We start from the raw sequence: 102,741 nt of genomic DNA, 5'->3' as shown, positions 1-102,741 counted from the left end.
CGCCGCCGCCGGAAGACAAGCCGCCACCGCCGGTCAAGAATCTGTCGCCGCCGAAGCCGTCACCGGTTCCGCCGCCGCCGGAAGCTCCGGTGGTCGACGTTCCCGAACCGCGTCCTAGCGATATCGTCACGCCGCCGAGCCCGCCGACTCCGCCGACTCCGCCGAGCGACATTGGCGCCAGTGTCGATATCTCGTCCAAGAACATGAACCCGCCGAAGTACCCGCCGGCTGCATTCCGTGCCGGCGTCCAAGGTGAGGTCATCCTGATCGTGGATGTGGATGCCAGCGGCAACGTGACCAACGTGTCGGTCGAAAAGTCCAGCCGCAACCGCGACCTTGACCGTGCCGCGATGGACGCAGCACGCAAGTGGAAGTTCAACGCCTCCACTGTCAACGGGCAGAAAGCCGCCGGACGCGTCCGCGTCCCGGTCAACTTTGCTCTGAACTGATCCCACGGGCCGGCCATGGCCGGCCCAGGATCCTGTCTTCCTTTCGCTCCACCCTTCATCACCACACACAACAAAGGTAAGCGTCATGCTGCAGGAATTCTTTATCGCCGCCGCTGCAGGGGGCTCCAATCCGTCGGCCGCTCTGTCGCAGATGGGCTTCGAGCACTTGATCACCGAAATGACCTCCAGCCCCGGCGACTTCGCCGTGTCTTGGGTCGTGTTGATCACCCTGATCGCGATGTCCGCTGCCTCCTGGTACTGGACTGTCATCAACATCTTCCGCGCCACCCGCCTGAAGAGCGCGGCTGACCGCGTCACCACCGCGTTCTGGGATGCCCCGAATGCACAGGACGCGATCCGCGCCATGGAAGAACAGCCGGCTTCCGAGCCGTTCTCCAAGATCGCACTGGACGCAGCCCAGGCTGCTGCTCACCACCAGCGTGCCGAAGGCAACACCGGTGGTCTGGGCGAGAGCCTGAGCCGTTCGGAGTTCGTCGACCGCGCCCTGCGTCAGGCCGTGACCCGCGAAAGCACCAAGCTGCAGTCGGGCATGACCCTGCTGGCCACCGTCGGTGCGACCGCGCCGTTCGTCGGTCTGCTCGGTACCGTGTGGGGCATCTACGGCGCGCTGATCAAGATCGGTGCAACCGGTTCGGCCTCCATCGACGCCGTTGCCGGCCCGGTGGGTGAAGCGCTGATCATGACCGCGATCGGTCTGTTCGTCGCTATCCCGGCCGTGTTCGCGTTCAACTTCTTCTCCAAGGTCAACAGCTCGGTGATCGCCAAGTTCGACACCTTTGCCCACGACCTGCACGACTTCTTCGCCACCGGTTCGCGCGTTCGCTAATCCGGTTGTAAAGAACGCCTTCGCAACGATTTAGACGGAGCCCGTTATGGCCTTCAGTAGTGGAAACAGCGGTGGCCCGATGGCCGACATCAATGTGACGCCCCTGGTGGACGTCATGCTGGTGCTGCTGATCATCTTCATCATTACGGCACCGCTGATGTCCCATAAGGTCAAGGTGGAGCTGCCAGAGGCCAACTTGATCCAGAAGGAAGATGCGGAGAAACGCGCCGCGCCGATCACCCTGGCCGTCAAGGAAGATGGGTCGCTGTACTGGAACGACGAGCCGATTTCCAAGGAAGCCCTGGAGTCGCGCCTGTCCACCGCCGCACAGCAGACCCCGCAGCCGCCGCTCAACCTGCGCGGCGACCGCACGACCAAGATGCGTACGATCAACGAGATCACCAAGATCGCGCAGGGTCAGGGCATGCTGGACGTCGGTTTCGTTGCAACCAAAGTGAAGGGGCAGTAAGCCATGGCATTTAGTACTGGTGGAAGCCGTGGGCCGATGGCCGACATCAACGTCACGCCCCTCGTGGACGTGATGCTGGTGCTGCTGATCATCTTCATCGTGACCGCGCCGATCATGACCTACCCGATCGCCGTGGATCTGCCGCAGCGGGTGCTCAACCCGCCACCGCAGACGACTGAGCCGCCGCCGCCGATTGAATTGCGGATCGACGCCAGCAACCAGGTGTTCTGGAACAACAGCCCGACGCCGGTTGATCAGTTGCAGCAGAAGATGGAAGAAGTGGTCCAGGCCGATCCGACCAATCAGCCGGAACTGCGCATCGATGCAAATCAGGATGCGGAGTACGAGGTGATGGCGAAGGTGCTGGCCGCTGCGAAGAACTCGCAGATGAAGAAAATCGGCTTCATGCAGCAGTAAACGCATCTGCAATACCGCAACACAACAGTCATGACGCGACTGCAACGCCACCGGAAACGGTGGCGTTTTTTTTTATCATGTCTGCGAGCTGCGTGTTCGCCGCCAAGAGCTGCAATCTCACCCACGCGATTGCATGCGAAGGCAGATGGATTATTCGCCTTGGCAGCGTGCGGTAACCAGAATCTGCAGCAGCGCTTCGCTACGGAAGATGGGTGCTTGCAGATAACGGCCAATAGAGGCGACTTTCTCGTTCCTGGATTATCTTTGCTTGATCCACGCCGTTCCCCGAATGGCTTGAATGCATGGCGCTTATCGATAGTACGGGCGAGACGACACATCCGCGAACGCACGGCTGGCGTTACGCATAGCCGGACCACAGCTAGCTCGACTGCGACGTCGAATGGGTCCGCATCACCGATCAAGACGCTTGGGCGATCAACTAGACATCGGTTCGCAATACACCGACGTTGCATGCGTCCGCCTCACGGGCCAGCACGTCTATTCCGTCGGTCACGCGTTTGGGTTGGCACCCGAGCTCTTTGCACGGATGCGTCGCCACGTTCAAGGCACTCAAGCGCTGGCGCCTATCTCATTGCCTCTTCCACCGCATCCTGCCAGGTGTATGCTCGGCCTGCAGCACCCACGATCACAACAGCACCGGAGGCAGTCATGGCTTTCAGTACGGCAGGGAATCGGGGACCACTGGCGGAGATCAATGTCACGCCGTTGGTGGATGTCATGTTGGTGTTGTTGATCATCTTTATCGTCACCGCGCCGATGGTGACGCACACGATGACGATGGATCTGCCGCAGTCGGCCAGCCAGCCGTCGGTGCAGCTGGAGCCGCCCGAACCGATCGCCTTGCGGCTGGATGCCGACGGCCAGGTGTTCTGGAATGCCAGCCCGGTGAGCCTGCAGGACCTGCAGCCGCGTTTGATCGAACAGATGCGCGAGACGACCGGCAATCAGCCCGAGTTGCGCATCACCGCGAGCCAGGAAGCCGAATATGCCGTCCTGGCCAAAGTGCTGGCAGCAGCCAAGAACGCACAGGTAGAGCACATCGCTTTCGTGCAATAGCCGCCAAGGGCAGCGCTTGCCGCGCAGGCGCCCAACTGGCTCACGCAGCGTAGCGCGATGCGCTGCGTGAGCCGCATCGCGATGGATGCGCAAGCGCCGATAGACCGCTCGCCTCTCCGACCGCTCGCCTCGGCCCATCGTTGAGAGGGCTACGCATTGTCGGCTGCACACCGTGTGGATTGATCCCCAACCGCCGCCGGGGCGCGTCCATCCTTCGTCGTGGTGCCAGGCCGCGTTCCTCGATGCACTGGCCCGTCTGCGGCCAATCGGCAGTGCGACGTGGCCAGAGCAGTTGGCAGATCGGGAGCGGCCACAGATCTGGTGAGCAGCCACCAGGCCGGCGCTGCTACCCGGTGCACCATGGCCCCTCATGCGCTTTCCGGTTCCGAGGGCGCCATGCACATGCACCTGACGACTGCCCGCTGCGTTCTGGACGCGTTTGGAAGGGGCGCGCGACGCTGCGATGCGCATTGTCTACCGCCACCACTGAGTGGCCGCGCCATGCTGGCAAACCAGGTACCGACGACGAAAAACCGCGCAGCGGCCTACGTCGACGTCTCAACGCCACGTAGGAGTAGGAGCTCCACATACGCACGCACGGTTGCCTCCAGGCCTGCATACAAGGCCTCGCTGATCAGCGCGTGGCCGATCGACACCTCCTGCACGCCGGGCACGCTGGCGAGAAAATCGCCAAGGTTGGCTTGCGACAGATCGTGTCCCGCATTGATTCCCAGCCCCGCAGCGGTGGCACGCCGGGCTGCGTCGGCAAACAGGGCCAGTTCGGCCTGCGGCTGCCCGCGTGCGTATGCGTGCGCATACGGGCCGGTGTACAACTCGATACGGTCCGCACCCAGCGCGGCGGCGTGGGCGAGACGTGGATTGCCGGCATCCACAAACAGGCTGACCCGGCTGCCCAGCGCCTTGAACGCAGCGATCAATTCGTCCAGCTGGGTGGTGTCCTGCGCAAAATCGAAGCCGTGGTCGGAGGTCAGTTGCCCATCGCTGTCGGGCACCAGGGTGACCTGCTCCGGGCGTGTGGCACGACATAATTCCAGCAGACCCGGATAACCGTCGCGCGGCGGTGCGAACGGGTTGCCTTCGATATTGAATTCGACGCCGTGCTCGCGGGTGAGCGCGCTCAGCGCCAGCACGTCGTCGGCGCGGATATGCCGTTGGTCCGGACGCGGATGCACGGTGATGCCGTGCGCACCGGCGGCGATGCAGGTGCGTGCCGCCTGCACCACATCCGGGTCGTGCCCGCCGCGCGAATTGCGCAGCACCGCGATCTTGTTGACGTTGACGCTGAGCTGGGTGGTCACGACATCGTTCACTACGCTTGCGGCTCGCCGTCGCGGGTCGCTGCCAGCGCGGCGGCCTTGCGGGCCTCGGCAATCTCGCGCAGCCGGCGCAGTTCGGCCGGGTCGATCATGCTGCTGGTATCGCGCTGGGTATCGTCCATCCGGGCGGCGAACCAGCCACGGGTCCACAACAACAGCAACACCAACGCCACCAACAGCGACACCACCAGCAACCACACGTGCGGCGTGCTGAAAGCCAGCACCAGCGCACCCAGTGCCATGAGCAGAAACAGCCAGTGCATGACGAGCTCCCCAATGAGTGGCGGCAGTGTAGCGCCGCGCCCGTTCCGGTTCCACGTGGGACGGAGGCGGCTCAGAGCAACGGCGACAGCAGCCGTGCAAAGGCCTCGGGCAGGCGCGAGCGCCAGAGCGGACGGTGACGCACGAAGCGCACTTCCTGCGCCTGCTGCATGTCGGTGTCGATCATCCCGGCCAGCTCGGCGGCCACCGCCTGGTCGCGGAACAGCATCGACAGCTCAAAATTGAGGCGAAAGCTGCGGCTATCGAAATTGGCGCTACCGACGATGCAGACCTCGTCGTCGGCCAGCAGCGCCTTGGTGTGCAGCATGCGCGGGCCGTATTCGTAGATGCGTACCCCGGCTTCGAGCAACTCGTCGAAATACGAGCGCGCGGCATAGGTCACCAGGCGCGAGTCGCTGACGCGCGGAACCAGCAGGCGGACGTCCAGGCCGCCCAGCGCGGCCGAGGTCAATGCCATGCGCGCGGCCTCGCCCGGAACGAAATACGGGGTGACCAGCCAGACCCGGTGCTTGGCCTCGTGAATGGCGGCGACCATCAGCCGATGGATGGCTTCCCATGACGAGTCCGGGCCGGACACCAGCACCTGCGCATCCACCGTCCCCTGCGCGCGCGTGGGCACGTCTTCGGGCCACAGCTTCTGGCCGTGGAAGGCGGCGCGCTCCTGCCGGGTGGCATACAGCCAGTCTTCCAGGAAGACCAGCTGCAGGCTGCGCACCACGTGGCCTTGCAGGCGCACATGCAGGTCGCGATAGGCATCGCTGCGCACCTGCTCGTTCTCTTCGTCGGTGACATTGATGCCGCCGGTGAAGCCGATCCGCCCGTCGACCACCAGCAGCTTGCGGTGGGTGCGCAGGTTCAGCCACGGTCGCTTGAACGGCTTCAGGAACTGCGACGGGTGGAACCAGGCGGTCTCCACGCCTGCCTCGCGCAGCGTGCGCAGGGCGCGCCGGGTCATCGCCGACGAGCCGATCGCATCCATCAGCAAACGTACCTTCACCCCGGCCCGGGCGCGTTCCATCAGCGCATCGCAGATCGCGGTGCCGCTGTGGTCGGGCTGGAAGATGTAGTACTCCACATGGATATGGTCGCGGGCGCCGCGGATCGCTTCGATGATGGCCGCATACGTCGCCGCGCCATCCACCAGCCAGTGCACTTCGGTGGCGCTGCTCGGCGCCAGGCCGGTAGTGGACTGGGCGATCTTAGCCAGCTCGGTGCAATCGGCATCCGGCGGGCAGACGCTGCTGTAGCTTTCCATGCCCGAACGCGAGCGCCCGCGCCGCAGCCGTTGGCGTTTCACCTTCTGTGGGCCGAGCCAGTAATAGATCAGCAGGCCCAGGTACGGCAGCGCGGCCAGCGACAGCACCCAGCTCAGCGTGGCCACCGGCTCGCGCTTTTGCAGCACGATCCAGCTGGCGATCCACAGCAGATAGAGCACGTAGGCGGCAAGAAGGAGCGCTTCGAGATGGGGAATGTTGGCCAGCCAATCCCACGCGCCCTGAGCAAGTGCGAGCATGCGCGGATTCTACGGCGCGCACGCCGTGCTGCGATGACCGTGGCGCCAATGCCGTGGTGCCTGGGTAGCGGCCTGAAAGCTTCATCCGGTCGAGGGGCCTGTCGCGGCGGATGAGACCTGCCGGCCGTACGATGCGCCGATGGCAAGCGCAATCAAGGGCCGGGGTGCGACCGGTTATCTGCCCGGACGGTTCGAAGTCACCACCGAGCATGCGGTGGACGATGGCTGGCACGTGGACGACAGCGAGGAGTTCGCTGCGGGCGTGCTGCGCACGCAGGTCACCGAGGAGACCGCGCGCAGCATCATCAGCCGCAACCAGTCGCCGGATATCGGCTTCTCGCAGTCGGTCAACCCGTATCGCGGCTGCGAGCACGGTATGGTGTTTTGGTAGATTGTTCACAACGTAAAGCGGCGTTGAACTTTAGTTAGCGGTGCTTTCGTTGAGATGAAACACTGAACGAACTAAGCTAGGTACCAAAGTCTTGGTCGACAGTGTTCAGCTTGGCCGGATGTTGGCCGCTCGCTAGATTGCATGATCCCCAAGGCCGTGATTTCTTCGTTCCGGCCCCCGGGAGAAGCAGTCTTGGATATCTACCAGCCTCAGATCGCCCAAACGGTTGCTCTGCCTAACCGTGGGCAGGCGCGTCACTTGCTGGGGTCTACCGCCGCGCTTCCCGCGGGCTTCTACTTCGTTGTCGATAGACGTACGTCGGTGCCTATCCCCGACGTCTATGACTTCTTGGTTTCGGAGAACGTCAGCCTGCTGGGTAGGCCAAAACTTCGCCACCAGTCCAATACAAGTAGGGCTAACGCTGAAGACTTGGTTGACCTCCTTCTCTTCGCCAACGAAATCAGCACAACTCTTGCAGAGTTTTCGGAAGAACTGCTCCAGCAGTACGCCGATAGCATGTTGTACGTAGTGAGTCCGCAGACATCTCTGAATTATGCAGATCGGACAGTCATCAAGCGGGTCTCGACCGCAAAGCGGCTCTTCCATTATCTGCAGAATAACGGGCGCTTGAAGAATCGCTTCAAGATAGCAAAGGTCCTGCAAAGAGGAATGGAAAGACGTGTCATAGCGCCGGATGTTCAAGTGCCAAAAACACCTGCAACGGACGCGCTGGTAAAACATATTGCTACTGACCTCGTAGAGGCAATCAGCAAAAATCTCGGCCAGATGCCCAGTGAAAAAACGCAAGTGCTGACTCGGGATCGCCTTTTGTTTGCCTTCTTGCTGAATACCGGTGCCCGGATCTCAGAAGCGCTATCAATCAAGATTAGCGATTTGCCATTTCAAAAAGTCGGTAAGGAGAGCTCTCTTGCAGCTTGCCACATAAGCGTGATAGCGAAAGGAGGAAGTTATCGAAAACTCATCGTGCCTATTTGGTTACTGGAAGAGCTAAGCATCTATGTTTCTACCGAGCGCGCCGAAGCCATACTTGCTTCGAAAGGAAAGGCAGAGCATAACCAGGTCTTCGTCAATCATGCGGCTGCCAGTTATTCCCGTGGTCAACCGCTTACAGCAAATAACTTCAGAAAGACAATGAGGCGCGCCGCAAAACGCGCAATTGGAGATACCGGAAACAACAGTATTCCTTCTCCGCACGCTTGTAGGCATTCATTTGCTCTATGGCATTTCGTCCTGGAAGCGCGCGCAGGAAATCCCGACCCGGCTAAGAAAGTTCAAGCGCTTCTTGGACATGCAAATAGATCTACCACAGAACAGATATACCTAAACGCGAGCCTGCTTCTAGAAGAGGAACTGTCAGAAAGGGATCAACGCCATCTAATGACTGCACTGGATGGGTACTTAAGATGAAACGTACACGATTTCGAACGGAGCCCGGCCAAAATTCATTCGGTCCGACTCAAGTGCGCTTCTCTCGAGTTGAGAAAAAAGGGCTGCTGCACTTTCAGTGCGAAGGGCCACTCGATGAAGATATCAAGCTTTACGACTTTTCTGGATGGGCAGGTCTCTCTCAGATCGCCGAAGACCTCATCGATGCAACACTCGCCATCCTTGCATCAGAAAGAGCAACAACTCGAAACGGAACGCACCGATTGCTTCGCTACGGCATTATTCAATACCTTAACGAGACCTCTCCTAACGCCGAGCTAAGTAGCCTTGATCGAGTGACGTTTCAAGATTTTACGCAATGGTTGAACAAAGGAAGAGATGGACAAAAGTGCGTCTGGAGCTATTCCGATAGAATGCATAAGCTAAGTGCGCTGCGCAAGTTGATATCACGGCTTTCTCCGAAGCTATCAAAGCTGGGCGTCCAGCACGATATTCCGATAAATCCGTGGCCTGGAGATAATCCGCGGAGAAATGAGGGCAGAGAAAGGGAAGCAATATCACAAGAGCAGTTTATGAGGTTGCTGACCGTCGCGATAAAGGCGCATGAGCAAAATTTCAGAGACTTGGATGTGTCGCTTACACAAATTGACCACCATCTTTCTGTCACTAAAACTCACTATGTTATCCCAGACACACTTGAGGGACTGTGCGCTCAGGCGGTAGTCAAGTATCGAGGGATACTTCCGGAGCGAAAATGGCTAAAGCAACACGAACCTGATTTTTTTCTTAGCTTGGAAGAGGTAGGTTACCTACGTGTCGCAAAACTGATCAATCCAAGCGTCAATGACTTGATGCCTGCCTTCATCATCCTTCAGTGTTTCACACATTGGAACGAGCAGCCGATGTGCTGCTTGCGTATTTCAAACATCGACAGATGCTCAGGATTATTTTCAAACAAGTACAAACTATCGAGCATAAAGTTTCGTGGAAAAGGCATGGTTCATCGTTCGTTCTTTAAAGGCGACGAGTTGTTCAATCCCTGCAACGTTATTGACTTCCTTGAACGATGGACCAAACACCTTCGGGTGAACGCTCCCCAACGGGTACGTGACGATCTATTTCTGTACGCCTGCAAGTTCAAGACTAGAAAGATCGGAGCAATCCGCTCGCTGGGACAACCGCTAGGTGGGACTTACAATCTTTCAGCCGAGAGGAAGTCCAGGTTCTTCAAGGAGCGAGGAATCAAAGCCGCAGGCTCAAGCGCCATTCGCTTAGCGGGGGCCGAGTACCTGAATGAGATACTTGGAGATACGGAGAAGGTCCGTGTTCTCCTTGGACACAGCACGGTTTCGGTCACACACGACAACTACCGCTCTAAAGCAACCCGTAGAAATGACGAGGAATCGCTAGCTGGAGCCATGGCTTTACAGTTTCGATACCATGATAGCAATGCAAAAGTTGACTCTCGCAGTCACTTCGGCGATCGATCTGCGGCGTCACCCGGCTATCGATGTCTGGATCCATTTCAAAGTCCGATGCCCGGTCAAATTGATGGACGTATGTGCACTGGCTATGGATTGTGTCCGGCATGTCCACTTTCGGTCGAAATGAATGATGAAGTTTCTATCGTGCGAAGAAGTCAACTTTTCGAGAGGTACGGTGAGGCGCTCCGCACTCTTGGCACGCAGCGTTTCAGAGAGCGGTATGGAAATGCATACGACCACCTTGGCTCAGCTCTCGCATCCACGCTTAAGAAGGCAAATATGAAGCGACTGGAACAATTAGTCCTCAATCCCATACCGCCGTTGGAATAAATATGCCACCACGTGAAAGCAAAAATCCAAGTCGACTTACTTTCGCAGGTGCAGATTTTAACGCTCGCGTGTGGACGCTTCCTAATGAAACTCCTGGTCAAGTGAAGAAGAACGCAGTGATCAGCTGGGATAAGCTTCTTATGAATGGCGAGTCGCTTTTTGGGTCTGAACATCAGGAACTTCTCTTCTCCCTTAAATGCTTCATATGGACGCTGGTCTACACGCCGCAGGAATCTGCAGCTACAACGGCGGGCGGGCTACAGAAGGTCGTCATTGGAGTAAGAGACCTTGCGAGCTTCATGATTGATGAGGGCATAAAGAATCTGGACGAGTTGGACACAGCGGACTCATGGGCCTTTGCGGAATACGTGGTTTTAATGCACGAAACGGGAACGCGGGATGCTGAACGATGGGGCGCCTCACGAAAGCCCACGCATAGTGGCGTTATTTCATCAATCAATGTTCTAACTCTGATCCATCGGCAGCGCGTAGCAATGAGTAGTATGGGTGCAATGACTTTGAAGCTCGCGCCTTACGATGCCAAGTCGCCCTACGAAGTGGTGAATAAAGATTTAGGACTCAAGCGAGGAAGTAAAACCATACCTGCAATTCCTGATGAGGTTGCGATACCGATACTAAATACGGCGCTACGCATTATGGACAACTCAGCGGAAGCATTACGCGCTGCAGTAAGTAAGCTTCTTAGTATCAGGGGTTTTTTAAAGGACTGGGAGGAGATTAGTGCTACTGATCGTCTAGAGTTGTATGCTCAGGTCAACGCGTTCGCAAAGGAGATGCGGGTACCGATGCCTAATGTCGAGGAATCGCTATTACTAGGTGAAAAGGCTACTAGGCGTAATGCCGAGGGCAATCACTTCGTTCTTGAAAAGCCGCTTTTTGTACTTCGTTACTTAATTGTCACGTGTGTTGCAGCCTGCTCAATTGTGCTGCAAGCGGGAACTGGTATGAGAGCCCATGAGCTACTCAGCTTACGCGCACGAACCAGTCGAACGAATGGATGGCCGGCGTGCTTGCACAGCTCGATCACTCCTGATGGATTGTTAGAGATGTTTTATGTGGAAGCCACTACTGCCAAGCGTGGAAGGCCTAGACAGGCAGACTGGCTAATTGGCGCGAGACCGGTCGGTGCTGACTACATGCCACCTACAGTGCGCGCTGTTCTGACGCTCAACGAACTTCTTAAAGATTTTCGCGACCTCGGTGGTCAGTTCGAACTTCTCATTACTCTTAGAACGAAAGGTGGGCTTCCCACGAACTCCTCGTCGGTAACGACTATGAGCAGTGGTTACCTCGCGCGATTACAGCGGGAGTTTCTTTTGAACTGGGTTGACTTCAGTATGCTCGGTGAACACGCGCACGTGGTCTACAAGAAAGGGCGAATTAGACCGCATCAATGGCGACCAACTTTCGCAACGTTCGTTTTTCGTACCAATCCCAATATGCTCAAGGCGCTCAGCGAGCATTATAAACACGTGAACGATGCGATCACCTGCCGATACTACATAGGAAATGATCCGACGCTCGTTTCAGCTTGTTCGGACGCTCAGGCTATGTCAGCCGTACACGTGCTTCGCTCTATAACCTTCTCATCTGCCCCAATGGCCGGCGGATTCTCTAAGGTTGTAAGCGAGGTGCATAAGGCGCTGAGCCTGGAGCTAGTCAAGGAGAGCTTGTTGGACGACGACACCGCTGTCCGCTACGTTAACGAGAATGAAGTGTCACTGTGGAACACACCTTATGGCCGCTGCTGGGCGTCACAGCTTCCGTCAAAGAGTTTGTGCAATCAGCGTGCAGGCACGTCTAGCTTTGCAGCGACCAAGCCCAATCTTAAAGTTGCCCATCTGGAGTTATGTGTAGGATGTAGTTGCCTTGCCATCAGTTCTGAACACGTGGATTTTTGGAGTAACCGACGCGATGAGAACCAGGCGCTGGTCAAGCGGGCACATGCGTCTGGAGACAAGGCGAGCCTGGCAATCGCCACCCGGCGGAAGAAGCAAAGCGATGCGATCCTTGCTGCCCTCACTCTTTAATGCGCTTGTTTCTGAAGTTCCTTTGCATCTTGCGCACAATGGGATCGGCGCCAAGCTCGATCAGCGATTTCTGAGCTCTATCTAGCTCAGCCCGCTGGGAGGCGATCACCGTAACCAATTCCGCTTTAAGTTTCTTTAGCTCGACGATCTCCTGGCGCAGCGCCTTGATAGTTGATGAACCTGGAGCTGCCTTTTTTGCCTTCAGAACTGCCATTCGGATCGCAGGGTACTGGCAGCCGTCGTAACCGATAAGGGTTCGGCTCACTCCCGCTTCCAAGGCGACATTGGCGATGGAGACTAAGTTATAGGTTTTCCCGGCACCAAGCTTTGAATCTAGACTTGCGCGAAGCTTTGGGTGGGCAGGTTCATCATCGCGTAGTCTCTTTAGGGCATCTTCCAATTGCCGTTGAGTTGAATCTTTCATCGACCACTCCGCTTTCCAGAGACGCTCTCTCTAAGGTAATCTTAGAGGCTTTTTTTCAGATGAAACATGTCGAACAACCCCTAAACACAGCTAAACGGCGACGTTCTGACTAGTGCAAGCTCAACCTCCAGCTTACGAAGAATCCAAGCAGTAGCACAGTAGTCAGAATGGATGCCACGAGTGCTCGCCGGGAGCTGCCGTAGAGCGTTCGGCGGTAGCGCTCCCTGTTTCTGTGCTGAAGGCGTCGCCCAAGTATCCAGATACAGGCTGGAATCACCATCAGTGGAGAACTTGCGATCATCTGGACCCAGGGCTCGGCGAAGCTTCGATGATTGATAACCCAGGCAACTGCTTGCGTTGGGAGGCCAAGATAGAGAGCCATCGAGGCCACCTGGGTAAGGTGGAATCGAAAGCCGACTCGTGGCTTTGCACGCCAATCCAATTGTGTAATGACCACCTGCAGCCTGTACACCAAAGCGCAGATCAGCGATATCGCAATGATTCCTAGGTAGGCAACCACCGGGAAGACGTACGTGCTCATCTCCAGCCATGTTGAGATATTCTCAAAGGCTACCTGACCAACCTCGGCTACGATCCTATCCTCCATCATGTCCAAGAACATGGACCGGTACTGGTCATAGGCAATCGCCCAAGGCGCAACCGCCACGGTTGCCAATGGCCAGCTTCCTTTGAATGCGTCTCGGATCGCATCCCCTAGACGAGCCTTGGGCGGTATCGGAAACGACTTGGGATCGCCCCATATCGGGAAGGCCGCCAACAGTGCATACGGATGGGCCTGAGACCAGCGCTTTGCCCGACGCTCCCATCTGTATCCCACAGCTTTTATCGTTCGAGCCGCCTGAAGGACAAGGAATCTGAGATGCGTCAGGATCACCAAGCATCGGTGGGCTGCGAGGTGCAGCCGCCCATGTTTAGCTGCCAGCCTCCGGGCTCGCTTGGTGGCGTGTGAGGGGGATTTCATGATTCTTTTCACTTAGATCACTTTAGGCGAACATTGCCTCTTCAACTGCGGAGTCTCCCGAGCTTCAGGGTTCTACTGGCAGGCCTAAAGCTTTGAGTTGTCTTGCCGAGTTCAGGCATCTCTGATGCGATGCCGCAACGCATGGTCATCTATGCAGGCGACACGCACGGGTCTATCGAAAAAAGAAGGGGCCCGCAGCAATGCGGGCCCTTTTTTTCATTCTTATTTTTTCTCGTAGGGAGGCGGCGACGGGCGGTTGTGTTCCTTCTGAGTGGTCCGCGGGTGGGTCTCCGCGAAGCGCTCGGTCACAAACCGACCAGTCTCCGAGCTGCGGAAGTCCGCATGGCCCTTCTTACTGGACATATCTGATCCTTTTGCAGATCTCTTCAGAAAATGCTCTGCTCCAAGTCCAGGGCGCCGAACCCAGTGGCTAGGTCCCAAGCCTTCCTATCAGCCCTTAACGGCGCGGATAGGAGCGGTAATGATGGATGACGTGATCCACACGGCCGAATCGACGGCGGGTGGTATCAATACCCCCCTGATTGTTCACTGAAGAAATGCTAATAGATCAAGCAGTTAAGACGTAAACAGTGCACACATTAGTTGGACAGAACTGCGTGCACAGCTCCGCCCAACTCGTCGTTCCAGGACGAGTTAGTCAACGCTCGTGAATTGCAAAGAGAGTTAGAGCCCTGGGGCGAGTAACAAGGCAGACATCGACATGCCCAACCCATCGGCCACGCGTTCCAACGTGGCGAGAGTGACGTTCTTCTTGCCGCGTTCGATCTTGCTGTACTAGGCGCGATGCATCTCGATGTGGTCGGCAAAGCCTTCCTGGCTGAGACCCAGAGCAACGCGATGCGCACGGATCACATCTGCAAGTTTTGCTTGATTCGTATGCTCGACCATACGAAGAAGCTTGTGGTTCCAGTACTTTAAAGACTAAGCCTCCAACGGCAGTCTATCTATAAGTACTGGCCGTCTTTCTCATGAACTTTTACCTCGTATGTCGGAATTGGAGTTCACCCTTGAACTCCCCCTCTCGCCTTTGGGCAGGGAATAAGTCGTCAGGCAAGTGCGTCGAATGCAGGAAGAGGAGGGTCAGGCCAGAAGCTTCGAGTACTGCCTTGCAGAAGAGCTGTCAAAGCTCATCCCTCAACTCACCGAATGGGACATCAAGCCGCCGACCGGTGCACAGATGGCGTAGGCGACTTCGCTATGCCACAGCTGGGCATCCCCTGCCCGCAGCAACACGTCGATCGCGTGCATTGATGCAACCTTCCTGGCCGAAGCGAAGGCACTCGCCGGCGAACGCTCCCAATGAAGGTCTTCCGCAAGCGATAGCTGTGGATAAGCCTGGGAAGAACCTTCTCTGCAGATCCCCAGATGGCATATAGCTAACTGAATCTCCGGAGGTTGCGGTGGCTGTGATTAGTAATAATACTAACTACCTATCCTTCCCAAGTTGGTGCTATGGAACACGATGCTCGAAAGGCACAAGTTCCCATCAAAGGTAGAGGTGCCGCATCGCGCGTCCCAAGCCGTTTCGATACCACAGCAACCGTGGGGGTCGATGATGGCTGGGAGTCCGTCTATCAGGGGATGGAAGACGAGCCGCGATTGCGAACTCAGGTACAGGAAGAGCGAGCGCGGACGGTCATCAGCCGCAACTCGTCACCAGACGTTGGCTTCAGCGCGTCGGTCAATCCATACCGCGGGTGCGAGCATGGGTGCGTCTACTGCTTTGCACGCCCTTCTCATTCCTATCTCAGCCTCTCACCCGGCTTGGACTTCGAGACGCGCCTGTTTGCAAAGACGAACGCGCCTGAACGACTCAGAGCAGAGATCAGCAAGTCGAACTACAAGTGCGCCCCGATTGCTTTGGGGATCAACACCGACGGCTATCAGCCGATTGAAAGGAACTACCAAATTACACGCCAATGCCTTGAGGTGCTTGCTGACGCAAAGCATCCGGCAAGCTTCGTCACCAAGAGCGCCCTGATCACCAAGGACATCGACTTGCTGGCCTCGATGGCCAAAGATCGGCTGGTGACGGTCTACTTCTCAGTCACCACGCTCGATAGAAAGCTATCGGCAAAACTCGAACCACGAGCCGCCGCTCCCCACGCGAGGCTGCGGGCAATGAAGCAGCTGCAGGAGGCAGGAGTGCCGGTAGGCGTTCTGATCGCGCCCGTCATCCCTATGATCACCGACCAGGACCTGGAAGCTATCCTTCAGGCCGCTTACGAGCACGGCGCGAGGGCTGCAGGCTACGTGCTGCTCAGGCTGCCCAACGAGATCAAGGCCATCTGGAGAGAGTGGCTAGAGCTGCACTACCCGGATCGGGCCGAGCACGTGCTTAGCTTGGTGCGACAGATGCATGGTGGAAAGGAGTACGACGCCAGCTTCGGCACCAGGATGTCCGGAACGGGCCCGGTGGCCGACCTGATCCGCAAACGGTTTGAAAAGAAGCATCGTGAGCTCGGATTCACCAGGCTGCCAGCGCTGGCTACCCATCTTTTCCAACCCCCCCAGGAAAAGTCTCCACAGGGTCAGCTCTTCTAGATCTGAGACATTCGGTATGAAGGCCTCAATCTGTAGCATTCGGCTCAGAGCCGCTGCCGCGAGCTTCAAAGTGGTCTTTGAATAGTGGGACCAAGCAAAGATGCCACATCAGCCAGCAAGCATAGATGGAATCGCCGGAGTAGGCTTGGCCATCGCTTGTCGTTCCGTGCGCGATGGCGTGGCGAAGCCCCGGACCGGATCGAGTAAGGAACACTCGCTCGATGTCATCAATCACGGGCGCGCTGAAGATGGCCTCTAGCTCACCGCGATGATTCTTGTACAACTGCGTAATGCTCATGTCCTCCTGGGTCCCAGAATTCTCATCGTGACTAACAACATCGACGTCATGTCCTTTCAGGACATAGATCAGCGAGGCCTCTAGCAGCGGAGTCAGGATGAACATGGCCGACGTCATATCGCCATGCAGAAATGCCAGAATTCCCTTAGAAAAGGTCTCCGTGAGATCAGGAGGAACGAATGGGCTTTCTCGGCAGAGAGGGAAGACCTCGTCTAGTGATACTGAGTGCTCGCTGGCCAACTGATATACAACGACAGCGATTCGGCCCCGCACCACAGTCTCTCGGTAGATCCCCTCCTGCCTCGCGATAGCATGCTCCAATGCGGCAGGATCAATGTTCCGCGTGTCCGTTCCCGGAGAGCGGAATCGAACGTGGCCATCGGAATCGTGCTGCTGAACACCGAACAAAGAACCTAACGGATGCTTGCGCATCCCTTCAATTGCCTCTTCCTCAATGACCGAAGTAGGTCGGGGCCGGTGAATAGCGGCAAGCAAGAACAGAGCCTCCTCAATCGAAAGACCCTGAGTCCGATCTTTCACAGCTTTGACTAATTCGCTGAGATCATACGAGTACTCGAAGGTGCCGAACTCATCCTCGGCAGCGGACTGAAGCCGAATCAACTCTATGCGCAGCTCGCGCTTGGAAGCTTTGGCGTCAGGCGAAGACAGACCCCTCAGCAAGTCAATGGCTTGCTGCACGAAGTGTGACCCACTCAAATTTCCGCCTAGTGCCTTTCCATGCTCTGCCATACAGCAGCTTGCTTCAATCATGCATCGTTCGTAGTTGGCACTGTCCTTCGCACGGCGCCAAGCGCGACCAGCACCAACAAGCGCATCGCAAACAAAATGAGGGTCTGCTCCAGAAGTGAATCCGCGTGCAGCGAACTCCATACGAGGTGCACAACGCTCCGGCAGATCCAACTCATAGTCCAAGGCCAGATTCATCATGGCCAGCAGCCCCTGGCTGTCGCCTTCAGTCTCGAACTGATCGGCAGACGCCAAGCAGAAAGCCTTCAGCGCTATGAGATCGGAGTCGTCCTCGCGTAGGCGCAGCAGGTCGCAGATCTGGAGCCCTCTGCGAAGCGACCTCGTGACCTCGCTAATGGGACGATGATCTGAATCATAATCTCGATGCCTAAGCTCGCGGGTAAGCATCCCATCTGCTACACGAATGTAGGCGAGCACGGCCGCTCTACCAGCATCAACACGACTCCGCTCGACCAGCCAGGCAAGGTCGAAAAGCCGAGCGCAGATCACAGGATTGGGCGAACGTCTCCCCAACTCCCCCAGCACTGCGCCACACCCACTCCAATCCGAACCAACAGCTGTCCGCCGGCCATCGAACTCCATCATTGCGCTGTACGGAGCCTTGGGTAGATCAAGCCTTTGGTGCAGCTGCAATGCTGAAGCCACCATACGAAGAACCCGACTTCGCGGTGAGGTGGCTTGCTCATCGGCACGCTGCTCTTCCGCTACAAGTAGGTCACCTAAACGATGCGCAGAAGCTTCGCTGGCGAGCAGCCCAGAATCACCAATATCAAAATTAAACTCACTTGCATCTGAAAACGAAGCTTCCGTCCAGGGATAATTGATGCTGTTCATCAGGCGCACCCCCCCACCAAGTCAGTATATAGCGATGATGATATGAAGTTGGCGCAGCGAAGAAAAGACAGAACCAACTAACCATAGTTGCGGAATGCGTAGACCTGGCTTACCGGAACTACATCTAGGCCAGGGAACCAGAAGAACGATCCCGTCTAGAGAGGGTGGATCCCCCAATCTTCCCTCATCGACGCAAGGCAGTCCTTCAGCCTTACAGATCAGGGTTAACTCTCCTAGAAGCGCGTATACGCTGAAAAATACTCCTCAATGGCAGCAGCTTCCTTGGTAAGAGACCTTCCTTGATGCACGATGGAACTGCGAAGCAATACGATCTCGGAGATTGGGACCGCGACGCTGATCGAGACACAGTATCCGTTAGCTTTAAAGACTCGATCAGGCGTCTTGATTGAGCCATCCAACGCATTGTGCGCAGCTCGGCGAGCGAGCTGGCAATGAAGCTCGGACAACGATGAGGCACCCAACACCTCACGAAGAGGGACGTATGCTGCAAACTCCACCCCATGCACTTGCTGAGCATGCGGATTGCAGCCTTGCTTGTGCGGTAAGCGGCATTGAAGGGTGCACCGCGCAGCCCGCCAAAGCTGGAGATGTTGATAATTGACTTTCGTCGGACGTGCCTTTTCGCCGAGATTCAGCAGTTCAAGCAGCACCTGCGTCCCGATGATCGCCGCGTCCACATTGATGGCATTGACCTTGTGGACATGCTGATCGTCGTATCCTCAAAGCGCTCTACGACGGAGTAGCCCGCGTTGTCCACCAGTACATCCAGATGGCCGTAGCGCTCCCGAATCAGTGTTTCAACGGCGTGCCAATCGGCTTACTCGTGACATCGTGTTTCACGTGCTCCGCGGCACCTTCAATCTCAACGCCCTCGCGCAGGTCGGTGGCGACAACGGTCGCGCCCACGGCCGCCATGGCCTTGATGATCTCGCGGCAAATGCCACCGGCGGCATCTGTCATCAGTGCAGCGGCATTGGAAGATTATGCTCATGTGAACTCTATTCCTTACGTATGGACGTGATCCCTGACGAAGTTGGATCAGTGAACTACTGGATCTCATGCCGCCATACTTCGCACATCAGAACCTTACTACTGAAGCGACGTCCCCCCATCTTAAGCATCGCCAGCCCACAGAGCTCTTCCGATCGCAGCCGCAATGACCGCGATCAGAAGATTTGACGCTGCCGACGATAAGAAGAACTAAAGGTCTATGAGCCCTTCTTATGCTTATGAGGCTTGAGGGAATCGGTGTTGCCAGGCGTTTTCTTATTGTCGTGCTGCCGGCGGTCGGGCTTTCCGGTGGATTTAGCAATTCTCTTCGGACCAGGCTTGATTGCCATTTCTCACCTTCCTGTTGGTGCCGCGGGGCGCGGCAAAAATGATCAAAATCCTAGATGCTCGCGCATCTGGCTCACGAAGCGACTTCCTGATGCGGACCGGTAGGGTCGCTGCCCGCATATTGAAAGACGATCTTATCAACATCCATGATATCGGCCGTCTCGCGGGCGGCACGGACACGCTCGAGCTCCTTCTCGTAGACCCGCCGGAACTCGACCAGCAGTTCTAACTGACCCAGCTGTTTTAGCGCATGCTCCACCCGGTCGGGGTTGCTCGCATACTTCCGCGCCAGATAGTTCTCTTCGCGAGCCAAGTCAAAGTAATGAGCTGCATCACGCTCTCTAGGTCGCGGCTCAAGATAGGAATCAAACCCTTCTGGGTACGCATAGACGGAGCCGGTCTCGTATAACCCGTAGAGCACCGAGCGCTCATTCTCACTTAGCGTTTCCACATCCTGCCTGCGCGTTGGATTAACCTGCTGGAGCCGCTCGAAGACGCCCGCCGCCAGGTGGGGAATGGGCATAGCTATACCGACCCTGAAAGACAGGCAACGGGTGTTGCTGATTACCTGAGTTGCCTTTTTGAAGTCGGTGCCCGAAAGATCGTACTGTTCCATGATCTTCTGCTTGGCTGCTTCAAACTCGTCTTCTCCCCACACGCCGCGATCAGGGAGGGAATCAGCGATATCAAACAGCTGTCCCCTAATCAGCTTGCTTGTAAAGGTTCCAGTCTGGACCTCGCCGATTACATTGGCCAGCAGACTCTCAAGTTCAATCAGTATCCTGCACATCTGTGCATAGCCGTTAGCAAAGTGCGTCAGATCGATATGACTTGTGTCATTCAGGTTGAGCGTTGAGGTCCTGGCATCAGTGTCATAGCGGAACACCTGACCGGTTGAGTCGATGTAGCTGAGATCAACGATATACGGCTGAAGCTCACTACAGAGAACTTCGAACCTGTAGTCGGCAGCTTTGGTGATGGCTACCAGGTCAGTCCAGACCGGCAGGATGTCGTGCCGGACGTCCGGTTGCTTAAGCGGCTCGAGCTTCTTCTGATTCTTTGGAAACTTCGTGATGTAAGCCCGCCACGCCACGGGAAGCATGCGTTTGATCGACAGCTCGACATGGTGCCTGGCACAGAAACAGATGGGGTAGACCAGCACGTCCACGAGAGGCTCGCGTCCCCATGATTGCTGGGAGATCTCTGGCTTCCGGACCCCAAGCGACGACAGCAGCATCTCAGCCGCTTTTTCGAATCCGTCGGCATATCCAATGGAGTTGTCATAGCTGCCCGTATTGCGTCCGACGCAGGCGTTGAACTCCATGTCATTTCCCGTGTGTAACGTGGACATGATCAACGGACCCTTCCTTACTTTTTTTAATGGCTCTTCTGCTTCCATGGCACTCACGTTCATAGTAGTTGGTCCAGTCTGCGACGCGATCGAGATCGCGTCGCCCTATCCTAGGTGACGTACCACGCCCGTGAGAAGCGTCACCCTTCCTTTTGTCCTTCGGCAGCGATGCCAGCCAAGAAGCCAGCGGCAGTTCGAAACTCCCATTCGGCCCGAAGGCGAACACTCATCGAGCGCGAGCTCAACCAAGAAGGTGCCGGCTTGAAAAACATGGCGCGTACTTTCTTTGGGTGTCGTCATATGGGTATCTTCAGGGAAACAATTTGCATAACAAGGCCCGCGCTTAAGATGCGATCTCGGTCACTTCTTACTTGTTAGCTTGTTTGTGGAGGGGGCAGCGTCCAAAATTTCTCTCCCATCGGGGCGATTCTTGTCAGGAAAAGTTCTAGCAGTATTGGACGGCGCCAATGTGTGTTAGGTACGAAGCTGTACTCGTCATCAGCAAGGCCTCGCTGGGATTGCCTGGCGGCGAGCCAACGTCCTCGGCGTCGTAGATGGGTTTGTAGGTCAGCGTATGCTGCGTCTGTACCAAAGTTCCCTTGGGAAAACGTGGCGGCAGCGTGGCGCACGCTCAGCCACGCAAGGTAGCGACGTCTACCTACAGAATATGGCGCCCACTCTGCTCTGATCGCCAATATGAGCGTCTGGATGTCGCCGCTGTCCAGTCGATGGCGCTGTAAGAGACGAACAAGATAGGCCTCGCTATCCCCATCAGCGAGCAACCGCCATAGGGCATTGCGAATTATTCCATCGTCCTCGGCCAAGCGAAGTTGCAATGCCTCATCAAGTGCGGCTTGGATTTCTGTGCTTGGTAGGTGGATATCACAGTAGCGCCAGGCTACAGGCTCGTAGACGGCCCGGTGGGGTGCACCAGATGGAGACGAGCAGCGTATCAGGATGCCAGCCTGCTCTAGGAACTGAAGCAACTGCTCCGTTAAGCAAGGGCGAGAGGTGATTGGGTTTGGCTGTTGGGTGGCGAGGTGCAAGGCGCACCAAGCAGCAGTGCCCATCAATCCGACACGCTCGGAAGCGCGCAACAGCGCGGTGCGAGGAGTTAAAAGAGTCGGTTGAGTCTGGACATGAGCCACGCATACCTCGGTGGAATCCGGCTCTTAGCGTATCAGGTGAAGGGAGGGGTGGCTACATGATTTTCATGTAATCAGTGGATGGCGCATAGATTGCTGGTCGCATTCAGCAATCGCGACCATGGCAACCAAGACGATCTATGACGGGCAATACCGTGAGCTGATCTACCAGCTGCGTGCACGCCGTGAGCGATTGGGGCTTTCACAGGGTGAAGTTGCTCGGCGGTTGAGCTGGCCACAACAACGCCTGTCGGCGATCGAAGCAGGCGCACGTCGTCTGGATATCTTGGAGTTTGTTTTGCTTACCCGTGCTTTGGGCATGACTGTGGCTGCTTCCACCAGGCTGCTGTTCCCAAAAGAAGGTTAGGTGGCAGATTCCCATACGGAACTTTTACCAATTCAACGCCTGACTCGAGGGCTGATTAGTTTTCCTCGAGGGGTGTCAGCTTAGATGAGGTATAGGTTGCCGCTTGCCTAAAGTGGGAGGCGGTTTGACATTGCTAGGTCACCGACTCAGGGCGATGCGCTGCTGCCGTTATGACTAGAACCCACGAAAAGATAGGCGTCACTCTCGGAATGTCGCTGAATGCTGTAAAGATCTCTGCTGTGTTTTCTGACGCCGCGACGAGTCCACGGCTAATGGTGCAGCCGGTCTTGTTATGACAATATTTCTCCGTCGTCAAGGCCACTTCACCCACCATGGTTGGGAGACGGAGGTCAGAGCCTCCACTCAAGCGCCGACGACCAGATGCCTCACACGCGAGGCATCTGTTTTTGCGCCCCGCTAATTGGTAGCAAATGCCCTCGTACTCCGAGCCGCGTGGAAGTTTGAAGTTCTCTCTATAGCTCGCTGATAGTTCTGTAGGCCCCTTGATTTTATTGGCTAATAACAAACATGCCGGCTCCAGAGCACGCGATCAGCGATGCTACAGCCCGCTTTTGACCCAAAGCGGACATCTTTAGCGCCCTGTTCTCGGGTAAGCATCATGTGCGCCATTCCTACATAAAAGTTAGGAGACTGGCGGCGTGGCGGCGTGGCGGCGTGGCGGCGTGGCAGAGATCGTGCTATTTTTTGTCACGCGCCTGGCAGGCGCATGACACCCGTCTGAGCGAAGCTGGAAACGGCACTGCCAGTAAACATTAACCTACGATGACCTTGTTCGGTCCTCAGCTGGTGGTTACGGGTGACGCTGCGCTTACGGACCGTGGAGCAAAGTCATGCATAGCGTCGCCGTACCTCCGTCCTCCGTGGACGGCATCAAGCGTCTCGCCAAAACACTCAAGCGCGAGCGCTCCATTCCCCACAATCAAGCTCTCGAAGAAGCTGCTCGCATCGCTGGCTTTGAGAACCTGCGCCATGCGCAACGCCAACTGGCACATGGTGTTCATCCGACCCTGTACCCCGTTTTTCTCACTGCCTACTGGCGTGAGAACGGCCGTGGGGGACGCGAAACCCTGCGAATCGAGCTGGCAAAGCCCTTGGCCCAGGTTGTCCGCAGGAACCAGCTGAACGCCGTGCGTCAACTTGCCGGCTTCCGGCTCGACGCCGACGACCATATCGAGCGGGAACTCGACGTCGAGCGTCAGGAAACAGCCCAGCAATATCTGCACGATGCCGCCAGTGCCTTGCGCTTCATGGTCGCTACTGGACTCGTTCCGGTGACCACCCAAGCTATGCATCGCAAGCTGCGCTATCTGCAGAAGATGCCGGGCCACGACCATCCGAGCGAGTGGTTCGACCCGGCAAGCGGCTCGTGGCTCTACATGGACGAACCCTACGATCACCACGGCCCGGAGCTGCTGGATCGTCGGCGGCGCTGGCTGCGCGATTCAAACGTGTCCGTGGTTGCGCCGGCGTGGAAAGGACTCTACGTTCCCGGGCACTCGGTCCCGTATCTCGTCTCCGCCGATGCCGCGCTCCTGGCGCAGCTCTCCCGTAAATTGGCTACCTTGTCGGGAGAGGCGTCACCACAACATTGGAGCGGCGAATCGGACCGTTACGGCACGGCCTTCCTCAGCCCGGCGCGGGAGGCCGCGGGCCTCAAGCCGCGGCGGCGTCCGATGCCCGCATGGCGGGGCGAGGTACGTCGTGGTGCGACTCCCTACGGCAGGCCAGTTGGCGGTGCCGCCTCGCGGTGGCGCCCGGCGGTCGCGATGCCGATAGGAATGCACCTGAAGGTCGGGCCATTGCTACATGGTCTGTGCAACTCGAGGCTACCCAAGCGCGTGCAGGACGCGCTCAGTGTCGTGCGGTCCGAACTGGACAACTGGGTAATGGCCGAGTATCCCGGCGATGCCATGAGCCAAGAGCAGTTTCAGGCCATGTACTACGGCGAATACATAGATCCTGTCGAAGGTGCCGCTGCGCAACTCTGGACCATCGGCGAGGTGCAGGCCTTGCTCAGGCAAGGATATGCGGATTGCCCGCCGCTGAACTCGCTGCTCAAGCACCTGGAGAAGGCGAGAATTGGACTCGAGAAGTCAGGCTGAGCTGACAGGCGACACCCCACGTCCCATGGCTTCCCTCTGCCGTCACGAGGCGGGGGGAAGCTCTGACCAGGCCGGTGGCCGCCGATTGCCGCAGGTCCAACGCAGAATCGTTTAATCGCGCCAGGCAAGCAATCTGAAAAGAAGAGACTCGCAGCATGACGACATTCTCGACCAGGCATGTGCTCTCTCGACCCGACGCAGAGATCACCATCCGACAGGACGCTCCGAGTGAAGTGCGGGACGCGTTAACCACCATTGCCTATCGATACGAATTTAGGCCGAGCGCTCTGTGTGAAGTGTTGTGCGGAATCCGCTACCGCGCGCCCGACGAGGCAAACTGGTCGGAGTTCCCGAACATCGACGAAGAGGTTCGGGGCCTGCTGGCGGAATGTGAGTGGTTTGAGGTCTACGACTTCGTCGAAGCGATCGCTTCCCGCCACCCAGGGGCATCGGTGTCGTTCGCCGATGAGGTCAACCGCTACTTCCGGGTCGCAGGAGTCGGGTGGCAACTCGTCGACGGCCGGCTCGAAATGCGTGGTGCCGAGGTGTTCGAGGAGGACACCCTCGGGGACCTGATTCGGCGCAATCCGGATCTTTTTTCCAAGCCGGTCGACAAGATCGTCGACAAGGCCTGGGGCTATACATCCAACTTCGGTCGTCACCTGCACGATGAGAAACCGCCGGAGTTCGAAGAGGCAGAGTTGATGGTGGGCATTAGCGGTGTGCTATGCCGCTATCTCGCCAGGCGAACGGCTGGCCGCGGCTAGGATGAAACAGAGATGACGGGCACCGCCAAGATCGAACTCTATGTCGGCAATGCCATAGAACACGCGTCTGAGCGGAACGTGTTGGCCGCACTCGTCGAACATCTGGCGAGTACCGATGGATGGTCGGCGATCTTCGCCAATATCCATGTTGGCGGCCGCCAAATTGATTTCGTGGTCGCCACGGACTCATTGACGCTGATTGTCGAAGCGAAGCATTTCTCGCGCCGTGTCCGTGGCCAGAAGAATGGGCAGTGGCAGATGCACGGTTCGGGCGGTGTGTGGCGGAGTGTCGGAAACCCATACTGCCAGGCATTGGAGGCAAAGAATGCGCTGAGGGACCAGCTCTGCGCGTCTCACGGAGAAATGCCTGGCTATCCGGATGCCTGTGTTGTCTTCGCCCCGGCGTTGCCGACGGGATCGGATGTGCCTGCGTCCGACTTCAAGGTCTCGATCATAAGTGCTGGCGCTTTTGCGGAAGTCACCGCGAAGCGGTCCGGGCTCCTGCTTTCCAGGCAGCAGTGGGCCGCCTTTGCGCAAGAACTGGGCCTTCAGCGAGTGCAGACGCCGGGCGCCGCGTGCGACGCCAGACTGCTCGAACAGGAGGCGCTGCTGACGGCCTACTGGTCGCAGTTCCTACTTATCTATGCGCCAGCCGTCGGGTCGCTGAAGAGTGACCGTTATGAGCTCGGCGCCGAAGAGCTCGATGCGATCGGCGTGGCAGACCGTGTTGCGCAGGATGATGACGACCTTCTCATTCTTGGGCCATCCGGCTGCGGGAAAACCCTCCTCGCCCAAAAGATTGGCATCCACTGCTTGGAGCGTGGCCACGTCCCAATATTCCTTCAAGGAAAGTACTTCACCGGAACACTGGGCGAGAGCATCGGGAGGGAGGCAGGCTTGCTCGGTGCGCCGTCGGCGGCTCGCCTGATCTCGGCGGCCCAGGCGAACGGCCGACTGCTGGTGTTGATCCTGGACGGGTACAACGAATGTCCGGCAGCCGAGCAACTGGCGCTCACCAGGAGCCTGGCGGCGGCTGCCCGGCGCTACGGTATGCGGCTAATCGTGAGCGCGCAGGTCGACATTGTTCGATCGGATCTCATCAATGCCAGTCGTGTCGTCGTCAGCGAGCCTGACAAGGCGTTGAAGCTGGCGATTGCAGAATCGACGGCTGGTCAGGCAGGGTATCGATTGGCGTATCTTCTGGACTCAGTGTCGAGTGGGCTCGAGGCGGACCTGGTCGGCCGAGTCGGGGCAACATTGGCTGACGGGGCAAGTCGTTTTGCCTTGTTCGACGCCTATGCACGGCAAAAGCTCGGCGACGACGCATCCGACGGAATTCGACTCCTGGCGGCAGTTGCAGGGCAGCTGATCAATCGCATGTCGTTCAGCCTGTCAATCAGGGACTTCGACCGTCTGGCGGCTGCCGAGCGTATCCATGGCGACGTACTCGGCAGGATAGTCGCCGCCGGCCTTGTGGTCAGGCAATCGGACAGGGTCAGCTTCCGCCATGAACTGATCTTCTCGGCGTTCGCGGCCGAGTCCGTTGTTCGCCAGAGCGACCATGATGTCGAGAAGGTGTTGCTGGCGCTGGTCGCCCCAAAGTATGGAAACAGCCGTGCATTGATCCTGGGCGCTTACGATGATGATCGTTTCGTGGCTAACGTGCTTGCGAGGATCGAGGATGCCGGCCTGCTGCGGGCCGCATCGGATGGCGAGTGCGGAGTGGTGGCGCGCAACTGGGTCGTGGCCCGGTGCGACCAGGTGCTCAAGAAGTTGACGGCGGAAGCCGCGGCTGTCCGGCATTCGCTATGGGATGGCACCTGGGGCGGGGCCGGGGTGTGCGAAGACACCTTGTGCGATTGGAGTCCCTCAGAACGCGCGCTTATGACGACAATTTCAAACGGTGTTTGGCGCGGAACCTACCTGGACCGCGTCCTACATGCCGTCGCTGAGATGGATCGATCATTGAACCAAGCATTCGATGAGCTGAGGGAGGAAGCAAAGGAAAAGAAGGTCAGGCTCCGCACCGCATTGTTTGCCGATGCGTACGTGATGTCGGGGCGAGCAGGGATATCGCAGCTGGTGAATCGCATCTGCCACGTTGATTTTCCATCCAGGGCCGGCAAGAGTGAAGTTGCGGACCGCATTAAAGGTGCGTGGGAACGGCCTCGCACGTCTGGCCAGACGTATCTTCTGCTGACCCTAGTCAGATTCGCGGAGGACAGAGCCTACATCATCCCGCATATCCTGCCGTTGCTTGGCGAGCAGTGGAGGTATCAGCCCTATCATCTGCAGCTTGCACTGCTGAACTCTGTGTATTTCCTTCGTCTGAGTGATGACGGGTTGAAACAGCAGCTTGTCGACGCTCTGGAAGCCTTGCTTCCCACCTTGGGGCCGATGGTGTCCGGGATGGTGGTCGAAGCGCTCGAACACATGGGTGCCCTGGATAAGGATGTCGACCAACATGTCGGCGGGGTCAGGGAAGATCTGCAGAATCTTCTGTCAGGCCCTATGGACGCGGTGCAGGATGCGAAGGCCTGGGCAGCGTACTCCTGCCAGTTTGATCACCCGTTCTCGTCGGCGTACTGCGAGGTCATACAGGAGTTGAACAAGGACCAGCGCAAGCGCCTGTTGACGATGGCCTGCCGGGGTGCCGGGTACGCGGGGTTGTTCGTCTCTCCTTTGATTCAGGAGCTGACCGAGTACCAGGATCCTAAGGTTGCGCCCGCTATCGAGAGATGGACAGCCCTACCGGAACTCAACAGCTTCATGCCGCAAGAATCGATCTCGGTGTTTGTGTGGGCCCATGTCGCGCTTGGAATGCTCGGAGTTCCGCCGCCAGCCGACCGAGGGGATGTGGAGTCCCCGGCCAAGGATGCCTTGATCGCTTTAGGCGATCTGCACTACTGGGCTCATCGCTCGGATCTTGACGCCGATCGTCTCACCCAATCCTGCTCAGCGGCCATGGAAGTCCTGCTGCACCCGGCTCAGCTTGGAGCGGCGTCAGCGCTGTACCTGGTGACCAAGGCAATGTCATACGAGAACGCAGCCCGCGAATCGGTCATGCAGAAGTTTCCCGGCAAGATGTTATGTATTTGCAGGAATGCACTACAACGGCCTGATGACCAGATCGGCTATTATGGTCATTTCGGCTATGACAGGCTCGATGTGCTTAGATTCTCCATTGACGTGCTTGGCAATCTCGGCGTCGCTGGAGATCTGCCTCTTCTGCGCAGCTTGAGCGATGACCAAGCGCTCGGTGAATCAGCAATCAAGGCGATCCAGCTGATCGAAGGACGGGTCGATAATGTGGGCAGTTAGATCAATTATTGGTATAGCGAGGAGGTTGCCGGTAAGCGTGCATCGACGATATGCATGTAGAGGTTCCTGATTCGAACCTACCGCGGTCTTTGAGAGGAAAGGAGTAGTGTCCCCGCCAGCCAAAGAGCCGCCATGTAATCACGGATTTTCGCCCTACAAGGCAACATTATTCATGCCTTTGATAACCTGAATGGCAGCGCGCTCGAGCTCCTACCTACCTCAATCCAGCGCGTCACCGCTCAATTTAGAAAAGCCGCTCATCAAGCCGTTCTTGACCTGCGTCGACTACGAGCGCCTTCCAACCGTCTTGCGCCGTTCGAACGATGATCACTACAGTGTCAGGATTATCAAGAGCCTTTCCACCGCCCGGCGTCATCTCCAATTGCTCGATCACCTGATCGAGCTTATCTGCATAGGCCACTGGCAGCTTCTTGCTCCACCCAGGCCCAAAAATGTCTCGGGCACGCACGTCTGTGACGTGCTGACTTGGGCGCTTCATGTCCTTGGCGCGCGTCCGCGACGGCTTGAGAATGATGCGGTCATCGTTGTGCGATACAACGCCGATGTCGGGGTTATTGCAGCCTACGGCTTTGATGTCCTGCTTAGTCACCCGCTTCATGACCTCCTTCTTGATTTCATGGGTGACTCGCCCATAGGCCGCCAGACGATGCACGCTCAACGTGGCGGTGTCTGCCCCCTGCCTGAGGAGTACATCCCCAAGAACGTCATTGAGCCGAACATCAGGGGAGTAGATAATCAAGTTCATAGTTTGATAAAGCCTATCGAATGAGATTTGGTCACACTTCCTTTGGCATTGCGTCGCAGTTGCTTTCGCCAATGCTGTTACCTATGAGGGGCCCGCACTGAATTGACGAAGCGACGCTGCGATCAGAGTCCTCTCCTGCAGTGGCGATCGTTACTCGCGCAGTTGATTACTTATCAGCTTTCGGGCGTTGCCCACCGCCGTCATCGCTATTTGGAAAGATGCATCGACGTCACCCGGCTCCTGGAGCAATCCCTCAAAGTTGCCATCGTTGTCGTAGATTTCGCCACCACAGCGCACGTAGTAGGAGTTTTCCACAATCTCCTCTCGGAGATCATAGAGTGTCATCAGTGCTCTGTGTACAGCATGTCCGGCTTCATCCAAGTGATGCATATCTGCCAGCAGTGCGTTGAGCTCCGGTGGCACAGTCAATAGCTTTAGAGCTGCCTCGTCGTCTCCTGGGGATGTGACGTACCGTGACCTTGCCTCAGCCAAGCTCTGCCAAATGCTCACTAGGTGAGGGCGCACCAAGAACCCGTAACTCATCGCCATGTTGCGATCCTTCCTTCTCCGCAAGGCCTCCCCCTTTGCACCGGCAAAGTACGCAAGGCCAATTGACGCGGAAGACAGCAATGCTTGTGCCCAAGCCGCCCATACCTCTCCAGTCAGACAAGGGAACTCAGACAAGATCAGGCAATAGTTCACGTCAGCCATCGGTGCTCGACTCCATAAGATCACGAGTAGATGTATCGCATTGATCTCTGCCGATGCGCATCACTGCTCACTTCCAATGAAAGGATAGTACCCTCGGGAATCCCAAACCGCGAAAGATTACGATCTTACTTAAATCTGAACGTGATTGATCTATCTGGCACAATGGGTAATGACGCGTGCCTGCTCGGGCGCCATGCCCGTCACTGTAAACGTGCGGGCAAGGCGAGCAATTCGTGCTTATGGGTTCTGCGTAGATGAATTATCAGTCGTACATTCCGTCGCCAATCTGGGGGATCCGAATCTGAGCCTAACCAGAAACTTGTAGATACCGAAGATCTCCGGCGCGGTTCGCCCATCAACCACGTACTTGTAAAGATTGGCTTGGTGTTCGAGGCGACGCACCTTTGCCTCGGCCTGCTCACGCAGCGCTCGGAGGTCGAATGCCCAGCCATCCCCAGCAGATCGATGAATGAGCGCGACCATTCGCTCTATCGAAGTTGCCGCATGCATTGAGAGCTCGAGATCATTTTCATCCTTGGCTGGGTCTCGATGGGGAAACACGGCTTTTGTGGAGTTCTTGGCTCCAGTGAATTCCTGTGAAACACGCGTTTTAAAGCCGTAGGCAGCAAGCAAGGCCAGAAGAAATACGAAGCGGACGCCGGCTCCACCGTACTGACGCTTGGCATGCTTCCCGCGCTCACCTTTACTTTGCTTGCAGACATAATCGTGCTGAAGTTTTCTGCTCAGCTTCACCGCGGTCGTAACGTCTGCATACGACATTGGTCGCAGGCCCTCACCTATGCTCACCAAGCCGCCCGCCGGTCCAAGTTGGTTGGTGAGCCAGGCCGTGAGTTGCTGGTCCAACTCACAGTCAGCTGATTCCTCCAGGAACTGGTCCGGTACTTCGACGATATTCGCCTGACGCAACCTCTCAAACAGGGTCTCAGCGTCGCTGAGGGCCTTTAGCTCGGCATCACAACGGCCCCAGAGTTCTGCCATAGCGCGGTTTGCCGAAACGGCCACAGCAAATCTCAGCGACAGGCTGTCTTCTTTAGCAACGTCACAGCCCTCCTGGGCTGCCATATCAATCAGCCTTTTGACGCGATAACTGGATTCCTCTGCAATGCTCTCCAGCGCCCCCGGCGGAGGTGCACGACTGTCATCGGCATCGTTACCGTCTCGCCACTCGCGCACAAAGTGGTCGAGAATCAACTGGAAAGCAGCATCTATCCAGTATAGGGAGACTCCAAGCTCCGAGTCTCCGGCCATTTCTTGCGCGGCAACTTTCGTATACGGCGATGACGTGTCACAAACCGCAGTTGCCTCAGTTGCGCTCAGGCTTTCAACCCATTGGAGTAGCGGCTTGTACAGGTCCACGGTCAAACAGTTGCTGAGGCGATCGCATAGGAATCGACGTCCTTCAAGGGCCTTTAGTCCCTCCTCGGTTATGCCAAACGAGAGGAAGCCTTCCGAGTGACGGGGCTTACCTGTCAAAATCAGCCTGCCGAACTCATCGGATACAAATGGAGCAGCCGTCCGAGCAGATTGGGTAACACGCTTCCAGTGGCGGTTGCCCGCCCAGCCTGACGTGCCAGTCGTATCGCCTACGCTCATCTGTCTGATGGCATCGACTAAACCCTCTGCCTCCTGCGAAGACTGCCGAAAAATCTCATCCAACTGCTTCGCCGACTGTCGAGGCGAACCAATGATGTCCGTCAGAGCCGTTCCCAGTGTACGACGCGCATCAGGGTCGATTTCCATCCCCTGGCGGAAACCATGCCAAGCTGTCATTCTTCAGATTCCTTTTTAAGGGCCTGGTTCGCCGGAAACACGCGGCGATTGGAAACTGTATCGAGTGAGTCGGCATGCTTCTTGAGCCCATCACGGGCCTTCTTGTGAGGGGCGTAACCTTCTTTGGCGTAGCGAATGCGCCGGAGCTCGGCGCTTGCCTGCATAAGAGCTTCGTCGGGGAACTGAGCCTTCCCGTCTGCCATAAGTTGGCTCGCATAGGCCGCTGCATGCGCGAACTCGCCAAATTCGTTGATTGAGCGGATGGCGTGGTAGGTTTCGTTGCCGGCGGGGTAGATCACCCCATGCGGGGTGAGGGCTTTCGGGGTCATGGACTGAATCCACTGGTTGAGGTGGCTCATCCTGCTGCCCTTCCCCAAAGACTTCCATGTTGAAGTTCCCAGAGTGGTCTCTAACCCGCTCCGCAGGCCAGCACTCCTCAATCCTAGAGAGCCTGTGCCACATAGAGCTGCGGAACTGCGTCCTAGTACATGCCCGCAGCATCGCGTGGAACATTCTGTGGAACGAATGTGGATGAACTCCCAGCTCCGGGGCCACCTGCTCACAGCTGACGCCCGGTTGGCTCACTGCTCAACCGCCACCGCTTGAATTCCTACGCTTTCGACGTCTGCCCCCCCGAGTAGTGGTCAGGTTTAGAGTCCGGGGTTGATGATATCGCTGTTGGCCTACTGCTGGGCACAGGCCGCTGCGTCATTCCGTCGATCGCCTTCTTTGGGCGGTGTTCGCGCGGCTGTGAGATTCACATCCTACCAAAAGGGCGGGCGCAATTCTTGTCAGCGCAGTAAGCTAAGAATTCCTATTCTTGGAGTCAGTAGCGATGACCCTACCTGACGAACGTACTCGCAATATCCTGCAAGCGGGCGCGTTCCTGAAAGAACTTGCTGGTAGCAAGGCTGTGCCCCAGGAGGTGCGGCAAGAGGCCTATCGTCTGCTACGGCACTATCCGACACTAAGCGATATCGAGGTCATCGCCCAACGCGAAGAAGAGCTCTATCAACTCGCTCCGTCAATTTTCCATCGTCCTTATCTGACCTCAAACATTGAAGGTGAATGGTTTCGCAGCTATCCGAAAGGACCGCATAAAGACTGAGCCGTAGCTCCTCAGACGCTAGCTGACCTCCTTCTCGCGTTTGAGCTTGCAGGACGTCGGACTTAGCCGGCGGGGCATCGCCGATCGATGAGTGCGCTGCGATGTGCCTTCGCTTACTGGGCAAGTGACGGTGTAGGCGCTGCTACATTGTGCGATTTTGCGGGAGCTGCATGTGCTGTTTCTCAGCAGGCAAGAGAGAGCGCAAGAAGTCGTGCCATTCAACGTTCGCAGCTTTGCAGCGCGCATCAATTTGCTCAACAATCCAATGCGAGTAGACCAGGACTGGTGCATTGCCGTCTGCGATGTCGTCCACCGCTGCGCCGACGAGCCAGCCAAGCGCGACTATCTCATCATCAATGCCGGCGATAGGCTCATCATCCACTACTACTGTCCAAGAATCTGCATCGTCACCTTCAATGTAGGCAAGAACAGCTCCATCTTCCCCTATCAGTTCAACAACGATGTTGCGCTCGGCATCAAAAGCGGCCATGCAATTTTCAACCTTACTTGCGCTTGTTAGTGGTCGCGCCTGAGCTTCTTCAGCTTTTCTGCGACGCTCCTTGAGCTTCGCTTTTCGAGCTGCATCCGATTTCTTTGCCATTGTTGCTCCTAGCGTGACGCAGACACCTGTCAGCAGATGAAGTCTGTCATCGCCACAGTCTAGTTTAGCTTTAATCAGGTACCTATCCCGATTATGACATTCTCGGTCCTGTCCTGCTCGGGTCATCCTGCGTGTGGTCACGCGTCTGTGCGAGTTCTTGCATTCGCGTTTGCTCTTGCATATCGCGTGCCTGGTTAGCAGCCAGATACTGTTGTTCTGGAGCCGCCGCCAGTGCCTCGCTGGTCGGCATCTGCGCGCGGTTGGCATACGGATCCGGGGACGCGCCTGGGCCTGAGCGCATCACGAACATCGTCACCCCGCCCGGAAGCTTGTCGGTCGGTACGTTCAGTGCGACATCGACCTTGTCGCCAGGCTTGAATCCCGCCTCAACTGCCATTTTGTACGCGCTCGCAACCATGCGATCGCTGCGCTCATCCCATGGTTTCGTCGAGCCTTGCGATGGATGAGCGTAGTTGCTCAACCAGCGCAGCGTCTGGCGGCTTTGGGCCAACGGCGCTGTGACGATTCACAGATAGCTGCTCGTCTTCCCGAGGATCGTGCGATGCAACAGAGCGCGCACCCATCTGCATTCCCGGTGTGGCAATGGTAGGAGTCGAGCGTGAACGGGTCTACCAGCACGCTGAGGAAGATTGAGCACCTTGTTCTGCTTCGAGAGCTGAGAGTACTGAACTGATCCTACTGCCTGTAGGGGGGTTTCGATATATCCACTGGTACAGACCACTCAACATCTCCACCAACGGTGCGATAGTCGCTCTCAACTGAGCCGAGGAACATCTTCATGGATATGGAAGCTAGGTGCTGATCTCGTATGGGACCAACACGAACACCGACTATCGCCTCTGGGGGGATCTCGACCTCAACATAAGGAATTAGCATCCCATTCCTAGGTCTGTACCTAATGTCGTGCTGATCTGGGCGCGCGATCATGCGGACTTCGCTTTCCTCCTCAAAACCCGCATCTTTGAAGGTAGCTGCCAATTCGATCAGTTCGATCTGCTTGTCGATCGAATGAACGCTAATACAGCCGTTAGTTTCAGCCATAGACTGTGAAATGCTGGCACCGACATTGGTCAACTTCTGCGAAGCTTGGTCCGCCTTAGATTTGCTATCGTAGATGCAGCTCCTCAGCTTTAGACCGGACTCCTCTAGGCGCTCGCTATCAAAGGCGACAGAATAGTTGCCGTATCCGCGCCATTGGCTGAGCAGATCATCCCTTCGGCTGAAAGACATTGCAAACACTGGATCCTCAGTCCACGAAGCATCTTCATATTCGCTCAATGAATTGGACAAATACGAAATTGCGTTCTCCGCGTGATCCCAGTTGTAGAACAGCCCGTGCGGCTGTTGCGCCATGGCATTCTTCAAGACATCGACGCCATGCGAAAGTTCGGTCGAGTCATTCATAAAACGTAAGTCAGTCAACCAAAGCTTCCGGTTGACCAATATTGATTGCACAGCTTGCGCATCGGTGTAGTGGTACAAGTTCATAGCTTTCTCGGATTGCCCTGGTGCAATGCGCGGCGGAAGCGCGTTTATAGAGGTGGGCCGGGCGTGGGGAAGAGACGGGGATCGAAAGACAAGTTCGCGAAAGTGATGATAATCGCAACGATAGGACTTGCCTTCACGAAAACGGGATATCAACTGCCTAGTCGCTAATCTTGCCGCACTGCCTGAAACTTGTCTCCTGGCGCCTATCACCCATGGTCGAGATGGTCAGATCAAGCGGAACGTGAAATCCCCCCCCCTTTACGGGCGGTACCTGCGACCACTAGCCTTGGATGTGACCCGCCCCCGGGAGGCCGGGCCAACGTAAAGTAGAGACTTCGCGCCGCATGGGCTCCGTGGATCACGAGGAATCAGGCGATTAAGAAGCCCCATTTCACCGAGGCGCAGATTGCGTACGTGCTCAAGCAGGCCGAGCTGGAGATGGCAGTCGGGGAAATCTGCCGCAAGCTGGGTATCGCAGAGGCGACGTTCTATGTGTGGCGCAAGAAGTACGGCTGGCTGGGCCCGTCCGAGCTCAAGCGCCTGCAGTTGCCGGAAGTCCCAGCCCAAGAAAGAGAACTCCGCGGACTACGAGGATCTCTTCGCTCCGCCTGTAACACGGCAAGGGGCCACCAGTCGTGGCGACGTTCGACTTGTATACGAAGATGGCAGTGGGTAGTCCAAAAGTACGCAGTTGAGCCTGCTTGAGTAGGCCTATCGACAAAGCTAGATGGTGCGCCAGAATTAGTCTAATCGCTCCCGCGGGCCAAGATGTAATGCCATCGCGCACCACAGCACAAATTAATAAGCACATAAACGGGGAAATGTGTGAAAGTGATATACACAGGTAAGCAGGTACGCCGTGTCAACCAAGAACCGGATGGTTCGGACGATGTCTTGGAGTTGCTTGCCGACAACTGGGACGACTTCGGTTTCAAAACCAGCTTCTACACCGAGTGTCGCGTTAAAGGACGAAGGCTAGACCTCGGCCTTGTTCGTGTGCTTGTGAATGGGACAGCGAGGACAAGCGCGCACCTTGACGAACTACTCAAACAGGGTTGGTCAGGAGAGTTTCCAATACCGAGTACTGACTATGTATCGGTTCCTGCCGAGATAACGTTCTACGAACAACTCATGGGCGTCCTGTCGGAGTCGAAGACCGTTAGCGTCGCTAGAGAGCTGCGCGACGCGAGCTACCTGACGCGAGTCAAGGAAGACGAAAAAGCGGTCAATCTAACGAAGTCAAAAGGATTCAAGGAATCCCTGCTTAGAGAGCGCGGTAGTCAGAAGTCCTTCTCGGACGTTTGGAAAGTGCTCGAGCGGAGGGCAACAGCAGTTCTTGACTTGGGATTCAAATTTCAAGACGTCTTCGACGAGTACTCGGTTCTTAACCTCAAGTACCAGGCGAAGAATCCACTTCCGCACGAGGTCAACGCGCTGATCGGGCCGAACGGCGTCGGAAAGTCCCAGGTTCTTCACCAAATCGTTGAGGATTGGTTGAAGCCCTCGAAGTCGGAGGAGCTTGGCTTCACTGAGAAGCCGAACTTAAGCCAAGTCGTTGTCGTGTCCTACAGTCCGTTCGAAGAGTTTCCTGTTGATGTGCAAGGGCTGCAGCTACAAGACAAAGACGCATATCGCTACTACGGCTTTAGGGGTCGTACCGCGTCTGATGACTCAAAGAGCCTGGGGAGGGTCAGGCTTTCGCGCGCAGTACCAAAGAGGGATGCCGCGATGGCATTGTTGGAGTGCCTCTCAGATGACAAGAGGTACAGCACGATAAGTGACTGGGCACAGAAGCTGAAGACAATGGAGACGGTGCTGCGTACCGCTTTTGAGTTTGATTTCGCTGCGGTCAGTGTCGAGTCAAATCGTAGGCCAAAGTCGTTCTACCACGAGCCGGAGAACGTAGCGGTTCACTCGGTCGTCATAGGGAATGGAAGCCGCGAGTTACAGCTAATTCCAATCGATAGTACGAGAATTGAAGAGCTGGACGAAGCCAAGCTCCGCAGCCGCATGCTTCCGACAGAGGGCGTCAGCTTCATCCGCGACAACAAACTAGTTCGTCTCAGTTCTGGGCAAAAGCTGTTCGTCTATGTTGTCATCAACATTCTGGGTGCCATTAGGCGGAACAGCCTGATATTGATCGATGAGCCAGAGTTGTTCTTGCACCCCACGCTTGAGATTCAATTCGTCGATATGCTCAAGCGCATTCTGTCTACATTCAATTCAAAAGCGCTTCTTGCAACTCACTCTGAAGTCACCGTTAGAGAGATTCCAGCGCAGTGCGTGCACGTCTTTGAGAAGACGCAGCATGGATTGGTTATCAAGAATCCACCGTTCCAGACCTTCGGAGGCGACGTACAGCGAATCTCATCTTACGTCTTCGGGGACAGTAACACCTTGAAGCCGTTCGAGCGGTGGGTAAAGGAAAGACTTAAGGATGAGAATGCGGATGATCTGATCGCATCACTGGGAGACCAAATTAATGAGGAGCTACTAATCCAGATCAGAGCTATTGAGGCGGCCGATCAATGATCCTACTTCCATTACCGGACAAGGATAGTTTGGTTATTCTCAATGAGGTCATTGCAGAGCGTGCTGCAGGGTCAAATGCTGCCTACTTCAACGGATTGGCAGAAGAATGGAGAGCTCGGCTAGTAGCCTACATAGATGGCAAGGGTTCACCTGAGCATGTGCCTACTTGGCCACAGATACAGCCGAACAAGGGGAGATTTCTCAATCTGTACGGCACCGCTAAGAAAGACTCCTCGCAGTATCCGGTGCTTAAGAGAATGCGAGATGATCACGGATTGAATTACTGCCCAGCGTGTGGCGAGCCCGGATCTCCCAATACACTTGACCACTACTTGCCGAAGGGAAAGTATCCGCACTTCTGCGTTACTCCTTTGAATCTGTTTCCCATGTGCGATGCGTGTCAGGACTGGAAGGATGAGAAGACTGGCAATGCGGCGTCGCCCCGGTTCTTCATTCATCCCTATTACGACGTCTTCGTAGCGGAGCAGGTTCTCAATCTGACGATCAGTCCGCCGTTCGATGCGCCAACATTTAAGATCGGGCCACGGGAAGGTCTGCTGCCAGCGCAAGAAGGTCTTGTCGCGAGCCACATTAGGGAGCTCGGACTACCCGAGCGATTTGCCTCGTTCTTCAAGAACGAGTACTTGCGGCTTCTCAGACAAGTAGATTTTCTAAGGCGAAAGGACCTAGGAGTTCAGGATTATCTGCAGACTTTCCAAGCTAGGTTTGCAAATGGCGAAAGGAACGTCTGGGATCACGTCCTTTACTCTTCTGTACTTTCCAACGATGAGCTTCTTGACTACTTGACGAATGGAGAGCTTAAGGACTACCGGTAGGCTCTTTCACTCAAGCGAGAGCAAGCGGACAATTGATGGGTCAGGGGTGAATCGTTGGGGAGGTCTGCGCAATAGTGCCTACGAGTAGGCTCGGATAACACCGCTGCAGTTCAAGAAACACGCGCTGGGATGCAAAAGCGTCATTGGCAGCGTAGACAAGTTGGGATGGACGTAGGGGCCGCGCACTCCAATTGGACAGTTGAACGGACTTGGATTTCTTAAGGCGTTGTCCCAAGACGATAGCCACGGCGGCCTGAAGGCCCACGCGCTGTCGGTAGCCAAGGTTGCGCACGACGGGAGCAAGATCCAAGGACCCTCTTAGCTTTATCTTATACTTACCGTAAAGCGGACTCCGATCATTTGCTAGACCAAATCCAATTTTGAGAATGCCTTCGGATTCAAGGAGAGGCGCTAAAAGCTCCCTCGTCCACACGCCCTCCGCAGGAATGCAGTAGGCACTATCGGATGTGGCCAGTTGGATCAGGTGAGGTCCCGTCCTAACCTCACCGGCCACAAAGGTCGGCTTAGTCTCCGTGTCGAACCCGAGCGTTCGTTCAAGCTTGAGGACTTGGAGCGCGGCTGCAGCAGCCTGCTCACTTCCAACCCAATGGACTCTCCCTGTATCCAGCCCGGCGAAAGGCGGCAGGGAAGCCATGAACTCGCGAGTCGGGTGAGCGAGCTTCGGTCTTCGCAAATCTTGCATTGCAAGGTCAGGGCGGCTGGTGTGAGTTTCCATTCTGCCAAGGTTTCGTGTGGCTATCCCAGTGTTCATGTGCCGAGCGGTGGCTAGGCAATCATGTCGTAAGCCTGGCCGGCGCCTAGAGAAAATTCGGCTACCTCTTCAGAAACCTGTTTTCGCACGTGCAGCTGATTCATCCGGCCGCTGCTTCAGGGCAATTTCAAATCCCCCCCAACCTACCTTACGGGTCCCCCATGGAGCCTCTAGGCTAACCGCAAGCTCGGCCAATCTTGCGCACTTTGACCGATTCGAGCTCCAGATCCCCGTTCCGTGCTCGCTCGAGCAAGTGAACGAAATTTGGAGGTTCCATACAATGCTGCTGCAGTTACTGCTTTGCGCGACCCTCGCATGCGTATCTCAATCTGTCGCCCGGTCTGGATTTCGAGACCAAGCTGTTCGCCAAGACCAATGCACCGCAATTGCTGCGGCGCGAATTGGCGCGGCCGAGCTATGTGCCCAGCCCGATCGCGCTGGGCATCAACACCGATGCGTACCAGCCGATCGAGCGCAAGCGCGCATTGACGCGGCAGTTGATCGAGGTGCTGTGGGAAACCCGGCACCCGTTCACGCTGATCACCAAGAATGCGCTGGTGACGCGCGATCTGGATCTGCTCGCACCGCTGGCGCGCGAGAACCTGGTCAATGTGTATTTCTCGGTGACCACGCTGGACGCGCAGCTGTCGGCCAAGCTGGAGCCGCGTGCCACCGCACCGCATGCGCGTCTGCGTGCGATGCGCACCCTGCACGACGCCGGCGTGCCGGTGGGCGTGATGGCCGCGCCGGTGATCCCGTGGATCAACGACCATGAACTGGAAGCGATTCTGCAGGCTGCCGCCGACGCGGGCGCGAGCAGCGCCGGCTACGTGCTGTTGCGACTGCCGCACGAAGTGGCGCCCTTGTTCCGCGACTGGCTGCAGACCCATCACCCGCAGCGCGCCGCGCATGTGATGAGCACCATCCAGCAACTGCGCGGCGGCAAGGACTACGACAGCACCTTTGGCACCCGCCTGCGTGGGCAAGGCGTCTATGCCGACCTGCTGGCGCGCCGCTTCGCGCTTGCGCATCGCCGCGCAGGATTCAAAACCCGCACGATGCCGGCACTGGACTGCAGCGCCTTCCGCCCCCCTGCCGCCCCAGCCAAACCGGCGCCCGACTCGCCGCAAGGGCAGTTGTTTTAGTTGCCGGGATTGGGAGTCGGGATTGGGGATTGGTAACGGCAGTGGCGCTTCGGCCGATCAGTTTCGCTTGGCTGATATGAAACATCTGCGATGCCCGGGGCGATCTGGTTGATCCCGATCAACGTGCTGTCGTGACTCGCGCAGACGTGCGGATCAACCCAAGGCGGCTGTTCCGGCAGCGGCAATCAGCTGTAAACCTGAAAGCCGCCGGGGAAACGGCAACGCAGCGCCGCCGTTGCGAATCCCGAATCCCTATTCCCCGCCGTACAACGCCTGCGCCGATTGGAACAGGATCCAGCTGGTGGCAATGAACTTGTCGCCGCCGGCCGGGCGGTTGCCACGGTGGGTGTGGGTGAAGGCGGTCGGGGCGATCAGCAGGCGACCGGTGCGCGGGCGGGCCTTGCGTTGCTGGAACAGGAACTCGGTTTCGCCCTGCTCGAACGCGTCGTTGAGATACAGCGTCCATAGCAGGTGCCGATGCAGCGTGTCGGCGCTGGCATCGCGTGGATACAGCTCGCAATGCCAGTATGGGTAGCCGCCCTGGTCGGCGGTGTACCACTGCAGGTTGATCGCGCCCGGACGCAGGCAGGTGCGGGCCAGATCGCCTAGCGCCTGGTCGCTCATCTGCGCGATGTCCTCGGCCACCAGCCGGTGCGGTGTGCCGTCGGCGGTGGTGACCTGCAGCATCAACGGCGAGATCAGCGCCTGCGGATACTGCCGCAGATAGGTCAGCACGCCTTCGAACACCGCTTGTTGCAGGCGGCTTTCCACCTCGGCCCACTCGGCCACACCGCTGATGCGCAGATCGCGGCTGTGTTTGAGTTCGGGAAACACGCCACCACCGATGCGGCCCGGATGCAGCTGCTGACTGGCGCGCATGCGCTGCACGATTGCCGCGCAATCGGCGGCCGAGACGGCGTTGTCGGTGATCTGGATAAAGTCGGGCTGGCTCATGCGCACGACCATAGCAATCTGCAGCGTGGCCTGCACAGCCAGCTGTGCATGGCGCAGGAACGCACCGCGCAGGCAATCGATGCCCGTGCTCGATGCGCGGGTTCAACCGCACGGCATGGGTCCCGAACGCGCTCGCCGTTACGCAGTGCTTGCTCGATCGCATCGGCATGGCGGTGATGGATGGCGTGATTGGAGCGTGGCGCCACTGGTCTGGCACCAGTCCCCAAAGAAAAACCCCGCCGAAGCGGGGTGTTTCATCGCACAACGCCGATTGCGACGATCAGAACTTGTAGTTGATCGAAGCAGCCAGCACGTCGCCCTTGACGTTGTAGCTACCTGCCAGGCGGTCGCCGGTGGCGCTGCGGGTATCGCTGGTCGGGTCGCTGGTGAACAGGTGGGTGTAACCGAAGTTGTATTCGGCCTGCTGCGACGGACGCCAGCTCAGACCCAGCGAGACCCACTTGCGGCTGGCATCGGGCACGCGCACGTCGCGGTGCTCGGCGGTGGTCGGGGTCTGGTCGTATGCCAGGCCGCCGCGCAGGGTCAGCGTGTCGCTCATGCGGTAGTCGGCACCGATCGAGGCGAAGGTGGTGTCGCGGTAGGAGAAGTCCAGCACGCTGTCGGGCTGATTGGACGCGAAGTCCACGGTCACCTGGTCGAACTTGCTCCAGGCGGTGCGGGTGACGTCGGCCATGATCGACCACTGCTCGTTCACGTTGTGGGTGAAGCTGGCGGTGGCGCTGGCAGGCAGCTTGACGGTGGCGCGGCCCTTGGTGTCGACGAAGGTCCCCGGTGCGGCGACGCCCAGCACGGCAGCGGCGTTAGGCGGAGTGGTGAAATCGGCGGTGCCGTCGGTGATCTTGTGCTCCACTTCCGAGCGGTAGCTGAAGCCGATGTGGGTGTTCTCGTCGATGCTGAACAAGCCACCGAGGGTGAAGCCCACTTCGGTGCTGTCGCCCTTGATGCGCGAATAGCCGTCGGCGCTGCCCGGAGCAAAGCCCGGCACGCGGCGTGCGGCCAGGATGCTGCCGAAGTCAACGGCGTTGGCCAGGTCGATGTCCAGACGCTCGGCGAACACCGAGGCGCCGAAGGACACGTACGGGTTCACGTCGTAGGAGAAGGCGACGTTGAAGTCGATCGCCTGCAGCTCGGTCTTGGTGCCGTGGTAGCGGCCGGCCCAGTCACGGTCGTATTCGGTCTTGAAGCCGAACGGCACGGTGAGCGAGGTGCCCAGGTGCATGTTGTTGTTCTCGCCGAACGGCACATGGAAATACATGGCCGGAACCGGCGCGATCATGCCGGCGTCGCCGCCGTTGCCGCCGGAGACCGGGGCGCCGTTGGCATAGTTGGCGGTTTCGGGATCGAACTTGGCCGAGAAGCTGATGGCGCTGACGTCGGCCTGGAACAGGCGGCCGTCCAGCTGGCGCATGCCGGCCGGGTTGTTGGCGATGATCGAGGCGTCGTCCGGGGCGCTGCCCGAACCTGCGAATGCGCGGCCGAGGCCCTTGGCGCTGTTTTCCTTCAGCTGGAATGCGGCGCCGTGTGCCTGGCCAACGGCCAGAACGCCAGCGATACCAACGGCCAGCAGGGTGGCGCGGCTGAGAGTGGAAGCGGTAGACATGAGTTGTAGCTCTCCGGATAAAGACTGCAATGGTCGGTTCAGCGCCCGCGCCCAGCACCAATCCAGTGTCTGGAGCGCGCCGGAGACCCCCCCCCGACATACGACGCCGTACGCAGTATACCCACCACGATTAACCGAACAATAACGACCTTCGTCCTGAACATGCGGTTGGGTTGGGTCTGGGTTCAGGCCCGTGGACCGGCTATTGTGCGACTCCGATGTTCGTCTCCCTCCCCTCCCGCAAGAAACCCACCCCGCGCTGGGCGGTGCCGCTGTTGTTCGCCACGGTGTGGCTGGCCTATCTGTGGTCGATCAGCCGGCCGGGCGAAGCGCGCAATACGCTGTGGCTGGACTGGGGCGCGCTGTCCAGTGGCGTGTCCAACCTGGGCGACTGGTGGGCGACGCTGCGCGACGGCAGTGTGCTGCGGCTGTTCACGGCGCTGTTCCTGCATGCCGATTGGTCGCACCTGCTCGGCAACCTGGTGTTCCTGCTGATCTTCGGGTTGCCGGCCGAGCGCATCCTGGGGCCGTGGCGGCTGCTGTTGCTGTTCCTGGTGGGCGGCGCGGCGTCCAACCTGGCAGCGATCTTTGCGATCGGCACGCCGGACCGGGTGATCATCGGCGCCTCGGGCGCGGTATCGGCCTTGATCGGTACCTACCTGGCGTTGTTTCCCGGTGCCAAGCTGGGGGTCGTGCTGCCGTTGGGGCTGTTCCTGGAGTTCATCCGCGTGCCGGCACCGCTGCTGATCGGCGCCTGGGCACTGCTGCAGGTGGTGTTCGCCTACATCGGCCCGGCGTTCGGCATGGTGGCGTGGTCGGCGCATATCGCCGGCTTCCTGTTCGGCATCGTCTACGGGCTGTATGTGCGCGCGGCCATCGCGCGGCGGCTGCGCAAGCGCCACGGGTTTTAGCGCGGCAAGCGGCGCAGCGCGGAGGCATGCACGTGCCAACGCGCTGCCCTGCGTCCATTGCGATGACGCGCCTATAATCGGCGCATGTCCAAGCCCCTGTACAAAGTCACTTTTCTCAATCACGGCAAGGTCTACGAGCTCTATGCGCACGAAGTGACCGGCAGCCATCTGTGGGGCTTCAACCAGATCGGCGAGTTGGTGTTCGACGTGCACGACGGGCTGGTGGTCGATCCCACCGAAGAACGCCTGCGCGAGGAGTTCGGCAATACCAAGACCTTGCACCTGCCGATGCAGAGCATCGTGCGTATCGAAGAAGTGGAGAAGAAGGGCCAGTCGGTGATCCGCGATGCGACCACTGGCGACAAGGTGGTGAGCTTTCCAGTGCCGACCAAACCGCGTTGATGCGCATTCTGGTGCCCGACGATTACCAGGGCGCGGTGCGTCACCTGCCCTGTCTGCAGCGTCTGGACGGGCACGAGGTGCAGGTGCTCGGCGCATTGGCCAGCGATCCCAACGAATGGGCCGAGCGCCTGGTCGAAGCCGATGCGCTGGTGCTGATCCGCGAGCGCACCCGCGTGGATGCGACGCTGTTGCGGCGCTTGCCGCGGCTCAAGCTGATCAGCCAGACCGGCCGCATGGGCACGCATGTGGATGTGGCCGCCTGCAACGAGGTTGGCGTGGCGGTGGCCGAGGGTATCGGCTCGCCGGTGGCGCCGGCCGAGCTGACCTGGGCGCTGATCCTGTCGGCCAGCCGCCGCCTGAGCGAGTATCAGCGCGCCCTTCACCAGGGCCGCTGGCAGGCGACCGGCGACCCCGGCCTGGGCCGCTCGCTGCATGGCCGCACGCTGGGTGTCTGGAGTTATGGGCGCATCGGCCAACGCGTGGCCCGGTTCGGGCGCGCGTTCGGCATGCAGGTGCTGGTCTGGGGCGGCGAAGCATCGTGCGCGCAGGCCGCGCGCGATGGGTACGCCATTGCGGGCAGTCGCCAGGAGCTGTTTGAGCGCAGCGATGTGCTGTCGCTGCATCGCCGGCTCACTGCGCAGACCCGCTACCAGGTGACTGCGCAGGATCTGGGCCGCATGCGCACCGACGCCTTGCTGGTCAACACCAGTCGCGCCGAATTGCTCGCACCCGGCGCATTGCTGGCCGCGCTGGATGCGGGCCGGCCCGGGCAGGCGGCGGTGGATGTGTTCGAGCGCGAGCCGGTGCTGGACCCGCGCGACCCGCTCCTGCAGCACCCACGTCTGCTGGCCACACCGCACCTGGGTTATGTGGAGCGCGACAGCTACGCGCTGTATTTCGAAGCGGCCTTCGACAATGTGCTGGCGTTCGCCGCCGGCACGCCGCGCAATCTGGTCAATCCGGAAGTGCTGGCGACGCGCTAGCGCGTTTTGCCTGGCGAGTCGGACCATGCATGCACGAAGATCTATGCACGCGAATGGCGCAGCGACGCGCACAGGAAAGCATGGATAGGTTTGTGAAGGCGCTGGATTGGATAGGACTTCAATCGGCGCCCGACACGGTGCTGCATGGCGCAGACATGCCCATGCAATGGTCGATCTGCAAAGAGCGATGATCACCCGATCAACCCATATCTAAGCACTTAATATACGGATTAGGCCCCGCGTTGAAGCCAAGGACTCATCAATGAAGCTAGCTTCCATAATTTCAAGTTCGGCGTTTATCCTGTTTCCGATTCTCACGTCAGCATCAGTGCCGCAATGTAGTTCTGCTGCGCTTTTTGTTGCGACACTAGCGGAAACGTACCCTCACGACAAAAGCGCAAGAGATGATGCGTTCAATAAAATAGTTCAAAGTTCTCTTGACGAGACAAACCCAAAGGTTCCGACGCGCGCGCAATTCGTGACTGCCTACATTGTCATGGAGAACTTGCTTAAGACATGGACTGGAGCCCCACGACCTCTTAAAGAGCAAATCATTGCTGACGCCGCATTGATCTGTATGGCTGCATCCCGTCCCACATGATCATGCGACCTGATAATTCATTTAAGGCGACGCCGCTTCTATGCGCGCCTTACCATAGGCCATCTGCACTGCAGTCATCAGTAGACGCAGTGCCAAAGGCGATAACCGCGCCACGCGTTGCACGTTTTGCAGCATATCGACAGGCTTGATAGGACACGCTGCACGCACTAGCGCGCATTCCACAGATGTCACGCGTGCGATCTGCATCCAACCGATCGCACGCGCATCTTTTCGCGCCGCTTACTTGGCCGGTTCGACCGGTGCCGGCTTATCCGCAGGCGCGGCCGGTTCGGCCGGTGTCTGCTTGTCGGCAGGTGCTGCGGGCTTGGCCGGGTCAGCTGGGGTGGCTGGCTTGTTTTTTTCCGTTGGCGCTGCCGGCTTGGCTGGGTCAGTTGGCTTGGCCTTGTCGGTACTCGCCGGTCGCGCTGCTGCCGGCTTCGGCGCGGTCGCCGCCTTGGTGGCCGCCCTCGCCTTCTGTGCGGCCTGGGCTTTTGCCTTGAGCGCGGTTTGCGCCTTGGCGGCCGAGCCGGGCTGCTTGAGTTCGGACAAGGCTGCGGCAATCGGGCCATCGCCCGGCAGCACGTCGCCAGCGCTATAGCCTTCTTCGCCTTCGTCGTCGCCGCGCAGGTGGCCCGGCAAGGTGGCTTCGCTGTAGTCGGTCAGGCTGGCCGGCACGTCGGCGTCGCCCGGCTGCGGCTCGGGCGTGAGCTGCACGTCCGGCACGATGCCGCTGGCCTGGATCGACTTGCCGCTGGGGGTGTAATAGCGCGCAGTGGTGAGCTTGACCGAGTCGCCGTTGTCCAGCGGCAACACGGTCTGCACTGAGCCCTTGCCGAAGGTGCGGCTGCCGATGATGCGCGCGCGCTGGTTGTCGCGCAGCGCGCCGGCCAGCACTTCCGAAGCGCTGGCCGAGCCGGCGTCCACCAGCACCACCACCGGTGCGCCACCGAGCAGATCGCCCGGGGTGGCATCGAACTTGGCATCGCTGATGGAGATGCGCCCGCGGGTGCTGACGATGTTGCCCTTGTCCAGCAGATCGTCGGCCACCTGCACCGCCGAGGTCAGCAGCCCGCCCGGGTTGCTGCGCAGATCCAGCACCAGTCCGCGCAGTTTTCCGCCGGCCTGCAGCTGCTTGAGGTTCTTCTGGAAATCGGCTCCGGTATCGGCCTGGAAGGTGCTGATGCGGATGTAGCCGTAGCCCGGCTCCAGCAACTTGCTGCGCACGCTGGCCACGCGGATGGTCTGGCGCTGCAGGGTCACATCGAAGGGCTTGGGCGCCTTGTCGCGCACGATGGTCAGCGTGACCTTGCTGCCGGACTCCCCGCGCAGCGGTTCCATCGCCTTGCTGGCATCGATCGGCTTGCCGTCGATGGCCACGATCACATCGCCTGCGCGAATACCGGCGCGCGCGGCCGGGGTGTCGTCGATCGGCGCGATCACCTTGAGCGTGTTGTCCTGTTGCTGCAGCAGCTCCACGCCGATGCCGTCGTAGGCGCCGGTGGCCTGTTCGTCGAAGGCTTCGGCATCTTCCTTGTCGAAATAGGTGCTGTGCGGGTCAAGGTCCGAGAGCAGTCCGCGCACTGCTGCGTGCATCAGCTTCTTGTCTTCGACCGGGTCGACGTAGGCCTGCTTGACCGCGTTGTACACCGCCACGAAGCGGCGGATTTCGTCCAGCGGCACCTTGGAGACGGCAGCTTCATTGGCTTCCGGGTCGTCCGCAGTGGCCTGGGCGGCAGCGGCGGGACGGGCGGTCTGCGCCCAACCAGGCGACGCGAACAAGGCCAGCGACAGGGCAACGGACAGGACGGCTACGCGCATGAAGCACTCCGGCAAAGAGACAAGATGCCCCGCACGACGGAGCTGACCGGATTATGCGCGAAGCAGCAGTAAATCCGCGTTGAATTGCGCGCGTGTGGCAGCGGCAGTTCGGTGGCGGCCAGCTGGCAGGCGACGTGAAAGGCGGGGTGCGACGCCTTGGCGCAGGCAGGCACCTGCCTGCGGCGCGCTGCCTGCGTGCAGCGTATGGGTGTCTGGCTGCATGCGTGGGTCAGCGATCGAACGCGGCCTCACGCACTGCCCCGGCGCGTGTCGGCGGACACCACGGCGCGGCAGGTTCATGCGGATCGGTCGGTCTCTCGCAGCGGCCGGACAGGCTGCATCCGTGCCATACCGCTGCCACGCACTGGCGAACAATGCCTGGTCCATGCAATGACCTGGCGCTGGCCAAGAACCACCCGACGCTGATCGACCACTGCATCAACGATCTGCAGTGCGGGCGCGCACCATGCGATGCGCCGCGTCGGCACAGGCGCACCACTGGCCGGCGTCAACGCCGCTGCAACCAGCTCGACGGGTCGACGGGCTGCCCATTGCGCCGCAATTCGAAGTACAGCGCCGGTACGCCCTGCCCGCCCGAACTGCCGACCTTGGCCACCGCTTCGCCGCGCTTGATCGCCGCGCCGGCATCGCGCAGCAAGGTGTCGTTGTGCGCGTACAGACTCATGTAGCCGTTGCCGTGGTCCACGATCAGGATCATGCCGTAGCCGGTCATCCAGTCGGAAAACACCACCGTGCCGTCGGCCACCGCAGTGACCGTGCTGCCCTTGGGGGCGCCGATCAGCACGCCCTTGCTGGTGTGCCCATCGGGCAAGGTGGCATTGAAGCGTGCCAGCAGATTGCCCGACACCGGCCAGCTGAGCCCACCGACCTTGGGTGCAGGTGCGCTGGCGATGACCTTGGGCGGGGTTTTGCCGGGGCGCTCCGGGCGATCGGTCTTGCCGCGTCTGGCCTGCGCAGCGGCCTCGGCGGCGGCGCGCTTTGCGGCCGCGCGGCGTTCGGCTTCGGCCTTGGCCGCGGTCGCACGCAGATTGGCGAGCAGTTGCTCCAGCGACCTGGCATCCTGGCCCAGCGCCTTTTCGCGCTCGGCACGTTGTTTGTAGCGATCGTCCAGCTGCGCCACGGTGGCCGCCTGCTGCGAACGGTCTTTCTGCAAGGTGGCGGCCTGCGCCTTCTGCTGCACGCGCGCGGCATCCAGCGCCTGGCGCCGGGTGGCGATGTCCTGTTCCACCCTGGCCAGTGCATCCAGTTGCGTGGTCAGCGCATGGATCCGCTGCGCGCGTGCGTTCTGTACATAGCGGTGATCGGCGAGCATGCGGTTGGCATCGCCGACCGTGTCCTGCGACAGCAAGACCTTCAACGGTGCGTTGCGGCCCACCTGGTCGGCGGCGCGCAACAATGCGGCCAGCTGGGTGCGCTGGTTCTGCAGGCCGCGCTGCAGTTGCGCGCGGTCCTGCTGGAGCGTGGACAGATGCTGTTCCTGTGCGCGCATCGCCGCTTCGGTTTCGCTCAGGGCACGCGCGGTCCTGGCGACCTTTTCGTCGGCCTGGCGCAGTTGCTGGGCCGCGGTGCCGCGCTTGCCTTCCAGTTCGCGCCGGTCGGCGCTGATGGTCTTGAGCTCATCGCGCAGCTGCTGCAGCTTGCGCTCGGTCTCGCGCTGGTTCTGCGCGCCCGCGCTGACGCTGCCGAGCAGCATGCAGGCCAGCACGCTCGCCGCCAGCCACCTGCGCCCCACGCCGGTGGCGGAGACGAGCGGCGGACGCGGCAGCGGTGCGGGCGAAGGGGCCAACGAACGATCCAGTGACTTCAGGCAGGTGCGCGATTGTAGCCAAGCATGGTGTGATCGCCGCCACGTCCAAGACAGCCGCCACCGCGCGAGGTTCAGCATGAAGCCCCAGTATCTCCTCCTGGTATTGTCCCTGGCCTGCTCGACCGCCTGGGCCGATGAGGACATCAGCAAGGTCAACGGCCGCATCAGCGCCGAGGCCGGCAAGACCTACGGCGGCCTGGAAACGGTCAACGGTTCCATCGAGATCGGCGCCGGTGCGCAGACCAAGGATGTGGAAACCGTCAACGGCGGCATCAAGATCGGCGATGGCGCCCGCACCGGCGGTGTGTCCACGGTCAACGGCGCGATTTCCCTGGGCCAGAAGGTCATCGTTTCCGGTGGGCTGGAAACGGTCAACGGCAGCGTGCTGGTGGAGCGCGGCAGCCAGGTCAGCGGCGGCGTGGAAACGGTCAACGGCAGTATCGGCCTGGTCGAAACCGACCTCGGCAAGGGCATCGAGACCGTCAATGGCGACATCACCGTCGGGGTGGGCTCGCATGTGCACGGCGGCATCGAGGTGACCAAGCCGAATTTCAGCTTTTCCTTCAAGCCCTCGCGCAAGCCGCGCGTGGTGATCGGCCCCAAGGCAGTGGTCGATGGCCCGCTCCACTTCGAGCGTGAGGTGGATCTGTATGTGCATCGCACCGCCAAGGTCGGCGCGGTCACCGGTGCCACCGCACGCAGCTTCGATTCGGACGTGGCACCCAAGGACTGACGCGCTCACCACACGCACGTTCTAAGATCGGAACTCCGTCGCACGAGGAGTTCCGATGCCCCGCAAGATCCTGTTGTGCCTGGCCGCGACCCTGGCCCTGGCCGGTTGCAAACGCGAATCGGCCGACACGCCGTCCGCACCGGCCGAGCAAACGCCGGCCGATGCCACGCCCAGCGCACCGGTCAGCCGGCACGCGTTCTCGCCCGAGCTGACTGGCGGCGACTTTGCCGAGCTGGTCAAGACGCTGGCGTCGGACGAGTTCGAAGGACGCGGCCCGGGCACGCCTGGCGAAGAAAAGACCGTGACCTATATCCGCGACCAGATGCAGCGCATCGGGCTGCAGCCGGGCAATGGCGACAGCTGGTTCCAGGACGTGCCGATGGTGGAAACCACCGCCGACGCGGCCACCGCACCCAGTCTGCGCAGCGGCGAGCAGACCCGCAGCCTGGCCTTCGGCACCGATATCGTGGTGGGCACGCGCACCGGCCAGGCCGAGGTCAAGCTGGACAACAGCGAGCTGGTCTTCGTCGGCTACGGCGTGGATGCGCCCGAGCAGCAGTGGAACGATTACGCCGGCCAGGACTGGAAAGGCAAGACGGTGGTGATGTTCGTCAACGACCCCGGCTTCCATACCAATGACGCCAAGCTGTTCGACGGCAAGCGCATGACCTATTACGGGCGCTGGACCTATAAATTCGAAGAAGCCGCGCGCAAGGGCGCAGCGGCGGCGTTGATCGTGCACGACACGCCCGGCGCCAGCTATGGCTGGGATGTGGTCAAGAACTCCTGGTCGGGCCCGCAATACGATCTGCCGGCCAAGGACGACCCGGACCCGCGCCTGCCGGTGCAGGGCTGGATCAGCGCCGACACCGCCAAGCAACTGTTCGCCGACGCCGGGCTGGACCTGGCCCAGGCCTACAAGGACGCCAGCAAGCGCGGCTTCAAGCCGGTGCCGCTGAAGGCCAGCTGGTCGGTGGACCTGAAGAGCAGCATCGCCGAGAAGACCTCGCGCAACGTGGTCGGCGTGCTGCCCGGCAGCAGCCACGCCGATGAGGCGGTGCTGTACATGGCGCACTGGGATCACCTGGGCAAGCATCCGGGCGAGAGCGGCGACAACATCTACAACGGCGCGGTGGACAACGCCACCGGCGTGGCCGGTATCCTGGAGATCGCCGATGCCTTTGCGCACCAGGACCCCAAGCCGGCGCGCTCGGTGGTGTTCGTGGCAGTGACGCTGGAAGAATCCGGCTTGCTCGGCTCCAAGTATTACGTGGCCAACCCGAGCTTTCCGCTGGACAAGATCGCGGCGGTGATCAACCTGGATGCGATGTCGGTGGCCGGGCGCGCACGCGATGTCACCGTGGTCGGCATGGGCAGCTCGGAACTGGAAGACATCCTCAAGCCGATCGCCGCGATGCAGGGCCGCACGCTGCACGCCGAGGCCACGCCGGAAAGCGGCTCGTACTTCCGCTCGGACCACTTCAACTTCGCCAAGGCCGGTGTGCCGGCGCTGTATGCCGACGGCGGCGAAGACCTGCGCGACGGCGGCACCGCTGCCGGACGTGCGGCAGCCGAAGACTACGGCCGCCATCGCTACCATGCCCCGGGCGATGAGTACGATGCGGCCACGTGGAAACTCGACGGCACCATCGAAGACCTGCAAGCGGTGTATGGCGTGGGCAAGGAAGTCGCCGCCGGCGACCGCTGGCCGAACTGGTACCCGGGTAACCCGTTCAAGGCTGCACGCGACCGGATGCTGGCCGGCAAGCCGGGCACCGGTGCGTCGGCAGCGCAGCCGGCCGCAGGCAGCACCGATCACAAAGATGCCAAGCCCAACAACGCCAAGCAGGCGGATGCAAAGACCCTCGCACCTGCGCGGTGAGGCGTGCAAGCGCTTGCCGCTGCTGCGGCGAGCGATGCAGATCGCACTGCCATGCGAGCGGTCGCAGCCCAGGCGACTGCCTGCATGACAAAGGGCCTCCGACTGGAGGCCCTTTGCAATCATCCGTGCATTGTGCAGACGGCAGCGAGCTGGCTGAAACACGCGGCGGTGTCGCCAGGACCGTCTCAGTGTCGGGGCGGGCTGCAACTGCTGCTCAGCGCACAGCGCAACCAGCGCGTTGCCCGACCCGCCCGACGACTTACGCGCCTTCAGGCACTCAGTCGTTGTCGACACTCACCACGTGCCCATCGTCGGGATCCACGTGCAGCTCGACCTTCTGCCCGTTGCGCTTCGCATCGGCCTTCCACAGGCCATCCTTGAACTTGAGATCGTGCACATCTGCGTAGCCGCCGGTGGACAATGCCGCACGGACGTCGGCGTCGCTCAGCCGCGAGGTGGTCTGGTCGCCATAGACGCGGCCGGTCACCGGATCGATGTGGACATCCACATCCTTGCCATCACCGCTGCGCGCATCGGCCGTCCACACGCCGTGTTCGAACTTGACGTCGTGCACCTTGGTGTAGCCCTTGGCCGTCAGCATGCTGGTCACCTCGGTGGAGGTGAGGGCCTTGGCCGGCTTGGCGGTGTCCTGCGCGAACGCGCCATGCGAAACAAGCGTCAATGCGCCGATCAGCGCGGTGGTCATCATGCGATGTGCCATGGGTCGGCTCCTGCTGTGAAGTGTCGCCATGCTGGCTGCCTCGGGATCGTGGGCGGGTGAAAACCTGGGCGATTGCGTTAGAGAAATTCAGTTAACTGAAAAGTGGTGGTCGCCCTTCATCGCTTCTGCACTGCGGATTTACATTTCAGTTCCATCGCGTCGGCACTGCGGGATACAGAGCGACGACGGCCGCTCGCGGAGTCCAACGAAAAAGCCGCCTTGCGGCGGCTTCATCTCGTGTCGTGTCGTGTGTTCAGCGCGTGGTGCGCGCGGTGGAGGCGGGTGCAGGTAAACGTGCGGCGGTGGTGCCGGGGGCACGGGTTGCACGTGCCGCCTGCGGCGAGAGGATGCTCATCTGCGGTTTGTCGGTGCCGTCCTTGTTCGGGTGCACGTTGTAGGCGTAGGACAGATTCCACCACGAACCTGCCGCCCACCACGTCCAGCCCAGCCACACATCGGCATTGCTCTCCATATAGCCCAGCATGCCGCGCAGCGCTTCGTTGCAGACCTGGTTACTGGCGGTACCGAACTCGGCCAGGAAGCCGCGCTTGCCGTTGGTGCGCAGCCATTCGGTGAAATTGCGCAACCGCTCGGCGCCAACAGTGGGACTGACGCAGACGCTGCTGGTGCCGCTGGAATCGGCGTCCAGGTATTGATGCACTTCGAACGCATAACGGTTGAGCGGATCATAGATGGACGCCAGCGCCACGGCATTGGAGTAGCCATCGCTGGTGGGCGAGTACCAGCTGTGCGCGCCGGTCCACAAGGCACCCGGCACCAGGATCAGATTATTGGCACCGGTCCTGCGAATCGCATCGATGGCGGCTTGCGCGGCACCAGCCCATTCGCTGGAAGAAATATTGTTGGGCTCGTTCATCAAGCCGAAGATCACCGCGTTATCGCCGTTGAATGCCAACGCGAGACGGCGCCACAGGTCGGTAAAAGTGGCTACCGGCACTTCCGGTCCGCCAATCTTGTAGCCGTAGTACTTGGCGTAATTGTGGATATCGATCACCAGATACATGCCCGCAGCCTTGGCGCGCGCCACTGCCTGCTGCACCAGCGCCAGCTGCGCCGGATCCAGCTCGCCGCGCGCGCTGGGTTGCAGACGTTCCCACAAAATGGGCAAGCGGATCGTATTCATTCCGACCCCGGCGAAATACGTGTAATCGCTGGCCGAAGCGTACATATAGTCCTTGTTGAGCACGCCGGGTTTTTTGGAGGACGCGAATTCGGCGCCGGATAAATTGACGCCGGCATACGTCAGCGCACGTGTTTGCGCATGCGCCGACGACAATCCGGCCAGCAACATGAAACACAGGGCGTACAGGGAAAGATGGCGTAGTGAGAAGGATGGACGTGACATGAAGCAACTCCTGACAGGGAAGATGCGTCGCCGCCCCGATGGCGTGCGATCGGCGCAAGCTGCGCTGCATCTGTGTGTTGCAATGCATCACGTGTGCCAAAGCGCGGTATTCCCGCGATTTAGCCGAGAACTGCGAACCAATACGCAGTTAATATGGAAGCGCGCGTTTATGCGTGCATACCGGTTATCAATAAACTGTGGGATTTACCGGATACGTCGCGGCATGTGCCGAGATACCGGCGTTATTGGGCGATGCGTCAGTTGCGTGGCGCCATCGCAGTGGCGCAGCCATCAGGCATCGCAACGCATGCGATGCCGTCGCGAGGACGGCATCGCTGAAGAGGGCGATTCGCGAAATGGCAATGCGCCTACAAAAACCGATGCGGCCTGTGACCGGATCGGCGTGTCTATACACGCCGCTTCCTGCGTGTCAGCAACCGCCTGGCAGCGTCTCACCAGGGGTTACCGATTGCTCCAGGCGGGCTTGCGTGAATCAGCGCGCGATGCGACGCGCGTGCGCGCTCAGGATGGGCAGTTGCGGTTTGTCGCGTCCGTTGCCATCCGGCTGCAGCGTGAACGGGTAATCGGCGCGCCACCATGCGCCAGCCGCCCACACGCTGGAACCCAGCCACACATCGCGGTTGGCTTCCAGATAACGCAGCATGCCGTCCAGCGCGAGCATGCAGGTGCGATCGCTGGATGAGCCAAACTCGCCCAAGAATCCGCGCTTGCGCTGGCTACGCAGCCAACCGGTGAAACTGCGCAGGCGCTCGGCACCGATGGTAGCGCTCACGCAACTGGCGCTGGTGCCGCTGGAATCGGTATCCAGATACTGGTGCACCTCGATGGCGTAACGGTTGAGCGGGTCGCGAAGACTGGCCAGCGCCACTGCGTTGGATTGCCCGGCGATGGTGGAATACCAACTGTGCGCTCCGGACCACAGCGCGCCAGGCACCAGGATCAGGTTGTTGGCGCCGGTGGCGCGGATGCCGTCGATCGCTGCCTGCGCGGCGGCGGCCCAGTTCTGCGGCGCAATGTCGTAGGGCTCGTTCATCAACCCGAAGATCACTGCGTCATCGTTCTTGAAGGCCACAGCCAACCGCCGCCACAGGTCGGTGAAGGTGGCGATCGGCACGCGCTGGGTGCCGATCTTCTGCCCGTAATATTTGGCGTAATTGTGGATATCCACGATCAACACCATGTGCGCTGCCTTGGCGTTGGCCACGGCCTGCCGAATCAGCGCGAGCTGTGCGGGGTCCAGCGCGCCCTGATTCTTGGGTTGTAGTCGCTCCCACAACACAGGCAGGCGTACCACATTCATGCCGGTGTCGGCGAAGTGCTGGTATTCGCCGGGAGTTGGATAGCGATAATCGACATTGACGACGCCAGGACGTTTTGCCGAGGCGATTTCGGCGCCAGAGAGATTGATGCCTGCATAACGCAGTGCGCCGCTTTGCGCCTGCGCGCGTGGAAGCGTGGCCAGCAACAGCACGGCCAGCGCACAGCACAACAGCTGGCGCGGCCAGGTGGGGGAGAGGGACATGGGGAACTCCTGAAGCATCTACGGGGGGAGATGCGCTGCATCGCCGTTGTTCGCACGCACAACGCATCGAGCATCAGCCTATGCGCATCTGCAGCGCGCAACTACGGATGCGAGGTATCACTGCCTCAAGCTGTGCGGTGTTTCGCAGTTGCGACCTGTTTTTTCGATGCATCGCGTACGTCGCGAGAATGCCTTGAATCCGCAGCGTTGCTGCAACTTCGCAATGGTATTGGTCGCATCAATGCATCGGCGTTGATGCGCTGACAGCAGCTCGCAAACGCCGGCGTGCACACACACCGATCATGCGACGCGCACACGCACACGCACACGCACACGTACAGGTAGGTGCGAAGCAATGCAGCGGCGTCGTAGGCAGTGCAGTGATTGCGCTTTGCGCAAGGCCATGATCGTGGTCGATGGCGCTGCATCCATCTGCATGAGGCAGCGCTCCACGTGACACCGGTCGCTGCATCCGCCCCGGGCCTGACCTGCAGCGCCGGTGTGCCACGACCCACATCGCGCCGACGTTCGTCCACCGCCATGCTGCCATCGATCAGATGCGGTGCTGCCCGACAACGAGCGCTCGCGCTGAACACTGCAACGCGACGCAAAAAAAACGGGCGATCTGCACAGCATCGCCCGCGTCTTGCTGCCTGGAGCAGCCAACAAACTAACTGTGCCCAGCGCCAGGCAGGCACGGCCGGTGCTCGGGATCGGCTGTACCAGGCGTACACACCGGTCCCTGCGCACCGTCCACATCCACCTGGCGACCGCTCGCTGCGTTGGTCAGCCGCTCCTAGACCGCTGCCATCAGTGCTTGCCGGCGCGGCGTGCGTACTTGCTCAGAATCCGGATCTGCGGCTTGTCGCTGCCATCCTTGCCCGGTTGTACGGTAAAGAAGTAATCCGGCTTCCACCAGGCGCCCGCCGCCCACCAGGTCCAGCCCAGCCACACGTCGCTGTTGTTTTCCATGTAGGTCAGCATGCCTTCCAGCGCCTTGTCGCAGACCGGATTGTTGGCGGTGCCGAACTCGCCCAGAAAACCCTTCTGCTTGTTTTCGCGCAGCCAGTCGGTGAAGCCGCGCAGCTTCTCTTCGCCGACGCTGTCGCTGGTGCACTGCGGCTTGGTGCCGCTGTAGTCGTTGTCCAGATACTGGTGCGCCTCGAAGGCCAGGTTGTTGCCGGGATCCTTGAGGATGGCCAGCGCCTTGGCGTTGGAACCGCCGTAACTGCTGCTGCGCCAGCTGTGCGCGCCGGTGTAGGCCGTGCCCGGCACCAGGATCAGATTGCGCGCGCCGGTCTTGCGGATCGCGTTGATCGCGCCCTGCGCGGTCCCGGCCCAGTCGGTTGCAGAAATGCCGTTGGGCTCATTCATCAGCCCGAAGATCACCGCCTTGTCGTCCTTGAACTCCAGCGCCAGCCGGCGCCACAGATCGGCCAATGCGGCAGCGGACACCTCGTCGGTGCCGATGCGCTTGCCGTTGTATTTGGCGTAGTTGTGCAGATCCAGGATCAGGAACTGCTTGTTCGCCTTGGCCGCTTCGAGCGACTTCTTGATCAGCCCGAGCTGCGCAGTATCCAGCTCGCCGTTGAGTTGCGGTTGCAGGCGCTCCCACAGGAACGGCAGGCGGATCGTATTCATGCCCTTGCCGGCGAAATAGGCGAAATCCGACGCGGCCGGATAGGTGTAGTCCTTGAACAAGGTGCCGGGCTTCTTGCGCGAGTTGAACTCGGCGCCGGACAGGTTGACGCCGACATACTTCAAGCCGGTGGACTGCTTGGTCGGACCATCGGGCTCTTTGGCGTGCGCCAACGGCATCGCAGCGAGCAAGGTCAGTGCGAGTGCGGCGCGACGCAAACTCGGGAATTTCGGGGGAGCGCGGAACATGGAAGCCTCCTTCGGCATCGACGTGGTGGCCGCAGGGGGAGGGCACGGCCAGTTGGGATGGTGCAGGGCAGGGCGCTGCATGGTCAGCCTAGGAGCTTGGGCGTTAGCAGACCATTCACGCGTGCAACGCAGCGTTGATCGCGTGCAAACGGACCCAGCCGGTATCATGCCGGCTCGGTAGCGTTCGCTGCGGAACAGCCAGCAGGCACTGCCACAGGCGTGCACGAGGCTGCTGTTCCGGCGAATCACCGCCTTAGTCGTCCGACTCCTGCGCGGACGACGCAACACCGGAGTCCTGATCCCATGAGCCAAGCCCACGCCTTTGCCGCCCAAGCCGCCGACCAGCCGCTTGCCCCGTTCGTGTTCGAACGCCGCGCGCCCGGTCCCGACGATGTCCAGATCGAAATCGCCTACTGCGGCGTGTGTCACTCGGACCTACATACCGCCCGCAACGAATGGCATAACACGCGGTATCCGTCCGTGCCGGGTCACGAGATCGTCGGCCGTGTGACCGCCGTCGGTGATGCCGTCACCGGCTTCAAGGTTGGCGACCTGGCCGGCGTCGGCTGCATGGTCGACAGCTGCCGCAGCTGCGCCTCCTGCCAGGAAGGCGAGGAGCAGTACTGCGAAGCCGGCTTCACCGGCACCTACAACGGGCCGATGTTCGGCGGCGGCGAGAACACCTACGGCGGTTACTCCGACCATATCGTGGTCGACCAGAAGTACGTGCTGCGCATCTCCCACACCGACAACCTGGCTGCCGTGGCGCCGCTGCTGTGCGCCGGCATCACCACCTACTCGCCGCTGGCGCACTGGAAGGTGGGCCCGGGCCAGAAGGTGGGCGTGGTCGGCCTGGGCGGCCTGGGCCATATGGGCGTGAAGATCGCCAAGGCGATGGGCGCTACCGTGGTGCTGTTCACCACCTCCGAGAGCAAGCGCGCCGATGCGATGCGCCTGGGCGCCAGCGAAGTGGTGATCTCCAAGGACGAGGCGCAGATGGCGGCGCAGTACAACACCCTGGACTTCATCCTCAACACCGTGGCCGCCCCGCACAACCTGGACCCGTTCCTCAATGCGCTCAAGCGCGACGGCGCGATGGTGCTGGTGGGCGTGCCCGAGGAGTCGCACCCCTCGCCGTCGGTGTTCAACCTGGTGATGAAGCGCCGCACCCTGGCCGGCTCGCTGATCGGCGGCATCCGCCAGACCCAGGAAATGCTGGACTTCTGCGCCAAGCACAACATCGTCTCGGACATCGAAACCATCCGCGCCGACGAAATCAACGCCGCCTACGAGCGCATGCTCAAGAGCGACGTGAAGTACCGCTTCGTGATCGACATGGCGACGCTGGATAAGGCGGCCTGAGTCGCGGTTGCAGCGGCGCGTGATGCCATCGCTTGCGTTGTTGCATGACGCAAGCGGTGGCCTATGAACACAGCGCCGAGTGAAGTCAGCCTAAAGATGAAGTGTGTGTGCTTCACAACTTGGTCTATGTGCTGGAGCGTGTTTCTGAAATTTCAGAAATGAATATTTAGTACTCCTCAGATGTCGGATGGATCGAGTACCTGCACGTTTGCCCGAAACGAATTAGATAGTGTATTCCGTACCTACTCGCATGGTCTTTGCAACGAGGCCATGTATTGGCCCAGCGTGAGCCCACTCTCTTCTACTTCAGCAGTGAGATAAATAACCTTTCCACCAAGTTTTTGCGCAAGCCTTAAAGGCCCTTTTTTTTATCGTTAGTCAGTACGAAGGCTCCAAAGGAGCGCACGGCTAGAGATGTATCAGTTTGGTTAACAGTCAATCCATTGTCGCGTGATTTTTTTCCACACAATCGTGAATTTATCTCTGGCAATTCATAAAATCTGCGATCTGCAGCAGACTGAAACGTCCCTTGGCCAAACCCGCCGTACACTTGGGCCTTCGAAGGCAAGCCATCAGACCCGAAAGCTTGGAAGCCGAATATCGACGTCGTCTTAATGGATGCACTTTCGATACTGGCATGAATATATGCCTTAAGCGCTCGTTTTTCTTTGCTGTCGGGGATGGCCTCAAGTTCAATTTTCACTTCTCGAGTTAGGTATAGCGAATACCTCTCGGGTGGAAGCTCTGCTGAGAGATCTATTGCCCTCTCATGAAGGTAATTCCATGCGCAGCTGTCGATATAAATTCCGGTAGTCATGTCGAGAGCCTTTCTTTTGCGAACTAGTGCCTGAAATACCTTGAGCCGCAAAGATGCCTCACTCAGAAGAGGCGTTAGTCCTATGAGACTCGAGTGTTCAGCACGCCAAGTACACATTTTCCTCGAACAAGCGCATAGCCCCATGCAAACGGCTTGCCACTGGCCGGCCAGACCTGCTCATAGGCCACGAAGTAATCACCTGAGCGATACTGCTTCTTGAGCCACAGCCAATCTTTATTGCCATAAGAAAATGGCACTTGCGGCGCCTTTGTATTTGCAGCGGCGTACTGCAGGCCAATCTCTTCCATCTGCAAGGTAGAAAGAGGCAAACCGTTAAACTTCAGGTTGTCCGATTCCTGGCATGTGGCGACCGGCACCGCAGCCGCGCTACTGGCAGTGAAGATCAGCAAGCAGGTAATGAGTGACCTGAGCATGTGGCCTAGCATTCCTTAAGCCGCAGCTGGCTCCTTGACCTGCGCTTTCACGCCCAGCAGCTGCACGATGCTGCCGGCCGCGTCGCGGCCTTCGGCCACGGCGGTGACCACCAGGTCGGCGCCGCGGACGCAATCGCCGCCGGCGAACAGGCGCGGGTTGCTGGTCTGATAGGGCAGGCGGCCGTTGCCGTCGGAGGGGGCGACGATGCGGCCGTTGCTGCCGGCTTCCACGCCTTGCGAGGCCAACCAGTCCGGCAGGGTCGGCGAGAAGCCGAAGGCGATGATCACCACGTCCGCTTCCAGCAGCGATTCGCTGCCTTCCACCGGCACCGCGTTGCGGCGGCCGCTGGCGTCGGGTTCGCCGAGTCGGGTTTCGACCACGGTCACGCCGATGGCTTCGTCGTCGGCGCCGGATTCGATCGACAGCGGCTGGCGGTTGAACAAAAAGCGCACGCCTTCTTCGCGCGCGTTGGCCACCTCGCGCGCCGAGCCGGGCATGCTGGCTTCGTCGCGGCGGTAGGCGCAGGTGACCTTGGCCGCGCCCAGGCGGATGGCGCTGCGCACGCAGTCCATGCCGGTGTCGCCGCCGCCCAGCACCACCACGCGCTTGCCGTTGAGGTCGGGCAGCGCCATCTGGTCTTCCCAGCCGGCGATAGGACGGCCGTGCGGGTCGTTGCCGCCGACGATGCGGCTGTTCTGCACCAGGAACGGCAGTGCCGGCAGCACGTTCTTCAGGTCCTGCCCGGGCAGGCCGCCATCGGTGTAGCGGTAGGCGCCGGTGCCCAGGAACACGGCATCGTATTCGCCCAGCAGCTGCTCGATGCTGACGTCGCGGCCCACTTCCACGCCCAGGCGGAACTGCACGCCCATGCCTTCGAGGATCTCGCGGCGCTTGCCGATCACCGACTTGTCCAGCTTGAAGCTGGGGATGCCGAACTGCAGCAGGCCGCCGATCTGCTCGTAGCGGTCGTAGACCACCGCCTCGATGCCGGCACGCACCAGGCGGTCCGCGCAGGACAGGCCGGCCGGGCCTGCGCCGATCACCGCCACCCGCCAGCCGCTCGGCTGCACGTTGCCCAGGTCCGGGCGCCAGCCCATCTTGAAGGCGGTGTCGACGATGTATTTTTCCACCGCACCGATGGTGACCGCGCCGAATTCCTCCAGCGTGCAGCTGCCTTCGCACAGGCGGTCCTGCGGACACACCCGCCCGCACACTTCCGGCAGCGGGTTGGTGGAGTGGCACAGCGCGGCGGCCTCTTCGATGCGGTTTTCCTGCACCAGCTGCAGCCACTGCGGAATGGCGTTGTGCACCGGGCATTTCCAGCTGCAATACGGGTTGCCGCAGTCCAGGCAGCGGCCGGACTGGTACTGCGCGTCGGCCTTGTCGAACTTGCCGTACAACTCGCCCCAGTCACCGGACGTACGCAGTTCCACCGGAATGCGCGTGGGCATGGTCCGGGGCAGGTCGAGGAATTGGAAGGCTTGCTTGCGGCTCATAGGGCTGGGATTCGGGAGTTGGGATTGGGGATTCGCAACAGCGGGCGACGGGGGGCGGACGCGGTGCGAATCTCGAACAAGCAATCACGACGCTGGAAGGCCGGGAGTGGAGATTCGGGAATCGGGATTCGCATAGCTTGAGCGAATCCCCAATCCCGACTCCCCAATCCCGTCACTCAGGCGGCGCGCCGCAGCGACTCCGTCAGCGACTCGATGCTGGCGGCCTTGGGTTTGACCAGCCAGAACTTGCCGATGTAGTCGCGGAACTCGTCCAGGATCTGCTGCGCCCAGATGCTGCCGGTCAGCTCGCGGTGGCGGCTGATCAGGGTGTGCAGGTGCTGGCGATGGTTCTCGAAGCCTTCGGCGGAGACGCGATGGATGTCGATCAGCTCGTGGTTGTAGCGGTCCACGAAGTCGCGTTCGATATCCAGCACGTAGGCCAGCCCGCCGGTGAAGCCGGCGCCGAAGTTCAGGCCCACCTTGCCCAGCACCAGCACCACGCCGTCGGTCATGTATTCGCAGCAGTGGTCGCCGGCGCCTTCCACCACCGCCAGCGCGCCGGAGTTGCGCACCGCAAAGCGCTCGCCGGCGCGGCCGGCGGCGAACAGCTCGCCGCCGGTGGCGCCGTACAGGCAGGTGTTGCCGACGATCGGCGTGCTGCGCGCCTCGAAGCGCGCACCGCGCGGCGGACGCACCACCAGCCGGCCGCCGGCCATGCCCTTGCCGACGTAGTCGTTGGCCTCGCCTTCCAGCTCCAGCTGCAGGCCACCGGCGTTGAACGCGCCGAAGCTCTGCCCCGCGGTGCCGCGGAAGCGCAGGTTCAACGGCGCATCGCTCATGCCGTGATTGCCATGCACGCGGGCGATGGCGCCGGACAGGCGCGCGCCGATCGAGCGGTCGGTGTTGTGGATCAGGAAGCGATGGTCGCCGCCGGTCTTGTTGGCGATCGCATCGGCGAGCAGGCCGTCCATCTGCGTGGCCAGGCTGTCCGGCGATTCGTACAGGCGCTGGGCGGCGCAGTGGCTGCCGTCGTAGCGCGCATGGGTGAGCAGGCGCGACAGGTCGACCTTGACCCCGGCGCGTGGAGCGACGTCCAACTGTTCGAGCAGGTCGGTGCGGCCGACGATCTCGTCCAGCGAGCGCACGCCCAGGTAGGACAGCCACTGCCGCACTTCCTCGGCCAGCAGGCGGAAGAAATGCTCCACGCGCTCCGGCAGGCCGGTGAAGTAGTTCGCACGCAGGCGCTCGTCCTGGGTGGCCACGCCGGTGGCGCAGTTGTTGAGGTGGCAGATGCGCAGGTACTTGCAGCCCAGCACGATCATCGGCGCGGTGCCGAAGCCGAAGCTGTCGGCGCCCAGCAACGCGGCCTTGACCACGTCCAGGCCGGTCTTCAGGCCGCCGTCGGTCTGCAGGATGGTGCGCTCGCGCAGGTCGTTGGCCACCAGCGCCTGGTGCGACTCGGCCACGCCCAGTTCCCACGGCACGCCGGCATAGCGGATCGAACTGACCGGGCTGGCCCCGGTGCCGCCGTCGTGGCCGGACACGGTGATCAGGTCGGCGCCGGCCTTGACCACGCCGGCGGCAATCGTGCCGACGCCGGCGTGCGCGACCAGCTTCACCGACACCAGCGCGGTCGGATTGACCTGCTTGAGGTCGTAGATCAGCTGGGCCAGATCCTCGATCGAATAGATGTCGTGGTGCGGCGGCGGGCTGATCAGGCCGATGCCGGGCTTGGCGTAGCGCAGCCGCGCGATCAGCTCGTTGACCTTGTGGCCGGGCAGCTGGCCGCCTTCGCCGGGCTTGGCGCCCTGGGCGACCTTGATCTGCAGCACCTCGGCGTTGACCAGGTATTCCGGGGTCACGCCGAAGCGGCCCGAAGCCACCTGCTTGATCTTGGAGCGCTTCTCGGTGCCGTAGCGGGCCGGGTCTTCGCCGCCTTCGCCCGAATTGCTGCGCCCGCCCAGCCGGTTCATCGCAATGGCCAGCGCTTCGTGCGCCTCGGGCGACAAGGCGCCCAGGCTGATTGCAGCGGTGTCGAAGCGACGCAGCACGTCGCTGGCCGGGGCGACCTCGTCCAGCGGGGTCGGGGTATCGGCACGCTTGAGCTGGACCAGATCGCGCAGCGTGGAGGCCGGGCGCGCATGCACCGCATCGACGTACTTCTGCCAGTCGCCGGCATCGCCGGTGCGGGTGGCGCGCTGCAGCGTCATGACCACGTCGGGGTTGTACATGTGGTACTCGCCGCCGTGCACGTACTTGAGCAGGCCGCCCACTTCCGGCTTGAGCTGGTCGTTCCAGGCGCGTGCGGTGAGCTCGCGCGCCTCGGTGTCCAGCCGTGACAGGCCCACGCCGCCGATGCGTGCGGGCGTCTCGGCAAAGCACAGCTCCACCACGTCCGGGTCCAGCCCGACGATCTCGAACAACTGCGCGCCACGGTAGCTGGCGATGGTGCAGATGCCCATCTTGGAGATGATCTTGGACAGGCCCTTGTAGATGCCCTTGCGGTAGCGGCGGCCGATCTGCGACTGCTCGCCGCCCTTGCTCAGCTGCAGGATGCCGCGCCGGCCCAGGTCAAACAGCGTCTGGTAGGCCAGGTACGGATACACCGCGGTGGCGCCGAAGCCGAGCAGGCAGGCCATGTGGTGCGCATCGCGCGCGGTGCCGGTTTCGATGATCAGGTTGACGTCGCAGCGCAGGCCCACCTTGCACAGGTGGTGATGCACCGCGCCGGTGGCCAGCAGCGCATGCGCCATCGGCCGGTCCGGGACCGGGTAGCGGTCCGACAGCAACAGCATGACGGCGCCGGCGCGTGCGGCCGCTTCCACTTCCTGGCAGATGCGTTCCAGGCCGGCCTTGAGGCCTTCCTCCACGCTGTAGGACAGGTCGATCAGGCGGTTGCGCTCGACGTACTGCTCCATCTTCAGCAGCTGGCGCAGCTTGCGCTGGCTGAGCACCGGCGAGTTGAGGATGACGTGGTTCACCGTCTCCGCACCGGCATGGAAGATGTTGGTCTCCTTGCCGAGCTGGGTGGTGAGCGACATCGCGATGCCTTCGCGCAGCGGGTCGATCGGCGGGTTGGTGACCTGCGCGAAGGCCTGGCGGAAGTAGTCGTACAACGGCCGGGTCTGGCGGCTGAGCACCGCCATCGGGGTGTCGTCGCCCATCGAGCCGGTGGCTTCCTGCTCGGTCTCGGCCAGCGGGCGCAGGATCTGCTCCACTTCCTCGGTGCTGAGCTGGAACAGCTTGTGGTAGCTGCGCAGGGTCTGCTCGCTGAAGGGTTCTTCCACCAGCGAAGGGTCGATCAGTTCGGTCTGCAGATAGGTCACGCCCTGCTGCAGCCATTGCTTGTACGGCGCGCGCGCACGGTTGATGCGGTCGATGGCGTCCGAGTCCAGCAGATCGCCGCGCTTGAGGTCGATCGCCATCATCTCGCCCGGGCCCAGCTTGCCCTTGCGGGTGATGCGCTCAGCGGGCAGCTCCCACACGCCGGCCTCGGAGGCGACCAGGAAATGGCGGTCGGAGGTCAGCATCCAGCGCGCCGGGCGCAGGCCGTTGCGGTCGAGCATGCAGGCGGCATAGCGGCCGTCGCAGGCGACGATGCCGGCCGGGCCATCCCACGGCTCGGTGTTGAGGCCGTAGAACTCGTAGAACGCGGCCAAGTCGGCGTCCTTGAACTCCAGCGACTGGGTCGCCGGCGGCACCAGGATGCGCAGCGCCTGCAGCAGGTCCATGCCACCGGCGATCAGCAGCTCGAGCATGTTGTCCAGGCTCTGCGAGTCCGAGCCGTGCATGGAGATCACCGGGTCGAACTCGGCGATATCGAAACGCGGGGTCTGCCACACCTTGCTGCGCGCCTGCGCCCAGCGGCGGTTGCCTTCGATCGTGTTGATCTCGCCGTTGTGGGCGAGCAGGCGGAACGGATGCGCCAGCGGCCAGCGCGGCAGCGTGTTGGTGGAAAAGCGCTGGTGGAAGACGATCGCGCTGGAGGACAGGTCGCTGCGCTGCAGGTCCGGGTAGAACGTGCTCAGCTTGTCCGGCAGCACCATGCCCTTGTAGCTGATGCCGTTGGGCGAGAGCGTGGTGACGTAGAAGTTTTCCACCTCGCGCAGCGCCTGCTCGGCGCGGCGGCGCGCCAGGAACAGCGCCAGGGTGAAGCCGTCTTCGCTCTGCTCGGCACCGGCATCGACAAATACCTGTTCGATGCGCGGCAAGGTGTCGCGTGCCAGCTGGCCGCAGACGCTGTCGTCGGTGGGCACCACGCGCCAGCCGCGGAACTGCACGCCGGCGCTGTTCAACTGGGTTTCCAGTTCGGTGCGACAGCGTGCGGCATCGGCTTCGTCCAGCGGCAGGAACACCACACCGGCCGCGTAACGCGTGCCCAGGGCGATGCCGGCATCGCGCGCCAGCCCGCGCAGGAACGCATCGGGCTTGCGGATCAGCAGGCCGCAGCCATCGCCGGTGAGGCCGTCGGCCGCCACGCCGCCGCGGTGGGTCATGCGCGAGAGCGCCGCAATCGCGGTGTCCACCAGCGAACGGGAAGGTTGGTCGTCCAACTGGGCGACCATGCCAAAACCACAGGCGTCGCGCTCATCGCGCGCGCTGTTGTAGAGACCGTAGTCGTTGAGCCCTTGGCGAGTGCGGGGGGCCATGTCTGCCTCTTTGCGATCTGGGAGAGCGGCGACGACGTTGCAGCGCTCGATCCGTGGAGCGTTTCGAAGAGGTCACCGGATGATCGACTAGACCACAGTTGATGCGGTGCCGCAATACACCGTTACAGCTGCAACAAGACCCGCTGCAATCCCTTGTGCCAGCTGGCTTGGCGCCTGTCCAACGACAGGCGCCAGCGCAGGCTCAGCCGCAGCGCACCGCGGTGATGACGTTCTTGGCATCCACTTCCAGATTGAGCCGTTCGCCGTTGAATTCCATTGTGACCATCTGGCCGGGCTTGAGCACGCGTACCGACTTGGCGCCGGCATCGCTGCGAGCCTGCTCGCCGACGGCATCGGTGATGGGCTGGCCAACCAGCGACTGCACCTGGGTGGCGTCGCAGCTGCCGATCGGTGGCGCTTCCGGCGCTGCATCCGGCACCGGCGCGGACGCTTGCTCGGCCGCCTGTTGCGCGTTGGCCGCGACGGCTTCCTGTTCATCGGGTTGCGGTTTGTTGCAGGCAGTCAATGCAGTCAGCACGACCAAGGTGCAAGCCAGGCGGGCAATAGGCAGGACAGCGCGCATCGATGACTCCAGCAAAGGGGGATGCCCAAGCATAAGCACAAAGTTGCGCCGCGGGCATCGCTTGCCCACACGGCGTTGTCGTTGCGTTGACGCGGCCTAGCGCTGCGCGGCCCAACAATCGGTGCCAGTCCTTTGATCCGTGCGCAATGAAAGCCAAACGTGTTCTTCGCAACGCCGCAGCCTCGGCCAGCACCGCCGGCAAGTTGGCCACCGCTGCCACCGGTGCGGTGGTCGCCTCGGCCGCCGTGGCCACCGTGGCCGCTGTCGCTCAGGCCAAGGCCACCGCGCGTGCGGCGGGGCTGACCTACGTCAACGATCAGCAGCCTGGCATCAGCCGGCGTAAGGCAGGCAAGAGCTTCAGCTACCGCAGTGCCGACGGGGAGCGCATCGCCGATGCCGAGACCTTGCAGCGCATCCGCGCGCTGGCCATCCCGCCGGCGTACACGCAGGTGTGGATCTGCGCCAAACCCAATGGCCATCTGCAGGCCACCGGGCGCGATGCGCGGCAGCGCAAGCAGTACCGCTACCACGCTGATTGGGCGCAGGTGCGCGGCGAAGGCAAGTTCGAGCGCGTGATCGCCTTCGGCACGGCACTGCCCAAATTGCGGCGGCGCCTGCGACGCGATCTGGCCTTGCACGGCTTTCCACGCGAGAAGGTGCTGGCCATCGTGGTCGCGCTGCTGGCCGACACCCTGGTGCGCGTGGGCAATGCCGAATATGCGCGCAGCAATCGCTCGTACGGGCTGACCACCTTGCGCAACCGGCATATGGAGTTCTTGAACGGCGGGCGTGCGCGGCTCAAATTCCGCGGCAAGAGCGGCCAGGATCACGATATCGAAGTGGACGACAAGCACCTGGTCAAACTGATCCGGCAATGCCAGCAGCTACCGGGGCAATCGCTGTTTCAATACCGCGACGACGACGGCACCCTGCAACCGGTGGATTCGGGGCAGGTCAACGACTACCTGCGCGAGGCGATGGGCGAGGATTTCACCGCCAAGGATTTCCGCACCTGGGGCGGCACGCTGGCCGCGCTGCAACGTCTGGCACAGCTGCCACTGCCCGAGCGCATGAGCGAACGTGCACTGACGCAGGTGCAGAACGATGTCATCCGCGAGGTGGCCGATGCGCTCGGCAACACGCCATCGGTGTGCCGCAAGGCCTACATCGACCCCTGCGTGTTCGAAGGCTGGCGCGCCGGGCAATTGCAGGCGATGGCCAGCGGCGTGCGCGGCGAGCGGCAGTGGGAAGCGGCCACCCTGCGCTTTTTGACCGACTCGCGCAGCAAGCAACGCAAGGCCGGCAAGCCAGGCAAGGCAACCACGCCCAAGCTCAGCCGTCGTCAGCGTGCTGCGTGATGTCGCGGTTCGGTGCGGGAGCGTTGGCGAGATGGTCGCACGCCACCGGCTGCCGTCGCTGACTGGCTAGCTGTGGATCCAGCGCGTGACCGTGGACGTCGCGCCGCACGCAACGCGATGGCGGTCATCATTCGTCTGCAATCTGCTTCTGGCGGCGCTGTGCCCAGGCATCGCGCACGAAGGTGTCATCGTCCACGGCATCGCGTCGCATCGCATCCATCGGCAGCATCCGCGCGCGGCCATCGGCGAGTTAGCGTCTGTGGATGCGGCGTTGCAGACGATAGGTCGTCGCCGGCGGAATGTTCCGATAGGTCCGCCCGATCTTGACCGCCTCCAGATCGAGCGCATCCAGAACATGCGCTGGCACCGAGCATTTGAGGCCATAGGTAAACAGATACATGCATCCGCCCTGCTTGAGATGCATGAAGGCCCCGCGCACGATGGCGGCCACTTGATGGGCGCGCATGTTCAAGAAGCCAAGACCGCAGACCACTGCATCCACGCAGGCCCCATCAAAGCGGGGTAACGCTTCCAGATCGGCAACGTCCATCTGCAATACGGTCGCGTGCGGGAAGCGGCGCGTGAGCAACGATGAGAACGTCTGGTTGTATTCGAGCAGGAACAGGTTCTTCTCGCGCACGCCTCTGTCGAGCATCGACTGGGTAAATGCGCCGGTACCGGGGCCAAGTTCGAGAACACGCCCGGTACGCTCCGAGAGCTCGGAGGTGATGCTGGAGGCGAGTGCGGGCCCGGAGGGGAGGATCGCGGCAACCGAGCTGGGAGCGGCGATCCATTCGCGAAGAAACGAAGCCATATACGAACGTGCCATCTATCCTCACAGCGTTGAAAGAGTTGAGCGCAATCTGCGGGACCCAATCGTCATCCGATCGATGGTGACATGCATTCGGCGCTACCACGCTAAGGTGCCAACCTGTCCGTAGTTTGTCGTTAATGCCGGACCATGATTGAAAGCTCAGCCGCCATCAGCATCGATGACATAGCGGCAGCGATGCAGCGGAACAACATTGCCACTGGACGCAGAACTGAACGTCGCATGCGAGTGACGATGGCCTTGGTCGACTGCATGCACTGCATAGCGTCGGAGTGAACGCTGCAGACAGACGATCGACGAAGAACTCTGCCAGTCCGCATGGCATCCGATTCCTGTCTGTGCCGCCACGTTATTGCTTCGATATGGGCGTAGATGCGGTATGCGCTACTGCTGTATAGCGACCTTTGAGGCCATGATGTGGCTGTCGGCCAGCATCGCTTCTGCGGTGGCGTTACTGGCGTGCTGCTGCCGTCGCGGACTCTGCAAGAGCAAGCAACAGCTGAATCTGGCCTAGCGAGCAAAGCGCTGGATGCCCGCCTCACTCATGCATGCGCCATGTCGTTGCGCTACCGCCGACCATTTCTAAGCTTGCCGATGCCACCAACGCCAATGCAGACAGCGCCGGCCGCATGCCAGTAGGCAGTGTTCCTTTCAAGGCGCACAGCCACCACGGTGCGCTTAAAGAATTCTTCAACCGACTAAAAGTTCTTTAACGGCTGCTTGCAACGATGCCATCCAGCCAGCGGTTCGCTGGCGCTTGCGATGCGCTGATCGCTTCGCAGTGCCGAGCTTGCCAACGCAACGCGTCGGCAGCGTACGCGTAACGCCAGAGCAGGCGCGATTGCTGCTGCCGTTCGGCACCACGCGGCTCCCACTGCCACGCGACCGTGCGCTCGGAGGCTGTCCGGCGTGTTGATGTCCTTCCCTTGCCTCAGACCGCATAACGACCATGATCCCAACCGACACACCCGCTAGTGCGCACCCCCCCGCCGCGCCATCCAGGCGCGGGCCGCGACGCTTCGCAACGCCGCTGGCGTGCTGTCTGCTGGCCAGCGGTGCCGTCGCCTCGGGCTGGTGGTGGTCCACGCGCGCCCAGCCGCCGAGCCACGCGCTTGCGATCACCGCGTTGTCGGTCACAGCGATCACGCCACGCCAGGTCGAGTGGCCAAGCACGCTGTCGGCCACCGGGATCGTGGCGCCCTGGCAGGAGGCGGTGATCAGTTCGCAAAGCAACGGGCTGCGGCTGGTGACGCTCACCGTGGCGGTCGGCGATGTGGTGACGCGCGGGCAGCTGCTGGCGCGTTTCGATACCGCAACCTTGCTGGCAGCACGCGCAGAACTGCGTGCAGACCTGGCCAAGGCGCAGGCGGCCGCGCACCAGGCCCAGACCAATCGCATGCGCGCCGTGCGCGTGCAGGCGGCCGGGGCGATGAGCGATCAGGAAGTGCAGCGCTACGTGACCGAAGCGGTAACGGCCAACACCCAGATCGCGGTGGCGCAGGCGCAGCTGGATGCCAACCGGCTGCAGCTGCAGCAAGCCGACATCACCGCCCCGGACGATGGCGTGATCAGCGCGCAGAGCGCGACGCTGGGCGCGGTGGCCAGCAGCGGCCAGGAACTGTTTCGCCTGGTGCGCCAGGGCCGCCTGGAGTGGCGCGGAGAGTTCACGCCCGAGCAGATCGCGCGCATCGCGCTGGGCCAGCAGGTTCGGCTGCGGCTGCCCGACGGCAGCCCCGTGGCGGCACGCGTGCGCCAGATCGCGCCTTTGCTGGATGCGCGCTCCCGGCTAGGCGTGGTGTATGCGGATATCCAGCCCGGCAGCCCGCTGCGCGGCGGGATGTACGTCGATGGTGCGGTGGCCTTGCCGTCCAGCCGCGCGCTGGTGGTGCCGGCGTCGAGCGTGGTGGTGCGCGATGGCCGCAGCCTGGTGTTCCGCATCGTCGGCAGCGGCGCCGCTGCCAGGGTGCGCACGCAAGCGGTGACGGTGGGGCGGCGCTTCGGTCCCGAGGTTGAACTGCTGCAACCGTGGACCGACGGCGAGCGCATCGTGGCGCAGGGCGCGGGATTGCTCGCCGATGGCGACACGGTGCTGGTCAAGACCACACCGGCCGGCCCGCTGGCCGGCATGCAGCTGATTCCACGTGGGCCACGATGAACTTCGCTACCTGGTCGCTGCGCAATCCCATCCCTGCGGTATTGCTGTCCTTTCTGCTGACGCTGGCGGGCGTGTACGGCTTCCGCAATCTTTCCATCCAGGCGCTGCCGGATCTGGATCTGCCCACCGTCACCGTCGCCTTGACCCAGCCGGGGGCGGCACCGGCGCAGCTGGAAACCGATGTGGCGCGCAAGGTGGAAGACTCCCTCGCTACCGTCAGCGGCCTGCGCCACCTGCGCACCACCATCAGCGACGGGCAGGTGCAGATCGTGGCCGAATTTCGCCTGGAGAAATCGCTGTCCGATGCATTGATCGAAACCAAGGATGCGGTCGACCGGGTACGTTCGTCGTTGCCTGCGGAACTGCTGCAGCCGGCCATCAGTGCGGTGACCGAAAACAGCACGCCGATCCTGACCTATGCGGTGACCTCCACAACGCTGGATGAGACCGCGCTGTCCTGGTATGTCGACGACAGCGTGAGCAAGGCGCTGCTGAAGGTGCCGGGCGTGGGCCGCGTGCAGCGCCTGGGCGGCGTGCAGCGCGAAATACGGGTGGAGGTGGATCCGGTGCAGATGACGGCACTGGGGGTGACCACGTCCGATGTGTCGCGCGCGCTGCAGCAGATGCAGCAGGATTCCTCCGGCGGACGCGTGCAACTGGGCGGCGCCGAGCAATCGGTGCGCACGCTGGCCGGTGTGCGGCAGGCCGCGCAGCTGCCCGGCATGTCGATTGCGCTCGCCAGCGGCGGCAGCGTGCGCCTGGAGCAGATCGCGCGCGTGCGCGACGGCATCGCCGACCGTCGGCAGGCCGCGCTGCTGGATGGCAAGCCGGTGATCGGGCTCAGCCTCTATCGCACCAAGGGCTTTGACGAAACCAGGATCGCCGACGGTGTCGCGCAGGCGCTGCAGCAGTTGCAACGGACCGACACCTCCCTGCGCATCACCCCGGTCTCCGGCACCGTGGCCTACACCCTGGAGCAATTCGAAGGGTCGATGGCGATGCTCTACGAGGGCGCGCTGCTGGCGGTGCTGGTGGTGTGGCTGTTCCTGCGCGACTGGCGCGCCACCCTGATCGCCGCATCGGCGCTGCCGCTGTCCATCCTGCCGGCGTTCGCGGTGATGTGGTGGCTGGATTACTCGCTCAATACGCTGACCTTGCTGGCCCTGGCAGTGGTGGTCGGCATCCTGGTCGACGACGCCATCGTCGAGATCGAGAACATCGAACGTCATCGGCGCATGGGCAAATCCGCGTTTCAGGCCACTGCCGACGCGGTCAACGAGATCGCCTTGGTGGTCATGGCCACCACTGCCACCCTGGTGGTGGTGTTCGTGCCGACCACGTTGATGGGCGGCATCCCGGGATTGTTCTTCAAGCAGTTCGGGTGGACCGCCGTGATTGCGGTGGTGGCCTCGTTGATGGTGGCGCGGCTGATCACCCCGATCATGGCGGCCACCTTTCTGCGCGCACGCCACGACAATCCAGCCGAACCGACGACCGGCGCGGTGACTGCCGGCTATCTGCAGCTGGTGCAGTGGAGCCTGCGGCATCGCGCAGCGACCTTGGGCGCGGCCGGCGTGTTCCTGCTGTTGTCGCTGGCGTTGTTGCCGCTGCTGTCCAAGGGCCTGGTGCCGGCCAGCGACCGCGGCTTCATCACCGTCAAGGTCGAGCTGGGGCCGGAAAGCGACATCGGGCAGACCCGCCAGGTCACCGAGCGGGTGCGCGCGGCGGTAGGCCGCATCGACGGCGTCGGCGCGGTGTTCACCAGCATCGGCGGCGATGCGGGCGGGCGCGATGCGCAGGTGGCGCAGGTGCGCAAGGCCGAGATGACCCTGGTGCTATCGCCGCGCAAGACCCGCGCGGCGCAGGCGCAGATCGAGCGCGCGGTGCGACGGGTCGTGGTCAATATCACCGGCGCACGCGTCACCGTGAGCGGCGGCGGGCCGGGCGAACACCTGTCGATGATTCTCACCAGCGAATCGGAAGACGCCCTCAACGCCACCGCCATCGCGTTCGCAAGCCAGTTGCGCGCGGCCGGCCTGTCGGGTGTGCGCACCACCGCAAGCCTGCAACGCCCGGAACTGGTTGCGCGGCCGATCCAGAGCCAGACCGCCCGTTACGGCGTGAGCAGCGCCGATATCGGCCAGACCCTGCGCACCGCGACCAGCGGCGATTTCGAACCGCAACTTGCCAAACTCAATCTGGACAACCGGCAGATCAATATCCGCGTGCAGGTTCCCGACCGGGTCAGCGCCGATCTGGAGGCCTTGTCCAATCTGCGCGTGCCATCGCGCGATGGCCTGGTGCCGTTGTCCAGCGTCGCGGTCCTGGCACTGGAAAGCGGCCCGACCGAGATCAATCGCTACGATCGCCAACGCTACGTCACGGTCAGTGCCGACCTGGGCGAGATGCCGTTGAGCAAGGCGCAGGCCTTGGCCACCACGCGTCCGGCCATCCGGCAACTGCCTGCAAACGTGGCGCTGATCCAGTCCGGCGATGCCGAAGTGGCGGCGGAGCTATCGTCCGGCCTGCTGCTGGCGATCGTGATCGCGACCTTGTGCATGCTGTGCGTACTGATCCTGCTGTTCAACGACTTCTTCCAGCCGTTGACCATCCTGTCGGCCATTCCGCTTTCGCTCGGCGGCGCCTTCATCGCGCTGTTGCTGTGCGGCAGCGAACTCGATGTGCCGTCGATGATCGGCCTGGTGATGCTGATGGGCATCGTCACCAAGAACTCGATCCTGTTGGTGGAATACGCGGTGATCGCAATCGGCAATGGGGCAACCTGCGTCGATGCCGCGCTGCTCGATGCGTGCCACAAACGCGCGCGTCCGATCGTGATGACCACCGTGGCCATGATCGCCGGCATGCTGCCGATCGCGTTGGGCTTCGGCGCCGATGCCAGTTTCCGTCAGCCAATGGCCATCGCGGTGATCGGGGGATTGATCAGTTCGACACTGCTATGCCTGGTCGTGGTGCCTGCGGTGTTCAGCTGCATCCACGCTGGCCAGACATGGCTGCATCGACATTGGCGCGGCGCGTTCGGCCGCGTTGATGACGATCCAGCCGGCCAAGCGCGTTCGGCGGATTGAGAATGGCTGGCGACGACGCAGCCAGCGGGCGAGCGCAGCCCGTGCCCGCAGTGACGCGTTGGCTGTGCTTGCCGCTGCCGGCCAGATCCCTCCGACCGCCGTTGGCAACGGTGTGCCGGCGGCTTTGGCACCGCGCCAGGCACTTCCGGATGACCGGCCGGCGGCAGTACTCCGGGACCGGTGCGCTGGTGATGCGCGCAGGGCGGCGATATGCCAGCCGCGCCGGTGCAGCCACCGTCACGTTGCAGACCAGGGCCATCGCCTGCGCAGGATTCGCCAGACCGGATCGCTGCGATTGCAACCCACTAGTTCGCGGCCACTGCGTTGCCGTCAGCCGCAATACACCGCAGTGATGTTGTTGTGCGGGCCGGTTTCGATGCTCAGGTGATCGCCGCCGCTTTCGCTGGCGCCCTGCGCCGGGTCGGCCAGGCCGCTGGCGGTGGTGCCGCCGGTGGCGCGTTCGCCGCGCCGCACGCTGACCTGCAGGCTGTCGCTGTCGACGCGCGCACGCTCCACCGTCTGCGCCGCTGCGGCCAGACCCACGATGCCGCGGACCTTTTCGATATGGCACTGGCCGGAGATCGCGCCATCGATGGGCTGCACCTGCGCTACCTGGTTGGAGGCACAGGCCGAGAGCAACAGGACGGCAGCGAGCGGGGCAAGGATGCGGATCATCGGAGATCTCCAGCGGAAGAATGGCGCAAGCGTGAAGAATCCGTTGTTGGCATGGCATGAAGGCTGCCCGCCGGGCGGCACCTGCAACGCGGGGGGGTTCGCGCTGGATTGGTGGCCGGGGCGACCAGCGTCCGGATCAGCGAACGAACGCGCAGGCAGGGCCTCCGCCCCGAGCGGGCACGCAGCGCATACGGTGCAGTGGCCGGCGTCGCGGTCGCGCGCGACGGGAGGACGTCATGCGGCATGGATTACTTAAATTCTTGGACGACTGCACTACAAATCTTCCGGCTAGTCGACCAATCGGCGCCTCTCTACGCTTTGCATCACCGGAGCAGCTTGCTCCACCACCGCAAAGAGACTTGTCATGAACGCACAACTGACGCCCGTCTATGCCGATCAGCCGCAGCACGAGACAAGCGTGCAGGTTCCGCCGCGCCCCGTGGTGTTTCGCACCCGCGGCACCACCCGCGGACCGATCACCCGGCTGATGAGCCCGGGCGATCTGGGCCAGCTGGTCAAGCCGTTCGTGTTCCTGGACCTGTTCACCGTCAAGCCGTCCGCAGCGGCGGCACCGATGGGCATGCATCCGCATTCGGGCATTGCCACGCTCACCTACCTGATGGAGGGCGAGGTCGGCTATGAGGACAGCACCGGCCAGCAGGGCACGTTGCCCACCGGCGGGGTGGAATGGATGCGTGCCGGCAATGGCGTCTGGCACGACGGCGTGCCGGTGGGCCAGGCGTCGGCCAAGGGCTTCCAGCTGTGGATCGCACTGCCGGCCGCCGAGGAAAACGCCCCGGCGCAGAGCTTGTACCTGTCGCCGCAGGATGTGCCGGTGGCCGGCCCGGTGCGCGTGCTGCTGGGTCGCTACGGCGCGCTGGAAAGCACGATCCCGGCACCGGCCGACATGACCTACCTGAGCGTGCAGCTGCGCGACGGCGAGACCTGGCGCTATGTGCCGCCGGCCGGCCACAGCGTGGCCTGGATCGCGGTGCACGGCGGCCAGCTGAAAGCGGCCGAACGCATCGGTGCCGGCCAGATGGCGGTGTTCAAGGAGGCCGAGCAGGCCATCGAGGTGGTGTCGGTGGGCGCGAGCTCGTTCGTGCTGGGCTCGGCGGTCAAGCACCCGCACGACCTGGTCATGGGCCACTACTCGGTCCATACCAGCGCCGCCGCCCTGGCCCAGGGCGAGGCGCAGATCCGCCGCATCGGCGAGCAGTTGCGCGCCACAGGCCGCCTGGCCTGAGCAAAGCGCATGCCGGGCAGCCGAGACGCGGCTGCCTCGGCGCATGCGGCGTCAAACACCCAGGGCCTGCCAGGCAACGCAGCGCACTGCCGATCGTGCTGCGGGCAGTGCGCGTTCAAACACCGCAGGCCCGACCCACCGCGTCAGGTCTTTGACGATGGCCTGCAACGCCCAAGCGTCGATGCGTGCGCACCCGCGCCCGGCATCGCCCAACCCTCACACCCCCACTTATCCAGCAAAGGCATTCCAATGAAACTGCTTCATCTCGATTCCAGCATCCTCGGCGACTATTCGGTGAGCCGTCAGCTCAGCGCCGCCATCGTTGCCAGGCTGCAACAGGGCAACGGCGATATCACCGTCACGCGTCGCGATCTGGCCGCCGACCCGATCGGGCATCTGTCCGGCGCGCATCTTGCCGCGCAGCAGAATCCCAACGCCGATCAGACTCCGGAACTGGCCGCCGACCTGGCCAAGGGGGCTGTGGTACTGCAGGAATTTCTGGAGGCCGACACCGTGGTGATCGGTGTGGCGCTGTACAACTTCACCGTGCCGACCCAGCTCAAGGCCTGGATCGATCGCGTGCTGGTGGCCGGCAAGACCTTCCGCTATACGTCCGAAGGCGTGCTCGAAGGGCTGGCCGGCGACAAGCGGGTGATCCTGGCAGTGGCGCGTGGCGGTTTCTATGGTGCGAACTCGCCGCTGGCGTCGCTGGAGCATGCCGAAACCTACATGCGTACCGCGCTGGGTTTCGTCGGCCTGCATCACCCGGAGGTGATCGTTGCCGAGGGCCTGGCCACCGGCGCCGATGCGCGCCAGGCCGGCATCGCCGCCGCCCTGCAGCAGATCGACGGGCTGGCTGCCTGAGCGGGAGCGCGCATCACGCGTATCCGGCGGCATGATTTGCGCCGGGATCGCATTGCCGGTCTGCCCGGCGCCGATCGTTTACACCTGCCGACCCTGCATCGAGCGGGCGGGATGCCGCTCGATGCAGCACGCTGTCTGCACGCCATTACGCCGGCAGAGCTTCACGCACTGTCGGCATGTTGCTGCGCGCGTGCCCGGCGCGGATGTTGCCGCGATGGGGGCGCTGAACGCCGCACTCCCTGCGTGCGACGATCAGCGCACCCCCTGCGGCGCGGGGATGGTTGTCAGGCCGGTCGCCTTGGCGCATTCGACCGCATTCAATCGCATCGTCACGGCCTGGATAAACGCCGACACCGCACGCGGCAGATGGTGTCGGCTCGGATAGAGCGCGTACAGGCTCTGGCCCTTGCGTTGAAAATCCGGCAGCACCACGGTCAGGCGACCTTCGTGGATATCCGGCCAGGCCAGTGCCCGCGGCAACAACGCGATGCCGAGCCCGGCCACCGCTGCAAGCCGCAGTGCGCGCGCGGTGGTGGCGGCCATGCGCGCCTGCACCTGGACGTCTTCGGCAAGCCCGGACGGGCCAACCAGCGTCCAGGTGGCAGATCCGCTGGGATGCGGAAAACTGAGGCAGTCGTGCTGCGGCAATTCGTCCAGCCGCAACGGCCTGCCGCGTGCCTGCAGGTAGCCGGGGCTGGCCACCAGCAGGTCGTTGGCGTCGGCCAGGATCTGGCGGCCGACATAGCCCAGGTCCGTCACCACACCGCCGCGGAACGCCACATCGATGCGCTCGGCGATCAGGTCGGCCTTGCCATCGCTGAGCACGAATTCCAGGCGCACGCGCGGATGCGCGGCGAGAAACTCGCCCACCCATTCGATGCGGAAAAAATCCAGGAAATCCGCAGGCGCCGCCACCCGCACCAGACCGGCAGCTTCTTCGCCACCGGCCACCAGGCTCTGCCCGGCCGAGGTCAGGCCATCCACTGCGTCGGCGCAACGCTCAAAAAACGCCTGGCCGGCGTCGGTCAGGGTGAGCTTGCGGGTGGAGCGCTGCATCAGGCGGGTGTCCAGCTGCGCTTCCAGCTGCTGCACGCGCCGGCTCACGCTGTTGGGCGCAGTACCGAGCCGGCGCGCGGCCTCGGCAAAGCTGCCGCTGCGCACCACCTGCACATACAACGCAATGTCATTGAGATCGATCACCAGCGGCCTGGACGCGTGTAAACGCGGAGTCTAAGCGTGCGACTGCGCGTCGTCGATCACGGTGGCCTCTTGTACTGCCTGCGGCGATCACGTGCAGCGGCTGCATGGCGCGTAACGCCCTCGACCAGCTCGGCCTTTAATCACATTCAAGTAATTACATTCAAGCGACGCTACGAGTCGAAATATTGGATGTCTTGTGTCTTGTCGTGTGGATAGACCAGCCGTAGAGCGGATGATCTGGGGCTTGGCTGCAGGGCCCGTGCCCGCCCACCATCGCGAGACACGCTGCAAGTACGTCCATGTAAGCTCTTCCGCGGCATCCATGCCGCGTAAGGTCCCGCGACGGTGAGCGGGCAAGGACCAGTGGAGACGGTCGGTGTGCATGGTCGCAAACAGTGCATGAAGTGCGTTGTTTGGATAACGGCGTGTTGGATCAGCTTCGCAGGGCAGCGCGATCAACAGGCAGGCTTTCAACAAAGCAACCGCAAACTTTCTGGTGCGGTGTCCTCACCGCTTGCGGGACCGTGTGGCGGCATGGATGCCGCCACCGAGCCCCCAGGGACGGGTTGACGGCGTGTCCCGCGAGCGGTGAGGGCACCGCGCTCTCGACCAACTCAGCTTTTGACTGTATCCAAATGCCTCTACGACTCAGATCCTTGGCTGCTTTTGCATTCGGTGTGCATGGTTTTCAGTAAAGCAATCGACTCACCCACTGGTGCGGTGTCCTCGCCACTTGCCGGGCGCTCATTGCGTGCGCGTCAGCCCATGACGGTGCAGCAACTGCCGCAAGCGACGTTGCACGCGTTGCAGGTCCGCCTCGGCGGCCTCGTCGAGAATCCCTTTGGCCAAGGCATCGAACTGCGGCCAGAACTGGCTGGGGTCGCGTACCCGTTGCGGCCACACCGACAACATTCTGCCCAGGTCGGACAGCTGATGATTGGTGCGTGTGCGCATGCTCATGTCGCGTCTCCCGGCCAGTCCAGGGCGACAGCGTGGACCGCGCCGTCATCGATCAGGGTGAAGGCAAGCTCGGCCTGCACCACGCCGTCGATCTCCAGCCGTGCCTGGCCCCCCGGGCGCTGGGTGACGTCGATGACATAGGTGCTGGCACCGAAACGATAACGCAGCTGATACCCCGGCCAGTCGGCCGGGATGCACGGCACGATGTGCATGCGGGTGCCATGCCGTTGCAGGCCAAGCAGCGATTCGGTCAGCAGCCGGTACATCCAGCCGGCTGCGCCGGTGTACCAGCTCCAGCCGCCGCGGCCGGCGTGCGGCGCCACCGCATAGACATCGGCCGCCAGCACATAGGGCTCGGCCTTGTAACGCTGCGCCGCGTCGGCATCCAGGGCGTGGTGGATCGGGTTGATCATCCCGGCCAGTTGCCAGGCGCGCGCGCTGTCGCCAAGCTGGGCGAAGGCCATCGCCGCCCACACCGCCGCATGCGTGTACTGACCGCCGTTCTCGCGCACGCCGGGCACGTAGCCACGGATATAGCCCGGGTCGTGGCCGGTGCGATCGAACGGCGGCATCAGCAGTTTGACGATGCCCGCATCGGCATCGACCAGGTGCTGGTGCATGGCCTCCATCGCCTGCGCGCTGCGCGCCGGGTCCACTGCCCCGGACAGCACCGACCAGCTCTGCGACAACGAATCGATGCGGCATTCGTCGGAACGGTGCGAGCCCAGCGCGGTGCCGTCGTCGAACCAGGCGCGCCGGTACCACTGCCCATCCCAGGCGTGCTGTTCCAGTGCCACCCGCAAGGCCTGCGCATGCGTGCGGCAGCTCGCAGCGAAGGTCGCGTCGTCGCGCTGCATGGCCACGGCCGAGAAGCGCAGCAGGGTGTCGTAGAGGAAGAAGCCCAGCCAGACGCTTTCGCCCTTGCCGTCCTTGCCGACCCGGTTCATGCCGTCGTTCCAGTCGCCGCTGCCGATCAGCGGCAGGCCGCGCTCGCCCAGCCGCGCCATGCCGCGCTGCAGGGCGAGCACGCCGTGTGCGTACAGCGACTGCACGTTGCCGGTGAGGTGCGGCAGGTCGTAATACGATTCCTCGTCGGGCTTGAGCGCGCGCCCGTCGATGAAGCCGACAAGCTCGTCGAGCACGCCGGTGTCGGCGGTGGTGTCCAGATAGCGGCACATCGCCTGCGGCAACCACAGGAAGTCGTCCGAGCACTGCGTGCGTACGCCACGGTCTTGCGGCGGGTGCCACCAATGCTGCACATCGCCCTGCACGAATTGATGCGCGGCGCTGCGCAACAGGTGGGCGCGGCTGAGCGCAGGTTGCGCGTGCACCATCGCCATGCTGTCCTGCAATTGATCGCGGAAGCCGAACGCGCCACCGGACTGGTAGTAGCCGCTGCGTGCCAGGAAGCGGCAGGCGATGGTCTGGTAGAGCAGCCAGCCATTGGCGAGCAGATCCACGGCAGGGTCGGGCGTGCGCACCTGCACGCTGCCCAGCACCTGTTCCCAGTGCCTGCGCACGGCCAGCAATGCGGCCTGCGCGGTGGCCACGCCGCGGCTGCTGCGCGCCAGCTCCAGCGCCGCGTCGCGGTTGCTGGCCGCACCCAGCCGGAACACCGTTTCAAAGCTCTGCTCGGCCGCCAGCGTCACTGGCACCTGGATCGCCGCGCAGGGGTCCAGGCCGGGCCCCACACGCCCGGACAACCGCTGCCGGGCGAGCGCGGCCGGTGCGGCCAGGCTGCCATTGCGGCCGATGAATTCGCTGCGGTCGGCGGTGATGCTGCGGCTGGGCGCATCGGCATCGAAGAACGCCACGCGCCCGTCGAACTCGGTGTTGTACGGGTTGCGCGCGGTCAGCACGCTGCTGCCCAGGTCGACCTCGCTGACCACATGCAGCTGCGAGCGTGCGCGGATGTCGCCGAGCACCCATTCCACATAGCCGGTCACGCTGAGACGGCGCGGACGCCCGGACAGGTTCTTCAGCCGCAGATGGCTGAACTTGATTGGCCGTTGCGCATCGACGAACACCCACAACTCGCTGCCGATGCCGTGTTCGGTATGGCTGTAGACGCTGTAGCCGAAGCCGTGGCGCACCGTGTAGCGACCGCTGCCGCGGCACGGCAGTGCCATCGGCGACCACACTTGCCCGGTGTCTTCGTCGCGCAGATAGAACGTTTCGCCGGAGCTATCGCCGACCGGGTCGTTATGCCACGGCGTCAGCCGGAACTCGTGCGCGTTCTCGGCCCAGCTGTAGCCGGCGCTGCTGTCGCTGACCACGCTGCCGAACTGCGCATTGGCCAGCACGTTGCACCACGGCGCCGGCGTGGGCATGCCCTCGTCCAGGGTGATGCGGTACTCGCGGCCATCGGCGGCGAACGCGCCCAGACCGTTATCGAACAGCAGCGCTTCGTCGGAAGCGGCCTGCAGAGTGCGGTCCAGATAGGCGGCGTGGGTGCTGGCCAACGCGTCGGCGCTGTCCAGCTGCTGGATCGGCTCCAGCAGCGGCGGATGCGCGCGTGCGCTGGGGTGGCGCTGCAGTTGCGCGTCCAGCGTGCCGTTGGCATCGCTGAGGATCGCGCGTGCCACGGTCTGCAGCAGCACGCGGTCTTCCTGCGAAATGTGTTCGATGGCGCGCACGAAGATGCCGCCGGGGCGGTCGAGCACATTGGCTTCGGGATCGGCGGCGATCAGGCCCAGGATGGCGTCCTGCAACTGTTGGCGATAGCCGGCCTGGCTTTCGTTCCAGATCACCAGATCCGCACGCAGGCCTTTCAGGCGCCAGTATGCGTGCGCCTGCACCAGCTGGCGCGCCAGGTCGAGATTGTCCGGGTCGGTGATGCGCAACAGCATGATCGGCAGATCGCCGGAGATGGCATGACTCCACAGCGCCGACTGGCCGCGATGGTTGTGCAGCAGCACTTCGTGATCGGCGCGCAGTTGCGGGTCGACGAACAGCACGCGCGCGGCCAGCCGCTCGTAGAGCATCGCGTCTTCCAGCGAGGCGTCGATCTGCCGGCGCGTGACCTGACTCTGGGTCAGCGCCAGATCGAACACCCGATCGGCCAGACGGCGGTCGCGGTACTTGTCGATCAACGCGGTGCAGGCCTCGCGTTGCGTCCCGACGCCGTAGACCATGTCCACCTGCGCCTGCTGATCGGGCGCCAGCGAGATACGGCAGCGGATCGCCACGATCGGGTCCAGCACCGAGCCGGCCGCACCGGACAGGCTGGCGTGCGCGTGCAAGGCCAGCGGATCGCGGGTGCTGCGCCCGCGCCCGACGAAGGCGGCGCGATCGGTCTCGTAGGAAATCGTCGCCACGTCGGCATCGTGCACGGCCACCAGATGCAGCATCCACGGCTGCACCTCGTCATGCCCGCGCGGGCGCCGTGTGCAGAGCAGCGCCTGTTTGTCGGCCAGGATCTCGGTCTGCACGAACAGGTTGCTGAAGGCCGGGTGCGCCTCGTCGGCCTGCGCCGGCGCCAGCACGACTTCGGCATAGGTGGTGATCTCGATCACGCGCGTCTGCCGCGAACGGTTGCGGATGCGTAGCCGGCGCAGCTCCACGTCGTCCTCGGCGGAGATGGCGATTTCCAGATGGCTGTCGTAGCGCTGGTGGCTGCCCTTGAACTCGGCTTTGGCGTCGGAAAAGATCGCTTCGTAGCGCTCCACCGGCACGCAGGTGGGTTGATGCGCGGCCGACCACACCGCGCCGCTGTCCACATCGCGCAGATAGCAGAAGGTGCCCCAGTGGTCGCGGGTACCGTCTTCGCGCCAGCGGGTGACCGCCATGTCGCGCGCGCGGCTGTAGCCGCCACCGGCCGAGGTCAGCATGCCGTGGTAACGCCCGTTGGAGAGCAGTTGCAACGCCGGCTGCGGCAGATTCGGGTCGCGATGGATGCGCAAGGCCATGCCTGCCTCGGTGGGAACCGGGCGCTCCGCGGCCTGATCCAATCCCTTGACGTAGACGCCGGCACGCGGCGCGCGCTCCTGCAACAGCAGCAGCGTGGCCTGGAACTGCGGATCGGCGACAAAGCGCTTTTGCATCGGCGCATCGCGCAACACGTGATCCAGTGCCAGCAGCGCCATGCCCTGATGGTGCGACATGAACGAGCGGACCACGGCGTGCTGTTCGCCACGCGGCACCCGCGACGGGGTGTAGTCGATCGCCTCGTACAGACCGAAGCGGCCGCCGAATCCCAGCGCCTGCAATTGCTGCAGATTGCGGCAGGCCGCATCCGGGTCGACCATCAAGGCCATCGCGCTGGCATACGGGGCGATCACCAGATCCTGGCCCAGGCCGCGCTTGAGTCCCAACCCGGGCACACCGAACGCGCGGTATTGATAATTGCGCCGCGTATCGACCGTGTTGTAGCCCGATTCGGACACGCCCCAGGGCACATCGCGCGCGGCGCCGTAGCGGATCTGCGCCTGCACCGCGCCGCGCATCGAGCGGTTCAGCAGCGTCTGCGGATAGCTGGGCATCACCAGGTCGGGCATCAGGTACTCGAACATCGAGCCGCTCCACGACAGCAGCGTCGGCTCGGTGCCGGTATCGGTCAGCGTGCGCCCGAGCGCGAACCAGCTCTCCTGTGGCAGCTTGCCCTGGGCGATCGCCACGAAGATCCCCAGGCGCGCCTCGGAGGCCAGCAGGTCGTAATGGCCGCTGTCCAGGCGACGGTCGTCGACGTTGTAGCCGATCGACAACAACTGCGGGGCGCGGTTGTAGAGGAAGTCGTAATCCATCTGCGCCAGCTGCCCGGCGCGATGCGCAAGCCGCTGCAGTTCCTGCACGCGGTTGGCGGCCCAGCTCTGCACGCTCGGTGCGTGGCCGCCGGCGGCCAGTTGCCGCAGCGTGGCGACCACGGCACCCGTCGTCTCTGCCGCGTGCGGAGCGGTGTCGGCCAGCGCCGGTGCGCAGTGGCCCAACTCGTCCAGGGCGGCCTTGCAACTGCTGACCAGCCGCTGCGGCCAGGGTTCCTCGTCGTCGCCGCTGACCGGCATCAGCGCCAGGATCCGTTGGCTTTGCGCCAACAGCAGGCGCAGCGCCGTGTCGGCCTGGGGCAGGCTTGGCGCGGGCTGGCTGCAAAGGCCTTGCACACCCTGCGACATCGTCTCCAGCGCATCCAGCGCATCGGCGGTGACGTTGCGTGTCCTGGCTTGCGCTGCCAGCACACTCACGGTGTCGGCCAGCCCGTCGAACACCGCCATCGAGACCGCCGGCGCATCCTCCAGCGCCAGCAGCGCCTGCCGCAGCGTCAGCAGATGTCCGGCCAGATTGCCGCTGTCCACGGTGGAGACATAGCGCGGCAGTAGCGGCGCCAGCGTCTGGGTGTCGTACCAGTTGTACAAATGGCCGCGATGGCGCGGCAGCGATTCCAGGGTGGTCAGCGTATCGGCCACGCGGGTCATGACGCCGGCCACCGTCAGATAGCCCAGATCGTAGGCGGTCAGGTTGGCCAGCAGGCCCAGCCCGATGTTGGTCGGCGAGGTCCGGTTGGCCACCACCGTGACCGGATACTCCTGCACGTTGTCCGGCGGCAGCCAATGATGCTGCGCGGTGCAATGCGTTTCGAAGAAGGCCCAGGTGCGCCGCGACAATCCGCCAAGGAAAGCGCGCTGCTCCTGCGACAATTGCGCGACCGGGGCGGCGGGCTGCCCGCCCAGCCAGGCCATCAGCCAGGGCGCGCCCATCCACGCCACGCCAAGCGGCAATGCCGCCCACAAGGCCGACGGCGACCACCACGCCACCGCCGCGACCGTCAGCGCCGCACCGCAGGCGGCGCCGGCCATCAGGCGATGCTCGGCAGTGCCGCTACGCGCGCTGCGTTCCACTTCGCTGGACGGGGCCCACTGCAACAGATGGCGATGGGTGATCGCCATGCGCACCAGCGTGCGGGCAATGGCCGCCAGCTGCAGTCCCGCTTCGAACGGCAGGCAGGCCAGCACCACGCCGGTGCGCAGCAGGTGCTGACGCAGCCCCACGCCCACCTGCCGCGCGTGATGGCGCAACCCCAGACCTTCGGGGGGATGCGCCAGCGCATACAACGCCGAACACAGTCCCGGCGCCAGCCATAGCACCAGCAGCCACGCCGTCCAGCGCAGCGGCGTGGGCGAGCATAACCAACCGATCAGCAACAGGCCGAAGGCGGCCGGCGCCACCAGGCTGCGGCGCAGGTTGTCCAGCAGCTTGCCGCGCGACAACCACGACAACCGGTTGCGCGCGCGCCTGCCGTCGCGATCGGGCACCCACGGCAGCAGCCACGGCAACAGCTGCCAGTCGCCGCGTACCCAGCGCGCGCGGCGCTTGGCATCGGTGGCATAGCGTTGCGGATGGCGCTCGTACAGGCGCACGTCGCTGAGCAACCCGGCGCGCACATAGCAGCCTTCCAGCAAGTCGTGGCTGAGCACGCGGTTGTCGGGGAAGCGGCCGGCCAGCACCTGCTCGAAGGTCGCCACCGCATAGATGCCCTTGCCGATGAAGGAGCCTTCGCCGAACAGGTCCTGATACACGTCCGACACCACACGCGTGTACGGGTCGATGCCCGGTTCGATCCCGAACATGCGCGCAAAGCGCGATTCGCCGCCCTCGCTCATGCCGGTGCCCAGGCCGGGCTGCAGGATGCCGTAGCCGGCGTCCACGTACTGCCCGGACGCATCCATGCGCGGCATGTTCAATGGATGCGACATCGCCCCGACCAGGGCACGTGCCGCGTCCCTGGGCAGATGGGTGTCGCTGTCCAGCGTGATCACATAGCGCACGCCCACCAGAACGGCCACATCGCCCTGCACCTGCAGGAAGTCGCTGGCTGCCTGCAGCGGTGCATCCTCGGCGCACAGCAGGCGGTTGAGCGCTTCGAGCTTGCCGCGCTTGCGCTCGGCGCCCATCCAGCAGCCTTCGCCCGCGTTCCATTGGCGGGCGCGGTGCAGCAGGAAGAACCGATCGCCGTGCGCGTCGGCATAGGCCGCGTTGAGCCGGTCGATGTGCTGCGCCGCATGCGCCACCAATGCCATGTCGCCAGGCAACAGCGCTTGCGCGGCATCGAGAAAATCGGTGAGCAAGGCGAAATACAGCTGCGCATCGCGGTTGGCCAGGTAATGCACCTCCAGCGCGCCGACCAGCTCGTCGATGGCATCGGTACCGGCCAGCATGCTCGGCATCACCACCAGGGTGCGGCAATCGGGTGCAATCCCCAGGCGCAGGTCCATGCGCGGCAACGGACGCGGACGCACCCACAGCGTCGCCACCCAGTTGACCAGCGCGATCCCCAACTCGCTGGCCGCCAGCAGCGCGATGCCGGCGGTGATCCACCACAGCGCCGGCGGTAACGCACTGGCCCACTGCAGCAAGACGCCGGTCCACAGCGCCACAATCGTCGCGATCGGCAACAGATACGCCGGCAGCGCAACCCGGCGCACGCGCGGGCGCGGTGACGTCGGCACTTCGAGGGTGTCCGCATCGCGCAACGCGGCACGCAACAGCGGCAATCCCGCATCCACCAGGTAGTAGCCCACGTGCGCGGCCACCTGCTCAGCCGAGTGCGGGTGCGTGCTCAATTGCAGCACGGTGTCGGCCACGGCCGGTTCGTCGCGCTCCATGCGGTGAGCCAGATCTTCGACCACATGCCGGTACGCGTCGCGGGTCTGGAAATCCATGCGCGCGTAGACCGCCGCCGGATCCTTGCGCAGGGTCTGCTCGACCACGCTCATGGTCTCGACGAACTCGCGCCAATCCATTTCGTCAAGAAAGCGCAGGCTGCCGATGCTGTTGCCGATCGAGACCTGGTCGGCCGCCTGGCGCTGGCTTTCGGCATGCACCATTCCTTCGACGCTGTGGCCTTCGCTGGCCAGCCACTGTTCCACCCAGGCGCTGGCCATCGACAACACCGGGCCGCGGCCCTGGATGCCGCGCGTCAGTTCGGCGACGAACGCACCGGTGGCCGGTGGCTGCGAGCGGGCCATGTCGGCCACCACCACCACCACATCCTTGGGCTGCGCGGCGGCCGCGGCATTGAGCACTGCGGCCCAATGCGCAGCCAGCGCCGTATCGCGCCCGTCGTGCATGATGCCGTCGGCAACGCGGCGCAGGTTGTCGATCAAGGCCAGCCGCAACACGATCGGAACGGCCCACAGTTCGCCGAGCTTGAGCGGTGCCACCTGTTGATAGGCCGCGATGAAGCGGCTCAGCGTGATCGCATCCACGCGCCCATCGCCATGCGCCACGACCTGCAAACCCAACTCGTAGACGCGCGGCAGACCGATGGAGCTCGGCGTGCGCAGGCGTGGCAACTGGCGGCTGTAACCCGGCGGAAGATGCTGGCGCGCAAGGCGTATCTGCTCTTGCACCAGATAATCGTTATCCAGCAGCCATTCGCCGGCAGGGTGCAGCCGCACGCCGGCGGCCGCCATTTCGTTCAGGCGCGATGCCGCACTTTCGAGCGCGCGTTGGTTGGACTTGAGCCCCGACAACAACAGCTCGCGTGCCGGGCCGGTGTAGAGCGTGTGCGTCGTTGCCAGCGCGCGCGCCAGCATTTCCATCTGCTCGTCGCCGAGCAATGCAGCGCCCGGCACGGCCGCATCCCGGACCGGGTGCGTCTGCAGCGATGGTGCTGGTTGGGTAATCGATTGCCACCAGAGAGAGAACGCAGACGCTTTCCGCTTTGGCGGCATGGAGACATTGCCTGTGCAGCATCAGTGCCGCTAGAACCACGATCATGCGCGCTCGCGCTACCGCGCATGTGAAGGCAGCATGCCAAGGTGCTGCAGGCGATGCATGTGTTACGCGCGATGTCATGGCAGTTCGGCTGTCGATGGCTGCGCATGCGACGCTTGGCATCGTTGGATGCAGACGTGCAGCGTGCGATCAAGCCGACACGACAGTTCTGCGGGCGGGTGCATGTGCATGCAACGCGGTGCACTGCACCCACGCTAACGCAGGCGATGCCAGCAGGATTCGCTTGATGCGCCGTGCATTCTGCAATCTGTGCAGGCACACGGCGCCAATGCGGCACGCTGCACGAGTGTTCGTCTCCACACGTGTCAGTGCCAGCGTGCAGGCATGCGGCATCTTCCTTTTTGCAGTCACAAGGCCTCAACCATGCTCTACACAACACACCGGTGGGTGCTGTGCCTGCTGCCGGGCAGCCTTAGAGTAGCTAACAAAACTACTGCGCAGCCGCCAGGCGGGCGCGGCCGGTGCTCGGAATCCTCATGTACCACGCGTACACTCCGGTTCCTCCGCGCCGTCCACACCCGCCTGACGACTGCTCGCTACGTTTTGTTGGCCACTCTTAGCCTGCATGGCACTGCCGCACCAGCCTCATCCCCATCGCAATCGTCCATGACAGTGTCCGGGCTGGAGCAGCCGGCGCAGATTCGCGTCGATCGTTGGGGCGTGGCGCACATCTACGCGCGCACCGATGGCGACGCGTTCTTCGTGCAGGGATTCAATGTCGCGCGCGACCGCCTGTTCCAGCTCGATCTGCTGCGCCGTAAAGGGCTTGGCCATCTGGCCGACGCGTTCGGGCCGGCCTACGTCGCCCAGGATCGCGCCTCGCGGCTGTTTCTGTATCGCGGCGACATGCATGCCGAATGGGCCAGTTACGGCCCCGACGCACAGCGCGAGGTGAGCCGATTCGTTGCCGGCATCAATGCCTATATCGCCTGGCTGGATGCGCATCCACAGGCGCTGCCGTACGAATTCCGCACCTTCGGCTATCGTCCGCAGACGTGGTCGCCAGAAGATGTGTTGCGCATCCGCACCACCGGCTTGAGCCGCAACGTCAAAAGCGAGGTCGCCCGCGCCAAGGTCGCCTGCAAGGCTTCGCTGCGCATCGACGCGATCCGCCTGAAGCTGCAGCCGGCCTGGACCACCCACGTGCCCGAGGGATTGGATCCCTGCCTTCCGGACGCCGTGTTGAAGGTCTACGAACTGGCCACGCAAAGCCCCAGGCTGAGCGCCGATACCCAGCCGCGCAGCGCCACTGCGGACACCGCGTCCCTGCGCCCGGAAGAAGAAGCCGCTGCAGAAGGCAGTAACAACTGGGTGATCGCCCCGCATAAATCGGCCACCGGTCATGCGGTGCTGGCGGACGATCCGCACCGCGCCTACACCGTGCCCAGCCTGCGCTATTTCGTGCATCTGACCAGCCCCGGGCTGGACATCATCGGTGCCGGCGAGCCCACCGCGCCAGGGATCGCGATCGGCCACAACCGCACCAGCGCCTTCGGCCTGACCATCTTCAACATCGACCAGGAAGATCTCTACGTCTACCGCCTGAACCCGGCCGACCACGCGTCCTATTGGTATCAAGGCCATTGGGAGCCGATGCAGACGCAGCACGCATCCATTGCCGTGCGCGATGGCAAGCCGGTGCCGGTGGAGCTGCAATTCACCCGGCATGGGCCAGTGATCTATGTCGATGCGGACAAGCACATCGCCTACGCCATCGCCTCGGTCTGGAATCAACCCGGCACGGCGCCGTATCTGGGGTCGCTGCGGTATCTGCGCAGCGCATCGTTCGAGCAGTTCAAGGGCGCGCTCGCGCACTGGGGAGCGCCATCGGTGAATCAGGTCTATGCCGACGTGCACGGCACCATCGGTTGGGCGACGGCCGGCACGACCCCGCGCCGTGAGCGCTCCGATGGGCTGCTGCCGGTTCCCGGCGATGGCCGCTACGAGTGGAGCGGCTTCTGGAACAGCGATGTGCTGCCCTCATCGAAGAATCCCGCCGCCGGTTTCATCACCACCTCCAACGAGATGAATCTGCCGGGCGGCGATCCATCCCTGGCACGCAAGATCGGCTTCGAATGGGCCAACGACGCGCGGCACGCACGCATCACCCAGGTGCTCTCGCAGTTGCCCAAGGTGACCTTGCAGGATTCGCAGCAGCTGCAGAACGACCAGGTGTCGTTGCCGGCGCAGCGGTTGGTGGCCTTGATCCAGCCGCTGCACGCGCAGGACCCGGAAACCACTGCGGCGTTGGCGCTCCTGCGGCCGTGGAACGGCGAAGTCAGCGCAAGCTCTGCCGCTGCCGCGCTGGAAGAAGTGTGGTTCAGCAGCTATCTCGGCGCGGCCTACAAGGCCATGGTGCTGCGCCCTGCCGAGGCAGCCGCGTTCGGCATGCCCGACGCCGCGGGACTGATGGATGCGCTGGAGCATCCGGGCGCTGCGTTCGGATCCGACCCTGCCGCACGCCGCGACCGGTTGCTGCTGGAGTCGCTGCGCAGCGCCTATCAATCGCTGGTCGACAGGCAAGGTCCCGATCCGGCGCAGTGGCAGTGGGGCAAGCTGCACACCAATACCGTCACCCATGCGATGAGCGCAGCGCTTGGCGGAGAACGCGCGCGGCTGGATGTCGGCCCCTTCGCCAAGGGCGGTAGCCCGTACACGCCCAATCAATCCAGCTACGACCCTGCCGACTTCCGCCAGACCATCGGCCCGTCCGCACGTCTGATCATCGACCTGGGCGACTGGGATGACTCGCGCGCCATGAACTACCCCGGCCAATCCGGCGACCCGGCCAGCCCGCACTACCGCGACCTGGCGCCACTGTGGCTTGAGGGTCGGTATTTCCCGTTGCTGTATACGCGTGCGGCGGTGGATGCGGCCACCGAGCAGGTGTTCGATCTGGCGCCGGCGCGCGCGCCGGCAACCAGAGCCCGGTAGCTCGCCCAGGCAGGCGAGCGCGGCGTTCTCTCCACCGGCGCGGCTTCTGGAAACAGACCGCTCTGCGCAAAACATCCAACGGCCACCGCCTGTATCAGGGGGTGCGCAGGATGTGCTCAAGCCATGCCTTCACCGCGGCGGTGTCGTCGATGTTGCCGGTGAACGCGATATCCGGCTTCTGTGGCACGTTGTCATTGCGTGGCCGTCCGTCGCGGGTCATGTAAGGCACGGCGATACCGCCGTTGCCGCTTGGAAGCATGGCCGTCATCGGCGAGCCGGTGCGCGCATCGACGAAGGTTTCGGTGCCTACCTGCAGCACGCCTGGAAACTGCTTCAGCTCGTCGACAAATCCGATGCAGGCGCTACCACAGTCGTAGTCGGTGAGCACCAGCACGCGCGCGTGCACGGGGTTGACTGGCTGTCGCTTTGGCTTGGCGATGCGTTCTGCATTGGCCGGCGCATGCAGCAGCTGTTCCCCACGCGCCATTGCCGCCAGGGAGAGCTTGTTGTCTTCATCGTAGGCAATGCCGTCCGGCGGTGCAGCTGCTGGCGCGTCTGCGCCAGCGCTGGCGGGAGAAAACGTCGAGGTGTCGACCGACTGTTTGGTGAGCCGATAGACGGCCGAAATCTTCAGCCGCTCTCTTGCGTAATAGTTGGTGTAGTCGTTGCCATAGAGCGCACGCAGCACACCCATGAACCACTCGTAAGGTCCGCCTTCGTTGCCGCGGACGTCCAAGACGATCACCGACTTGTCGCGCAGCGATGGAGCCGTGCGGTACAGCGCCTGGAATTGATCCGATTGCAGTCTGTTTTCCGGTGAAAAATTGCCAAGCCGGACCCAGGCCCCGTTCGCACCGAATGGCGTGACAGCGACGTCCGTGCCGAGCTCGGGCTTGATCGCCGACATCAGCTTCGTCAGCTCGCTTTGCTGCAGGGGTTTCCAATCGAGGACGACGCTGCGCCCATCGATGGTGCAGTGTTCCGGACGTTTGAGGAATGGGCTTTTCCGATACCGAAACATGATCGGCGCGGCGCGCGCATACGTCGATTCCAACCCGGGAATGATGTTTTCCGGGATCATGTGCTCGTAGAGCGCGATGCGCTCGGACCATTGACGCATCGGCTGTCCGTCGCAGGCGGTGATTTCCGAGCCATCTGCCACGCTTCCGTCCGAGCCGGCGACCAGGAAGCGGCCGCCCTGGTACCTGGCAAGGAAGCCCGGCCATTGATACGTCTTTGCCTGCAGCTGCATCCAGACATAGGCATGCGCGTCGTTGAAGGTCGAAAAGAAATGCGCGAGCGTCTGACGATAGCCTTCGAAGCTGGTGACCTGCTGGACTTCCGCATCGGCCTGCTTGCGCGCCTTGGCCATGGTTTCTGCAAACCCTGCCGGGTCCGGATACACGGCCATGATCGATTGATCCTTGAACCACTGCAGCGAAAAGTCCACGTCCTTGTCGGCCATGGCTGCCCAGCCTTGCAACGGCGTCTGCGGCGCGGGCGATGTTTGATCGGCTGCAGGGCAAGACCAAGCGGCCAGCAGCGCTGTCGCAAGCATGCTGCTCGCCATTGCCCGGCGCATGCAGCGCCAGGTCCGGATGCTGCGGGATGGCTTGCCGATGTGGACCATGCTGTCGTGTCGCCTGAACTCGAAAAGGTTCGTGGATCAAGCAATCGGCATGCCAGGCGTTCTGCCCGCAGGCTGGCTGTTGTTGCGCCTGCGACGGTGTCCGCGGACGTCCGCGGCCATGTCCGGTCGTCCACCACGCCCGGGCGGTCCGTCAGCCCTGCAGCAGCAATGACGCGTCCGGATATCTGGCGCACATGAAGTCGACGAAGGCGCGCACCTTCGGTGCAGCCAGGCGTCTGGAGGTGTGCAGGACCCACAGCGCCGGGGTCACCCCCGACACCATGCCCCACTGCACCAGCTCGCCGCGGGCAAGCTGGCGCCAGGCGATCGACTGCGGGATCAGCGCCGCACCGCCGCCGGCGATGGCCGCGTCGCGGATCATCAGGAACGACGAAAACCGCAGCCGCGGGATCGGCTCCAGCAGCAGGCGCCCGTCGTCCAGGTTCCAGAGGGTTGGCTGGGAGCTGGACATCACGATGCCGGGCACCGCCCTGACCGCGCCGGGCAGCGGCAGCGGCAGCGGCACGCTGGGCGCAGCCACCACCACCAGCCGGTCCGTGGCGAAGCAGCGGCCGACCAGGCTGCTGTCTGCGCTTGGATTGATGCGGATGGCGACGTCGAACTGTTCTTCCACCAGGTCCACCGTGCGGTCTTCCGCCACCACCTCGAGCGTGATCTCCGGGTAGGCCGCGCAGAAGTCCGCACCAATGCCGCCCATCGCCAGTTGCGAGAACAGCACCGGCGAGGCGACCCGCAAGCGTCCGCGCGGTGTCGACAGTCCCTCCCGCGCCGCGGTCATCGCCTCGGCTACCTCGCTCAGCGGCACTTCGGTGCGGTCCATCAGCAACTGGCCGGCTTCGGTGAGCTTCAGGCCACGCGCGCTGCGCTCTACCAGCCGTACCCCCAACTGTTCCTCGAGTTCGGCGATGCGCCGCGACAGGGTGGCTTTGGACCGGCCGCTGGCGCGGCTGGCCTTGCCCAGGCCCTGGTTGGCGGCGACCAGGGCGAAATCGATCAAGGCATTGAGATCCATGGTGTTCCATATTTGAAACCAGGCGTCTACATCTTGGCGTCTTCGTATTAACCGTGCAACGGAATAACGTCTCGTCACCGCAACGCACCACGAGCATCCGTCCATGAGCAGCACCCAACGCGCAGTCCTGATTCGAGCCTACGGCGGCGCCGACGCCGCCGAAGTGGCCACCATCGCTACACCGCAGCCGCGGCACGGCCAGGTGCTGGTGCGGGTGCACGCCGTCGGCGTCAACGGCATCGACTGGAAAGTGCGCGCCGGCCTGATGCGGGAAGTCTTGCCGCTGCAGCTGCCGGCCGTGCTGGGCGCCGAACTGGCGGGCGTGGTCGAAGCGCTCGGGGCGGGCGTCACCCGCTGGCAGCGCGGCGACCGCGTCATGGGCGCAATGGCCGGGCTGGGCGCCTATGCCGAGGCGATCGCCGTGGACGAGCACACACTCGCCCGCATTCCCGCCGGCCTGAACGACGTGCAGGCCGCCGCCATGCCGGTCGCCGCGGTGGCCGCGTGGAAGAGTCTTCACCATGCCGGGCCGCTGCATCCCGGCCAGCGCATCCTGATCCATGGCGCCGCAGGTGGACTGGGCGGCTATGCCGTGCAGTACGCCAGACGCGCAGGGGCGGAGGTGTTCGCCACGGCGGCCACCGCGCACCTGGAGCTGGTGCGCAGCCTCGGCGCGGACCATGTCATCGACTACCAATCGCAGCGTTTCGAAGACTTCGTCGGCGACATCGACCTGGTACTCGATTACGTCGGTGGCGAGGTTCTGGAGCGCTCATGGCAGGTGCTGGCACCCGATGGCGTCATCGTCGGCACCACCTCGCCGGACATCTTCGCGCGCACCCCGCCTGGCCGCCGCAGCCTGTGGTTCATGAACACACCGGACGTCGCGCTGCTGGAGACGCTGGCCGCCGACGTCGCCAGCGGCGCACTGATCGCCACGGTCGGCGAGGTGATCGGCCTGGCCGAGATCCCGCTGGCCATCGAACGCAATCGCACCGCCACACGCGCCGGCAAGGTCGTGGCGGACCTGTCGCGCTGAATCACCCTTCCATCCACTGCAGGAGAGTCACATGAGCATTCTCGTCACCGGTGCCACCGGCACCGTCGGTTCTCTCATCACCCAGCGTCTGGCCGACGCCGGCGCCGAGGTCAAGGCTCTGGTCCGCCAACCGGGCAAGCGCGCCTTCCCGGCCGGCGTCACCGAAGTCGTCGGCGACCTCACCGACGTGTCCTCGCTACGCGCGGCTCTGGCCTCGGTGCGCACGCTGTTCCTGTTGAACGCCGTCACCCCCGACGAAGTGACGCAGGCGCTGATCGCGTTGAATCTGGCTCAGGAAGCCGGCATCGAGCGCATCGTCTATCTGTCCGTCATCCATGCCGACAAGTTCAGCAACGTGCCGCACTTCACCGGCAAGCACACCGTCGAACGCATGCTCGAAACCCGCAATATTCCAGCCACCATCCTGCGCCCGGCGTATTTCATGCAGAACGAGGCGATGGTGCAGACGACGATTCAGGACCACGGCGTCTATCCGATGCCGATCGGCGCAAGGGGCATCGCCATGATCGATGCGCGCGACATCGCCGACATTGCCGTGACCGAGCTGTTGCGCCGCGATCGGGCACCGGCCGCGCTCGAGCGCGTCACCCTGGAGCTGGTCGGCCCGCAGGCATTGACCGGTGCCGCCGTGGCCAAGGTCTGGAGTGCAGCGCTCGGCCGCGAGATCGCCTACGCCGGCGACGACCTCGCCGCGTTCGAAGCGCAGCTGGCTGCGTACGGCCCGTCCTGGCTGGCCTACGACATGCGTCTGATGATGGCCGGCATCCAGACCTACGGCATGCATGCCGCCGAAGGCACGGTGGAAACACTGCAGGCCCTTTTGGGCCGCCCGCTGCGCACCTACGACGCCTTCGTGCGCGAGGCGACTGCGCCAGCGTAAGCCTCGCGTCCAGCCTGACCGGAAGGTGGCCGGCAAGTCACCCCCGGCTTGAGGGCCTGATCGGCCCGCCAACGAACGACGCCCTCGCGCATGCAGATGCGGCGGAGGGCGCCAAGCTCGCTGCGAAACACCACAAGCTGCAGCGAAACCGCAGGCATCGCGCAGCTTTCCGAACCAGGCCAGCAGCGTGGAGGCTGTGGTTAACGCAGTCCGCCGCTGACCAGAATGTTCTCGCCGGTCACGAACCGGGCATCGTCAGATGCAAGGAACGCAACGACCTTGGCGATGTCCTCCGGCTGACCTGCACGTCCAAGTGGCGTTTGCGCGACGATGCCGGTTTCCATGGCGGAGCCGACGATGCCAGCGGTGGTTGTGCCCTCTGTAATCACGAACCCGGGGCTGACGACATTGACGCGGATCCTGCGCGGAGCGAGCTCCTTGACGAGCACACCGGAGAGTGCGTCCACCGCCGCCTTGCTGGCGGTGTAGAGCGATGTTCCGGGCGATCGCAAGCTGGTGATCGAAGAGGAGATATTGATGATGCTGCCGTCTTCCTGAAGCTGCTTGATGGCTGCCTGGGTGGTGAGCAGGACACCCAGCACGTTGACGTCGAACAGCCGGCGATATTGGTCTTCGGTCACGTGCTCGACCGGGGCGACATCCCACACGCCCGAGTTGTTGACCAGGATATCGAGTCGGCCGAAATGGGTCACTGCCGCTGCGATGAGCGCCTGTGCTTGGCTTGCGATGGACACGTCGGCCGGTACCGCAATCGCCTTGCCGCCTGCTGCTGCTATGGCCTCGACGACAGCGTCGGCACCCGACTTGCTGGATGCGTAATTGACCACCACGGCGGCGCCTTCCTCGGCCAACGTTTTGGCAATACCGGCGCCGATGCCTTTCGACGCGCCTGTCACTACCGCGACCTTGCCTGCCAGCTTTTTCATGTTTGCTATCCTCGGTTGCTTACTTTTGACATCGACGACGAAGAGCCCTGCAGCCCGCAGGCCTTAGTTCATTAGTTCGGATAATATGAACTAATGATGCCGAGGTCAACCGCTGTACGCACCTGCCATGAGACCTTTACTGCATCCCGCCATCGAAGATGTCCGACCCGCAGCGATCCTCCACGCGCTGTCGGATCCAAACCGTGCGGCGATTCTTGCCAAGATCCTCACCGCCGGTCATGTCGAGGCCTGCGCCTCCGTCGCCGAGCTGGGTGACCGGGTCATTCCGAAGTCGTCGCTATCCAATCACTTCAAGGTGCTGCGCGAAGCTGGGCTGATCCGCAGCGAACGTCACGGCGTGGAGATGCGCAACCACTCGAGGTTTGCAGAGGTCAACGCGCGTTTCCCCGGACTGATCGCGGCCATCATCAACGCCTACGCGTCAGACAACGCCGAAGCCGCGCGCCACACGCAGAAGTAGCGCTCCTGACGGAGCGGTTGACCTGACGCCTCCGGAAAAGCGTTCCGGCACAGCACCTGAAGTGGGCTTATGCGCACGCGGTGCAGCCTGCCGCAGGTAATCCATGCCGACAACGGCAAGGAGTCCTGCGGCATGATAAGGGTCGCCTGGGACATGCCCGTGGGATGCAGTTCGGCTGATCCAGCCAGGCAAGCCAAACAAGAAGACTTACGTCGAATCCTTCAACGACCGGCCATACGACGAAGGCTCTCACGAACAGTGGGTTCCAACGGTGCTGCACGTGCTCACCGAGCTAGAACGCTGGCGACGCGAATACAACGAGGCCCGAACCAAGCAAGCAATTGGCGGCACGCCCTGACGACACTGCCGTCAAAGAAGAATCGGCTGGCTATGTGTGGAAAGGTGCTCGCGCATCTAAGCTTTCTGGTGACTCCTAATGGATTACCACAGGGTACTTGCGAGGCTTCGAGTCGATGCCAGAACGCCAGGCGGACGGCCAGAGATGGCACCGCCTACTCCGCGGCCGGTTCCGGAAGTCGCGTCATCACACCTTGGTGTTCCGAGAAGCCCAGTCCATCAAAGACTGCCTTGAACTTGATGAGGCAGTAGGCGACCTCGTAGTCGCCGAAGTCCGTCAACGTGCTGGCATCACCATGGGAGTCCGGATGGCAGGTTGGCTAGCTCGCCATGTGCAGATGCAGCAGATCAGGACGATGGAAGCGCCTAACGTCGCTGCCTGCGATGACTGGAAGGATCTTCAGACGATGGCAGGTGCGCTGCTGTCGCGAAGATACAGCGCCGCGTACATGGGCTGGCATCGCTGTGGCAGGGAGGATCGCTTCGGTCGCCGCCGTCTGCGGCAGCGGGTAGACTGGGTTGGTCGTCACGAGGAGCATGGAATGGGCCGATGCCAGTCGTTGCATCCAGGTACTGATAGACCGCCGACGGTACAGCGCCGGCCGGGCATCTGCGCCGTCGCCTGCCAACGGCGCTGATCGCCGCCACGCGTCGTGGATATCATCCTGGCTACCGAGTCGATTCGATACCCGCTTACCGGGGTTGGACGTTATACGCAGGAACTGGCAGTGCACCTGGCTGCACTTCCGCAGATCGAGTCGTTGCAGTACCTGCATGGGCGACGCCTGCTCCAACAGCGACCGAGTCCCGGACCGGCCTCGACCGTTACGTCGTGGATGCGTGATCGTTTCTCGCGGATCGAAGCGGTGACCGATACCTATCGACGCCTCGCTAATCTGGCCAAGGCGCGTGCCCTTCGCGGCCAGGGGCCGGCGCTGTTTCATGGCTGCAATTACTACCTCCCGGCGTATGACGGTCCTAGCGTTGCGACCTTCCACGATATTTCGATCTATCGCTGGCCCGAGTGCCACCGCGCCGACCGGGTGCGTTACATGCGCAAGGAGTTGGTACTGGCCGTGCAGCGCGCGCAATTGATCTTGACCGTCTCGGAGTTTTCGCGGCAGGAGATCGCTGCGCACTTTGCCTTGCCGCTGGAGCGTATTCGTGCGATCCCGCTGGCGGCAGATGCGGCGTTTCGGCCGCGCCCCCCGGCCGAGCTCGCCGTACCGCTGCAGGCGTTGGGCCTGGATGCCAATGGATATTGCCTGTGCGTGAGCACCATCGAGCCGCGCAAGAACATCGACATGCTGCTGACTGCCTATGCGGCCCTGCCTGCCGCCTTGCGGGCGCGCTACCCGTTGGTGATCGCAGGCCATAGCGGCTGGTCCAGCGAGACGCTGCATGCGCGCATGCGTAGTGCCGAACAGGCCGGTTGGCTGCGCTATCTCGGCTATGTTCCACAGGACTGCCTGCCGGCGTTGGTGGCAGGTGCCCGCCTGTTCGTGTTTCCCTCGTTGTACGAGGGGTTTGGCCTGCCGGTACTGGAGGCCATGGCAAGCGGTACGCCCGTGCTTTGCTCATCGGCGTCGGCATTGCCGGAAGTGGCTGCCGATGCGGCGATGCTGTTCGATCCTGCCGATCCCGGCGCATTGACCCTGGCGCTGGCAAGGTGCATGGACGATGCGGCCTGGCGTGACGCCGCGCGACAGGCGGGGCTGCAGCGCGCAGCCCAGTTCAGCTGGCAGCGTTGTGCCGCAGCGACGGCCGATGCGTACCGTGACGTGCTGGCCGCTTGAGCCTTGCATCTTTCCCGCTACGGGTGCTGCACGTCTACAAGACCAGCTTGCCGGAGACCATGGGCGGAACCGAACAAGTGGTGCGCACGCTCGCCACGCAGTCGCATCGCTACGCCGTGGACAGCGAGGTGGTGACCCTTTGCGCAGATGGACGCCTGGCGGGCATCAGCATGCAGGGACCCTACACGTTGCACCGTTTTCGACGCGACGTCGAAGTGGCGTCGATGCCCGTGTCGCTGCGCTTGCTGCGCCAGTTCGCAGGCCTGGCCCGTGGCTTCGACCTGATCCATTATCATTTCCCGTGGCCGTTCATGGATGTACTGCATCTGGCGGGCGCCGTTCGAACGCCTTCGGTGCTGACGTACCACTCGGACATCGTGCGGCAACGACGTTTGCTGCGCCTGTATCGGCCGCTGCAACAGCGGTTCCTCGACCGCGTCGACCATATCGTTGCGACATCGCCGAATTATCGCGCCACCAGCGCGGTCCTGGCCGATTTTCAGGCCAAGCTGAGCGTGATACCGATCGGACTGGACCCCTCCATTCACCACACTCCCGACGCCGACCGTGCGCAGACCTGGCGCATGCGCCTGGGCCCGCGATTCCTGTTGTTCGTCGGTGTGTTGCGTTACTACAAAGGTCTGCAATACCTGCTGGAGGCCCTCCGCGACACACCGATCCCGGTGGCCATCGTTGGAGACGGACCGGAAGGCGCGCGCTTGCGTCAGCAGGCACGGCAGCTTGGCCTGACCCACGTCCACTTTCTGGGCGTGCTGGACGATGCCGACAAGCATGCCTTGCTGTCTCTGTGCGAAGGGCTGGTATTTCCGTCGCATCTGCGCTCGGAGGCGTTCGGCATCACCTTGCTGGAGGCGGCGATGCATGCCAAACCGATGATTTCCTGTGAAATCGGCACCGGCACCAGCTTTGTGAACGTGGCCGGACAGACCGGCCTGGTGGTGGCGCCTGCAGATCCTGTGGCCTTACGCGATGCAATGCGTTATCTATGGAACCATCCGCAGGTGGCCAACGCATTGGGGCAGGAGGCGTTGAGCCGTTATCGGCAGTATTTCACCGGCGCGGCGATGGTGCGTTCCTATGCCACGCTTTATCGCCAGGTGCATGCTGCCGGATGCGGAGCTGCCACTCTTGGAGGAAACCAGGGATGAAGGGAGAGGGATGCTGATCAATCCATGCGTAGGCTCGCCGGTCTACCGCCAGGTTGCGGTCACCGGATGAGCTCGCTCGATCCACTGCTGCCGCGCGTCGCCATCGCGCCCAGGCGATCTGGCGATCTGCTTGGGTCAGTGGCCGGTCTGGCAAAAATCGCCGACATGGGCGTGGTGGTCGGCACCGGGTTGCTTGCTTATTCCATGCGAGTCGGTCAACCGGCATTGCCGCACGCGCCCCGCTATACATATGCGCTGCTAGCCGCTGCGGCGCTGACGCTGCTGGTGTTCGGGCGCTTGTCGCTTTACCGCCAGCGGCCGCATCTGGCACCGACGATGGTGGCGGGGCGTGTATTGACGGGGTGGGCGATCGTGCTGAGCGTGCTGATGTCGATCGGTTTCCTCAGCGCCACCGGGGCGACTTTTTCGCGCCTGTGGTTTCTCTATTGGGCTGGATGCGGCGGTGCCGGCCTGCTCTGCGTGCGGCATGCGATGAGGGGGGCGCTTGCCTGGCTGTATCGCCACGACATCGGGCGGCGGCGCATCGCCCTGCTTGGTCCGTCCGAACGCACCGCCGCGTTGGCGACGCGGATCCAGCGTCAGCCGGGCTCCGGAATCGACGTGTTGCAGGTGCCGTCGGATCTGGCGCTTGGCGGCACGGCCGGGCTGTCGTGCTGGCTGGAAACCCAGCATGTTGGCGAAGTATGGGTCACCTGGCCGATCCGCGACGAGGCGCGGCTTCGCCACAGCATCGCGCAACTGGAGGCGTGCGGCGTGGATGCGTGCTGGATTCCGGACCTGTTCGCATTTGGCCCAGACCAGTCTTGTCTGGAGGAGCTGACCGGCCTGCCGATGATGGCGTTGTCGGTCCGTCCGCTCACGGGCCTGTCGCGCCTGCTGAAGGAGGCGACCGACCGTGTGCTTGCCTTGGTCATCGTGGTGGTGAGTGCACCGCTGATGCTGGCCCTGGCCGCGGGCGTCAAGCTCTCCGGCCCGGGACCGGTCCTGTTTCGGCAGATGCGACAGGGTTGGGACGGGCGTCCGTTTGAACTGTGGAAGTTCCGCAGCATGCAGCTGCACGATGCTGCCACTGCCGCGCCGCAGACCAGCCGGGGCGATCAACGGGTCACGCGCTTCGGCGCCTTCCTGCGGCGTACCAGCTTCGACGAATTGCCGCAGTTCCTCAACGTGCTTCAGGGGCACATGGCCATTGTCGGGCCGCGGCCGCATGCGCTGGCGCACAACGCGCAATACCAGGACGTGGTGCCGAACTATCTGCAACGTCAGCGGGTCAAGCCGGGCATCACCGGCTGGGCGCAGGTCAACGGCCTGCGCGGGGAGACCGACACGGTGGAGAAGATGCGCCGCCGCGTTCAACACGATCTTGCCTATATCCAGCATTGGTCGCTTTGGCTGGACCTGAGCATCATCGCGCAGACCTGCGTGATCGTGCTGTTCGACCGCGACGCCTATTGAACCCGGATCGGGAGTCCCATGCACATCACCTATGTTCTCGGCACCCGCCCTGAAATCATCAAGCTGGCATCGCTGATCGCGGCCAGTCTGCGCGACGGGCTGCACTTTTCGATCGTCCATACCAACCAGCATTACGACGAGGCGATGGACCGGGTGTTCTTCGACGAACTGGGTCTGCCGCCGGCCGACTACAATCTCGGTGTGGGTTCGGCGCCGCATGGCGTGCAGATCGGACGCATGTTGTGCGGAATCGAGCCGGTACTGGCGACGCTGCAGCCGGATGTGGTGGTGGTGCAGGGGGACACCAACAGCGCCTTGGCAGGCGCGATGGCTGCCAACAAGCTGGAGATCGCCGTTGCCCATGTCGAGGCGGGCCTGCGTAGCCGCGACCGCAGCATGCCCGAAGAAGTCAATCGTGTCCTGATCGACCATCTGTCCGACTACCTGTTCTGCCCCACCGCGCTGCAGGCGCAGATCCTGCGCGACGAAGGCCTGACCGGCGCACGCATCCGCATCACCGGCAATACCGTCGCCGACGCAACGCTGGCGCATGCCCAGACCGCGTTGCGCCGCTCGACCATCCTGCAACGCCTGGGGCTGCGCGAAGGCGGCTATCACCTGCTCACCTGCCATCGCCGCTCCAACACCGAAGATCCCGCGCATTTTGCCGCCCTGATGCAGGCAGTGACTTCGATTTCCGAAGACCAGGGGTTGCCGCTGGTGTTTCCGATGCACCCGCGCCTGGATGCGCTGGGGAGCGCGGCGGCCGCGCGCCATCGCGCACTACGGGCGATCGGTCCGGTGGGTTACCTGGACATGCTGGCGCTCCAGCAAGGCGCGGCCTTGATCATGACCGACAGCGGCGGGATCCAGGAGGAAGCCTGCATCCTGCAGCGCAAATGTCTGGTGCTGCGCACCAACACCGAGCGGCCGGAAACCCTGCAGATCGGCGGGGCGGAACTGCCCCATGGCCTGGACCAGGACGCGCTGCGGACTGCTGCCGATCGCCTGCTGGCGCGCGCGGTGGCATGGCGCAATCCGTTTGGCGATGGGCATGCGTTCCGCTGCATCCTCGATACGCTCTTGGCCAGAGACGAGCGCGCCAGCGCGTCGCGGCCGCGCCTGCAGCACGCCTAGAGCGTGTTATG

74 protein-coding genes, 2 other RNA genes and 4 pseudogenes are annotated in these 102,741 nt (G+C 62.3%); 42 read left to right on the top strand and 38 right to left on the bottom strand.

Features of this window, described 5'->3' with window-relative positions; translation table 11 throughout:
• From Y887_RS02300 to Y887_RS02280, 5 genes are all read left to right on the top strand, one after another.
• Window positions 1-449 (top strand): energy transducer TonB (locus tag Y887_RS02300; protein ID WP_046962810.1); only part of this gene is annotated, 449 nt, incomplete at its 5' end.
• 85 nt (window positions 450-534) lie between these two features.
• The gene (exbB, locus tag Y887_RS02295; RefSeq protein WP_029218134.1) at window positions 535-1,296 is read left to right on the top strand and encodes a TonB-system energizer ExbB; all 762 of its coding nucleotides are present in this window, start codon (window positions 535-537) and stop codon (window positions 1,294-1,296) included.
• Window positions 1,297-1,342: 46 nt separating this feature from the next.
• The gene (locus Y887_RS02290) at window positions 1,343-1,765 is read left to right on the top strand and encodes an ExbD/TolR family protein (RefSeq protein ID WP_005912447.1); all 423 of its coding nucleotides are present in this window, start codon (window positions 1,343-1,345) and stop codon (window positions 1,763-1,765) included.
• Window positions 1,766-1,768: 3 nt separating this feature from the next.
• Complete coding sequence (locus Y887_RS02285; RefSeq protein ID WP_039411682.1) at window positions 1,769-2,182, top strand: ExbD/TolR family protein; 414 nt, start codon at window positions 1,769-1,771, stop codon at window positions 2,180-2,182.
• Between the two features lie 669 nt (window positions 2,183-2,851).
• A complete protein-coding gene (locus tag Y887_RS02280) occupies window positions 2,852-3,259 on the top strand; it encodes an ExbD/TolR family protein (protein ID WP_046962809.1) in 408 nt (135 codons plus the stop codon).
• Window positions 3,260-3,804: 545 nt separating this feature from the next.
• On the opposite strand, the gene Y887_RS02275 is transcribed toward Y887_RS02280, so the two are convergent.
• From Y887_RS02275 to cls, 3 genes are all read right to left on the bottom strand, one after another.
• Window positions 3,805-4,578, bottom strand: a complete 774-nt coding sequence (locus tag Y887_RS02275; protein WP_046962815.1) for a pyridoxine 5'-phosphate synthase — start codon at window positions 4,576-4,578, stop codon at window positions 3,805-3,807.
• A gap of 11 nt (window positions 4,579-4,589) precedes the next feature.
• Window positions 4,590-4,859, bottom strand: a complete 270-nt coding sequence (locus Y887_RS02270) for a hypothetical protein (protein WP_046962808.1) — start codon at window positions 4,857-4,859, stop codon at window positions 4,590-4,592.
• Window positions 4,860-4,930: 71 nt separating this feature from the next.
• A complete protein-coding gene (gene cls / locus Y887_RS02265) occupies window positions 4,931-6,391 on the bottom strand; it encodes a cardiolipin synthase (RefSeq protein WP_046962807.1) in 1,461 nt (486 codons plus the stop codon).
• A gap of 139 nt (window positions 6,392-6,530) precedes the next feature.
• Between cls and Y887_RS02260 the strand changes: the two are divergent.
• From Y887_RS02260 to Y887_RS20025, 4 genes and pseudogenes are all read left to right on the top strand, one after another.
• Window positions 6,531-6,767: pseudogene (locus Y887_RS02260) on the top strand (PA0069 family radical SAM protein); the annotation flags it as partial.
• Window positions 6,768-6,974: 207 nt separating this feature from the next.
• The gene (locus Y887_RS18515) at window positions 6,975-8,210 is read left to right on the top strand and encodes a tyrosine-type recombinase/integrase (protein ID WP_162199145.1); all 1,236 of its coding nucleotides are present in this window, start codon (window positions 6,975-6,977) and stop codon (window positions 8,208-8,210) included.
• Window positions 8,207-10,003, top strand: coding sequence for a site-specific integrase (locus Y887_RS20030; RefSeq protein ID WP_146093359.1), 1,797 nt, complete (start codon window positions 8,207-8,209; stop codon window positions 10,001-10,003). The genes Y887_RS18515 and Y887_RS20030 overlap by 4 nt, the downstream gene beginning before the upstream one ends.
• A gap of 2 nt (window positions 10,004-10,005) precedes the next feature.
• On the top strand, window positions 10,006-12,054 hold the full coding sequence (locus tag Y887_RS20025) for a hypothetical protein (RefSeq protein WP_146093360.1): 2,049 nt from the start codon (window positions 10,006-10,008) through the stop codon (window positions 12,052-12,054).
• Here Y887_RS20025 and Y887_RS02250 read toward each other — a convergent pair.
• Together Y887_RS02250 and Y887_RS21460 are read right to left on the bottom strand one after the other, a co-directional pair.
• Complete coding sequence (locus Y887_RS02250; RefSeq protein ID WP_146093361.1) at window positions 12,044-12,478, bottom strand: hypothetical protein; 435 nt, start codon at window positions 12,476-12,478, stop codon at window positions 12,044-12,046. The two genes, Y887_RS20025 and Y887_RS02250, sit on opposite strands and share 11 nt — an antisense overlap.
• Before the next feature lie 1,666 nt (window positions 12,479-14,144).
• A complete protein-coding gene (locus Y887_RS21460; protein WP_342749412.1) occupies window positions 14,145-14,246 on the bottom strand; it encodes a hypothetical protein in 102 nt (33 codons plus the stop codon).
• Between the two features lie 651 nt (window positions 14,247-14,897).
• On the opposite strand from Y887_RS21460, the gene Y887_RS02240 reads away from it, so the two are divergent.
• Window positions 14,898-16,025 (top strand): PA0069 family radical SAM protein, encoded by a 1,128-nt coding sequence (locus Y887_RS02240; protein WP_425476737.1) that lies wholly within the window; start codon window positions 14,898-14,900, stop codon window positions 16,023-16,025.
• A 25-nt stretch (window positions 16,026-16,050) separates the two neighbouring features.
• Here Y887_RS02240 and Y887_RS18215 read toward each other — a convergent pair whose 3' ends face one another.
• The 4 genes from Y887_RS18215 to Y887_RS02225 form a co-directional block, all read right to left on the bottom strand.
• Entirely contained in the window at window positions 16,051-17,925 is a 1,875-nt protein-coding gene (locus tag Y887_RS18215; RefSeq protein ID WP_146093362.1) for a DUF7380 domain-containing protein, read from the bottom strand.
• 211 nt (window positions 17,926-18,136) lie between these two features.
• Window positions 18,137-18,517, bottom strand: a complete 381-nt coding sequence (locus Y887_RS21060; RefSeq protein WP_425476736.1) for a hypothetical protein — start codon at window positions 18,515-18,517, stop codon at window positions 18,137-18,139.
• A 218-nt stretch (window positions 18,518-18,735) separates the two neighbouring features.
• Window positions 18,736-18,906 (bottom strand): hypothetical protein, encoded by a 171-nt coding sequence (locus tag Y887_RS21055; protein WP_211256966.1) that lies wholly within the window; start codon window positions 18,904-18,906, stop codon window positions 18,736-18,738.
• Window positions 18,907-19,357: 451 nt separating this feature from the next.
• The gene (locus Y887_RS02225; RefSeq protein ID WP_046962801.1) at window positions 19,358-20,698 is read right to left on the bottom strand and encodes a hypothetical protein; all 1,341 of its coding nucleotides are present in this window, start codon (window positions 20,696-20,698) and stop codon (window positions 19,358-19,360) included.
• A 1,203-nt stretch (window positions 20,699-21,901) separates the two neighbouring features.
• On the opposite strand from Y887_RS02225, the gene Y887_RS18500 reads away from it, so the two are divergent.
• From Y887_RS18500 to Y887_RS02210, 4 genes are all read left to right on the top strand, one after another.
• The gene (locus tag Y887_RS18500) at window positions 21,902-22,147 is read left to right on the top strand and encodes a helix-turn-helix domain-containing protein (protein ID WP_181019389.1); all 246 of its coding nucleotides are present in this window, start codon (window positions 21,902-21,904) and stop codon (window positions 22,145-22,147) included.
• An 851-nt stretch (window positions 22,148-22,998) separates the two neighbouring features.
• A complete protein-coding gene (locus tag Y887_RS20020) occupies window positions 22,999-24,270 on the top strand; it encodes a DUF5623 domain-containing protein (protein ID WP_046962800.1) in 1,272 nt (423 codons plus the stop codon).
• A 155-nt stretch (window positions 24,271-24,425) separates the two neighbouring features.
• A complete protein-coding gene (locus Y887_RS02215) occupies window positions 24,426-25,037 on the top strand; it encodes an AbiJ-NTD4 domain-containing protein (protein ID WP_046962799.1) in 612 nt (203 codons plus the stop codon).
• A 12-nt stretch (window positions 25,038-25,049) separates the two neighbouring features.
• Window positions 25,050-28,358 carry an NERD domain-containing protein gene (locus Y887_RS02210; RefSeq protein WP_046962798.1) on the top strand — a complete coding sequence of 1,103 codons (3,309 nt, stop codon included), beginning with the start codon at window positions 25,050-25,052 and terminating at the stop codon, window positions 28,356-28,358.
• Window positions 28,359-28,602: 244 nt separating this feature from the next.
• Here Y887_RS02210 and Y887_RS02205 read toward each other — a convergent pair whose 3' ends face one another.
• The 4 genes from Y887_RS02205 to Y887_RS02190 form a co-directional block, all read right to left on the bottom strand.
• A complete protein-coding gene (locus tag Y887_RS02205; RefSeq protein WP_046962797.1) occupies window positions 28,603-29,124 on the bottom strand; it encodes a hypothetical protein in 522 nt (173 codons plus the stop codon).
• A 150-nt stretch (window positions 29,125-29,274) separates the two neighbouring features.
• Window positions 29,275-29,835 (bottom strand): hypothetical protein, encoded by a 561-nt coding sequence (locus Y887_RS02200; protein ID WP_046962796.1) that lies wholly within the window; start codon window positions 29,833-29,835, stop codon window positions 29,275-29,277.
• Window positions 29,836-30,072: 237 nt separating this feature from the next.
• Complete coding sequence (locus tag Y887_RS02195) at window positions 30,073-31,626, bottom strand: hypothetical protein (RefSeq protein WP_104611601.1); 1,554 nt, start codon at window positions 31,624-31,626, stop codon at window positions 30,073-30,075.
• Window positions 31,623-31,955, bottom strand: a complete 333-nt coding sequence (locus Y887_RS02190) for a hypothetical protein (protein ID WP_146093363.1) — start codon at window positions 31,953-31,955, stop codon at window positions 31,623-31,625. Before Y887_RS02190 ends, Y887_RS02195 begins: the two co-directional genes overlap by 4 nt.
• 506 nt (window positions 31,956-32,461) lie before the next feature.
• Here Y887_RS02190 and Y887_RS18495 point away from each other — a divergent pair.
• On the top strand, window positions 32,462-32,734 hold the full coding sequence (locus Y887_RS18495; protein ID WP_084725902.1) for a BPSL0761 family protein: 273 nt from the start codon (window positions 32,462-32,464) through the stop codon (window positions 32,732-32,734).
• Window positions 32,735-32,876: 142 nt separating this feature from the next.
• Here Y887_RS18495 and Y887_RS02185 read toward each other — a convergent pair whose 3' ends face one another.
• From Y887_RS02185 to Y887_RS02175, 3 genes are all read right to left on the bottom strand, one after another.
• Window positions 32,877-33,335 (bottom strand): hypothetical protein, encoded by a 459-nt coding sequence (locus Y887_RS02185; protein WP_146093364.1) that lies wholly within the window; start codon window positions 33,333-33,335, stop codon window positions 32,877-32,879.
• Between the two features lie 91 nt (window positions 33,336-33,426).
• On the bottom strand, window positions 33,427-33,816 hold the full coding sequence (locus Y887_RS18490) for an XVIPCD domain-containing protein (RefSeq protein ID WP_245879377.1): 390 nt from the start codon (window positions 33,814-33,816) through the stop codon (window positions 33,427-33,429).
• Between the two features lie 215 nt (window positions 33,817-34,031).
• Window positions 34,032-34,844, bottom strand: coding sequence for a DUF2971 domain-containing protein (locus Y887_RS02175; RefSeq protein WP_046962792.1), 813 nt, complete (start codon window positions 34,842-34,844; stop codon window positions 34,032-34,034).
• Window positions 34,845-35,219: 375 nt separating this feature from the next.
• Here Y887_RS02175 and Y887_RS21260 point away from each other — a divergent pair.
• From Y887_RS21260 to Y887_RS20010, 3 genes and pseudogenes are all read left to right on the top strand, one after another.
• A pseudogene (locus Y887_RS21260) lies at window positions 35,220-35,423 on the top strand (transposase); the annotation flags it as partial.
• Window positions 35,424-35,669: 246 nt separating this feature from the next.
• Window positions 35,670-37,376 (top strand): AAA family ATPase, encoded by a 1,707-nt coding sequence (locus Y887_RS02170; protein WP_046962791.1) that lies wholly within the window; start codon window positions 35,670-35,672, stop codon window positions 37,374-37,376.
• Window positions 37,373-38,212: a hypothetical protein gene (locus Y887_RS20010; protein ID WP_146093365.1), complete on the top strand. Its 840-nt coding sequence runs from the start codon at window positions 37,373-37,375 to the stop codon at window positions 38,210-38,212. Before Y887_RS02170 ends, Y887_RS20010 begins: the two co-directional genes overlap by 4 nt.
• Window positions 38,213-38,252: 40 nt before the next feature.
• Here Y887_RS20010 and Y887_RS21520 read toward each other — a convergent pair whose 3' ends face one another.
• The gene (locus Y887_RS21520; protein ID WP_162199143.1) at window positions 38,253-38,867 is read right to left on the bottom strand and encodes a 3'-5' exonuclease; all 615 of its coding nucleotides are present in this window, start codon (window positions 38,865-38,867) and stop codon (window positions 38,253-38,255) included.
• Between the two features lie 404 nt (window positions 38,868-39,271).
• On the opposite strand from Y887_RS21520, the pseudogene Y887_RS02155 reads away from it, so the two are divergent.
• Window positions 39,272-40,129 (top strand): annotated as a pseudogene (locus tag Y887_RS02155) (PA0069 family radical SAM protein); the annotation flags it as partial.
• Window positions 40,130-40,381: 252 nt separating this feature from the next.
• Here the strand turns inward: Y887_RS02155 and Y887_RS02150 are convergent.
• Both Y887_RS02150 and Y887_RS02145 read right to left on the bottom strand, forming a co-directional pair.
• The gene (locus Y887_RS02150; protein ID WP_046962813.1) at window positions 40,382-41,083 is read right to left on the bottom strand and encodes a 2OG-Fe(II) oxygenase; all 702 of its coding nucleotides are present in this window, start codon (window positions 41,081-41,083) and stop codon (window positions 40,382-40,384) included.
• Between the two features lie 280 nt (window positions 41,084-41,363).
• Window positions 41,364-42,704, bottom strand: a complete 1,341-nt coding sequence (locus Y887_RS02145) for an outer membrane protein transport protein (RefSeq protein WP_046962788.1) — start codon at window positions 42,702-42,704, stop codon at window positions 41,364-41,366.
• Window positions 42,705-42,922: 218 nt separating this feature from the next.
• Between Y887_RS02145 and Y887_RS02140 the strand changes: the two genes are divergently transcribed.
• The 3 genes from Y887_RS02140 (at window position 42,923) to Y887_RS02130 (ending at window position 45,000) form a co-directional block, all read left to right on the top strand.
• A complete protein-coding gene (locus Y887_RS02140; protein ID WP_046962787.1) occupies window positions 42,923-43,615 on the top strand; it encodes a rhomboid family intramembrane serine protease in 693 nt (230 codons plus the stop codon).
• 84 nt (window positions 43,616-43,699) lie between these two features.
• The gene (locus Y887_RS02135; RefSeq protein ID WP_046962786.1) at window positions 43,700-44,017 is read left to right on the top strand and encodes a DUF1820 family protein; all 318 of its coding nucleotides are present in this window, start codon (window positions 43,700-43,702) and stop codon (window positions 44,015-44,017) included.
• Window positions 44,017-45,000 carry a D-2-hydroxyacid dehydrogenase family protein gene (locus Y887_RS02130; RefSeq protein ID WP_046962785.1) on the top strand — a complete coding sequence of 328 codons (984 nt, stop codon included), beginning with the start codon at window positions 44,017-44,019 and terminating at the stop codon, window positions 44,998-45,000. Before Y887_RS02135 ends, Y887_RS02130 begins: the two co-directional genes overlap by 1 nt.
• Window positions 45,001-45,841: 841 nt before the next feature.
• Here Y887_RS02130 and Y887_RS02125 read toward each other — a convergent pair.
• Window positions 45,842-47,419 (bottom strand): S41 family peptidase, encoded by a 1,578-nt coding sequence (locus Y887_RS02125; protein ID WP_046962784.1) that lies wholly within the window; start codon window positions 47,417-47,419, stop codon window positions 45,842-45,844.
• A 508-nt stretch (window positions 47,420-47,927) separates the two neighbouring features.
• Window positions 47,928-49,226: a murein hydrolase activator EnvC family protein gene (locus Y887_RS02120; RefSeq protein ID WP_046962783.1), complete on the bottom strand. Its 1,299-nt coding sequence runs from the start codon at window positions 49,224-49,226 to the stop codon at window positions 47,928-47,930.
• A 97-nt stretch (window positions 49,227-49,323) separates the two neighbouring features.
• On the opposite strand from Y887_RS02120, the gene Y887_RS02115 reads away from it, so the two are divergent.
• Both Y887_RS02115 and Y887_RS02110 read left to right on the top strand, forming a co-directional pair.
• Window positions 49,324-49,980 (top strand): DUF4097 family beta strand repeat-containing protein, encoded by a 657-nt coding sequence (locus Y887_RS02115; protein ID WP_046962782.1) that lies wholly within the window; start codon window positions 49,324-49,326, stop codon window positions 49,978-49,980.
• A 55-nt stretch (window positions 49,981-50,035) separates the two neighbouring features.
• Window positions 50,036-51,862 (top strand): M28 family metallopeptidase, encoded by a 1,827-nt coding sequence (locus tag Y887_RS02110; RefSeq protein WP_046962781.1) that lies wholly within the window; start codon window positions 50,036-50,038, stop codon window positions 51,860-51,862.
• 277 nt (window positions 51,863-52,139) lie between these two features.
• On the opposite strand, the gene Y887_RS02105 is transcribed toward Y887_RS02110, so the two are convergent.
• The 3 genes from Y887_RS02105 to Y887_RS02095 all read right to left on the bottom strand — a co-directional run bounded on the left by Y887_RS02105 (window position 52,140) and on the right by Y887_RS02095 (window position 55,492).
• Complete coding sequence (locus Y887_RS02105; RefSeq protein WP_046962780.1) at window positions 52,140-52,583, bottom strand: PepSY domain-containing protein; 444 nt, start codon at window positions 52,581-52,583, stop codon at window positions 52,140-52,142.
• Window positions 52,584-52,836: 253 nt separating this feature from the next.
• A complete protein-coding gene (locus Y887_RS02100; RefSeq protein WP_046962779.1) occupies window positions 52,837-53,949 on the bottom strand; it encodes a glycoside hydrolase family 5 protein in 1,113 nt (370 codons plus the stop codon).
• Window positions 53,950-54,442: 493 nt separating this feature from the next.
• Complete coding sequence (locus Y887_RS02095; protein ID WP_046962778.1) at window positions 54,443-55,492, bottom strand: glycoside hydrolase family 5 protein; 1,050 nt, start codon at window positions 55,490-55,492, stop codon at window positions 54,443-54,445.
• 717 nt (window positions 55,493-56,209) lie between these two features.
• Here Y887_RS02095 and Y887_RS18480 point away from each other — a divergent pair.
• Window positions 56,210-56,284: non-coding RNA, sX9 sRNA (locus Y887_RS18480), on the top strand.
• An 18-nt stretch (window positions 56,285-56,302) separates the two neighbouring features.
• Here Y887_RS18480 and Y887_RS02090 read toward each other — a convergent pair.
• Complete coding sequence (locus tag Y887_RS02090) at window positions 56,303-57,379, bottom strand: glycoside hydrolase family 5 protein (RefSeq protein ID WP_046962777.1); 1,077 nt, start codon at window positions 57,377-57,379, stop codon at window positions 56,303-56,305.
• Between the two features lie 303 nt (window positions 57,380-57,682).
• On the opposite strand from Y887_RS02090, the gene Y887_RS02085 reads away from it, so the two are divergent.
• Window positions 57,683-58,741 (top strand): NAD(P)-dependent alcohol dehydrogenase, encoded by a 1,059-nt coding sequence (locus tag Y887_RS02085; RefSeq protein ID WP_046962776.1) that lies wholly within the window; start codon window positions 57,683-57,685, stop codon window positions 58,739-58,741.
• Window positions 58,742-59,093: 352 nt separating this feature from the next.
• Here Y887_RS02085 and Y887_RS18475 read toward each other — a convergent pair whose 3' ends face one another.
• The 5 genes from Y887_RS18475 to Y887_RS02065 all read right to left on the bottom strand — a co-directional run bounded on the left by Y887_RS18475 (window position 59,094) and on the right by Y887_RS02065 (window position 66,721).
• Window positions 59,094-59,558 (bottom strand): hypothetical protein, encoded by a 465-nt coding sequence (locus Y887_RS18475; protein ID WP_248827411.1) that lies wholly within the window; start codon window positions 59,556-59,558, stop codon window positions 59,094-59,096.
• 80 nt (window positions 59,559-59,638) lie between these two features.
• Window positions 59,639-59,992: a hypothetical protein gene (locus tag Y887_RS02080; RefSeq protein ID WP_104611699.1), complete on the bottom strand. Its 354-nt coding sequence runs from the start codon at window positions 59,990-59,992 to the stop codon at window positions 59,639-59,641.
• Window positions 59,993-60,007: 15 nt separating this feature from the next.
• The gene (locus Y887_RS02075; RefSeq protein ID WP_046962774.1) at window positions 60,008-61,489 is read right to left on the bottom strand and encodes a glutamate synthase small subunit GltD family protein; all 1,482 of its coding nucleotides are present in this window, start codon (window positions 61,487-61,489) and stop codon (window positions 60,008-60,010) included.
• A gap of 176 nt (window positions 61,490-61,665) precedes the next feature.
• The gene (gltB, locus tag Y887_RS02070; protein WP_046962773.1) at window positions 61,666-66,138 is read right to left on the bottom strand and encodes a glutamate synthase large subunit; all 4,473 of its coding nucleotides are present in this window, start codon (window positions 66,136-66,138) and stop codon (window positions 61,666-61,668) included.
• A 202-nt stretch (window positions 66,139-66,340) separates the two neighbouring features.
• The gene (locus Y887_RS02065) at window positions 66,341-66,721 is read right to left on the bottom strand and encodes an I78 family peptidase inhibitor (RefSeq protein WP_046962772.1); all 381 of its coding nucleotides are present in this window, start codon (window positions 66,719-66,721) and stop codon (window positions 66,341-66,343) included.
• A 56-nt stretch (window positions 66,722-66,777) separates the two neighbouring features.
• Between Y887_RS02065 and Y887_RS02060 the strand changes: the two genes are divergently transcribed.
• A complete protein-coding gene (locus tag Y887_RS02060) occupies window positions 66,778-68,079 on the top strand; it encodes a DNA topoisomerase IB (protein ID WP_181113002.1) in 1,302 nt (433 codons plus the stop codon).
• Window positions 68,080-68,329: 250 nt separating this feature from the next.
• Here the strand turns inward: Y887_RS02060 and Y887_RS02055 are convergent, their stop codons facing one another.
• On the bottom strand, window positions 68,330-68,893 hold the full coding sequence (locus Y887_RS02055; RefSeq protein ID WP_248827410.1) for a class I SAM-dependent methyltransferase: 564 nt from the start codon (window positions 68,891-68,893) through the stop codon (window positions 68,330-68,332).
• A gap of 566 nt (window positions 68,894-69,459) precedes the next feature.
• On the opposite strand from Y887_RS02055, the gene Y887_RS20005 reads away from it, so the two are divergent.
• The 3 genes from Y887_RS20005 to Y887_RS02045 all read left to right on the top strand — a co-directional run bounded on the left by Y887_RS20005 (window position 69,460) and on the right by Y887_RS02045 (window position 74,155).
• A complete protein-coding gene (locus tag Y887_RS20005) occupies window positions 69,460-69,624 on the top strand; it encodes a hypothetical protein (RefSeq protein WP_157004308.1) in 165 nt (54 codons plus the stop codon).
• Window positions 69,625-69,860: 236 nt separating this feature from the next.
• A complete protein-coding gene (locus Y887_RS02050; protein WP_084725900.1) occupies window positions 69,861-71,066 on the top strand; it encodes an efflux RND transporter periplasmic adaptor subunit in 1,206 nt (401 codons plus the stop codon).
• Window positions 71,063-74,155, top strand: a complete 3,093-nt coding sequence (locus Y887_RS02045) for an efflux RND transporter permease subunit (protein WP_046962769.1) — start codon at window positions 71,063-71,065, stop codon at window positions 74,153-74,155. Before Y887_RS02050 ends, Y887_RS02045 begins: the two co-directional genes overlap by 4 nt.
• Before the next feature lie 330 nt (window positions 74,156-74,485).
• Here the strand turns inward: Y887_RS02045 and Y887_RS02040 are convergent, their stop codons facing one another.
• Entirely contained in the window at window positions 74,486-74,830 is a 345-nt protein-coding gene (locus tag Y887_RS02040; RefSeq protein ID WP_046962768.1) for a hypothetical protein, read from the bottom strand.
• 364 nt (window positions 74,831-75,194) lie between these two features.
• On the opposite strand from Y887_RS02040, the gene Y887_RS02035 reads away from it, so the two are divergent.
• Together Y887_RS02035 and Y887_RS02030 are read left to right on the top strand one after the other, a co-directional pair.
• Window positions 75,195-76,076 (top strand): pirin family protein, encoded by an 882-nt coding sequence (locus Y887_RS02035; RefSeq protein ID WP_046962767.1) that lies wholly within the window; start codon window positions 75,195-75,197, stop codon window positions 76,074-76,076.
• A 249-nt stretch (window positions 76,077-76,325) separates the two neighbouring features.
• Window positions 76,326-76,940: an FMN-dependent NADH-azoreductase gene (locus Y887_RS02030; RefSeq protein WP_046962766.1), complete on the top strand. Its 615-nt coding sequence runs from the start codon at window positions 76,326-76,328 to the stop codon at window positions 76,938-76,940.
• Window positions 76,941-77,192: 252 nt separating this feature from the next.
• Here the strand turns inward: Y887_RS02030 and Y887_RS02025 are convergent, their stop codons facing one another.
• The 3 genes from Y887_RS02025 to Y887_RS02015 all read right to left on the bottom strand — a co-directional run bounded on the left by Y887_RS02025 (window position 77,193) and on the right by Y887_RS02015 (window position 87,766).
• Window positions 77,193-78,140, bottom strand: coding sequence for a LysR family transcriptional regulator (locus Y887_RS02025; protein ID WP_046962765.1), 948 nt, complete (start codon window positions 78,138-78,140; stop codon window positions 77,193-77,195).
• Between the two features lie 744 nt (window positions 78,141-78,884).
• A complete protein-coding gene (locus Y887_RS02020; RefSeq protein ID WP_046962764.1) occupies window positions 78,885-79,100 on the bottom strand; it encodes a hypothetical protein in 216 nt (71 codons plus the stop codon).
• Window positions 79,097-87,766, bottom strand: coding sequence for a glycoside hydrolase family 94 protein (locus Y887_RS02015; protein WP_046962763.1), 8,670 nt, complete (start codon window positions 87,764-87,766; stop codon window positions 79,097-79,099). The genes Y887_RS02020 and Y887_RS02015 overlap by 4 nt, the downstream gene beginning before the upstream one ends.
• 540 nt (window positions 87,767-88,306) lie before the next feature.
• Here Y887_RS02015 and Y887_RS18465 point away from each other — a divergent pair.
• Both Y887_RS18465 and Y887_RS02010 read left to right on the top strand, forming a co-directional pair.
• A non-coding RNA gene (locus tag Y887_RS18465) (sX9 sRNA) lies at window positions 88,307-88,382 on the top strand.
• Between the two features lie 9 nt (window positions 88,383-88,391).
• Window positions 88,392-90,764: a penicillin acylase family protein gene (locus Y887_RS02010; protein ID WP_425445615.1), complete on the top strand. Its 2,373-nt coding sequence runs from the start codon at window positions 88,392-88,394 to the stop codon at window positions 90,762-90,764.
• Between the two features lie 94 nt (window positions 90,765-90,858).
• Here Y887_RS02010 and Y887_RS02005 read toward each other — a convergent pair whose 3' ends face one another.
• Window positions 90,859-92,394: a S41 family peptidase gene (locus Y887_RS02005; protein WP_084725898.1), complete on the bottom strand. Its 1,536-nt coding sequence runs from the start codon at window positions 92,392-92,394 to the stop codon at window positions 90,859-90,861.
• Between the two features lie 151 nt (window positions 92,395-92,545).
• Window positions 92,546-93,427 (bottom strand): LysR family transcriptional regulator, encoded by an 882-nt coding sequence (locus Y887_RS02000; RefSeq protein WP_046962761.1) that lies wholly within the window; start codon window positions 93,425-93,427, stop codon window positions 92,546-92,548.
• 103 nt (window positions 93,428-93,530) lie between these two features.
• Between Y887_RS02000 and Y887_RS01995 the strand changes: the two genes are divergently transcribed.
• Window positions 93,531-94,466: an NADP-dependent oxidoreductase gene (locus Y887_RS01995; protein WP_046962760.1), complete on the top strand. Its 936-nt coding sequence runs from the start codon at window positions 93,531-93,533 to the stop codon at window positions 94,464-94,466.
• Window positions 94,467-94,497: 31 nt separating this feature from the next.
• The gene (locus Y887_RS01990; RefSeq protein ID WP_046962759.1) at window positions 94,498-95,367 is read left to right on the top strand and encodes an NmrA/HSCARG family protein; all 870 of its coding nucleotides are present in this window, start codon (window positions 94,498-94,500) and stop codon (window positions 95,365-95,367) included.
• A gap of 200 nt (window positions 95,368-95,567) precedes the next feature.
• On the opposite strand, the gene Y887_RS01985 is transcribed toward Y887_RS01990, so the two are convergent.
• The gene (locus Y887_RS01985) at window positions 95,568-96,314 is read right to left on the bottom strand and encodes a glucose 1-dehydrogenase (protein ID WP_046962758.1); all 747 of its coding nucleotides are present in this window, start codon (window positions 96,312-96,314) and stop codon (window positions 95,568-95,570) included.
• Between the two features lie 127 nt (window positions 96,315-96,441).
• Between Y887_RS01985 and Y887_RS01980 the strand changes: the two genes are divergently transcribed.
• The 6 genes and pseudogenes from Y887_RS01980 (at window position 96,442) to wecB (ending at window position 102,730) form a co-directional block, all read left to right on the top strand.
• The gene (locus Y887_RS01980) at window positions 96,442-96,795 is read left to right on the top strand and encodes an ArsR/SmtB family transcription factor (protein ID WP_046962757.1); all 354 of its coding nucleotides are present in this window, start codon (window positions 96,442-96,444) and stop codon (window positions 96,793-96,795) included.
• 87 nt (window positions 96,796-96,882) lie between these two features.
• A pseudogene (locus Y887_RS21255) lies at window positions 96,883-97,153 on the top strand (integrase core domain-containing protein); the annotation flags it as partial.
• A 652-nt stretch (window positions 97,154-97,805) separates the two neighbouring features.
• A complete protein-coding gene (locus Y887_RS01970; protein WP_046962756.1) occupies window positions 97,806-98,948 on the top strand; it encodes a glycosyltransferase family 4 protein in 1,143 nt (380 codons plus the stop codon).
• Window positions 98,945-100,117, top strand: coding sequence for a glycosyltransferase (locus Y887_RS01965; protein WP_281256846.1), 1,173 nt, complete (start codon window positions 98,945-98,947; stop codon window positions 100,115-100,117). Before Y887_RS01970 ends, Y887_RS01965 begins: the two co-directional genes overlap by 4 nt.
• A 66-nt stretch (window positions 100,118-100,183) precedes the next feature.
• The gene (locus Y887_RS01960; protein WP_046962754.1) at window positions 100,184-101,593 is read left to right on the top strand and encodes an undecaprenyl-phosphate glucose phosphotransferase; all 1,410 of its coding nucleotides are present in this window, start codon (window positions 100,184-100,186) and stop codon (window positions 101,591-101,593) included.
• An 18-nt stretch (window positions 101,594-101,611) separates the two neighbouring features.
• Window positions 101,612-102,730: a non-hydrolyzing UDP-N-acetylglucosamine 2-epimerase gene (gene wecB, locus Y887_RS01955; RefSeq protein WP_046962753.1), complete on the top strand. Its 1,119-nt coding sequence runs from the start codon at window positions 101,612-101,614 to the stop codon at window positions 102,728-102,730.
• Window positions 102,731-102,741: the final 11 nt, after the last annotated feature.

The sequence above is a fragment of the Xanthomonas pisi DSM 18956 genome, from assembly GCF_001010415.1.
Classification (GTDB): domain Bacteria; phylum Pseudomonadota; class Gammaproteobacteria; order Xanthomonadales; family Xanthomonadaceae; genus Xanthomonas; species Xanthomonas pisi.
The sequence above is the reverse complement of the archived record's forward strand: the minus strand, read 5'-3'. Positions and strand labels throughout refer to the sequence as shown.

Coding starts and splice junctions, on each gene's coding strand:
- Y887_RS02195 (WP_104611601.1), bottom strand. CDS start 31,626: ATGACAGCTTGGCATGGTTTCCGCCAGGGGATGGAAATCGACCCTGAT.
- Y887_RS02290 (WP_005912447.1), top strand. CDS start 1,343: ATGGCCTTCAGTAGTGGAAACAGCGGTGGCCCGATGGCCGACATCAAT.
- Y887_RS02040 (WP_046962768.1), bottom strand. CDS start 74,830: ATGATCCGCATCCTTGCCCCGCTCGCTGCCGTCCTGTTGCTCTCGGCC.
- Y887_RS01990 (WP_046962759.1), top strand. CDS start 94,498: ATGAGCATTCTCGTCACCGGTGCCACCGGCACCGTCGGTTCTCTCATC.
- Y887_RS02125 (WP_046962784.1), bottom strand. CDS start 47,419: ATGCGCGTAGCCGTCCTGTCCGTTGCCCTGTCGCTGGCCTTGTTCGCG.
- Y887_RS02175 (WP_046962792.1), bottom strand. CDS start 34,844: ATGAACTTGTACCACTACACCGATGCGCAAGCTGTGCAATCAATATTG.
- Y887_RS18495 (WP_084725902.1), top strand. CDS start 32,462: ATGACCCTACCTGACGAACGTACTCGCAATATCCTGCAAGCGGGCGCG.
- Y887_RS02280 (WP_046962809.1), top strand. CDS start 2,852: ATGGCTTTCAGTACGGCAGGGAATCGGGGACCACTGGCGGAGATCAAT.
- Y887_RS02095 (WP_046962778.1), bottom strand. CDS start 55,492: ATGTCCCTCTCCCCCACCTGGCCGCGCCAGCTGTTGTGCTGTGCGCTG.
- Y887_RS02215 (WP_046962799.1), top strand. CDS start 24,426: ATGACGACATTCTCGACCAGGCATGTGCTCTCTCGACCCGACGCAGAG.
- Y887_RS02270 (WP_046962808.1), bottom strand. CDS start 4,859: ATGCACTGGCTGTTTCTGCTCATGGCACTGGGTGCGCTGGTGCTGGCT.
- Y887_RS02225 (WP_046962801.1), bottom strand. CDS start 20,698: ATGAACGTGAGTGCCATGGAAGCAGAAGAGCCATTAAAAAAAGTAAGG.
- Y887_RS02100 (WP_046962779.1), bottom strand. CDS start 53,949: ATGTCACGTCCATCCTTCTCACTACGCCATCTTTCCCTGTACGCCCTG.
- Y887_RS02285 (WP_039411682.1), top strand. CDS start 1,769: ATGGCATTTAGTACTGGTGGAAGCCGTGGGCCGATGGCCGACATCAAC.
- Y887_RS02105 (WP_046962780.1), bottom strand. CDS start 52,583: ATGGCACATCGCATGATGACCACCGCGCTGATCGGCGCATTGACGCTT.
- Y887_RS20020 (WP_046962800.1), top strand. CDS start 22,999: ATGCATAGCGTCGCCGTACCTCCGTCCTCCGTGGACGGCATCAAGCGT.
- Y887_RS02080 (WP_104611699.1), bottom strand. CDS start 59,992: ATGCTCAGGTCACTCATTACCTGCTTGCTGATCTTCACTGCCAGTAGC.
- Y887_RS02005 (WP_084725898.1), bottom strand. CDS start 92,394: ATGGTCCACATCGGCAAGCCATCCCGCAGCATCCGGACCTGGCGCTGC.
- Y887_RS20030 (WP_146093359.1), top strand. CDS start 8,207: ATGAAACGTACACGATTTCGAACGGAGCCCGGCCAAAATTCATTCGGT.
- wecB (WP_046962753.1), top strand. CDS start 101,612: ATGCACATCACCTATGTTCTCGGCACCCGCCCTGAAATCATCAAGCTG.
- Y887_RS02110 (WP_046962781.1), top strand. CDS start 50,036: ATGCCCCGCAAGATCCTGTTGTGCCTGGCCGCGACCCTGGCCCTGGCC.
- exbB (WP_029218134.1), top strand. CDS start 535: ATGCTGCAGGAATTCTTTATCGCCGCCGCTGCAGGGGGCTCCAATCCG.
- Y887_RS02015 (WP_046962763.1), bottom strand. CDS start 87,766: ATGCCGCCAAAGCGGAAAGCGTCTGCGTTCTCTCTCTGGTGGCAATCG.
- Y887_RS02045 (WP_046962769.1), top strand. CDS start 71,063: ATGAACTTCGCTACCTGGTCGCTGCGCAATCCCATCCCTGCGGTATTG.
- Y887_RS20005 (WP_157004308.1), top strand. CDS start 69,460: ATGCGCCATGTCGTTGCGCTACCGCCGACCATTTCTAAGCTTGCCGAT.
- Y887_RS02090 (WP_046962777.1), bottom strand. CDS start 57,379: ATGTTCCGCGCTCCCCCGAAATTCCCGAGTTTGCGTCGCGCCGCACTC.
- gltB (WP_046962773.1), bottom strand. CDS start 66,138: ATGGCCCCCCGCACTCGCCAAGGGCTCAACGACTACGGTCTCTACAAC.
- Y887_RS18215 (WP_146093362.1), bottom strand. CDS start 17,925: ATGAACAGCATCAATTATCCCTGGACGGAAGCTTCGTTTTCAGATGCA.
- Y887_RS02250 (WP_146093361.1), bottom strand. CDS start 12,478: ATGAAAGATTCAACTCAACGGCAATTGGAAGATGCCCTAAAGAGACTA.
- Y887_RS18475 (WP_248827411.1), bottom strand. CDS start 59,558: ATGACTACCGGAATTTATATCGACAGCTGCGCATGGAATTACCTTCAT.
- Y887_RS02065 (WP_046962772.1), bottom strand. CDS start 66,721: ATGCGCGCTGTCCTGCCTATTGCCCGCCTGGCTTGCACCTTGGTCGTG.
- Y887_RS02115 (WP_046962782.1), top strand. CDS start 49,324: ATGAAGCCCCAGTATCTCCTCCTGGTATTGTCCCTGGCCTGCTCGACC.
- Y887_RS02030 (WP_046962766.1), top strand. CDS start 76,326: ATGAAACTGCTTCATCTCGATTCCAGCATCCTCGGCGACTATTCGGTG.
- Y887_RS02135 (WP_046962786.1), top strand. CDS start 43,700: ATGTCCAAGCCCCTGTACAAAGTCACTTTTCTCAATCACGGCAAGGTC.
- Y887_RS02205 (WP_046962797.1), bottom strand. CDS start 29,124: ATGAACTTGATTATCTACTCCCCTGATGTTCGGCTCAATGACGTTCTT.
- Y887_RS20010 (WP_146093365.1), top strand. CDS start 37,373: ATGATCCTACTTCCATTACCGGACAAGGATAGTTTGGTTATTCTCAAT.
- cls (WP_046962807.1), bottom strand. CDS start 6,391: ATGCTCGCACTTGCTCAGGGCGCGTGGGATTGGCTGGCCAACATTCCC.
- Y887_RS02035 (WP_046962767.1), top strand. CDS start 75,195: ATGAACGCACAACTGACGCCCGTCTATGCCGATCAGCCGCAGCACGAG.
- Y887_RS02000 (WP_046962761.1), bottom strand. CDS start 93,427: ATGGATCTCAATGCCTTGATCGATTTCGCCCTGGTCGCCGCCAACCAG.
- Y887_RS18500 (WP_181019389.1), top strand. CDS start 21,902: ATGGCAACCAAGACGATCTATGACGGGCAATACCGTGAGCTGATCTAC.
- Y887_RS21520 (WP_162199143.1), bottom strand. CDS start 38,867: ATGGCTTCCCTGCCGCCTTTCGCCGGGCTGGATACAGGGAGAGTCCAT.
- Y887_RS02150 (WP_046962813.1), bottom strand. CDS start 41,083: ATGAGCCAGCCCGACTTTATCCAGATCACCGACAACGCCGTCTCGGCC.
- Y887_RS02050 (WP_084725900.1), top strand. CDS start 69,861: ATGATCCCAACCGACACACCCGCTAGTGCGCACCCCCCCGCCGCGCCA.
- Y887_RS21055 (WP_211256966.1), bottom strand. CDS start 18,906: ATGACAGATGCCGCCGGTGGCATTTGCCGCGAGATCATCAAGGCCATG.
- Y887_RS01980 (WP_046962757.1), top strand. CDS start 96,442: ATGAGACCTTTACTGCATCCCGCCATCGAAGATGTCCGACCCGCAGCG.
- Y887_RS02020 (WP_046962764.1), bottom strand. CDS start 79,100: ATGAGCATGCGCACACGCACCAATCATCAGCTGTCCGACCTGGGCAGA.
- Y887_RS01995 (WP_046962760.1), top strand. CDS start 93,531: ATGAGCAGCACCCAACGCGCAGTCCTGATTCGAGCCTACGGCGGCGCC.
- Y887_RS01960 (WP_046962754.1), top strand. CDS start 100,184: ATGAGCTCGCTCGATCCACTGCTGCCGCGCGTCGCCATCGCGCCCAGG.
- Y887_RS02190 (WP_146093363.1), bottom strand. CDS start 31,955: ATGACCCCGAAAGCCCTCACCCCGCATGGGGTGATCTACCCCGCCGGC.
- Y887_RS02085 (WP_046962776.1), top strand. CDS start 57,683: ATGAGCCAAGCCCACGCCTTTGCCGCCCAAGCCGCCGACCAGCCGCTT.
- Y887_RS02145 (WP_046962788.1), bottom strand. CDS start 42,704: ATGTCTACCGCTTCCACTCTCAGCCGCGCCACCCTGCTGGCCGTTGGT.
- Y887_RS02185 (WP_146093364.1), bottom strand. CDS start 33,335: ATGGCAAAGAAATCGGATGCAGCTCGAAAAGCGAAGCTCAAGGAGCGT.
- Y887_RS01985 (WP_046962758.1), bottom strand. CDS start 96,314: ATGAAAAAGCTGGCAGGCAAGGTCGCGGTAGTGACAGGCGCGTCGAAA.
- Y887_RS02140 (WP_046962787.1), top strand. CDS start 42,923: ATGTTCGTCTCCCTCCCCTCCCGCAAGAAACCCACCCCGCGCTGGGCG.
- Y887_RS02210 (WP_046962798.1), top strand. CDS start 25,050: ATGACGGGCACCGCCAAGATCGAACTCTATGTCGGCAATGCCATAGAA.
- Y887_RS02200 (WP_046962796.1), bottom strand. CDS start 29,835: ATGGCTGACGTGAACTATTGCCTGATCTTGTCTGAGTTCCCTTGTCTG.
- Y887_RS02075 (WP_046962774.1), bottom strand. CDS start 61,489: ATGAGCCGCAAGCAAGCCTTCCAATTCCTCGACCTGCCCCGGACCATG.
- Y887_RS02055 (WP_248827410.1), bottom strand. CDS start 68,893: ATGGCTTCGTTTCTTCGCGAATGGATCGCCGCTCCCAGCTCGGTTGCC.
- Y887_RS02130 (WP_046962785.1), top strand. CDS start 44,017: ATGCGCATTCTGGTGCCCGACGATTACCAGGGCGCGGTGCGTCACCTG.
- Y887_RS20025 (WP_146093360.1), top strand. CDS start 10,006: ATGCCACCACGTGAAAGCAAAAATCCAAGTCGACTTACTTTCGCAGGT.